96 protein-coding genes, 2 tRNA genes and 1 pseudogene (1 of these 99 running past the window's edge) are annotated in these 115,343 nt (G+C 64.4%); 72 read left to right on the forward strand and 27 right to left on the reverse strand.

What is annotated here, in order from left to right; genetic code table 11:
- Both AC1AUD_RS09020 and AC1AUD_RS09025 read left to right on the forward strand, forming a co-directional pair.
- A partial coding sequence (locus AC1AUD_RS09020) for an ROK family protein (RefSeq protein ID WP_476574019.1) occupies nt 1–1,190 on the forward strand: 1,190 nt, incomplete at its 5' end.
- Between the two features lie 35 nt (nt 1,191–1,225).
- Nucleotides 1,226–1,299: transfer RNA gene (locus AC1AUD_RS09025), tRNA-Ile, on the forward strand.
- A 70-nt stretch (nt 1,300–1,369) separates the two neighbouring features.
- Here the strand turns inward: AC1AUD_RS09025 and AC1AUD_RS09030 are convergent.
- Together AC1AUD_RS09030 and AC1AUD_RS09035 are read right to left on the reverse strand one after the other, a co-directional pair.
- Complete coding sequence (locus AC1AUD_RS09030; protein WP_476574020.1) at nt 1,370–2,317, reverse strand: nucleoside hydrolase; 948 nt, start codon at nt 2,315–2,317, stop codon at nt 1,370–1,372.
- An 87-nt stretch (nt 2,318–2,404) separates the two neighbouring features.
- A complete protein-coding gene (locus tag AC1AUD_RS09035) occupies nt 2,405–3,589 on the reverse strand; it encodes an MFS transporter (RefSeq protein WP_476574021.1) in 1,185 nt (394 codons plus the stop codon).
- 143 nt (nt 3,590–3,732) lie between these two features.
- Between AC1AUD_RS09035 and AC1AUD_RS09040 the strand changes: the two genes are divergently transcribed.
- From AC1AUD_RS09040 to prmC, 4 genes are all read left to right on the forward strand, one after another.
- The gene (locus tag AC1AUD_RS09040) at nt 3,733–4,443 is read left to right on the forward strand and encodes a Crp/Fnr family transcriptional regulator (protein ID WP_476574022.1); all 711 of its coding nucleotides are present in this window, start codon (nt 3,733–3,735) and stop codon (nt 4,441–4,443) included.
- Nucleotides 4,444–4,549: 106 nt separating this feature from the next.
- The gene (gene rpmE, locus AC1AUD_RS09045; RefSeq protein WP_476574023.1) at nt 4,550–4,762 is read left to right on the forward strand and encodes a 50S ribosomal protein L31; all 213 of its coding nucleotides are present in this window, start codon (nt 4,550–4,552) and stop codon (nt 4,760–4,762) included.
- A gap of 151 nt (nt 4,763–4,913) precedes the next feature.
- Entirely contained in the window at nt 4,914–6,002 is a 1,089-nt protein-coding gene (gene prfA, locus AC1AUD_RS09050; protein ID WP_476574024.1) for a peptide chain release factor 1, read from the forward strand.
- Between the two features lie 110 nt (nt 6,003–6,112).
- Complete coding sequence (prmC, locus tag AC1AUD_RS09055) at nt 6,113–7,159, forward strand: peptide chain release factor N(5)-glutamine methyltransferase (RefSeq protein WP_476574128.1); 1,047 nt, start codon at nt 6,113–6,115, stop codon at nt 7,157–7,159.
- Between the two features lie 218 nt (nt 7,160–7,377).
- On the opposite strand, the gene AC1AUD_RS09060 is transcribed toward prmC, so the two are convergent.
- Nucleotides 7,378–8,037 (reverse strand): sugar O-acetyltransferase, encoded by a 660-nt coding sequence (locus tag AC1AUD_RS09060; protein WP_476574025.1) that lies wholly within the window; start codon nt 8,035–8,037, stop codon nt 7,378–7,380.
- 133 nt (nt 8,038–8,170) lie between these two features.
- Between AC1AUD_RS09060 and AC1AUD_RS09065 the strand changes: the two genes are divergently transcribed.
- From AC1AUD_RS09065 to guaB, 3 genes are read left to right on the forward strand one after another with little or no spacing between them, the layout of a single operon-like run.
- Nucleotides 8,171–8,833: an L-threonylcarbamoyladenylate synthase gene (locus AC1AUD_RS09065; RefSeq protein ID WP_476574026.1), complete on the forward strand. Its 663-nt coding sequence runs from the start codon at nt 8,171–8,173 to the stop codon at nt 8,831–8,833.
- Nucleotides 8,830–9,984, forward strand: coding sequence for an MraY family glycosyltransferase (locus tag AC1AUD_RS09070; RefSeq protein ID WP_476574027.1), 1,155 nt, complete (start codon nt 8,830–8,832; stop codon nt 9,982–9,984). Before AC1AUD_RS09065 ends, AC1AUD_RS09070 begins: the two co-directional genes overlap by 4 nt.
- A 57-nt stretch (nt 9,985–10,041) precedes the next feature.
- Nucleotides 10,042–11,586, forward strand: coding sequence for an IMP dehydrogenase (guaB, locus tag AC1AUD_RS09075; protein WP_476574028.1), 1,545 nt, complete (start codon nt 10,042–10,044; stop codon nt 11,584–11,586).
- A 101-nt stretch (nt 11,587–11,687) separates the two neighbouring features.
- On the opposite strand, the gene AC1AUD_RS09080 is transcribed toward guaB, so the two are convergent.
- Together AC1AUD_RS09080 and AC1AUD_RS09085 are read right to left on the reverse strand one after the other, a co-directional pair.
- Nucleotides 11,688–12,965: an MFS transporter gene (locus tag AC1AUD_RS09080; RefSeq protein ID WP_476574029.1), complete on the reverse strand. Its 1,278-nt coding sequence runs from the start codon at nt 12,963–12,965 to the stop codon at nt 11,688–11,690.
- Between the two features lie 200 nt (nt 12,966–13,165).
- On the reverse strand, nt 13,166–14,920 hold the full coding sequence (locus tag AC1AUD_RS09085) for a glycoside hydrolase family 13 protein (protein WP_476574030.1): 1,755 nt from the start codon (nt 14,918–14,920) through the stop codon (nt 13,166–13,168).
- A gap of 230 nt (nt 14,921–15,150) precedes the next feature.
- Between AC1AUD_RS09085 and AC1AUD_RS09090 the strand changes: the two genes are divergently transcribed.
- From AC1AUD_RS09090 to AC1AUD_RS09100, 3 genes are all read left to right on the forward strand, one after another.
- The gene (locus tag AC1AUD_RS09090) at nt 15,151–16,194 is read left to right on the forward strand and encodes a LacI family DNA-binding transcriptional regulator (RefSeq protein WP_476574031.1); all 1,044 of its coding nucleotides are present in this window, start codon (nt 15,151–15,153) and stop codon (nt 16,192–16,194) included.
- A 69-nt stretch (nt 16,195–16,263) separates the two neighbouring features.
- Nucleotides 16,264–16,914, forward strand: a complete 651-nt coding sequence (gene orn, locus AC1AUD_RS09095) for an oligoribonuclease (RefSeq protein ID WP_476574032.1) — start codon at nt 16,264–16,266, stop codon at nt 16,912–16,914.
- Between the two features lie 153 nt (nt 16,915–17,067).
- On the forward strand, nt 17,068–18,480 hold the full coding sequence (locus tag AC1AUD_RS09100) for a DEAD/DEAH box helicase (protein WP_476574033.1): 1,413 nt from the start codon (nt 17,068–17,070) through the stop codon (nt 18,478–18,480).
- Between the two features lie 73 nt (nt 18,481–18,553).
- Here the strand turns inward: AC1AUD_RS09100 and AC1AUD_RS09105 are convergent, their stop codons facing one another.
- Nucleotides 18,554–19,372 (reverse strand): SCO7613 C-terminal domain-containing membrane protein, encoded by an 819-nt coding sequence (locus AC1AUD_RS09105; protein ID WP_476574034.1) that lies wholly within the window; start codon nt 19,370–19,372, stop codon nt 18,554–18,556.
- A gap of 191 nt (nt 19,373–19,563) precedes the next feature.
- On the opposite strand from AC1AUD_RS09105, the gene AC1AUD_RS09110 reads away from it, so the two are divergent.
- On the forward strand, nt 19,564–20,106 hold the full coding sequence (locus tag AC1AUD_RS09110; RefSeq protein ID WP_476574035.1) for a hypothetical protein: 543 nt from the start codon (nt 19,564–19,566) through the stop codon (nt 20,104–20,106).
- A 593-nt stretch (nt 20,107–20,699) separates the two neighbouring features.
- Here the strand turns inward: AC1AUD_RS09110 and AC1AUD_RS09115 are convergent.
- On the reverse strand, nt 20,700–21,398 hold the full coding sequence (locus AC1AUD_RS09115; RefSeq protein WP_476574036.1) for a single-stranded DNA-binding protein: 699 nt from the start codon (nt 21,396–21,398) through the stop codon (nt 20,700–20,702).
- 349 nt (nt 21,399–21,747) lie between these two features.
- On the opposite strand from AC1AUD_RS09115, the gene AC1AUD_RS09120 reads away from it, so the two are divergent.
- On the forward strand, nt 21,748–23,571 hold the full coding sequence (locus tag AC1AUD_RS09120) for a proline--tRNA ligase (protein ID WP_476574037.1): 1,824 nt from the start codon (nt 21,748–21,750) through the stop codon (nt 23,569–23,571).
- A gap of 102 nt (nt 23,572–23,673) precedes the next feature.
- Here the strand turns inward: AC1AUD_RS09120 and AC1AUD_RS09125 are convergent, their stop codons facing one another.
- Nucleotides 23,674–25,767 (reverse strand): M13 family metallopeptidase, encoded by a 2,094-nt coding sequence (locus AC1AUD_RS09125; protein WP_476574038.1) that lies wholly within the window; start codon nt 25,765–25,767, stop codon nt 23,674–23,676.
- Between the two features lie 73 nt (nt 25,768–25,840).
- Here AC1AUD_RS09125 and map point away from each other — a divergent pair, with 73 nt between their 5' ends.
- Nucleotides 25,841–26,617, forward strand: coding sequence for a type I methionyl aminopeptidase (map, locus tag AC1AUD_RS09130; RefSeq protein WP_476574129.1), 777 nt, complete (start codon nt 25,841–25,843; stop codon nt 26,615–26,617).
- A 111-nt stretch (nt 26,618–26,728) separates the two neighbouring features.
- Complete coding sequence (locus AC1AUD_RS09135) at nt 26,729–28,015, forward strand: citrate synthase (protein WP_476574039.1); 1,287 nt, start codon at nt 26,729–26,731, stop codon at nt 28,013–28,015.
- A gap of 234 nt (nt 28,016–28,249) precedes the next feature.
- Here AC1AUD_RS09135 and dapD read toward each other — a convergent pair whose 3' ends face one another.
- A complete protein-coding gene (dapD, locus tag AC1AUD_RS09140) occupies nt 28,250–29,242 on the reverse strand; it encodes a 2,3,4,5-tetrahydropyridine-2,6-dicarboxylate N-succinyltransferase (RefSeq protein WP_476574040.1) in 993 nt (330 codons plus the stop codon).
- A 317-nt stretch (nt 29,243–29,559) separates the two neighbouring features.
- On the opposite strand from dapD, the gene AC1AUD_RS09145 reads away from it, so the two are divergent.
- The 8 genes from AC1AUD_RS09145 (at nt 29,560) to AC1AUD_RS09180 (ending at nt 39,035) form a co-directional block, all read left to right on the forward strand.
- Complete coding sequence (locus tag AC1AUD_RS09145) at nt 29,560–29,853, forward strand: DUF2089 family protein (RefSeq protein WP_476574041.1); 294 nt, start codon at nt 29,560–29,562, stop codon at nt 29,851–29,853.
- A gap of 555 nt (nt 29,854–30,408) precedes the next feature.
- A complete protein-coding gene (prfB, locus tag AC1AUD_RS09150) occupies nt 30,409–31,533 on the forward strand; it encodes a peptide chain release factor 2 (protein WP_476574042.1) in 1,125 nt (374 codons plus the stop codon).
- A gap of 38 nt (nt 31,534–31,571) precedes the next feature.
- The gene (ftsE, locus tag AC1AUD_RS09155) at nt 31,572–32,978 is read left to right on the forward strand and encodes a cell division ATP-binding protein FtsE (RefSeq protein ID WP_476574043.1); all 1,407 of its coding nucleotides are present in this window, start codon (nt 31,572–31,574) and stop codon (nt 32,976–32,978) included.
- Nucleotides 32,975–33,898 carry a permease-like cell division protein FtsX gene (ftsX, locus tag AC1AUD_RS09160; RefSeq protein ID WP_476574044.1) on the forward strand — a complete coding sequence of 308 codons (924 nt, stop codon included), beginning with the start codon at nt 32,975–32,977 and terminating at the stop codon, nt 33,896–33,898. Before ftsE ends, ftsX begins: the two co-directional genes overlap by 4 nt.
- A gap of 80 nt (nt 33,899–33,978) precedes the next feature.
- The gene (locus tag AC1AUD_RS09165; protein ID WP_476574045.1) at nt 33,979–35,379 is read left to right on the forward strand and encodes a CHAP domain-containing protein; all 1,401 of its coding nucleotides are present in this window, start codon (nt 33,979–33,981) and stop codon (nt 35,377–35,379) included.
- 157 nt (nt 35,380–35,536) lie between these two features.
- Nucleotides 35,537–36,013: an SsrA-binding protein SmpB gene (gene smpB, locus AC1AUD_RS09170; RefSeq protein WP_476574046.1), complete on the forward strand. Its 477-nt coding sequence runs from the start codon at nt 35,537–35,539 to the stop codon at nt 36,011–36,013.
- 146 nt (nt 36,014–36,159) lie between these two features.
- Nucleotides 36,160–38,052, forward strand: coding sequence for a glutamine--fructose-6-phosphate transaminase (isomerizing) (gene glmS, locus AC1AUD_RS09175; RefSeq protein WP_476574047.1), 1,893 nt, complete (start codon nt 36,160–36,162; stop codon nt 38,050–38,052).
- Between the two features lie 167 nt (nt 38,053–38,219).
- Nucleotides 38,220–39,035: a pseudouridine synthase gene (locus AC1AUD_RS09180; RefSeq protein WP_476574048.1), complete on the forward strand. Its 816-nt coding sequence runs from the start codon at nt 38,220–38,222 to the stop codon at nt 39,033–39,035.
- On the opposite strand, the gene AC1AUD_RS09185 is transcribed toward AC1AUD_RS09180, so the two are convergent.
- Nucleotides 39,025–40,014, reverse strand: coding sequence for a LacI family DNA-binding transcriptional regulator (locus AC1AUD_RS09185; RefSeq protein ID WP_476574130.1), 990 nt, complete (start codon nt 40,012–40,014; stop codon nt 39,025–39,027). The two genes, AC1AUD_RS09180 and AC1AUD_RS09185, sit on opposite strands and share 11 nt — an antisense overlap.
- 218 nt (nt 40,015–40,232) lie before the next feature.
- On the opposite strand from AC1AUD_RS09185, the gene AC1AUD_RS09190 reads away from it, so the two are divergent.
- From AC1AUD_RS09190 to AC1AUD_RS09200, 3 genes are all read left to right on the forward strand, one after another.
- Nucleotides 40,233–41,150 carry a carbohydrate ABC transporter permease gene (locus tag AC1AUD_RS09190; RefSeq protein ID WP_476574049.1) on the forward strand — a complete coding sequence of 306 codons (918 nt, stop codon included), beginning with the start codon at nt 40,233–40,235 and terminating at the stop codon, nt 41,148–41,150.
- 66 nt (nt 41,151–41,216) lie between these two features.
- Nucleotides 41,217–42,191 (forward strand): carbohydrate ABC transporter permease, encoded by a 975-nt coding sequence (locus AC1AUD_RS09195; RefSeq protein ID WP_476574131.1) that lies wholly within the window; start codon nt 41,217–41,219, stop codon nt 42,189–42,191.
- A gap of 461 nt (nt 42,192–42,652) precedes the next feature.
- Complete coding sequence (locus tag AC1AUD_RS09200) at nt 42,653–44,731, forward strand: beta-galactosidase (RefSeq protein ID WP_476574050.1); 2,079 nt, start codon at nt 42,653–42,655, stop codon at nt 44,729–44,731.
- A 363-nt stretch (nt 44,732–45,094) separates the two neighbouring features.
- On the opposite strand, the gene AC1AUD_RS09205 is transcribed toward AC1AUD_RS09200, so the two are convergent.
- The gene (locus tag AC1AUD_RS09205; protein WP_476574051.1) at nt 45,095–46,657 is read right to left on the reverse strand and encodes an alpha-N-arabinofuranosidase; all 1,563 of its coding nucleotides are present in this window, start codon (nt 46,655–46,657) and stop codon (nt 45,095–45,097) included.
- A 47-nt stretch (nt 46,658–46,704) separates the two neighbouring features.
- On the reverse strand, nt 46,705–47,844 hold the full coding sequence (locus AC1AUD_RS09210) for an ATP-binding protein (protein ID WP_476574052.1): 1,140 nt from the start codon (nt 47,842–47,844) through the stop codon (nt 46,705–46,707).
- A gap of 385 nt (nt 47,845–48,229) precedes the next feature.
- Here AC1AUD_RS09210 and AC1AUD_RS09215 point away from each other — a divergent pair, with 385 nt between their 5' ends.
- Nucleotides 48,230–49,600 carry an ABC transporter substrate-binding protein gene (locus AC1AUD_RS09215; RefSeq protein ID WP_476574053.1) on the forward strand — a complete coding sequence of 457 codons (1,371 nt, stop codon included), beginning with the start codon at nt 48,230–48,232 and terminating at the stop codon, nt 49,598–49,600.
- A gap of 154 nt (nt 49,601–49,754) precedes the next feature.
- Nucleotides 49,755–51,146, forward strand: a complete 1,392-nt coding sequence (locus tag AC1AUD_RS09220; RefSeq protein ID WP_476574054.1) for an ABC transporter substrate-binding protein — start codon at nt 49,755–49,757, stop codon at nt 51,144–51,146.
- Nucleotides 51,147–51,152: 6 nt separating this feature from the next.
- Here AC1AUD_RS09220 and AC1AUD_RS09225 read toward each other — a convergent pair whose 3' ends face one another.
- The 3 genes from AC1AUD_RS09225 to coaBC are packed head-to-tail and all read right to left on the reverse strand — an operon-like array spanning nt 51,153 to nt 54,058.
- Nucleotides 51,153–51,920, reverse strand: coding sequence for a type III pantothenate kinase (locus AC1AUD_RS09225; protein ID WP_476574055.1), 768 nt, complete (start codon nt 51,918–51,920; stop codon nt 51,153–51,155).
- Nucleotides 51,921–51,965: 45 nt separating this feature from the next.
- On the reverse strand, nt 51,966–52,739 hold the full coding sequence (locus AC1AUD_RS09230) for a type III pantothenate kinase (RefSeq protein WP_476574056.1): 774 nt from the start codon (nt 52,737–52,739) through the stop codon (nt 51,966–51,968).
- A complete protein-coding gene (gene coaBC / locus AC1AUD_RS09235) occupies nt 52,739–54,058 on the reverse strand; it encodes a bifunctional phosphopantothenoylcysteine decarboxylase/phosphopantothenate--cysteine ligase CoaBC (protein WP_476574057.1) in 1,320 nt (439 codons plus the stop codon). Before coaBC ends, AC1AUD_RS09230 begins: the two co-directional genes overlap by 1 nt.
- 202 nt (nt 54,059–54,260) lie before the next feature.
- Between coaBC and AC1AUD_RS09240 the strand changes: the two genes are divergently transcribed.
- The 14 genes from AC1AUD_RS09240 (at nt 54,261) to AC1AUD_RS09305 (ending at nt 68,973) form a co-directional block, all read left to right on the forward strand.
- Nucleotides 54,261–54,653 carry a helix-turn-helix domain-containing protein gene (locus AC1AUD_RS09240; RefSeq protein WP_476574058.1) on the forward strand — a complete coding sequence of 131 codons (393 nt, stop codon included), beginning with the start codon at nt 54,261–54,263 and terminating at the stop codon, nt 54,651–54,653.
- Nucleotides 54,653–55,204 carry a PIN domain-containing protein gene (locus AC1AUD_RS09245; RefSeq protein ID WP_476574059.1) on the forward strand — a complete coding sequence of 184 codons (552 nt, stop codon included), beginning with the start codon at nt 54,653–54,655 and terminating at the stop codon, nt 55,202–55,204. The genes AC1AUD_RS09240 and AC1AUD_RS09245 overlap by 1 nt, the downstream gene beginning before the upstream one ends.
- 145 nt (nt 55,205–55,349) lie before the next feature.
- Nucleotides 55,350–57,020 carry an ABC transporter substrate-binding protein gene (locus AC1AUD_RS09250; RefSeq protein ID WP_476574060.1) on the forward strand — a complete coding sequence of 557 codons (1,671 nt, stop codon included), beginning with the start codon at nt 55,350–55,352 and terminating at the stop codon, nt 57,018–57,020.
- Between the two features lie 189 nt (nt 57,021–57,209).
- Nucleotides 57,210–58,187 (forward strand): ABC transporter permease, encoded by a 978-nt coding sequence (locus tag AC1AUD_RS09255; RefSeq protein WP_476574061.1) that lies wholly within the window; start codon nt 57,210–57,212, stop codon nt 58,185–58,187.
- A gap of 125 nt (nt 58,188–58,312) precedes the next feature.
- On the forward strand, nt 58,313–59,197 hold the full coding sequence (locus tag AC1AUD_RS09260) for an ABC transporter permease (protein WP_476574132.1): 885 nt from the start codon (nt 58,313–58,315) through the stop codon (nt 59,195–59,197).
- Complete coding sequence (locus AC1AUD_RS09265; RefSeq protein WP_476574133.1) at nt 59,197–60,087, forward strand: ABC transporter ATP-binding protein; 891 nt, start codon at nt 59,197–59,199, stop codon at nt 60,085–60,087. The genes AC1AUD_RS09260 and AC1AUD_RS09265 overlap by 1 nt, the downstream gene beginning before the upstream one ends.
- Nucleotides 60,088–60,137: 50 nt before the next feature.
- Entirely contained in the window at nt 60,138–61,061 is a 924-nt protein-coding gene (locus AC1AUD_RS09270) for an ABC transporter ATP-binding protein (protein WP_476574062.1), read from the forward strand.
- A 276-nt stretch (nt 61,062–61,337) separates the two neighbouring features.
- A complete protein-coding gene (locus AC1AUD_RS09275) occupies nt 61,338–61,706 on the forward strand; it encodes a GntR family transcriptional regulator (RefSeq protein ID WP_476574063.1) in 369 nt (122 codons plus the stop codon).
- Nucleotides 61,703–62,590: an ATP-binding cassette domain-containing protein gene (locus AC1AUD_RS09280; protein ID WP_476574064.1), complete on the forward strand. Its 888-nt coding sequence runs from the start codon at nt 61,703–61,705 to the stop codon at nt 62,588–62,590. Before AC1AUD_RS09275 ends, AC1AUD_RS09280 begins: the two co-directional genes overlap by 4 nt.
- A gap of 128 nt (nt 62,591–62,718) precedes the next feature.
- Nucleotides 62,719–63,456, forward strand: coding sequence for a hypothetical protein (locus AC1AUD_RS09285; protein WP_476574065.1), 738 nt, complete (start codon nt 62,719–62,721; stop codon nt 63,454–63,456).
- Nucleotides 63,457–63,782: 326 nt separating this feature from the next.
- Nucleotides 63,783–64,805 carry a pyridoxal-phosphate dependent enzyme gene (locus tag AC1AUD_RS09290; protein ID WP_476574066.1) on the forward strand — a complete coding sequence of 341 codons (1,023 nt, stop codon included), beginning with the start codon at nt 63,783–63,785 and terminating at the stop codon, nt 64,803–64,805.
- Between the two features lie 122 nt (nt 64,806–64,927).
- On the forward strand, nt 64,928–66,109 hold the full coding sequence (locus tag AC1AUD_RS09295) for a cystathionine gamma-synthase (RefSeq protein ID WP_476574067.1): 1,182 nt from the start codon (nt 64,928–64,930) through the stop codon (nt 66,107–66,109).
- 284 nt (nt 66,110–66,393) lie between these two features.
- Nucleotides 66,394–68,427 (forward strand): RecQ family ATP-dependent DNA helicase, encoded by a 2,034-nt coding sequence (locus AC1AUD_RS09300; protein WP_476574068.1) that lies wholly within the window; start codon nt 66,394–66,396, stop codon nt 68,425–68,427.
- Nucleotides 68,428–68,487: 60 nt separating this feature from the next.
- Nucleotides 68,488–68,973: an S-ribosylhomocysteine lyase gene (locus AC1AUD_RS09305; protein WP_476574069.1), complete on the forward strand. Its 486-nt coding sequence runs from the start codon at nt 68,488–68,490 to the stop codon at nt 68,971–68,973.
- 83 nt (nt 68,974–69,056) lie between these two features.
- Here the strand turns inward: AC1AUD_RS09305 and AC1AUD_RS09310 are convergent, their stop codons facing one another.
- Nucleotides 69,057–70,391, reverse strand: a complete 1,335-nt coding sequence (locus tag AC1AUD_RS09310) for a gluconate:H+ symporter (RefSeq protein ID WP_476574070.1) — start codon at nt 70,389–70,391, stop codon at nt 69,057–69,059.
- A gap of 109 nt (nt 70,392–70,500) precedes the next feature.
- Nucleotides 70,501–71,274, reverse strand: a complete 774-nt coding sequence (locus AC1AUD_RS09315; RefSeq protein WP_476574071.1) for an SDR family NAD(P)-dependent oxidoreductase — start codon at nt 71,272–71,274, stop codon at nt 70,501–70,503.
- Nucleotides 71,275–71,607: 333 nt separating this feature from the next.
- Here AC1AUD_RS09315 and AC1AUD_RS09320 point away from each other — a divergent pair, with 333 nt between their 5' ends.
- Together AC1AUD_RS09320 and AC1AUD_RS09325 are read left to right on the forward strand one after the other, a co-directional pair.
- Nucleotides 71,608–72,615, forward strand: a complete 1,008-nt coding sequence (locus tag AC1AUD_RS09320) for a LacI family DNA-binding transcriptional regulator (RefSeq protein ID WP_476574072.1) — start codon at nt 71,608–71,610, stop codon at nt 72,613–72,615.
- Nucleotides 72,616–72,718: 103 nt separating this feature from the next.
- Nucleotides 72,719–73,255, forward strand: coding sequence for an N-acetyltransferase (locus AC1AUD_RS09325; protein WP_476574134.1), 537 nt, complete (start codon nt 72,719–72,721; stop codon nt 73,253–73,255).
- 35 nt (nt 73,256–73,290) lie between these two features.
- Here AC1AUD_RS09325 and AC1AUD_RS09330 read toward each other — a convergent pair whose 3' ends face one another.
- A complete protein-coding gene (locus AC1AUD_RS09330) occupies nt 73,291–73,998 on the reverse strand; it encodes a FadR/GntR family transcriptional regulator (protein ID WP_476574073.1) in 708 nt (235 codons plus the stop codon).
- 180 nt (nt 73,999–74,178) lie between these two features.
- Between AC1AUD_RS09330 and AC1AUD_RS09335 the strand changes: the two genes are divergently transcribed.
- The 7 genes and pseudogenes from AC1AUD_RS09335 (at nt 74,179) to AC1AUD_RS09365 (ending at nt 82,521) form a co-directional block, all read left to right on the forward strand.
- Complete coding sequence (locus AC1AUD_RS09335) at nt 74,179–74,730, forward strand: gluconokinase (protein WP_476574074.1); 552 nt, start codon at nt 74,179–74,181, stop codon at nt 74,728–74,730.
- A gap of 44 nt (nt 74,731–74,774) precedes the next feature.
- Nucleotides 74,775–76,106, forward strand: coding sequence for a GntP family permease (locus AC1AUD_RS09340; protein WP_476574075.1), 1,332 nt, complete (start codon nt 74,775–74,777; stop codon nt 76,104–76,106).
- 77 nt (nt 76,107–76,183) lie between these two features.
- Nucleotides 76,184–77,077, forward strand: a pseudogene (gnd, locus tag AC1AUD_RS09345) (phosphogluconate dehydrogenase (NAD(+)-dependent, decarboxylating)).
- Between the two features lie 99 nt (nt 77,078–77,176).
- Nucleotides 77,177–78,526, forward strand: coding sequence for an alanine racemase (gene alr, locus AC1AUD_RS09350; protein ID WP_476574076.1), 1,350 nt, complete (start codon nt 77,177–77,179; stop codon nt 78,524–78,526).
- A 145-nt stretch (nt 78,527–78,671) separates the two neighbouring features.
- Entirely contained in the window at nt 78,672–79,949 is a 1,278-nt protein-coding gene (locus AC1AUD_RS09355) for a deoxyguanosinetriphosphate triphosphohydrolase (protein WP_476574077.1), read from the forward strand.
- Nucleotides 79,950–80,002: 53 nt separating this feature from the next.
- On the forward strand, nt 80,003–82,093 hold the full coding sequence (gene dnaG / locus AC1AUD_RS09360) for a DNA primase (protein WP_476574078.1): 2,091 nt from the start codon (nt 80,003–80,005) through the stop codon (nt 82,091–82,093).
- Nucleotides 82,094–82,158: 65 nt separating this feature from the next.
- On the forward strand, nt 82,159–82,521 hold the full coding sequence (locus AC1AUD_RS09365) for a hypothetical protein (protein WP_476574079.1): 363 nt from the start codon (nt 82,159–82,161) through the stop codon (nt 82,519–82,521).
- A gap of 257 nt (nt 82,522–82,778) precedes the next feature.
- Here AC1AUD_RS09365 and phnX read toward each other — a convergent pair whose 3' ends face one another.
- The 5 genes from phnX to AC1AUD_RS09390 all read right to left on the reverse strand — a co-directional run bounded on the left by phnX (nt 82,779) and on the right by AC1AUD_RS09390 (nt 89,605).
- Nucleotides 82,779–83,561, reverse strand: a complete 783-nt coding sequence (gene phnX / locus AC1AUD_RS09370) for a phosphonoacetaldehyde hydrolase (protein ID WP_476574080.1) — start codon at nt 83,559–83,561, stop codon at nt 82,779–82,781.
- Between the two features lie 33 nt (nt 83,562–83,594).
- Nucleotides 83,595–84,803, reverse strand: a complete 1,209-nt coding sequence (phnW, locus tag AC1AUD_RS09375; protein ID WP_476574081.1) for a 2-aminoethylphosphonate--pyruvate transaminase — start codon at nt 84,801–84,803, stop codon at nt 83,595–83,597.
- Between the two features lie 35 nt (nt 84,804–84,838).
- On the reverse strand, nt 84,839–87,793 hold the full coding sequence (locus AC1AUD_RS09380) for an ABC transporter permease subunit (RefSeq protein WP_476574082.1): 2,955 nt from the start codon (nt 87,791–87,793) through the stop codon (nt 84,839–84,841).
- 1 nt (nt 87,794) lies between these two features.
- Nucleotides 87,795–88,577, reverse strand: coding sequence for an ABC transporter ATP-binding protein (locus AC1AUD_RS09385; protein ID WP_476574083.1), 783 nt, complete (start codon nt 88,575–88,577; stop codon nt 87,795–87,797).
- A gap of 158 nt (nt 88,578–88,735) precedes the next feature.
- On the reverse strand, nt 88,736–89,605 hold the full coding sequence (locus AC1AUD_RS09390) for a MurR/RpiR family transcriptional regulator (RefSeq protein WP_476574084.1): 870 nt from the start codon (nt 89,603–89,605) through the stop codon (nt 88,736–88,738).
- A 309-nt stretch (nt 89,606–89,914) separates the two neighbouring features.
- On the opposite strand from AC1AUD_RS09390, the gene AC1AUD_RS09395 reads away from it, so the two are divergent.
- Nucleotides 89,915–91,108 carry an anion transporter gene (locus tag AC1AUD_RS09395; protein WP_476574085.1) on the forward strand — a complete coding sequence of 398 codons (1,194 nt, stop codon included), beginning with the start codon at nt 89,915–89,917 and terminating at the stop codon, nt 91,106–91,108.
- Between the two features lie 12 nt (nt 91,109–91,120).
- Here the strand turns inward: AC1AUD_RS09395 and AC1AUD_RS09400 are convergent, their stop codons facing one another.
- Nucleotides 91,121–92,257 carry an ATP-binding protein gene (locus AC1AUD_RS09400; RefSeq protein ID WP_476574086.1) on the reverse strand — a complete coding sequence of 379 codons (1,137 nt, stop codon included), beginning with the start codon at nt 92,255–92,257 and terminating at the stop codon, nt 91,121–91,123.
- 259 nt (nt 92,258–92,516) lie between these two features.
- On the opposite strand from AC1AUD_RS09400, the gene AC1AUD_RS09405 reads away from it, so the two are divergent.
- From AC1AUD_RS09405 to AC1AUD_RS09420, 4 genes are all read left to right on the forward strand, one after another.
- A complete protein-coding gene (locus tag AC1AUD_RS09405) occupies nt 92,517–93,503 on the forward strand; it encodes a LytR/AlgR family response regulator transcription factor (protein WP_476574087.1) in 987 nt (328 codons plus the stop codon).
- Nucleotides 93,504–93,659: 156 nt separating this feature from the next.
- On the forward strand, nt 93,660–94,184 hold the full coding sequence (locus AC1AUD_RS09410; RefSeq protein WP_476574088.1) for a DUF805 domain-containing protein: 525 nt from the start codon (nt 93,660–93,662) through the stop codon (nt 94,182–94,184).
- Nucleotides 94,185–94,372: 188 nt separating this feature from the next.
- Nucleotides 94,373–94,630, forward strand: a complete 258-nt coding sequence (locus AC1AUD_RS09415) for an AbrB/MazE/SpoVT family DNA-binding domain-containing protein (protein ID WP_476574089.1) — start codon at nt 94,373–94,375, stop codon at nt 94,628–94,630.
- Nucleotides 94,627–95,010: a type II toxin-antitoxin system PemK/MazF family toxin gene (locus AC1AUD_RS09420; protein WP_476574090.1), complete on the forward strand. Its 384-nt coding sequence runs from the start codon at nt 94,627–94,629 to the stop codon at nt 95,008–95,010. The genes AC1AUD_RS09415 and AC1AUD_RS09420 overlap by 4 nt, the downstream gene beginning before the upstream one ends.
- Before the next feature lie 63 nt (nt 95,011–95,073).
- On the opposite strand, the gene AC1AUD_RS09425 is transcribed toward AC1AUD_RS09420, so the two are convergent.
- Both AC1AUD_RS09425 and AC1AUD_RS09430 read right to left on the reverse strand, forming a co-directional pair.
- On the reverse strand, nt 95,074–96,249 hold the full coding sequence (locus AC1AUD_RS09425; protein WP_476574135.1) for an MFS transporter: 1,176 nt from the start codon (nt 96,247–96,249) through the stop codon (nt 95,074–95,076).
- A gap of 259 nt (nt 96,250–96,508) precedes the next feature.
- Entirely contained in the window at nt 96,509–97,399 is an 891-nt protein-coding gene (locus tag AC1AUD_RS09430; RefSeq protein ID WP_476574091.1) for an AraC family transcriptional regulator, read from the reverse strand.
- A 247-nt stretch (nt 97,400–97,646) separates the two neighbouring features.
- Between AC1AUD_RS09430 and AC1AUD_RS09435 the strand changes: the two genes are divergently transcribed.
- The 5 genes from AC1AUD_RS09435 (at nt 97,647) to AC1AUD_RS09455 (ending at nt 102,587) form a co-directional block, all read left to right on the forward strand.
- A tRNA-Arg gene (locus AC1AUD_RS09435) sits at nt 97,647–97,723 on the forward strand.
- A 438-nt stretch (nt 97,724–98,161) separates the two neighbouring features.
- The gene (locus tag AC1AUD_RS09440; RefSeq protein ID WP_476574092.1) at nt 98,162–98,734 is read left to right on the forward strand and encodes a PBECR4 domain-containing protein; all 573 of its coding nucleotides are present in this window, start codon (nt 98,162–98,164) and stop codon (nt 98,732–98,734) included.
- Between the two features lie 193 nt (nt 98,735–98,927).
- Nucleotides 98,928–99,674 carry an ABC transporter ATP-binding protein gene (locus tag AC1AUD_RS09445; RefSeq protein ID WP_476574136.1) on the forward strand — a complete coding sequence of 249 codons (747 nt, stop codon included), beginning with the start codon at nt 98,928–98,930 and terminating at the stop codon, nt 99,672–99,674.
- A 98-nt stretch (nt 99,675–99,772) separates the two neighbouring features.
- Nucleotides 99,773–101,107, forward strand: a complete 1,335-nt coding sequence (locus AC1AUD_RS09450; protein ID WP_476574093.1) for a COG1361 S-layer family protein — start codon at nt 99,773–99,775, stop codon at nt 101,105–101,107.
- Nucleotide 101,108: 1 nt separating this feature from the next.
- Nucleotides 101,109–102,587: an ABC transporter permease gene (locus AC1AUD_RS09455; protein ID WP_476574094.1), complete on the forward strand. Its 1,479-nt coding sequence runs from the start codon at nt 101,109–101,111 to the stop codon at nt 102,585–102,587.
- Between the two features lie 189 nt (nt 102,588–102,776).
- Here the strand turns inward: AC1AUD_RS09455 and AC1AUD_RS09460 are convergent, their stop codons facing one another.
- Complete coding sequence (locus AC1AUD_RS09460; protein ID WP_476574095.1) at nt 102,777–104,852, reverse strand: 1-deoxy-D-xylulose-5-phosphate synthase; 2,076 nt, start codon at nt 104,850–104,852, stop codon at nt 102,777–102,779.
- A 219-nt stretch (nt 104,853–105,071) separates the two neighbouring features.
- On the opposite strand from AC1AUD_RS09460, the gene AC1AUD_RS09465 reads away from it, so the two are divergent.
- The 10 genes from AC1AUD_RS09465 to AC1AUD_RS09510 form a co-directional block, all read left to right on the forward strand.
- Entirely contained in the window at nt 105,072–106,064 is a 993-nt protein-coding gene (locus AC1AUD_RS09465; protein ID WP_476574096.1) for a zinc-binding dehydrogenase, read from the forward strand.
- Between the two features lie 290 nt (nt 106,065–106,354).
- A complete protein-coding gene (gene purE, locus AC1AUD_RS09470; protein WP_476574097.1) occupies nt 106,355–106,858 on the forward strand; it encodes a 5-(carboxyamino)imidazole ribonucleotide mutase in 504 nt (167 codons plus the stop codon).
- The gene (gene purK, locus AC1AUD_RS09475; protein ID WP_476574098.1) at nt 106,842–108,017 is read left to right on the forward strand and encodes a 5-(carboxyamino)imidazole ribonucleotide synthase; all 1,176 of its coding nucleotides are present in this window, start codon (nt 106,842–106,844) and stop codon (nt 108,015–108,017) included. The genes purE and purK overlap by 17 nt, the downstream gene beginning before the upstream one ends.
- Nucleotides 108,018–108,031: 14 nt before the next feature.
- Nucleotides 108,032–108,424, forward strand: coding sequence for a Fur family transcriptional regulator (locus AC1AUD_RS09480; RefSeq protein ID WP_476574099.1), 393 nt, complete (start codon nt 108,032–108,034; stop codon nt 108,422–108,424).
- Between the two features lie 184 nt (nt 108,425–108,608).
- A complete protein-coding gene (locus AC1AUD_RS09485) occupies nt 108,609–110,720 on the forward strand; it encodes an LTA synthase family protein (protein ID WP_476574100.1) in 2,112 nt (703 codons plus the stop codon).
- 150 nt (nt 110,721–110,870) lie between these two features.
- Nucleotides 110,871–111,833, forward strand: coding sequence for a nucleoside hydrolase (locus tag AC1AUD_RS09490; protein WP_476574101.1), 963 nt, complete (start codon nt 110,871–110,873; stop codon nt 111,831–111,833).
- Nucleotides 111,834–111,989: 156 nt separating this feature from the next.
- Nucleotides 111,990–112,949 carry a nucleoside hydrolase gene (locus tag AC1AUD_RS09495; protein ID WP_476574102.1) on the forward strand — a complete coding sequence of 320 codons (960 nt, stop codon included), beginning with the start codon at nt 111,990–111,992 and terminating at the stop codon, nt 112,947–112,949.
- Nucleotides 112,950–113,013: 64 nt separating this feature from the next.
- The gene (locus tag AC1AUD_RS09500; RefSeq protein WP_476574103.1) at nt 113,014–113,985 is read left to right on the forward strand and encodes a ribokinase; all 972 of its coding nucleotides are present in this window, start codon (nt 113,014–113,016) and stop codon (nt 113,983–113,985) included.
- A gap of 188 nt (nt 113,986–114,173) precedes the next feature.
- Entirely contained in the window at nt 114,174–114,848 is a 675-nt protein-coding gene (gene deoC / locus AC1AUD_RS09505; protein WP_476574104.1) for a deoxyribose-phosphate aldolase, read from the forward strand.
- Between the two features lie 131 nt (nt 114,849–114,979).
- Nucleotides 114,980–115,343, forward strand: the beginning of a protein-coding gene (locus tag AC1AUD_RS09510) for a phosphopentomutase (protein ID WP_476574105.1). It continues 845 nt past the right edge of the window; 364 of the gene's 1,209 nt are visible here — the first part of the coding sequence; the start codon lies at nt 114,980–114,982; the stop codon falls past the right edge of the window.

Genomic DNA, 115,343 nt, shown 5'->3' on the forward strand with positions numbered 1-115,343 from the left:
ATAATATCTCGGTGGTCATCGACACCATGCTGCGCGCCACCGAGCCCATGAGCCGCGCCGAACTCGCCAAAACGACCGGGCTGACCAAGGCGACGATGTCGCTGCTGGTGCCGATGCTCGTCGATGCCGGCGTCATCCGGGAGGGCGCGCCCTCGGCCATGTCGAACTTCGGGCGGCCGAGCACGCCGCTGGCCATCGCCGGCGGGCGGTTCTGCGGCATCGGCATGCAGATCAACACGGATGGATACGGATATGTGATGTCCGACCTCGACGGCACCGTCGTCGACGGCCAGTGGGTGGGACAGCCGATGGAGGGGACGGACCCGGGCCATGTCTTCGCCGCGCTCGACGAAATCGTCGCCCATGGCGAGGCGGAAGCGGAGCGGCGCGAATACCATGTCGTCGGCGCGGGGCTCGCATTGCCCGGTCTGGTCACCGATGACATGCGGCTGCTCGTGGCGCGTAACCTCGGTTGGGAGCGGCTGGACCTCGGTTCCTTCGAAGTCGTGCGCAGGCTCGGGGCGGCGGCCGGCAACGAGGCGAATATGGCGGCGCTCGCGCAGATTCCCGGATATGCCACGCGGCGTCGCGCCGGCGACGGGCTCGGCCCCTCCGACTCCTTCCTCTACATATCCACCGACATCGGCATCGGCGGTGCCTTCGTGCGCGACGGACGGGTCGTCAGCGGCGACCATGGCTTCGCCGGCGAACTCGGACATGTCTCGGTCGCCATCGACGGACCTCTCTGCCATTGCGGGCGGCGCGGATGCCTCGAGATGTACGCGGGACGGCGCGCGCTCGTCGAAAGCGCAGGCATCGCCGTCGGCGCGGACGCCGCGCGCATCGAGGCGGTCGACGAGCTGCTGGAGCGGTGGCGCTCTGGTGAGCGGCGTGCCGTCGAAGTCATCGAACGGGCCGTCGGGGCGATTGCCTCGGCCGTCGCCTCGGCCATCAATATCCTTGACGTCGACACCGTCGTTCTGGGCGGCATATGGCAGCGGTTCGGCGACGGACTGGCCGAGCGCCTCGAGAACGCCATCCGCCCGCAGGTGCTCGGATATCCCGAGCTCAGGCCCATCGTGCGCATGCCGGCCGTCAATGAACGCCCGGCCCTGCATGGCGCCGCCTGCGTCGGGCTTCGCCGCTTCATCGACGACCCGCTCGAATATGTGGCGACTCGGACGGCCTGAATGCTAGACTGTCCGAGTCGGCTTCGCGCCGATGTGGGGCCGTAGCTCAGTCGGTTAGAGCATGCGACTCATAATCGCCCGGTCCAGGGTTCAAGCCCCTGCGGCCCCACCGAAACGAGGGCCCGGTCCGCCTATATATGGCGGACCGGGCCCTCGTGCGTGATCCGGGTGGTTTGACGTCAGTCCTTCACACCCAGCGTGCGGTAGATGTACTCCTTGTATTTGGCCGCGTCGAGCTTGCTGCACACCGAGACATTCGGCTCGCGGTGCAGCACGTCGGTGACATCGACCAGCAGCGCGCCGTAGCTGGGGCCGGACGCGGTGTCGACCTCGCAGTAATACCGCTCGCATTTGTCGATGCACTCGGGGTAGAGCGCGGCGGCCATCGCCGACGGATCGGCCATGTCGAGGCAAGGCTCGCCGAAGCGCTCGATGTTCATGGCCATGAGGTCCTTGTTGCAATCGATGGCGAACTTGCCGAGCGGACCCGATTCGCGGATCCGAGCTATCTCGTCGGGCGAAAGCATCGCCTCGCCGAGGCAGGCGTCCCAGCCGACGAAGGTGATGTCCTTCAGACCTGACTCCACGACGACCTTCGCGGCCTCCGCGTCCTGCCACACGTTGAACTCGGCCACCGGCGAGGCGTTGCCCCGGCCCAGTCCCGCGCTGCCCATGATGACGATGCGGCCGACGCGCTCCATCGCCTCCGGGTCGAGGCGCAGCGCCAGCGCGATGTTCGTCAGCGGGCCCAGTGCCACGATGTCGATTTCGCCGGGCTCGCTCTCGCGCAGGGCCTCGAGCATCTTGACCACCGCGAGGCCCGGCGTGGGCGTCAGACGCTCCGGCTTCAGGCCGATATCGCCCATGCCGTCGTTGCCGTGCGTTTCGTAGGCATAGGTGAGCTTCTTGAGCAGCATGTCCTTCGCGCCGCGGTAGACGGGCGGCTCGTAGGTGCCGGCGTGTTCGATCGTCGTCAGCGTGTTGATCGTCGCCTGCTCCATCGGCACGTTGCCCGAGACCGTGGTGCACATGATGATCTCATATGCCGGGTCGTTCAACGCCATCGCGATGGCCATCGCGTCGTCAGAGCCGCAGTCCGTGTCGATGATGATCTTCTTGGTATCCATGGAATACTGTGCCTTTCCCTTCGGTCCCATGGTATTGCGTTCCACGGGACGAATTCGGTTATGTGTATTGGATTATGTGTGTGGGACTCACGCCGCTTCGACGGCCGCCGTCGGCTTCTCACTGGAGATCGCGCGCAGCACGAAGGCCGCGCCCGCGCACACGACGAGCATGATGACGGCGAACACGAAGGAGAATCCGATGCCGACGGAGGCGATGATGAAGCCGGTGACCATCGGGGTGAGGAAGTCGGCGGCGCCGGAGGCCATGGCCACCAGCGAGGAGGCGACCGAGACGCGGCGATACCAGATGCGCGTGGCCACGCCCACGATGACGCTGAACAGCGCGCCGAGGAAGAGACCTGCGACGAACAGCGCGAGGAAGTAGAACCACGGCTGGTCGACGACCATCGAGATGGCGATGACCACGGCGGCGGCCGCGCAGTTCAGCGGCAGCACCGTCTGCCCCTTGATGAAGCGCAGCACCCACGCGAAGAAGAAGCCGCCGATCACACAGCCGATGTTGTAGGCGGTGAACATGAAGGCCGCGTTGGCCTCGGAGATGCCCTTGTCGATGGCGAAGCTGGTGATGTAGAGGCCCAGCGCGCTGGAGACGCAGGAGAAGGCGGCCACGGTGAGCACGATGCTCAGGGTCGCGGCCCAGGTGCTCTTGACATACAGCGGCTCGATATGCTCCTCGCCTTCCTCGCCGGCGGTCAGGCCGGTGGTGCGGGCGAAGGGAATCGCAACGAGCATCGCGATGGCGATGGCCGCGAGCACGAAATAGGCCCAGTAGAACGGCATATTGCCGCTCAACAGCACGCCGATCAAGGTCGGCATGACGAAGGTGCCCAGGCCGAACAGACCCTGGCCGCCGGAGAGCGCGGAGGCATAATGCTTGGTGAACACCAGCGAGAGCAGCGACGGGCAGACGGTGTCCTGCGCGCCCATGCCGATGCCGCCGAGCACGGCCAGCACCATGCCGACGATGAAGTTGCCCATCAGCGGGATTCCGAGCAGGAACAGGCCGGTGAGCACGACGCCGCCCATCAGCACCTTGAGCGGGCCGAGGCGTTCGACGAGACGGCCGGTGCCGTAGACCGTCAGCAGGCGGCCGAAGGCATACGCCGAGCCGAGCAGCGTCACCTGCTCGAGCGGCCGGTCGTACATCTGCACCAGCTGCGGCAGCGAGCTGCCGACGAGCACGCAGGCGCCACCGGTGAGGAAATACATGGCGAAGGCCAGCGAGGCCACCATGATCTTGTTGCGTTGCATGATTGTCCTTTCCGCCGTGCGGTGAGCGACCGTCCTTGGCCGGGTCGCACGACTCGAGATGATTCCAAGCTACGGGCGGAGCAAAGGGGCGATGACTGACATTTGTCAGTCCGAGGGCGGGGCGCGCCCGATACCATGAAGGGATGGCCTCAGATCCCGATGCCGCGGTGCTGCGCGCGATGCTTGGCCGCGAATACGATGCCGACGACCCCTGCGGGTCGCTGCCCGGCGCGACGCCCTCCGGCGCCTTGATGCGACTGAGGAAGGGGTCCGTCCTGCTGCGCAAAGGGCAGACGCTGGATCATCTGTATGTGCTGCTTGATGGCCGGCTGTCGGTGTGGAACCTGCTGCCGGAAGGGCGCGACGAACTCACCGACTATCTATGGCCGCTTGATGTCGCGGGGCTTGTCGAGGTGTTGAACGATGAGCCCGCGATCTCGGCGTGGGTGATGGCCGATACGGACTGCGTGGTGTATCGCTTCGAGGTGGGGCGCTTCTGCCAGCTGCTGCGCGCCGACGGCGAGCTATGCTTTCTGGCGCTGCGGATGCTGGGGAAGGTGACCGCCTACAATATGCTCAATTCAGCTGAGAAGAGCACGTTGTCGAACCGCGACATCATCGGACGCTTCCTGTGGGTCGAGGCGACCTGCCGGGGCGATGGGTCGGGCGTGTGGACATGCCCGTTGACCCGGGCCGAGCTGGCGGAGCGGCTGCATCTCAATCTGCGCACGCTGTACCGGCATATCGCGATTCTTGCGCAGGAGGGTTTCGTGCGGCTTGACGCCGGCAAGATCACGGTCGGCGAAAGCGAATTGGCGCGGTTGAACGAACGATACGAGCGCATGGCGCTGTGAGGATGTGAGGCTGTCGGGACGTGCGCCTATCATGCTTGAGGTTCCGGTTCACGCCATGCCATTGGGGCGCGGCGACCCGGGTCACCTGAATTCCTTAGGAGACACCATGAAGCAGGGTATCCACCCCGATTATCATCCCGTCGAGATCAAGTGCTCGTGCGGCAACACCTTCGTCACCCGTTCCACCGCGAACACCGATCACATGACCGTCGACGTGTGCTCGCAGTGCCACCCGTTCTACACCGGCAAGCAGAAGATCCTCGACACCGGTGGCCGCGTCGCCCGTTTCGAGCGTCGCTACGGCAAGAAGGCCAAGTAGCTTTTCGAAACGCCAGTTTTTCCGGGTACCCCGGGGGAACTGGCGTTTTTGTATTCCGACGGACCATCCGCTCTCACGATCCATCATATTCCCGTATTCCGCGCGTTGCGCCGTGATGGCGACCGCATATTCCCCACACCTAAGGACCGGTATGTCAGACGAACAGTTCCCCGCAGCCGCCACCGCGTTGGACGAGTATCGCTCGATCGAGGCCAAGATGGCCGATCCCGAGATCGTGACCGATCCGGCTGCGATGCGCAAGCTGGGGCGGCGGCACGCCGAGCTCGGCGCCATCGTGTCCGCGTACCAGGCGTGGATGACCGTGCGCGACGACCTTGAGGCGGCGCGCGAGATGGCCGCCGAGGACCCGGATTTCGCCGAGGAAGCCAAGCGTCTCGAAGGCGAACTGCCGGCGGCTGAGGAGAAACTGCGCACCGCGCTGATCCCGCGCGATCCCGACGACGCGCGTGACACCATCATGGAGATCAAGGCCGGCACCGGCGGCGAGGAGGCCGCGCTGTTCGCCAGCGATCTGCTGCGCATGTATACACGCTATGCCGAGAAGCGTGGCTGGAGTGTGTTGATCCAGTCCGAGAACACCACCGAGCTTGGCGGCGTCAAGGACGTGCAGGTGGCGATCCGCGCCAAGGGCACGCCCGCGCCCGAGGAAGGCGTGTGGGCCTCGCTCAAATACGAGGGCGGCGTGCACCGTGTGCAGCGCATCCCCGTCACCGAATCGCAGGGGCGCATCCAGACCTCCGCGGCCGGCGTCATCGTCTTCCCCGAGGCCGATGAGGACGACGACGAGATCGAGATCGATCCCAAGGATCTCAAGATCGACATCTTCATGAGCTCCGGCCCCGGCGGGCAGTCGGTGAACACCACGTATTCCGCCGTGCGCATGACGCATCTGCCCACCGGCATCACGGTGAACATGCAGGACGAGAAGTCGCAGATCCAGAACCGTCAGGCCGCGCTTCGCGTGCTCAAGAGCCGCCTCTTGGCGATGAAGCATGAGCAGGAGGCCGCCGAGGCCGCCGACATGCGCCACTCGCAGGTGCGATCGCTCGACCGTTCCGAACGCATCCGCACCTACAACTTCCCGGAGAACCGCATCGTCGACCATCGCACGAACTACAAGGCCTATAACCTTGACGCCGTGCTCGACGGCGACCTGCAGGCCGTCATCGACTCCGACATCCAGGCCGACGAGGCCGAGCGCTTGGCCAAGCAGCAGTGACGAACGTTACTTCTGTCTCTCCCCGTCATTCTGGGCAGGATGTATTTCCCCCTTGTCATCCTGAGCGAAGCCCCGAAGGGGCGAAGTCGAAGGACCTCTCCCTCCGCACCCTGCTCAAGAGCGCCGCAACCCGTCTCGCATCCGTCGGCATCGACACTCCGGAACACGACGCGAAGCTGCTTTTGGCCGAGAGCATCGGATGCGAGTTGCGTGACATCGACAAGGCAATGCTGATGGGGAAGTCCGTGGAGGAGATGCTTCGGCTCCAGCCTCCGGCTTCCGCTCAGCATGACGGTAAACCGGAGCAGCCCTCCGCTCAGCATGACAATGTTGCGGGTTGTCATCCTGAGCGGAGCCCCGAAGGGGCGGAGTCGAAGGATCTCCCTGTGCATCCGTTGCTGCACTTCGAAACGATGCTCAGGCGGCGCGAAGCGCGCGAGCCGTTGCAATACATCGTCGGCCATGCGCCCTTCCGCTGGCTCGACCTCAGGGTCGGCCCGGGCGTGTTCATCCCGCGCCCCGAAACCGAAGCCGTGGTGCAGGCCGGACTGGATTGGCTCACCGCGCATGGCCTCGCCTCGCCCCGTGTGGTGGACCTATGCGCCGGCTCCGGTGCCATCGGATTGGCCGTCGCCACCGAGATGCCCGGGGCCGAAGTCTGGGCCGTGGAGCTCGCACCGCAAACCATCGTTTGGACGCGCCGCAATGCGGTGGCAACCTTCAGGTCTGACGTTTCCTCCGCGAGCCCGACGCCTGGCGAGGAGACCACTTCGTTCGGTCAAGGGCGATATCACTTATTGCAGGGGGATGCGACAGCATCGGAGACACTGGCAGAGCTCGATGGCACCGTGGATGCGGTGATTACGAATCCGCCCTACGTACCGCTCGCTGCGATACCTGAACAGCCCGAGGTCCGCGACCACGACCCCGCGCTTGCCCTCTACGGCGGTTCGGATGACGGCACCCGTATCCCCGAACGCATCATTGACCGTGCGGCGCGACTCCTACGCCCCGGCGGTCTGCTCGTCATGGAACATGACATCACTCAAGGCACGGCATTGGTCGCCTATGCGCAGTCGGCTGGCTTCGCCACCGCCCGCACCGGGCAGGATTGGACCGGCCGCGACCGTTTTCTGACAGCTTGCTTGGATTCATGAGGCCATACCAAGCAACAGTTGGCGGATTGGCCGAACAGTTGGTTGCCATTCGTGGATATCGAACTGTGAAATCGCTTATTTCCGGCGTGGGGCTCGCCGATGTCACGCCAACTGTTGGGCTTATCCGCCAACTGTTGCCCGGAACGAATGCGAATGGTCCTGAGACAGTTGCCACCTATTCGTGAAACATGAAAGCGCGGCGAGTTTGGCTGATGCCGTTAGGCCGCGTAATCCTGATACGCGCTGGCGTCGGCATCGGTGATGGTCTTGATGACGCGGGCCGGATTGCCGACGGCCACCGAGTTGGCCGGGACGTCCTTCGTGACGACGGCGCCCGCGCCGATCACGCAGCCATCCCCGATGGTGACGCCGCCCAGCACGGTGACGTTGCCGCCGAACCAGCAGTTGGATCCGATGACAATCGGCAGCCCATATTCGTAGTCATAGGACGAGCCATCCGCGCGCATGCGCACGTTGCGGTCCTGCCAGCGCAGCGGATGCATCGGCGGCAGCAGCGACACATTCGGACCGAACAGCACATCGTCGCCGATGGTCACCGGCGCGCAGTCCAGGCAGGTGAAATTGAAGTTCATGAACACGCGGGCGCCGATCGACGTGTGGATGCCATAGTCGAAGAACACCGGTCCCAGCACATCCAGCGCCTCGCCGTGGCCCGGCAGCAGCTCGTCGAGCACGGCCTTGCGCTCGTCCTGTGCTCCGCGCGGCAATGCGTTGAATCGCGCGCACAGGTCGGCGGAGTGGTCGCGCAGTGCCACGAGCTCGGGGTCGGAGGCGTCATAGAGCTTGCCCGCGAGCATCTCCTCGCGCTCGCTCAGGCGTGGCGTGCGCAGTTCGACGGGTGGAATGGTCTCGTTCATAGCCGCTCATTATATCGGTATAAGCGAGCCGCCATCGTTTTGACGGCGGTGGCGGGGAGTCGCGGTTTGTTCGTTTGGGGTGGCAGCTCGCTTATGCGAAAGTGTATGGTGGACGTGACATGGGAGGTAAGCGATGAGCGTTGTGCGCGCAATCGATGAGGAATCGATGGCCGAGGCCGCCGGAATCATCCGGGACGGCGGACTGGTGGTGGTGCCCACGGACACGGTGTATGGCATCGCATGCGATCCGTGCAATGCCAAGGCCATCGACCGCATCTACGGGCTCAAGGAGCGTCCTCGCTTCAAGGCGCTGCAAGTGCTGCTGCGTTCGGTCGACCAGCTCGACGAGCTCGGTCTCGATCTGCCGGCCCCGCTGAACCGTCTCGCCGCTCAGTTCCTGCCCGGCGCGCTCTCTCCGATCGCCGTGGCACGTGAGGAATGCGCGCTGGCCACGCTCGCCGACAAACGCGATGGCCGCCCGGGCACACAGGGCATCCGCATCCCCAATTCGGCGCTGTGCCTGCGTGTGCTTGCCGCCACCGGTCCGTTGGCGGCCTCCAGCGCCAACCGCTCCGGCGCCGAAAGCGCGCAGACCGTCGAACAGGCCGTCGAGGCATTCGGCGATCAAGTGCCGCTGTATCTTGACGGCGGTCCCACCCAGGGGCATGTCTCCAGCACGGTCGTCGCCGCCGATCCCTATGGACGTGACGGCATCGACATCCTGCGCGAAGGCATGATCCCGGCGACCGTGATCCGCCGCGCCCTGCATATGAACGGCGGAGGGCTCGGCGCATGAGGGTCTATCTGTTCGTCGCCGCCATCGCCGGCGGCGTCACCTATCTGGTCACTCCGCTGATCCGCCATCTCGCCATCGAGATCGGCGCGGTCGGCGAGGTGCGTGCCCGCGACGTGCACACCGTGCCCACCCCGCGCATGGGCGGCCTCGGCATGCTCATCGGCTTCTGCGCGGCGATGCTGTTCGCCAGCCGCATGCCTTTCCTCGATGGACTGTTCGTCGGCAGCCACCAAGCTTGGGTGGTTATGGCTGGCGCCGTGCTCATCAGTCTGCTGGGCATGGCCGACGATCTGTGGGATCTCGATTGGATGCTGAAATTGGCGGGACAGCTGCTGATATCGGTGTTCGTCGCCTGGGGCGGGCTGCAGGTCATATCGCTGCCCTTCGGGTCCCTCATCACCGCATCTCCGGCGATATCGATGGCGATCACGGCCATATTGATCGTCGCGTCGATCAACGCCGTCAATTTCGTCGACGGCCTCGACGGCCTGTCCTCCGGCATCGTGGCGATCGGCGGCATCGCCTTCGCGATCTATTCCTATATCATCGCGCGCTCCTCGCCGAGCTATGCCTCGATGGCGACGCTGATCGACGTGGCGTTGGTCGGCATCTGCATCGGCTTCATCCTGCATAACTGGCATCCGGCGAAACTGTTCATGGGCGACTCCGGCTCGATGCTGCTCGGCTATCTCATCACCTGCGCTTCGATTGTGATGACCGGCCGGCTCGACCCGGCCTCCATCCACGCCAGCATCTATCTGCCGGCGTTCATGCCGATCCTGCTGCCGATCCTCGTGCTGTTCCTGCCGGTGCTTGACATGTGCCTGGCCATCGTGCGGCGCCTGAGCCACGGCCAGTCGCCGATGCATCCCGACCGTATGCATCTGCACCACCGCATGCTGCGGATCGGCCACAGCGTGCAGGGCGCGGTGCTGATCCTGTGGGGTTGGGCGGCGCTGATCGCCTTCGGCTCGATCATGATTCTGTTCTTCAAGGCGGTCTACGTCGCCATTGGCATGGCGGTGGCGACGGTGCTGCTCACCGTGGCGACGCTCTACCCCTACCTCAGGCGCCGTCTGCCGGAGATCGCGGCAGAGAACGCCGCCCTCGACGGCCGGCCCCACGGCGCGCGGCATCTCAAGGAGGACTGAAGCGGCCTGCGACACGACCTGATGACGTGAGTCAGCCCACATCCATATAGTGAATACATGGCTACTCTTCCTGATATGAACGCGGAATCCGCGTATGCCCCCCTGCCTCCGATCTTCGCCCAGCTTGGCCTCGCCTATGACGATGTGCTGCTGATGCCGAACGCGACGGATGTCATTCCCTCCGAGGTGGACACCACCACGCATCTGACCCGTGAGATCACGATGAAGGTTCCGGCGATCTCCGCGGCCATGGACACCGTCACCGAATCCGACATGGCCATCGCCATGGCCCGCAACGGCGGCATCGGCGTGATCCACCGCAACCTGTCCATTGACGACCAGGCCGCGCAGGTCGACGTCGTCAAGCGCTCCGAATCCGGCATGATCACCGACCCGCTGACCGTCAGCCCCGAGGCTTCGCTGGCCGACCTCGACAAGCTGTGCGGCCGTTTCCATATCTCCGGCCTGCCGGTGGTCGACAAGGACAACAAGCTCGTCGGCATCATCACCAACCGCGACATGCGCTTCATCGCCTCCGAGGATTACGACCATCTCAAGGTCAAGGACGTGATGACCAAGGAGAACCTCATTACGGGGCCGTCGAACATCTCCAAGGAGGACGCGCACCGCCTTCTCGCCCAGCACAAGGTCGAGAAGCTGCCGCTGGTCGATGAGGCGGGCCGCCTGACGGGCCTGATCACCGTGAAGGACTTCGTGAAGACCGAGCAGTATCCGGACGCCACCAAGGACGACCAGGGCCGCCTGCGCGTGGCCGCCGGCATCGGCTTCCTCGGCGACGCCTGGCAGCGCGCCTCCGCCCTGATGGAGGCCGGCGCCGACGTGCTCGTCGTCGACACCGCCAACGGCGAGGCCAAGCTCGCGCTCGATATGATCGCCCGCCTGAAGCATGACTCCGCCTTCGACGGCGTGCAGATCATCGGCGGCAACGTGGGCACCCGCTCCGGCGCCCAGGCCATGATCGACGCGGGCGCGGACGCCGTCAAGATCGGCATCGGCCCCGGCTCGATCTGCACCACCCGCATCGTCGCCGGCGTCGGCGTGCCGCAGCTCACGGCCGTCTACGAAGCCGCCCAGGCCTGCCGCGCGGCCGGCGTTCCGGCCATCGCCGATGGTGGCATCCACTACTCGGGCGACATCGCCAAGGCCCTGGTGGCCGGCGCGTCCTCGGTGATGCTCGGCGGCGTGCTGGCCGGCTGCGAGGAGGCCCCGGGCGAGAAGGTGCTGCTGCATGGCAAGCAGTACAAGCTCTACCGCGGCATGGGCTCCATGGGCGCCATGGCCCCGCGCGGCAAGAAGAGCTATTCCAAGGACCGCTACTTCCAGGCCGACGTGACCTCCAACGACAAGGTCGTGCCGGAGGGCGTCGAGGGCGAGGTGCCCTACCGCGGCTCCCTCAACGCGGTGCTCTACCAGATGATCGGCGGCCTGCACCAGTCGATGTTCTACATCGGCGCGCACAACATCGCCGAGATGCCGGAGAAGGGCCGCTTCATCCGCATCACCGATGCCGGCCTGCGCGAGTCGCATCCGCACGACATCGTGATGACCGCCGAGGCGCCGAACTACTCCGGTCGTCAGTGAGTCTGCCATTGGCAACACGCCTGATATAGCGCGATATAGCGCGACATAGCGAAAAGCCCCGCTCGAAGCGGGGCTTTTCCATATGTTGCAATATGCGCTGATTACCGCACGCGTTTGATGCCGAGCACGGAGATGGCGGCGATGGCGGCCATGGCGATGGCGGTCGGGAACACGAAGGTGTAGGAGCCGAGCACCGTGACGATCGAGGAGGTGATCGCCACGCCGATGGCCTGACCGGCGCAGGTGGCGATGTTCATGAAGCCCAGGTCCTTGCCGGCGGTCTTCGGGTCGGGCAGCACGTCCACGTTGAGCGCTTGGTCGACGGACAGATACATGCCGTAGCCGAAGCTGGCGATGGCTCCGAAGAGGAACATGCCCATCTGCGTGGGGAAGATCCACGGCATGGCCAGGCCGATCGCGAACAGCGCGCAGGCGACCATGATCGGAGCCTTGCGGCGGTGCAGCGCGTCGGCGATCGGGCCGGAGATCAGCGAGGCGATCATGGAGGCGATCATCGTGATGATGGAGATGATCTGGATGGAGGCCGCGGCCTGCGCCTTCGATTCGCCGATGTGATCCTGCAGGATGTACAGCTGGTAGCTGAAGACCATCTGATAGGCGACGATCAGCGCGGTGCGGCAGATGAACGCGCGGTAGAAGTCGCCGCAGTTCTTCAGCGGCGGGGTCAGGGAGTCGACGATGACGCGCCAGGTGGGCTTGTCGGTGGCGATTTCCTCGCGGGTGGCGGCGGGTTCGCGCGGGATGAGTGCCACGGCGAGCAGGCCCGAGGCGGCGGCGCACAGGCCGGCGCATACGAAGCCCATGGTCATGTTCTCGATCAGCGAGGAGCCGACGAGCGTGCCGATGCCCTGTCCGATCACGCCGCCGCCACCAAGCGCGGCCGAGATGGTGGCGCGCGAGCTTTCCTCGACGCGGTCGGAGATAAGGGCGATGATCGGGGCCTGCACCATGTTCAGGCCAATGAGCGCGGCGATATAGCAGATGCCGATCATAACGGCGGCCTGCGGCTGGCTCAGCGCCCAGAAGCACAGGCCATACACGAAGGCGCCGGCGAAGATCCATGGGGTGCGCCGGCCGAAGCGGCTCACGGTGCGGTCGGAGAGCGCGCCGATGATGAGCGCGATGAAGATGGATGCCACGGAACCGGCCGCGTTGATGGAGCCGAGCACGGCGGTCGAGTTTTCGATGCCCAGGTCGCGCAGGTGCTGCGGGACCAGCACGGTCATCGTCATGTAGAAGGCGGCGCCGTTGAGCACGCCGAAGCACATGAATCCGGCGGTGTAGCGCCATTTGTTGAACGGTTTGACGGCTTTCGGCATAGTGGTGTCGGTTATGCCGGTTCCGGTGTGGGATGACATGGTTTCCCCTTTGAGTTTGATGGGCATGGTGCGACTGCGATGGCGGCTGACGCTGCCGCCATCGCAAGCGAAAAGGTTGGAATGCAGGAAAATCCTGAGTATGAGCCGGCGCGGGGTCATCAACCCCTATGAATCATGTGCCCGCGCCGGGCGGCGTTCCGGTACAAGGCCCCGGAGCGGGGCGCTATTTACGGCTTGGTTCAGGAAAGCCTGAGCCAAGCGGAGGTGTCCTGCGGCAGCTTGCCGTCGTCGGTGAGCGGGCCGGAGGCGAGCAGCAGTTCGCCGTCGGGCAGCGCGACCGGATCGGCGCCGAAGTTGGTGATCGAAGCCCAGCCGTTGGCTCGCTTGTAGGCGATGGTGCCGCCCTCGGCGCCTTCCGCGCCGTCGGGCTTGCCGCTCGGGGCGTCCTCGGGCAGCCATTCGATCGTCAGATCGTCGGTGAACAGCTCGTGGCGCAGCGCCAGCGCGCGGCGGTAGAGGTTCAGCATCGAATCGGGATCGGCCGCTTCGACGTCGGCCGCGAAGTCCTTGTACCACTTGGGCTGGGGCAGATGCGGTTCGTTGGCCGCGTTGGCGGGGGAGAAGCCGAAGGAGGCTCCGTGGCCGAATTCATCGGCCGGGTCATCGAGCGCGGGGGCGTCGGCGGCGGTCCACGGCAACGGCACGCGGCAGCCGTCGCGGCCCTTGACGCTGGCGGCGCCCGAGGTGCGGTGGCCGGAGGGGTCCTCGACCTGATCCCACGGGATGTCGGCGACTTCGAACAGGCCGAGTTCCTCGCCTTGATAGATGTAGGCGGAGCCGGGCAGCGCGAGCTCCATCAGGATGGCGGCACGGGCGCGCTTGGCGCCGAGCTCGCGGTTTTCGCGGTAGGTGGCGCCGTCGCGCAGCACCCAGTCCTTGGCGATCTGATGGTATTCGGCGGTCGGCACCTGCGGCAGGCCGTAGCGGGAAGCATGGCGCACGACGTCATGGTTGCTCATCACCCACGTGGCCGAGGAGCCGGAGCGGTCGGCGCTGGCGATGCCCTCCTCGATGGCCTCGTGCAGGGCGCCGCGCACCCAGTCCGTCTTCGCATATTCGAAGTTGAAGATCTGCCCCAGATCGTCGGGGGAGGCGTAGAGATACTGGCGCTCGGGCTGCACCCATGCCTCGGCCACGGCGAATGCCGGTGGATTGTACTGGTTGAACAGCTCGCGCCACTCATGGTAGATCTCGTGCACCTCGTCGCGGTCGAGCACCGGATGCGAGCCGTCGGCGGGCATCGTGGAGTCGGACCACACATGGTAGTCGTCGAGATCGTCGCGGTCGAGGTCCTTGGCCAGGCCGTGCGCCACATCGACGCGGAATCCGTCGGCGCCGTGCTCGAGCCAGAAGCGCAGGGTCTTGAGGAAATCGTCGCGCACCTCGCGGTTGTCCCAGTTCCAGTCGGGCTGTTCCTTGGTGAACAGGTGCAGATACCACTGGCCGTCGGGCACGCGGGTCCAGGCGGGGCCGCCGAAGTGGTTCTCCCAGTTGGTCGGCGGCAGTTCGCCGTGCTCGCCCTTGCCGTCGCGGAAGATGTAGCGCTCGCGTTCGGGGGAGCCGGGGGCGGAGGCGAGGGCGGCCTTGAACCATTCGTGGCGGTCGGAGGAATGGTTCGGCACGATGTCGACGACGATCTTGATGCCCTTGGCGTGCGCGGCCTTGGCGAGCGCGTCGAAATCGTCCATGGTGCCCAGCTTGGGGTCGACGTTGCGGTAATCGTCCACGTCATAGCCGCCGTCGGCGAGCTGGGAGGGATAGAACGGGCTCAGCCAGATCGCGTCCACGCCGAGTTCGGCGAGATAGTCGATCTTCTCGGTCACGCCGGCGATGTCGCCGAGGCCCGACCCGGTCGTGTCCTTGAAGGACCGGGGATAGACCTGATAGACGACCGCCTGCTTCCACCACAGCGCGGGATCCTGTGCGTCGGTCATTGGTGCTCCTTTGTCGTTCCTGTTGCTCTCGGGCGCGTCATTGCTGACGAGATCGGAGATGCTGTAATAATAACGCTTGCATAATATAATGCAAAATCGTGGTTGTTCGGCGTGTCGTGGCGTGTGATAAATGCTGAAATATAGCCATTTTTATACAATGCAAACGTTTTTATAATTAATGACGCAAACGTTTGTATAGAATGGTGTGCGTATGCAATGGGGAGGTGCCTATGGCAAGGACGACGATCGGCGACGTGGCCCGCGAGGCGGGGGTGTCGGTCTCCACCGTTTCCCGCGCGCTGCGAGGGCTCGACAAGGTCAATCCCGACACCCGCGCCCGCGTCGAGGCCGCGGCGGAGCGGCTGCATTTCTCGTTCTCCAAGAACGCCTCCTCGCTGGCCAGCGGCAAAACGATGCGCGTCACCGTGCTGCTCAGCGACCCGATCAACGTGTGGTTCAGCGCCAGTGTGCTCGAAGGCGTCTATGAGGTGCTCGCACCCGAAGGCTACGATGTCGTGCCCTGCGTGGTCGGCGACGGCGCGGGGCTTGACCGTTTCTTCCAAGGGCTGCGCGGCACGCAGGACATCGATGCGATCATCGTCTCCTCCTTCGAGCTGGATGAGGGCAAACGCAGGATCCTCAAGGAACTCACCGTGCCGGTCGTCGGCATCAACACCCCCAGCTGCGACGGGCTCGATGCTTCCGCGGCCATCGACGACAAGGTCGCCATGCTTTCCGCCGTGCGCCTGCTGCACTCGCTGGGGCACCGGTCGGTGGCCTATGTCGAGCAGCCGGTGCAGTCCTCGCCCTTCGTGTGCAGCGATGTGGTGCGCATGCAGGGCTTCCTTGAGGCGGTGAAGCTATTGGGCTATGACGAGGACCGGGTATTGACGATTCCCTCGCTGACCGAGGCATCCGCCACCGCTGACGACGAGGCGGCGGTGATGTCGGATCTTGCGGCGCAACTGCTGTCGGCGCCGAGCAAACCCACCGGCATCTGCGTGGAGAACGACCGATGCGCCGTGCCGTTGTTGCGCGAACTGCGACGGCTCGGCTGGCGGGTGCCGCAGGAGGTCTCGGTGATCGGCTTCGACGGCATGCCGTTGTCGGATGTGGCCGACCTGACCACCGTGCGCCAGGATCCGGTGGCCACCGCGCGTGAGGCGGCGCGCAAGGCCCTGGCCTTGATGCGCGGGCAGACGTTGGACGAACGCCACACCGTCATGCCCACTTCGCTGCTGATGCGCGGCACCACCGCCCGTCTCGGTGCCTGACACAGCCGCCAAGGTCCCGCGCCGGCGGTAGGTTGAAGTGTTCCGAACGTCAAGGAAACGAGGCATGACATGGTGGATGCGCACGACGGCGAGACCTACACGGCCGAGGGCTCGCGCCTGATCTGGATCGACTGCGAGATGACCGGACTCGATATCTTCGGCGGCGACGAGCTGGTCGAGGTGTCGGTGGTGCCGACCGACTTCGATCTCAACGTGCTCGACGAGGGAGTGGACTTCGTCATCAAGCCGTCCCAGGCGGCCGTCGACCATATGAACGATTTCGTGCGCGATATGCATACCCGCTCCGGACTCATCAATGAGTGGGAGCATGGTCTGCCGCTGGCCGAGGCCGAGGCGAAGGTCGTCGAGTATGTCAAGCGCTTCACCCCCGACGGCGTGCGCCCGCTGCTGGCCGGCAACACCATCGGCTCCGATAAGAAATTCCTCGACCGCTTCATGCCGAACCTCATGGCCGGCCTGCACTACCGCACCATCGACGTGAGCACCTTCAAGGAGCTCGCCCGCCGCTGGTATCCGGCGGTCTATGAGAACCGTCCGCCCAAGAACGGCGGCCATCGCGCGCTCGCCGACATCATCGAGTCGCTTGACGAGCTGCGCTATTACCGCAAGGCCTTCATGGCCGCCGCCCCCGGTCCCGACGCCGAGTCTGCGAAGGCCATCGCCGAGGAGATCCGGCGCACGAGTTTGCTCAGCGAATGATTCTCAATAAGAAAAGTGCGAGGTCGCGTGGAGTGGAATGAACATCGCGTTCCGGTATTTCGCCGTTTTCGCGATGTTCGGATGTGCGGTTGCGTGCGTTCGCTCGCACTTTTGTTATTGAGAACGATTCGCTGCAAGGAATAGGACGACGATATGCGTCAAGCCGAGGCCCTGGCCATTCTGAATGCCGGTGCGAATGTCTTTTTGACCGGCGCGCCCGGAGCGGGCAAGACCTATGTGCTGGGTGAGTTCATCCGCCAGGCGCGGGCCGACGGCGCCTCGGTGGCCGTCACCGCCTCCACCGGCATCGCCGCCACGCATGTCAACGGCCAGACCATCCACTCATGGTCCGGCGTGGGCGTGGCCACCGCCCTGACCGCCAGTCTGCTCAAAACCATCAAGACCCGGCGCAAGCGCAAGATCCAGGCCACCGACGTGCTGGTCATCGACGAGGTGTCGATGATGCACGCCTGGCTGTTCGATATGGTCGACCGCGTCTGCCGCGAGGTGCGGCACGACCCGCGCCCCTTCGGCGGCATCCAGGTGGTGTTGTCCGGCGATTTCTTCCAGCTGCCGCCCGTCAGCGTCTCGGGGCGCAACAACGACTTAATTGCGCCGAGTCCGGAATTCTTGGAATCACGGGAACGATATGCGCGCGCCGGGCGCAATCCCGAGGGATTCGTCACCGAATCGTTGGTCTGGGGCGAGCTGGATCCGGTGATTTGCTATCTGACCGAGCAACATCGTCAGGACGACGGCCAGCTGCTCACCGTGCTCACCGATATCCGCGATGGCGCGGTCACGCAGGAGGACCACGATGTGCTGCTCACCCGTCTGGGTGCGGTTCCCGCCCCCGGCGAGGTTGCCGTGCATCTGTTCCCGGTCAACAGACAGGCCGACAATCTCAACGATCTGCGCTTGGCTCAGATCCAAGACGAGGAACACGTCTTCCATGCCGAGCAGGCCGGGCCGGCGAACCTCGTCGACCGACTCAAGCGGAATATGCTCGCCCCCGAGCGGTTGGTGCTCAAAACCGGCGCGGCCGTGATGGCATTGCGCAACGACACCGACCGGCAGTATGTGAACGGCTCCATCGGCACGGTGCGCGGTTTCGCGCCCGAGGCCAAGGGCGGCTGGCCGATCGTGGAGTTCGAGAACGGCAATATCGTCACGATGAAACAGGCGACATGGGAGATGATGGATGGCGACACCGTGCTCGCCGCCATCAACCAGGTGCCGTTGCGCTGCGCCTGGGGCATCACGATTCACAAGTCGCAGGGCATGACGCTTGACCGTGCCGTCATGGATTTGCGGCGCACCTTCGCGCCGGGCATGGGATATGTGGCGCTGTCGCGCGTCGAATCGTTGGATGGCCTGTATCTGGCCGGGGTCAACGAACGCATGTTCCTGGTCTCGCCCGATGCCGTGCGCCTCGATGGCGCGCTGCGCGCCGGTTCGTCCGCCGCCTCGGCGCGCCTGGCCGACGAAGGCGTCGGCGCGTTCGCGCCGCATGCCGCGTCATCCGGCGGTTCGGATGATGAGTTCGAGCAGGCCGAACTGTTTTGAATGGCCGGGTTGTCCTGAACGATTGGGACCGTTCGGATGGATGAGCTGTTCGGATTGAACGAAGGGCTCTGATTCAGCGCAGGTCGCCGATGCGACGTGCCAAGGAACGCATCGAGTCCAGGCTGGCCTCGTAACGGGCCGCGACCGCGATCAGCAGCACGCCTCCGGTCAACAGCCACGCCCACCAGAAACGTTGCGAGAAGGCCACGATCCATGGCCAGAGCACCGTGAGCACATGGACGGTCAATGCCATCGCGCCGCATATCAGCGGTGCCTGCAGCCGCCTCGCCACGCCCACCGTCAGCAACGTCAGCGAGGCCAGGAAGACCAAGGTCATACGCACCGGTGATGGTTCGGCGAACCATCCCGCCCATATCGGCGGCACGATGATGAGCATGAGTCCGGGCCATAACGTCGCCCAACTGCGTGATGACGGGGACAATGCCAGTCGACGCCATCCGGCGGCCAGCGACGCGACTCCCGCCATCGCCAGCAGCAGGTCGGCGGAGGGCATGACGGGCGGAATGCTCAGCGATGCCAGCGTCAGCGCCAACGATGTCAGTGCCGTTGGTGCCGCGACCGCCCAACGCATCGTGGACAGCCGGTCGGTGGCTTTGTCTGTGTGGGGATATGACCACAGCAGCGCCGAGGCCGCCAGTAGGATGACGTATGCCGTCATGGCGCACAGTTGATCCGAAGGATGAGGGGATGCGATCCGTGTTATCGCTTCGAAGGTCAGCGGCAACGAGGCGCATAATGCCATCGGAACGCGCTCGTGGATGTCGAGGCTGTGCTTTGCCGAAGGTACCGGGGCGCCGGCAAGCGTGCCGAGGAACATGCCGCAGGCCAGAAGGGAGACGGACAGTCCCACAATCAGCCATGACAGTGTCATGGCGGGCAGCAGGGATGCGAACGCCGCCGGCAGTCGCGGCCGTCAAGGTCATCCCGGCGACGGGCACGATGCGCCACTGCGGGTGTAGGGGGCGGGATGAAACCAGTATGCGTCGGCGCATGACCGCCCATGCGCCCGCCCATCCGGCTATGACAAGGATGTGGGATGTGGCGTGGTCGGCCAGGGATGGCATGGCGAAGGATTTGAACGGCATAAGCACCGTGGCGAGGGCCAGATATACGCATGTCTGCGTCAGGCAAGCCAGCCATATGAAGTCCGGGGTGCGTCGGGCCGCATCCGGTCGGATCGAGGCGGCCATGGCGCAGGCCGCGAATCCCATCGCGGTGAAAGACAGCGCCTGTGAGGCGGAGGCTCCGTCCCAATGGGCGTTGGAGATGGTCATGCCGAGGTCCAAGGGCAGCGCGAAGGCGGCGAACAGGCCATGGGCGCGTGGGAGAGGATGTCCGAAATGTTTTCCGATGACATGCGGCGTCATTGCCATCAAGGCCAGCAGCATAATCGTCGCGCCGGTCAGGCCGCTGCGGCCGATGGACGATGGCGCGATGATCTGCGGCACCAGCCATGCGTCGATTGTCAGAATGGCCCAGCCCGCCCATGCCAGGCCTTCGGTGGTGGAAGGCAGCCGACGCGAGGTCAGAGTCGAGGCGACCAAGGCGATCACGCCCAGTAGAGCGAGACAGATGGCTCGTCCGGACGGGGCGAGCAGCGCATAGGCGAAGGTCGCGAAGGCGATGGCGGCCAGGGCCACCAATCCAACGCCAAGCGACAGCAGCAACATCTGCACCTGCGATCGTGGACGTCCGTTTCGCATCGTCACGGGGACTCCGGGGCGGAACGCCGTGCCGCCGCCGGTTGCGGAGACGGGGCCGGCAGCAGGGCAAGAGCTGAGAATTGGATTGGTCTCGTTATGACGGCCCGTGGCTGGGGCCGTGTTTTCGTGGGGAGCCGGCCGTGGTTCGCCGGCCCGTGCGAGGCCGTCGCGTCTGACGGCCTCCAACAGGGCGATGTGACGGTCCAATAGATCGGCCGCCTGCACGCCCAGGGACCATGCCTCGGCCACGCGTGGATCACGCCGGTCGATGCCCGATGGAGTGATCGGGCCGGAAACGGGGGAGAAGTCGTCGGGATTGAGCCTCGGATCCCTCAGTTGATTGGTGCTGGAAGGCCAGAGATATCGGCCGGTTGATGGATGGAATCTCGTCCGAGGCATAATCAGTCCCTTCTGATGATGGCCACGCGCGCAGGCCGCATGGCCTACGGCCCTGATATCAAGAGTGGTGTGTCCGGGCTTGCCTGTGGGGATGTTTCAGAACTCGGGCTGATTGAAATCTGGATTGGATTGCGGCCCTGATACGTCGTTCGGGACAGACACGCCATCCGTCGGGCCGTATGGATCAGGAGTGCGGAGGCTGGTTGCCTCTGCCTCATTCGCTGTGGTCGGGACCGGGCCGGCGAATGGAGCAGAGCCGTAAGATTCGGTGGAGGAGTCGGATTCGTTTGAGACACCGGGAATGACGGCACCCGTGGGCGATGCTTGTCCGGCTTGGGTTGCGCCGGCGAACGGGTCGGCGCCGGTGACGGCACCGGCGGCACTGACCTGCGGAGCACCGGCGCCGGTCTGCGGGGTGACTGGTTCGCGCCGCTCTACCTTGCGCAGCGAGGTGATGCCGTGGTTGATGTCATGGCCGATGTTGGTGGCCTCGAGAGTGATGGAGGTGCGGTTCTCGCCCTGTTCGGTGCGCCACTGCTCGGTGACTAGGGAGCCGACGACCAGCACCGCGTCGCCTTTGCGGATGGAGTTCTGCACATTGTCGGACAGATTGCGGAACGCCTTGACGGTGATCCAGGTGGTCGGGCAATCCACCCATGTGTTGCGTTCCCGGTGGAAGTAGCTTCGTGTGCTGGCTACGCGGAAGGTCGAGACGGTCAATCCGTTCGCTCCCCGTGCGATGGGGTCGGTGCCCACGAATCCGGTGATGATCGCCGTTGCCTGTTGCATGGCCATGGTCGTTCCTTTCGTTCGTTCTCCACGTGTGGACCGTGTGGGCCAGGCCGGACGGCGACTTTGCACGTCCGCGCCAGGCTCCACGGTGACTCCCACTCTGCTCGCCGGCGTCGGGGCCGGCAACGCTGGCAAAGCATTGTGGTCGGAGGCTGCCTCTTCGGCGTGTTGTGCATAAGCCTTGTGGACGCTCAGGCGGTTATCCACCGCTGTTCAATTCATTTGACGAACTCGATGCGCCGGCGCCGTCGCTGCCGGCGGCTCCATATGGCGATGTTCCCGATCCATTGCCAAGCCACGCCGCCGCCATATCCCCTCCGCCTCGTCCGTTCGCACGGGTACCTTGGGTCCCATGAGTTCCAAAGCACTTCGCATGTCGACACTGTTCCTGCGCACCCTGCGCGAAGACCCCGCGGACGCGGACGTCGCCTCGGCCAAGCTGCTGCAGCGCGCCGGCTACATCCGCAAAGCCGCCCCCGGCATCTGGACCTGGCTGCCGCTGGGTCTCAAGGTCCTCAACAAGATCGAAGCCGTGATCCGCGAGGAGATCGACGGCATCGGCGCGCAGGAGGTCCATTTCCCCGCGCTGCTGCCGCGCGAGCCCTATGAGGCCACCCACCGCTGGGAGGAATACGGCGAGAATCTGTTCCGTTTGAAGGACCGCCACGAGGCCGATTATCTGCTCGCGCCGACGCACGAGGAGATGTTCACCCTGCTGGTCAAGGACATGTATAAGTCCTACAAGGACCTGCCGGTGACCCTCTATCAGATCCAGACCAAGTACCGCGACGAATTCCGCCCGAGGGCCGGCCTGATCCGCGGACGCGAGTTCATCATGAAGGACGCGTATTCCTTCACCATCGACGAGGAGGGCATGCGCAAGGCCTATATGGACGAGCGCGGCGCCTACGAGCGCATCTTCCAGCGCCTTGACCTGAAGTATGTGCCCGTCTTCGCCATGTCCGGCCCGATGGGCGGCTCCGCTTCCGAGGAATTCCTCGCCCCGATGGCGATCGGCGAGGACACCTTCGCGCTCGCGCCCTCCGGCAAGGCATGGAACGTCGAGGCCCTGACCACGCCCGAGGTGCCCGAGGTCGATTGCTCGGCGACGCCCGCCGCCGAGAAGCGCCCGACCCCCGACGCCGGCTCCATCGAGGAGATGGTCGCCTTCGCCAATGCGAACCATCCGCGTCAGGACGGCCGCGAATGGCAGGCCTCCGACATCCTCAAGAACGTCGTCGTCGCCATCAAGCACGCCGAGGACGAGACCCACGAGCAGCCGTGGCGCGAGCTCGTCGTCGTGGGCGTGCCCGGCGACCGCACCGTGGATATGAAGCGTCTCGAGGCGCAGTTCGCGCCCAGTGAGATCGAGGAGGCCACCGAGGATGACCTCAAGGCCCATCCCGAGCTGGTGCGTGGCTATATCGGCCCGATGGGCGTCGGTCCGCAGGCACGCGACGGCAAGAAGGCCGCCGACGCCGCCGAATCCGGCGATACGCTGCGCTATCTCATCGACGCGCATGTGGCCCGCGGCTCCGCGTGGTTCACCGGCGCCGACGAGCAGGACGTCGATTACTACGATCTGGTCTACGGCCGTGATTTCGAGGCCGATGGCACCGTCGAGGCCGTCGAGGTGCGCCATGGCGATATGAGCCCGGACGGCTCCGGTCCGTTGAGCTTCGAGCGCGGCGTCGAGATCGGCCAGGTGTTCCAGCTGGGCCTCAAGTATTCCAATGCGCTGGACCTGAAGGTCCTCGACCAGAACGGCAAGACCGTGCCCGTGTGGATGGGTTGCTACGGTATCGGCGTGTCCCGCGTGCTCGCTTGCATCGCCGAAACGCATCACGACGAGGCCGGCTTGGCTTGGCCGAAGAACATCGCCCCCGCGCAGGTGCATGTTGTCGCCACCGGCAAGGACGAGAAGGCCTTCGCAGGCGCCGAGCAGCTGGTCGCCGATCTTGAGGCCCGCGGCGTCGAGGTCATCTACGACGACCGCAAGAAGGTCTCCCCGGGCGTCAAGTTCAAGGACGCCGAGCTGGTCGGCGTGCCGCTGATCGCCGTGGTCGGCCGCGATTTCGCCAACGACGGTACGATCGAGATCCGCGACCGCGATGGCGGCAACAAGGTCGCCGTGCCGGCCGAGCAGGCGGTCGACACGATCGTCGAGCGCCTCTGAGGCTGAGATATCCGATAGTCGAAGGGCGGCCCGTCCGGTGGAATTCACCGGACGGGCCGCCCTTTCGTTATATGCGCCGCCGCTAAGCCGCGCTGTGCAGCCTCACCAAATCCGCACGCGGCGGTCGGCGGGCAGCCACATCGGGTCGTCCGGGCCGACGCCGAAGGCGGCGTAATACAGGTCGACGTTGCGTGCGATGCCGTTGGTGCGGAACTCGGCGGGGGAGTGCGGGTCGATCTGCAGATACTGCTCGGCCAGCTCGTCGCGGTTCTTCGTGCGCCAGATCGAGGCGTAGGACAGGAAGAAGCGCTGCAAACCAGTGAATCCGTCGATTTCGGGCGCATCCGCCAGCGAAGCAGCGATGGCCTCGGCACTGCCATCCACAGGCCGCCCGGCGGCCTTGTCCAGCGCGAAGGCGTAGGCCTTGAGCGCGATGTTCACGCCGCCCAGATCGCCGATGTTCTCGCCGATGGTCAGCGCGCCGTTGACATGCGGGGCACGGTCGGGCTCGTCGGCGTATTTCTCGGCCAACTGCGCCGGCACAAAGCCGTTGTATTGTTCGATCAGCGCCTTCGTGCGCGACTCGAAATTCGCCTTGTCCTCGGCGGTCCACCAGTCGTTGAGACGGCCGTCGCCGTCATACTGCGCGCCCTGGTCGTCGAAGCCGTGGCCAATCTCATGGCCGATCACCGCGCCGATGCCGCCGTAATTGGCCGCATCCTCGGCCTCGGGGTTGAAGAACGGCGGCTGGAGGATGGCCGCGGGGAAGACGATGACATTCATCGTCGGTTCGTAATAGGCGTTGACGGTCTGCGGATTCATCAGCCATTCGCCGCGGTCGACCGGCTTGCCGGCCTTGGACAGCTGATAACCGGCCTCATAAAGCGTGGCGTTGGCGAGATTCTCAGCCAGCGTCGCGTCCTCGCGCACATCAAGCGCCGAATAATCACGCCAATGCTCGGTGTATCCGATCATCGGCACGAACTTGGACAGCTTGTCCAACGCCTTGGCCTTTGTCTCCTCGCCCAGCCAATCGGAATTCGAAATCGACACGCGATAGGCCTCGATCAGATTGCCAACCAACTGCTCCATGCGCTGCTTCGAGGACTCGGGGAAGTGACGGCGCACATATTCGCGGCCCACGTCCTCGCCGCACACGCCGTTGACCAGGCTCACCGCGCGCTTCCAACGGTCGCGCTGCGCCTTCTGGCCCGACAGCACCTTGCCATAGAAATCGAAGTTCGCCTTGTCGAAACGCTCGGACAGCGAGGAGGCCGCGCCGATGATGGTGTGCACGTGTGCCCAGAGCTTCAGATCCTCAAGGTCGGCGGACTGCCAGAGCGCATCGAGCCCCGTGAGGAAGCTCGGTTCGTGCACGATCACGCGGCCCATCGCCGCCTTCAAGTCCACCGGCTGGCGGGTGGCCGTGTCGGTCGCATCATAGGCGGCCTGCCATGCCTCGACCCAGGCCGCGAGGTCGATATGCGCCATCATGGCCGCAAGTTCGGTCCAATCGGTCGGATTGTAGGTTTTCACCGAATCACGGGTGGCCACATTGTCCCAGTGGTTCGCGGCGATGCGCGTCTCCAGATCGAGCACACGCGCCGCGGCTTCGTCGGCAGCCTCCTGATCGGCCGCATATCCAACGTTCCTCAGCTGCGCGGCAATCATATCGGCATAGGCTTCACGGATCGGCGCGTAATGATCCTCACGGTAATAGGCCTCGTCCGGCAGGCCCAGACCGGCCTGCTCGATATGCGCGATATTGGTGTCCGGGTCGCCCGGATCGCCGTAGACGGCCATATCGAAGAGATCGGGGCCTCCGGCCGGATTGATGGAGCCAAGCGCGCGGATCAGCGCCGCCTTGTCCTCGGCGGCGTCGATCGCCTCAAGCGCGGGACGAATTGGGTCGAGACCGGCGGCTTCGATGCGCTCGGTGTCAAGGAAGGAACGGTAGAGCGCCCGCGACTTGGGCACAGGGCACTCGTCCTCTTCGAGGATGTCGCGGATCTGGTTCTCCGCGTCCTCGGCGAGTTTGTCGAAGGAGCCGTAGCGGGAACGGTCATCGGGCAGACGATAGGTGTCGATCCACGGCCCGTTGACATATCGGAACAGATCGGCGGCGGGGGAGATGACGGAGGAGAACGACGCCGGGTCAATGCCGGCGGACAACATGCGGTTTTCGTGTTCGCTCATGCCTCCAAGCCTAATCGCTTCGCGGGAGAACGAGGATCTAGGGTTGACGAGGCGAGGAAGTAGGGTTATGGACATGATCGAGTTGAAGACCCCCAAGGAAATCGAAGCGATGAAGCCCGCCGGACGTTTCGTCGGGCACATCCTGAAGGAACTGCGCGAATCCGTCAAGGTCGGCACCAACCTGCTGGAAATCGACGAATTCGTGCATAAGAAGATCGTCGACCGCAAGGGCGCCGAATCCTGCTACGTCGACTATGCGCCTGATTTCGGCACCGGTCCCTTCGCCCACTACATCTGCACCTCCGTCAACGACGCTGTGCTGCACGGCGTGCCGTTCGACTACAGCCTCAAGGACGGCGACCTCCTGACCCTCGACCTGGCGATCAGCGTCGACGGCTGGGTCGGCGACTCCGCCATCAGCTGGGTCGTCGGCAAGGACCAGGACCCCGAGGACCTGCGCCTGATCAAGAGCACCGAGGAGGCGCTCGCCGCCGGCATCGCCGCGGCCCAGCCGGGCAACCGCCTCGGCGACGTGTCGAACGCCATCGGCGATGTTGCGCGCGAATACGGATATCCGATCAACCTCGAATTCGGCGGGCATGGCGTGGGCCATATCATGCACGGCGATCCGCATGTTCCCAACGACGGCCGCGCCAACCACGGCTACAAGCTGCGTCCGGGCCTGGTCATCGCCATCGAACCGTGGTTCCTCAAGACCACCGACGAGATCTACCAGGATCCGAAGGACGGCTGGACGCTGCGCTCCTCCGACGGTTCGCGCGGCGCGCATTCCGAGCACACCATCGCGATCACCGAGAACGGACCGGAGATTTTGACCGTCCGCGACTAGCGACTAAATCTCTTCTTCGAGACCGGGGAACGGAACGTAACAAGCCGGGGTGCGTTCGCTTTGTTATCATGAGCGCACTCCGGCTTCGTCGTATCAAAGGGAGGAACACGCATGGGAACCGCACGACTCGACGTCGACAGCGAGAAATACACCCTGCCCGTGGTCAAGGCCACGGCCGGCCCCGACGGCATCGTCGTCTCTTCGCTGCGCAACGACGGCTGGGTGACCCTCGATCCCGGGTTCCTGACCACTGCGCAATGCGAGTCGAAGATCACCTTCATCGACGGCAATAACTCGATCCTGCGCTATCGCGGCTATCCGATCGAGCAGTTGTGCGAACATTCCAACTTCCTTGAGGTGGCGTGGCTGCTCAACCGCGGCGAACTGCCGACGGCCGCGGAATACCAGGATTTCCGCACGCGCATCCTGCACCATACGATGGTGGGCGAGGAGTTCCGCGCGATCATCGGCTCCTTCCCGCGCAACGCGCATCCGATGAGCGTGCTTGCCTCCGCCGTCAACGCGCTCGCCAGCTTCTATCCGAACACCTGCGATATCGAGGATCCGGAGCAGCTGACCGAGGCCGCGTACATCATCATGGCCAAGGTGCGCACGATCGTCTCCCTGATCCATCGCCGCCGGCGCGACGAGCCGCTGCTCTACCCGGATGAGACGCGCGGCTATGTCGATGATTTCCTACGCATGAGCTTCGCCGTGCCCTATCAGCACTATGAGTCCGACCCGTTGCTGGTCGACGCGCTCGACAAACTGTTCATCATCCAGGCCGACCACGAGCAGAACTGCTCGACGTCGGTGGTGCGCATCGCTGGTTCCGCGCATGCGAACCTGTACTCGGCGGTGGCGGCCGGCATCAACGCGCTGTCCGGTCCGTTGCATGGCGGCGCGAACGAGGCCGTGCTGCGCCAGCTGAAGGAGATCCTTGACTCGGGCAAGACGGTGCGCGAGTTCGTCGACGAGGCGAAGGCCGAGGGGCGGCGCATCTCCGGCCTCGGACATCGCGTCTACAAGTCCTATGACCCGCGCGCGGCCGTCGCCAAGGGATATCTGAAGAAGATCGTCGCCGAGCGCGGCGAGACTTTGAATGGTGCGCGTGCGTTGTTCGACGTGGCGCTTGAGCTCGAGGACATCGCGCTGACCGACGACTATTTCGTGGAGCGCCACCTCTATCCGAACGTCGATTTCTACACGGGCCTGATTTATCGCGCCATCGGCTTCGATCCGGCCATGTTCACGACGCTGTTCGCATTGGGCCGCATCCCCGGCTGGATCGCGCAATACCGCGAGATGCTCGCCGACAAGCACACCAAGATCGGCCGCCCGCGCCAGGTCTACACCGGCGTCACCGAACGCGACTACATTCCGATCGCCGAGCGCTAAGCCTTCGCCTTTGTCATTTTGAGCGGAGACCGCAGGCCGGAGTCGAAAAATCTCACCCACCTAGGATGACCGTGGGTGAGATTTTTCGACTCCGCGCTACGCGCTCCGCTCAAAATGACAGAAAAGCGTCAGTGGAACTGGTGATCTGACGCGTGCGTCGGCAAGGCGCACCGAGGGAAGGCGTACAAAGGTACGTCGACCGAGGAGCAACGCAGCCGACGCTCCGTCAGATCGTCAGTTGTGCTTATGCAATTCGGCGTTGAGCTCAATGCCGACCTTGCGGGGGCGGGCTTCGATGGCGCCGGTCACCGAGTTGCGGATGAACAGGATGTTGTTCTTGCCGGAGAGCTCGGCGCCCTTGACCACGTCCAGCGGCTCGCCGGCGGCGGCCTTGGCCTTGTCCCAGATCGTGACCTTGGTGCCGGCGGTCACGTAGAGGCCCGCCTCGACGGTGCAGTTGTCGCCCAACGAGATGCCGATGCCAGCGTTCGCGCCGAGCAGCGAGTGCTCGCCGATGGAGACGCGGTGCTTGCCGCCGCCGGAGAGGGTGCCCATGATCGAGGCGCCGCCGCCGATGTCGGAGCCGTCGCCCACGACGACGCCCTGCGAGATGCGTCCCTCGACCATCGAGGTGCCGAGGGTGCCGGCGTTGAAGTTGACGAAGCCGGCGTGCATGACGGTGGTGCCTTCGGACAGGTAGGCGCCGAGGCGCACGCGCGCGGCGTCGGCGACGCGGACGCCGGTGGGCACGACGTAGTCGAGCATATGCGGGAACTTGTCGATTGCGGTGACGGTCACGTCGACCTTCGGCAGGCCGGGGGCGGTCTGCGCGGCGGCGGCCATCACATCGGCCTTGCGCAGCGCGAAGTCGGCGACCGCGAAGGGGCCGTAGTTGGTCCATACGACGTTGGCGAGCTTGCCGAAGATGCCGTCCAGATTCAGGGTGTTGGGCTGGGCCATGCGCATGCTCATCAGATGCAGGCGCAGGTAGGCGTCGGCCGCGTCCTCGATGGGCTCGTCGAGCTTGGAGACCGTGAACACCGGCAGGCGGCGCACGCCGCGCGCGTCGGTCTCGGCGTGGACCAGCGCATCGAAACCATGGTTCGGCCTCGACCCCTCGGCGGGGGCGGCCCCCAGATTCAGGGACGGATACCACACGTCCAGGGTGTTGCCGGCGGCGTCGACGCTCGCCAGACCCCATCCCCATGCCTCACGCGCTTCGCTCATATCAGACTCCTATCGTTAGTGAGTTGCGTGCCGGTACAACATTACCCCTTGGCCTCCGCAGTGTGTTTTTTTAGGAGTCTCGCGTTCCGGTTGGCGTGGATTTATGACCTTATGATTTGTGCTAGATATATGCGATTGGGGATGCTCTGAGTCTTGGTGACTTCATGCGGATTGCGTTCCTTGGCATTTTGATTGCTGAATGTTCTGGCTGTTTGGCCTTTCTTTTTTTTTGACGGAGTCGTCCTTGGTTTGACAAAGCATCTCGTTTTCTTTAATATTATTAAACAGAAATTAATTTAATTAAAGGGAGGGGTGATGTGGACCGTCTACCAGATTGGCTGTCTCGACTGGCAGATGAAGATATAGCATTCATTAAGAATTTCATTTTGTCGTCGGGGTCTCTGAAGCGAATGGCTCAGTTGTATCAAGTCTCCTATCCGACCATGAGGCTTCGGCTGGATAGGCTCATCGAGAAGATTCGTCTGGATGATTCCGAGACGGACGATTCGTTTATCCTCTTGGTGAAAAGCCTTGCCATTGAGGAGAAGTATGACGTGGATACCGCACGGGTGCTCATTGATGAGTACAGAAAAAGAAAGGTTGAATCATGAGCTGGGCATGGACTGCGTTGCCGATTGAGATTCTAGGCATAGCCGCCATATGCGTCTTGGTCGTCTTCGTCGCAAGAGGACTCATTCGATATGCGAATTCATTGAGGAAGGAAGGTAAATCGCCTAGGCAAGCAAAAGAAGACAAAAGAATCACCTTGCATGACCTATAAGCGGTGCGATTTCTTTAATTAAGAAATCGCACCAGCTTTATATATTCAACGCATATCGTAGGAATTGCGCTTGAATTGTCGGAGTAAGTGCGACAAGGTTTGAGCGTTGGATTTCATAAGGTGCCCTGTATCCGTGGTATTTGCGTGATCTGCGATTGATGGCCGTTGCACACGGCCCAGACTTCCGGGCGCTGGCGATGGTGGTGGAAAATGCTCCCCGTCTGTCATTGAGGCTCTTGGAGCGCATGTAGGAAGATGTCGGAACTTGTGGCTGCTCCGGCGGTTGACGCGCGGCGCAGTCTCGGGTCGGCTGTGGGCATACCGTCAAGGTTGGGGATGATTGGTAGGGTGGAGAGGTTCACGACGATTATGGTGGTAGGTAATTATGGCTGAATTTGATTTTGCACAAGCAATCGGCGAGGCTCGCGCCAAATACGAGTCCATTGCGGCGGCGGTGGATGTCGACCGTCTCAAGGCGGATATCAAGGAACTCGAGGTGGCCGCCGCCGCCCCCGGGCTGTGGGATGATCCCGATAACGCGCAGAAGGTGACGAGCAAGCTGTCGGCGGCCGAGTCGCAGCTGAAGCGTCTCAATTCCGCGTCCAGCCGCATCGACGATGTGGAGACGCTGGTCGAGCTGGGACGCGAGGAGGAGGACGCCGAATCCCTTGAGGAGGCGCGTCAGGAGCTGGATTCGATTCAGTCCGACCTGAGCCAAATGGAGATCCAGACGCTGCTCGACGGCGAATATGACGAGCGAAGCGCCGTGGTGACGATCCGCTCGGGTGCCGGCGGCGTGGATGCGGCCGATTTCGCGCAGATGCTGCTGCGCATGTATATGCGCTATTGCGAGCGCAACGGCTACAAGGCGAAGGTGATGGACACCAGCTACGCCGAGGAGGCGGGCATCAAGTCGGCGACCTTCCAGGTCGACGCGCCGTATGCCTACGGCCGCCTGTCGGTCGAGGGCGGCACGCACCGCCTGGTGCGCATCTCGCCCTTTGACAACCAGGGCCGCCGTCAGACGAGCTTCGCCGCCGTCGAGGTGGTGCCGCTGGTCGAGGCGACCGATCACATCGACATCCCGGACACCGATATCCGCGTGGACACCTACTGCTCCTCCGGCCCCGGCGGCCAGGGCGTGAACACGACGTATTCGGCCGTGCGCATCACCCACCTTCCCACCGGCATCGTCGTGACGATGCAGGACGAGCGCTCGCAGATCCAGAACCGCGCCGCCGCCATGGCCGTGCTCCAGTCCCGTCTTCTCGTGCTCCGCCACGAGGAGGAGGCCAAGAAGAAGAAGGAGCTCGCCGGCGACATCAAGGCGAGCTGGGGCGACCAGATGCGTTCCTATGTGCTCCATCCCTATCAGATGGTCAAGGACCTTCGAACCGGATACGAAACCAGCCAGACGCAGGCCGTGTTCGACGGCGATATCGCCGCCTTCATCGACGCCGGCATCCGCTGGCGCCACGAGCAGCGGCGCGAGGCCGCGGCCGAGGAGTAAACCCAAAGCCGTCGGAAAACAGTGGACGGAAGGAAGACATGGCGCTTATCTCGCTCGATCATGTGACCAAGATCTATCCCAAGGGCACGCGCCCGGCACTGGACGACGTGAGCCTTGACATCGACAGGGGGGATTTCGTCTTCCTCGTCGGTGCCTCGGGCTCGGGCAAGTCGACGCTGCTGAGCATGCTGCTGCGCGAGGAGGAGGCCACGGACGGCGAGATTCGCGTCGCCGGCAACGATCTGCGGCGTCTGACGAATCGTCAGGTGCCCCAGTATCGCCGTCAGATCGGCTTCGTCTTCCAGGATTACAAGCTGCTCAACAACAAAACCGTCTGGCAGAACGTCGCCTTCGCGCTCGAGGTGATCGGCATGCGCCGCTCCACGATCAAGGCGTTGGTGCCCAAGGTGCTGCAGACAGTTGGCCTGACGGGCAAGGAGAACAACTATCCGCGCGAGTTGTCGGGCGGCGAGGCGCAGCGCGTGGCCATCGCGCGCGCCTATGTGAACCATCCGCAGATTCTGCTTGCCGACGAGCCCACCGGAAACCTCGACCCGACGACCTCGCTGGGCATCATGGAGGTGCTTGAGGCCATCAACCGCACCGGCACGACGATCGTCATGGCCACGCATAACGAGGAGATCGTCAACTCGATGCGCAAACGCGTGATCGAGCTGCACACCGGCAAAATCGTTCGCGACGAGGCGCAGGGATCCTATGATTCCGCGCTGTATTTCCCCGATGCGCAGGTGGAGGCCAACGCGCAGCAGGCCATCTCCGGGCATGTCGACGATGCCCGCTTCCGCCCCGCCGGCCAGCGGGGCGCGACGGATGAGGCGGCCTCCATCCCCGGGCGCAAGCGCGACGCCACGGCGATCGAAGCCACGATGGCGGTCTCCCAGGGCATCGGCGAGGACGAGGGCATCGCCCGTCTCGCCAGCTCCATGCACTCGGGACGCACCGGACGCTACGGCGAGGCCTTCGCGCCGGTCGAGACGACCCTGACCTGGGGCAAGGGACTCGATCTGGAGTCGCTGGCCGCCAAGGAGAAGGCCCGGGCTGAGGAGGCAGCGGGACAGGAACCCGAGGTCGATGACGCCACGGCGGAGGAAACGCTGGAGCCGGACGACATGACGGCCGCCGGGAACGGCAACGCCGACGAACCCACGCCGCTGGAGACCACCCAGGCCTTCGATCCGCTTGCCGAGGGCTGGAATCCTCTGGATCCAGCCCAGGCGCATGAGTCGCATATGGCCTCGGTCGAACAAACCCTGGCCGAACGGACTCCGTCGGAGCCGTCGCCGGATGACGGCGACACCGATGCCGAACACGTCGAACTCACAGAACCCGTGGCCCCCCCGATGCCTCCCGCGCCCCCGGCCGCGGCACCCGGCATCGACCGCGACGGCGAAACCCGGTCCGAGGACAAGGAGGAGGAACGATGAGACTGCGGTTCATCCTGTCGGAGACCTGGACCAGTCTGAAGCGCAATGTGCCGATGCTGCTGTCGGTGATGCTGGTCACCTTCATCTCCTTCCTGTTCATCGGCGCCTCGATGCTCACCCAGGCGCAGATCACCAAGGCCAAGGGCGATTGGTATGACAAGGTCGAGGTCGTCGTGTGGCTGTGCCCCGACGGCACCAGCCAGTCCGCGAACTGCGCCTCCGGCAAGGCCCCGAGCCAGGCGCAGATCAACGACCTGCAGAAGACGATCCGCGACGAACTGGCCGACGACGTCTCGAAGATCACCTTCAAAAGCAAGCAGGAGTTCTATGAGGACACCTTCCTCAAGCAATATCCGAAGGGCGAATATCAGGGGCGCACTCTGACGGCCGACGATATGCAGGATTCCCTGTGGCTCAAACTGCGGAACCCGGAGAAATACCAAGTCGTTTCCGAGGTGCTGTCGGGGCGCGATGGCGTCGAGGAGGTCAATGACCAGCGGCAGATCTTCGAGCCGGTGTTCGCCGTGCTCAACCGCGCGACGGCTGTGACGGCCTCCTTGGCGGCGGTGATGGTATTGGTCGCGATTATGCTCACCGGCACCACGATCCGCATGTCCGCAGCATCCAGGCGCACCGAAACCGAGATCATGCGTTTCGTGGGCGCGTCGAACTGGACGATACGCCTGCCGTTCATCCTCGAGGGAGTGCTCGCCTCGCTGATCGGCTCGCTGCTGTCGTGCGGCATGCTCGCGCTGATCGTGAAACTGTTCGTCGAGGGATGGATGGCGCAGTCGATCAGTTGGATCCCCTTCGTCAACCAGACGAGCGTGCTGCTGATATCGCCGATATTGATCGCCGGGGCCGTGCTGCTTTCCGTGCTTGCCTCGACGATATCGCTGCGCCGATACCTGAAGGCGTGAGGCATCCCGCAATCGCGAGGCGCAATTTTCAGAAAACCATGATATCGTCTGATGCGATTCCGGTGAAAGGACGACAGACAATGACGAAGACCCGCTTCAAGGTCAAGCCGTTGGTCGCGATGCTGGCGGCCGCCTCGCTGGCCGCGGCTGTGCCCGTGGTCATGCCGGCTCCCCAGGCGCAGGCCGACACCTACACCAATCTGCTCAACGCGCAGTCCCGCCGCTCCGCCTCCGCCCAGCGCGAGGCCGAGCTCCGTTCCCAGCTCAAAGGCGTGAGTTCGGAACTGGCGAATAAGATCGTCGAACTCGACAGACTCACCAACACCCGCATCCCGGCCGCGCAACAGGCCGTCAACGACGCCAACGAGGCCGCCGCGACGGCGCAGGACGAGGCCGAGGCCGCCGCCGACCGGCTCGAGGCCGCGCAGCAGGACAAGGCGAACCTCGAGCAGCAGATCGAACAGACCGGCAAGGACTATGACGACGCGCACGCCGCCGTGGCGTCGATGGCCCGCGAGTCGATGCACGGCACCGAGGCCTCCGATCTGATGAGCGTGGTCACCGGCGCGACCAGCACCGAGGACTTCGTCAACGCGATGCAGTCGCGTGACGCGCTCTCCCGCAACGAGGCGAACGCCGCCGCCGATGCGGCGACGACCCTGAACACATCCAAGAACCGCAGCCAGCGACTGGCCGACATCGAGCAGGAGATCGCCCAGCTCAAGACCAAGAAGCAGCAGGCCGCCGCCACCGCGCAGCGCAAGGCCGACGCGGCGCAGGACGAGCGCGATGCGCTCGACAAGCTGCGCGTGCAGGGCGAGAGCAAGCGCTCCGAACTCGAGGGATTGCAGGGGGAGCTCAAGTCCAAGTCCGCCAAGCAGGCCGCGCAGACCGTGCTGCTGCAATCGCAGGTCGACTCCTACAACCGTCAGTGGGCCCAGGAGCAGGCCGATGCGGCCAACCAGAACAACAACGGCACCCAGGGCACCACGCGGCCCAACACCGGTGGCAGCAACACCGTCTCGCCGGCTCCGAGCCCGTCTCCGGCGCCGAATCCCACGCCCACGCCGTCGCCTTCCCCGTCCCCCGCGCCCTCCACGCCGAGCGGCGGCTCCTCGGGCGGGCAAGGCACCTCCAACGGAGACTCCGGCAACGCCTACGCCGCCGGGCAATGCACATACTGGGCCTATGAGCGTCGCCACCAGATGGGCATCGGCACCCCCTCCTATCTGGGCAACGGAGGACAATGGTATTACACCGCGCCCCAGTATGGTCTGCGCGTCGACCACAACCCCGAGGTGGGCGCGGCCCTGTCGTTCCTGCCCGGCCAGGACGGAGCCGATGGTTTCTACGGCCATGTGGCCGTCGTCGAAGCCGTCAACGGCAATACCTTCACCATCTCCGAGATGAATGCGGCCGGCCTGTGGGTCGTGTCCTACCGCACCCTGACCAACTACGGCCAGTACTGGTTCGTCCACTGACGGCACCGGCCCGTCAATCTCCGCGTAACGCGTATGATTCGCAATCGACGCGCCGACCCGATGGGCGGCGCGTCGTGCTATCCTCGGTCGTTGCCCGTCGACGGCGTATGGACGCGGACGGAACCCGCATATGGAAGCGCAAGGGGAGGAGGTCCCGATGGCAAAGGAACAAGGCACGAAGCTGATCGCGCAGAACAAGAAGGCCCGGCATGACTATGCCATCGAGGACAAATACGAGGCCGGCCTCGTGCTGACCGGCACCGAGGTCAAGTCCCTGCGCGAGGGGCGCGCCTCGCTGGCGGAGGCCTTCGTCTCCATCGATAGGCGCGGCGAGATGTGGCTCGAACACGCCAACATCCCCGAATATCTCAACGGCACTTGGAACAACCACGCGCCCAAGCGCAAGCGCAAGCTGCTGCTGCACGCCGCGCAGATCGCCAAGCTCGCCCGGCAGACCGAGGCCAAGGGATACACGATCGTGCCGCTGAGCCTCTATTTCAAGGACGGCCGCGCCAAGGCCGAGATCGCGTTGGCCCGCGGCAAGAAGGAATTCGACAAGCGCCAGGCCCTGCGCGAGGAGCAGGACAAGCGCGAGGCCTTGCGCGCCATGCGTTACGCCAATATGCGGCACTGAGGCTGCGCGCCGGCCGAAAGCCGGCGGGCGCATCCGTCCCGCGGCCTGACCGCGGCGCCATTTCCTCCGTTGGTTTACGGCCGTACGGTGAACATCCGTCCCCATGCGCTCCGCCGGCGCGCGAAATTGGGCTAGTCTGGGGAACTATGTGTGGAATCGTCGGATACGCAGGAACCATCGACACCGCTTGCGGCAAACCCCTCGAAGTCTGTTTGCAGGGCCTCTCCCGTCTCGAATACCGCGGATATGATTCCGCGGGCGTGGCGCTGACCGCCCCCGGCATGGACCGGGTCGAGGTGCGCAAGAAGGCGGGGCGCCTCGCCAATCTCGAAGCCGATATCGAGCGTCGCCCCCTGCCCGATGCGACCGTGGCTATCGGCCACACGCGCTGGGCCACCAACGGCGTGCCCTCCGATGTCAACGCGCATCCGCATTCCAGCCGTGACGGCAAGGTCGCCATCATCCACAACGGCATCATCGAGAACGCCTCCCAGCTGCGGCTCGACCTGATGGCGGAGGGATATCATTTCTCCTCCACCACCGACACGGAGGTCGCCGCCAAGCTGCTCGGCAAAATCGTCGACACCGTGATCGCCGAGAAGGGCGAGCCCGACCTGTTCGAGGCTGTGCGCCGCATGGCCCGCATGCTCGCCGGCGCGTTCACGATCCTCGCCACCGACTGCCGCCAGCCGGGCATCGTCGTCGGCGCGCGCCACGACTCGCCGCTGGTCGTGGGACTGGGGGAGGGGGAGAACTTCCTCGGCTCCGACGTGGCCGCCTTCGTGGCCTACACCAAGCGCGCCCTCGAAATCGATCAGGACCAGTGCGTGTGCGTGTCGGCCGATGCGGTGACCGTCACCGATTTCGACGGCAATGTCATCGACTCCCCGAAGACCTACGAGGTGGATTGGGACGCCTCCGCAGCCGAGAAGGGCGGCTGGGACTCCTTCATGGACAAGGAGATCCACGAGGATCCGGCCGCCGTGCAGCGCACACTGCTCGGGCGCTTCGACGAACGCGGCGACATCACGCTTGACGAGGTGCGCATTGACGACCATGATTTCAAGGCCATCGACAAAATCGTCGTCATCGCCTGCGGCACCGCCGCCTACGCCGGGCAGGTCGCCAAATACGCGATCGAGCATTGGGTGCGCATCCCGGTCGAGGTGGAGCTCGCGCATGAATTCCGCTATCGCGATCCGATCTTGACCCCGCGCACGCTGGTCGTTGCGATCTCGCAGTCCGGCGAGACGATGGACACGCTGATGGCCCTGCGGCATGCGCGCGAACAGGGCTCGAAGGTGCTGGCGATCTGCAACACGCAGGGCGCCTCGATTCCGCGCGAATCCGACGCCGTGCTCTACACACATGCCGGCCCGGAGGTGGCCGTCGCCTCGACCAAGGCCTTCGTCGCGCAGGTCACCGCCGCCTATCTGCTGGGCCTGTACCTGGCGCAGGTCAAGGGCGCGATGTTCCGCGACGAGATCCACGCCACGCTCGACTCATTGAAGGACATGCCCGCCAAGATCCAGTGGATCCTCGACACGCAGACCGGCGCCGTGTCCGACGCGGCCCGCCGCATGGTCGATGCGCATTCCTTCCTATTCCTCGGGCGCCATGTCGGCTACCCGGTGGCGATGGAAGGCGCGCTGAAGCTCAAGGAGATTGCCTACACCTTCACCGAGGGCTTCGCGGCCGGCGAACTCAAGCACGGGCCGATCGCGTTGGTCGACGAAGGCGAGCCCGTCGTGTTCATCGTGCCTCCTGCGCGCGGACGCGATGTGCTGCATGCCAAGGTCTTGTCCGGCATCGAGGAGGTCAAGGCGCGCGGCGCGTTCATCATCGCCGTGGCCGAACGCGGGGACAAGGATGTGGAGCGTTACGCGGACGTCGTCTTCTGGCGGCCCGCCTGCCCGACGCTGCTCTCGCCGCTGGTCGACGTGGTGCCGCTGCAGCTGTTCGCCATGGATATGGCGCGGCTCAAGGGCTATGACGTCGACAAGCCGAGGAACCTTGCCAAGTCGGTTACGGTCGAGTGATTATCGTTTATAGGGGTGTCCGGGGGCGGACGGGATATCCTTCGTCCGACACGCTCCGGGCCGCTCAGGCCAAGTCTTTACGGTCTGACAAAGGATATCCCGTCCGCCCCCTCGTTGCGTTTTCAGGTTCGATCGGGTGTGAGATGACGAAATCCGCACATCGTTGGGTGACAGAGGAACCGGATATTCCGTTTGAGCTTGAGGTGCTGTATGAGGATGCGGGGATTGTTGTCGTGGACAAGCCGCATTTCCTGGCCACGACGCCTCGGGGGATGTGGTATCGGCAGACGGCGCTGATCCGGCTGCGCGAGATGTTCGACGAACCTGCCATCACGCCGGCGCATCGGTTGGACCGCCTGACCGCTGGCGTCGTCGTCTTTGTGCGCGACCCGGCGCTGCGCGGCGCATATCAGATGTTGTTCCAGGAGCGGCGTGCGGAGAAGACGTATGAATGTCTGGCACCGTGTCTGCCAGTTGCTCGGCCCCGTACCGGCACGGTGACGCGGCTGGAACCGCCGCGTCCGTTTCCATTGCTGCGTCGTTCGCACATCGTCAAGCAGCGCGGCATATTGCAGGCTTGGGAGGAAGCCGGCGAGGTCAATGCGGAGACGGTTATCGAGCGGTGCGAGGGGTATTCCTGCGCGGCAGACCCGTCTTGCAGGGATGGGATTGCGACAAGGGATTGGCGCCGCCCTGGGGATGTGTCGGGGAATGCTCTGCTGTCCCGGTATGTGCTGCATCCGCGCACCGGGAAGACGCATCAGCTGCGCGTGCATATGAACGCGCTTGGCCTGCCGATCGTCGGGGACGACTTGTATCCGCGCATCGAGGAACGCGCCACCGATGACTTCTCTCGCCCGCTTGAGCTTGTGGCGCGGCGGCTGTCCTTCGCTGATCCGGTGAGCGGCGAGCGGCGGGAATTCGTCTCCCGCGTGCCGTTGGGGCGTATGCCGTCGGACGGTGGCTCAGATCTCAGGCGTTGAGATCGCGCACCGAGCCGCGTTCGACCAGCTCCGGTGGAATGACGGTCTTGATGCCGACCGGCACGCGCTCGCCTTCGCATTGGCGACGCACCATCGAAAACGCCTCGGATCCGATGCGGTCGAAGCGCATGCGCATCGTGGACAGATTGAGCCGCGGGATCATGCCGACAAGCGAATCGTCGACGCCCATGACGCTCACATCCTCGGGCACGCGTTTGCCGGCGGCCTCCAAACCACAGATCGCACCATAGGCCATCTGATCGTTGGCGGCATAGATGGCGGTGCATTCGGGGTCATGCGCCAGCGCAAGGCCAGCCTGATAGCCGCTGTCGGCGAGCCAATCGCCCACATACATCGAAGGCACGCGCACGCCAAGCTGCTCCAGCGAGTCGCGCCAGCCCCGGGCACGGCTTTCGGCGGCGCGCGAGGAGGAGGGGCCTGCGATGTGATAGACGGTTCGGTGCCCCTTGCTCATCAGATAGTCGACAAGCGCGGTCGAGCAGCCGTATTGGTCGGTGTCGATGGTGGGGCAGTGGTCGGCCGCGCCTTCGGTGACGAGCACCACCGGCAGATCGCGCGGCGGAACGAAGGCGTTGAAATCCGCGATCATATCCTCGAGCACGACGATCACGCCGTCGACCGGCTGCTGCTTCATGCGCTCGATGGCTGTGTGCAATGTGCGCTCAGATCCGGATCGCATGGTCTGCACAGTGATCGAATAGTCATTGTCGGCTGCGGCGGTGGCGATGCCGTTGAGGATGCGCGCGTTGCCGTAGGTGGTCATATTGAACAGGACGACGCCGATATCCTTGAACCGGCCGTGCTTCAGAGCGCGGGCGGCATAGTTGGGGCGGTATCCAAGTTTTTCCATGGCGGCCTCGACGCGTCGACGCGTCTCGGGGCGCACGGCGCTACTGCCGTTCGCCACCCGGGAGACGGTCTGCGGGGAGACGCCGGCCTCCCTAGCGACGTCTTGCATCGATGTTGCAATGGTGCGTTCCATATTCGCCTACTTCACTGATGAAACGACAATGTTTTCGTTACCATTATAGCTATTCCTTGGAAAGCCGCGACACGGCGAATTCTTGGAAAAATCAACGATGGTGATATCATGGCATCGTAAACATTTGGAACGGGTCGTTCGGCAAGCCACAGCGGGACATGTCGAATGACCCATCCCTTCGAAGGAGAGGGTCTATGGTTTCTGCAACAGCAACCGCCGCCCCAACGCAGGCTCGCGTGAATAAGCATAAGCGTGATTGGCGTGGTTGGAAGTTCATGTGGCCGTTTTCGGTGGTGTTCGTGTTCGTGTTCATCGTGCCGATCGTGTACGCCATCTATATCTCGTTTTTCCAGAAGAAGATGATCGGCGGCAACCAGTTCGTGGGTTTCGCGAACTACCAGCGCCTCTTCCAGGATGGCCAGTTCTGGAGCGCCGTGGGCCGCGTGGCTTTGTTCACGTGCGTGCAGGTGCCGATCATGCTGTTCCTTGCGGCGGCCCTGGCGTTGGCGATCGATAGCGCGAAGCTGCATGGCACGAAGTTCTTCCGCATCTCGACGTTCCTGCCGTACGCGGTGCCGGCGGTGGTGTCGACCCTGATCTGGGGCTTCATGTACGGCGCGAAGTACGGTCTGGTGGGCTCGCTGAACGACTTCCTGGGCACCAACATCGACGTGCTCGCGCCCTCGGTCCTTCTTGCTTCGATCGGCAATATCGTGACGTGGGAGTTCACGGGCTATAACATGCTGATCTTTTATTCGTCCCTGTCGACGATCCCTCATTCCTTGTATGAGGCTGCTGCGATCGATGGCGCGAGCGAGTGGCAGATCATCAAGTCGATCAAGCTTCCCGAGCTTCGTGGTGGTTTGGCGATCACGGTGATCTTCTCGATCATCGGTTCGTTCCAGTTGTTCAACGAGCCTTCGATTATGGAGAACATGGTTCCGGGTAATGCGATCACGACGTATTACACGCCGAACATGTACGCGTACAACCTGAGCTTCTCCGGCAACCAGTCGAACTACGCGGCCGCCCTGGCGATCGTGATGGCGGTGATCACGATGGCGATCGCGTACGCGGTGCAGCTCAACAGCATGAAGGAGCAGATGAAGTGACCCGCATGCTTAAGACGACGTTGATTGTGATTGCGAAGGAGCGAATCTGATATGACGAGTGCAACCATGACTGCCGCTTCCTTGAGGGAGCAGGAGAAGGCCGCGAAGAAGGCGGAGAAGCTCCGCCAGAAGAGGGTCGCGAGGGACGAGGCCGCCGAGCGCAAGCGTTCGGCGAGGAATGGGTTCGCGAACGTGCAGAACCCGCGCCGCAGCACCCTGCTGACCATCGTGACCGCCATCTTCGCGGTGTACTGCCTGTTCCCGTTCGTGTACTTGGTGATCAATGCGACGAAGACGCAGGCGGACTTCACTTCGACGTTCGGCCTTGGTTTCGGCAAGTCGTTCGCCTTGTTCGACAACATCGCCACGGTGTTCTCCTACCAGGACGGCATCTTCGCCCGCTGGCTCCTGAACACGCTCCTGTACGTGGTGGTGGGCGCGGGCGGCGCGACCCTCCTGGCGATCATGGGCGGCTACGCTTTGGCGAAGTTCCGCTTCCCGGGCCGCAAGGCCGTGTTCGCGGTCATCATCGGCGCCATCTCCGTCCCCGGTATTGCCCTGGCGGTCCCGCAGTTCCTCCTGTTCGCCAAGCTCGGGTTGACGAACACGCCGTGGGCCATGATCATCCCCAGCCTCATCAGCCCGTTCGGCCTCTATTTGATGTGGATCTTCAGCGAGCAGGCCGTGCCCACCGAGTTGTTGGAGGCGGCGCGCGTGGACGGCGCGAGCGAGTGGCGCACGTTCTGGACCATATCGCTGCCCCTGCTGGCGCCGGGCATCGTGACGACGGCCCTGTTCACGATCGTGGCGACGTGGAACAACTACTTCCTTCCGTTGATCATGTTGAAGGACGCGGACTGGTATCCGTTGACGATCGGTTTGAACCAGTGGAAGGACCAGGCCTCGACGGCGGGCGGCCAGGCGATCCAGAACCTGGTCATCACCGGATCATTGATCACGATCATCCCGCTGGTGATCGCGTTCCTCCTGTTGCAGAAGTACTGGCAGTCCGGACTCGCAGCCGGCGCAGTCAAGGAATGAGCTGACGCAGGCTTGGACCGGCGCGTGTGCCCGGGGCGGGGTCGGGATATGCCATGCCCGACACGCTCCGGGCCGAGCCGTTAAGCGGACAGTCCTGTGGACTGTCCGTAGGCGAGGGGAGCGGCTGTGCCGCGACGGACGCGCGCAGCGCGTTGGGCCAAGTCCTTACGGTCTGACACGGCATATCCCGACCCCACCCCTCCGTTCCAGCGCCGAGGTCGCGGTGGGGAGGGATAAGGCAAACGGGACACGCGCAATAAAAGTGACGTTCCGAGGGAAACTTTTCGAGGGACCGGAGGCGGATATGCGTTGCTCGACCGTAGGCTTGGCCGAACGGCCTTGAGTGTGTCGAGCAATGTATATCCGCCGTAGCGTCCCGGACACCCCACAAAACGCAACCAAACCAACCAAATCTGAATAAATAAAACAGTAAAAGCATCCACATAGCGCAAAGGAGCAGCATGGAACGCAAGGAATTCCGCTGGCCGCAGCCATTGAGCGGCGAGAAGCCGCGCATCTGGTATGGCGGCGACTACAACCCGGACCAGTGGCCCGAGGCGGTCTGGGACGAGGATATCGAACTGATGGGCAAGGCCGGGGTGAACTTGGTCTCCGTCGCCATCTTCAGCTGGGCGAAGATCGAGCCCGAGGAGGGCGTCTACGACTTCGACTGGCTCGACCGCATCATCGACAAGCTGGGCAAGGCCGGCATCGCCGTGGATCTGGCGACCGCCACCGCTTCGCCGCCGATGTGGCTCACCCAGAAGCATCCCGAGATCCTGTGGCAGGATTACCGCGGCGATGTCTGCTGGCCGGGCGCGCGCCAGCATTACCGTCCGACGAGCCCGGTGTTCAAGGAATATGCGTTGGGTCTCGACCGCAAGATGGTCGAGCGTTACAAGGACAACCCGTATGTCGTGGCGTGGCATGTGAGCAATGAGTACGGCTGCCATAACCGCTTCGACTATTCCGATGACGCCGCCCGCGCCTTCCAGAAGTGGTGCGAGGAGCGCTACGGCACCATCGATGCGGTGAACGAGGCATGGGGCACGGCCTTCTGGGCGCAGCATATGAACGATTTCACTGAGATCGTTCCGCCGCGTTTCATCGGCGATGGCAACTTCATGAACCCGGGCAAGCTGCTCGACTGGAAGCGTTTCAGCAACGACGCGCTGCTCGACTTCTACAAGGCCGAGCGCGACGTGCTGATGGAGGCCAATCCGGAGCGCCCGCAGACCACGAACTTCATGATTTCGGCCGGTGGCACCGGTCTGGATTATGACAAGTGGGGCTATGACGTCGACTTCGTGTCGAACGACCATTACTTCACGCCGGGCGAGGCGCATCTCGACGAGCTGGCGTATGCGGCGTCGCTGACCGATGGCATCGCGCGCAAGAACCCGTGGTTCCTGATGGAGCATTCGACCACGGCCGTCAACTGGCGTCCGATCAACTATCGTTGCGAGCCGGGAGAGCTGGTGCGTGATTCTCTGGCGCATCTGGCGATGGGCGCGGACGCGATCTGCTACTTCCAGTGGCGCCAGTCCAAGGCGGGCGCGGAGAAGTGGCATGCCGCGATGGTGCCCCACGCGGGCGCGGATTCGCATGTGTTCCGCGACGTGTGCGAGCTCGGCGCCGACCTGAACAAGCTGGCCGACGAGGGGCTGCTGGGCACGAAGCTCGTCAAGTCCAAGGTGGCGGTGGTCTTCGACTACGAGTCGCAGTGGGCCACCGAGCATACGGCCACACCGACGCAGCAGGTGCGTCACTGGACCGAGCCGCTTGATTGGTTCCGTGCGCTGGCCGACAACGGCGTGACCGCCGATGTGGTGCCGGTGCGCGGCGACTGGGACACGTATGAGGCCGCGGTGCTGCCGGCGCTTTACATCCTCTCCGAGGAGACGAGCCAGCGCGTGCGCGATTATGTGGCCAAGGGTGGCAAGCTGTTCGTGACGTATTACACGGGATTGTCGGATGAGCGCGACCATATCTGGCTCGGCGGCTATCCGGGCTCGATCCGTGACGTGGTGGGCGTGCGCATCGAGGAGTTCGCGCCGATGGGCACGGACTTCCCGGGCACGATGGATCACCTGGATCTGTCGAATGGCGCCGTGGCGCACGATATCGCCGACGAGATCACCTCCGTGGCCGATACCGCCGAGGTTCTGGAGACCTTCAAGGCCGATAAGTGGACCGGCTTCGACGGTGCTCCGGCGATCACGCTGAACCACTATGGCGACGGCAAGGCGGCCTATGTCGGTGCCAAGCTCGGGCGTGAGGGTCTGGCCGTGAGCCTGCCGAAGATGCTCGAGGCGATGGGCATCGAGACGCCGACGGCCGACGATCGCGGTGAGGTGCTGCGCATCGAGCGCGCCGACGAGAGCGGGGACATGGATTTCGTGTTCTACTTCAACCGCACGCACGACATCGCGATCGCCGAGTTGGAGGGCGATCCGTTGGTCGCCTCGCTGGCCCAGGTCAACGAGTCCGAGCACACGGCCGCCATCCAGCCCAACGGCGTGGTCGTCGTCAAGCTGTGAGGTTGTAGGCGTTTCGGCGTCGCGTAAAACGGTAAGGGGACGGTTCGAACCATTCGGTTCGGGCCGTCCCCTTTGTTGATCTGCCGTTTTGAAGGGCTGTACTGTTGCGCATTCGTAACTCTGCCGGTTCTGTGCGGAACCCTGCTGGTTTCATACGCAACTCCGTGGGTTCCTTACGGAACTCCGCGGGGTTCATACGAATCTCTGCCGGGTTTGTTACGCCAGATGTCACAAACCCGGCAGAGATTCGTATGAATGTGCCGCGGTTGCGTATGAATGCACAGCAGTTCCGTGCGAACCCCGCGGAGTTCCGTATGACCCCGATGGAGTTCAGCGGGGTCATACGGCAGTCATATGTATTCGTCAGGCTTGGAACTCGATGGCGGACCAAGTGATGGCAGGCAACGCGAAGGAAACCGAGCCGTTGTCGGCCGCCGTGGTGTCGAGCGGCTGCGGGGTCACGGCTTCGGGCGCTTCGGCGGTGTTGGCACGATGCGGATCGTCGTCGTGCAGCATCTGCGCGCGCGTCACGGCGAAGGCGGTTGCATCGAAGCCGGGCAGGCCGGACAGGTCCACGGACACCTCGTGCGCATCGGTCGCGTCGCGGTTGACGGTCAGCAGCAGACCGGTGCGGGTCGTCTCATCCCACGTGACCACGGCATCGAGCGCATCCACCTCACCGTAGGACTCGGTGACGATCTTGGGGGAGTCGATGGCCGGGGCGTAGGCGTTGCCGCGAGCATGATGCGCCGCCTCGGCGAAGGGATAGAACACGGTCTGACGCCAGGCCGGGCCGCCGTTCGGTTCGGCCATGATCGGCGCGATCACATTGACCAGCTGGGCGCGCGAGGCGGAGCGCACGCGGTCGCAATGCTTGATCAGCGTGATCATCAGCGAGCCCTCGACCACAGCGTCCACCGCGTTGTAGATGTCCTCGAGCAGATGCGGCGCGACCGGCCACGGCTCCGGATGCAGGCCCTCGCCGGCGGCGGCCTTCCATTCGGCCTCCTGCTTGTTCCACACGTCGGAATACCAAGCGCCCCACTCGTCGAAGCTCAGCGCGATGTCGTGGTCGCCGTTGTTCGCGGCCTTGGCCTCGTCGGCGCAGGCCGCCACCGTGGCGATGAAACCCTTCATATCCTCGGCCGAGGCGAGATAATCCTGCAGTGACTTCGCGCCGCGCTCGTAGTAATAGGCATGGCAGGAGACGAAATCGAGGTTTTCGTAGGCCTTGGTGAGCACGGTGCGCTCCCAGGTGCCGAAGGTCGGCATATGCGCGCTCGACGAACCGCAGGCCACGAGTTCGAGGCCGGATTCGGCGAGCTTCATCGCATGCGCCACCTTGTCGACGGCCGAGGCGTATTCCTCCGCGCTCATGTGCCCGACCTGCCAGGGGCCGTCCATCTCGTTGCCGATGCACCACATCTTGACGCCCATCGACTCGGGGATGCCGTTCTTGACGCGGCGGTCGGCCAGCTCGGTGCCGGGGGCGCCGTTGACGTATTCAAGCTCCTCGAGGGCCGCGTGTAGGCCGCGCGTGCCGAGGTTGACGGCGAGCATGATCTCGGTGCCGGCCTTCTGGCTCCAACGGTGGAAGTCATCGATGCCGACCTGGTTCGTTTCGGTGGTGTGCCAGGCCAGGTCGCGGCGCACGGGGCGCTGGTCCTTCGGGCCGGTGCCGTCCTCCCAGTTGTAGTTCGACACGAAGTTGCCGCCCGGGTAACGCACGCAGGTCACGCCGAGCTCCTTGACGAGACCGAGCACGTCGCCGCGGAAGCCGTCCTCGTCGGCGGTGGGGTGGCCGGGCTCGTAGATGCCGCCGTAGATGCAGCGGCCGAGATGCTCGACGAAGGAGCCGAACAGGCGCGCCGGCACGTCCGCCACGGGTGCGGCGGAGGGGACGATGGAAATGGTCGAATCGGTCATATGTTCTCCTTTGTTGAATGCCGATTGTGTGTTGGAAACTGAGGTGCTCAGGATAATTCCCGCAGGTATTCGCTGATGTGCGGAATGGCGAAGGCCACCTGTCCATATCCGGTGGAGCGGATGAGCTTGTCTTTGATGAGGGCTGCGCGGTATTTGTTGACCCAACTGCGGCTGCGACGGGAGCGTTTTTCGATGTCGCTGACCATGCTGGGATTGGGATAATCCGCAGCCATGGACGTTAGGAACAGACGCTCGGCAGCGGTGAGTCCGTCTAGTATGGGGGCGCAGACGGCATCATCGAATACGGCGCGTGCGTCTTCGATGCCGGTTATGACGTCTTCATGGTCGATGGATTGGGAATCTCGGCGTTGCGTGGCTTGCCACATGTAGTATCCGACGAGCTGAACCATGTAAGGATAGCCGTCCGTTTCCTTGGCGGCTGCCAGCGCGTCTTCATTGCCGAGGGTTTTGCCGGACTTGGAAATGGTGTTGAGGAAAGCGTTCTTGACGTCGATGATGGGCACGTTGTCCAGCTCGCAGCGCAGCGCGCGGCGCAGGAAGGTCGTGACCTTGTCGTTGACCAGATCGTTGACGATCGAAGGCAGTCCGGCGAAGACGATGGCCACGCCCTTTTTCTCTGAATCCGGTGTATCGGTTTCGTCGATGGCGGTGATGACATGCTGCACTGCGGTGGCGATGGCAATAAGGTCGTCTTGTGAGGCGGCCTGGGTCTCGTCGATGGTGATGAGGATTCCTTTGCCTTTGCCGATTTTCCGGCTTTCCAGGCGTTGGGCGATGGCATTGCGCAGAGTAAGCGGCGCGGTGTCAGGCGAAAGGCTGAGTTGTCCGAGACTGGCGGTTGCCAATCCTCCGATGCCGATTGATGGAGCGATGCTGGCTTGATTGATGTGCATCCCCGAGGGGGAGAGGGCTTCGACAAGGCGCGAGACAATGCCAGGGGAGGCGGTTTCCGCGATGGTTTCCCACTGGCGTGCGGCGGCTATGCGGCGAAATTCCGTGAGTAGCACGGTTTTGCCATATCCACGCTGTCCTGTGATCAGCATGATGCGCCCGGGGGCGCCGGCGCCGTTGTCAAGCCCTTCGGTGAACTCCTCGATGGCTGATTCGCGGCCGATGAGGATGGGCGGCATTTTCCCGGCAGTGGGCTTGAAGGGGTTCGGTGCCATGGTTTACGCTCCCATCCCGTTCAATATGCACCAATGTGTACCAACATACACTAACATGCACCAACATACACCGATATGCACTGATGCGTACTCACGCATGCTGATGGGCGATGGGATGCGTTGGAGCCGCCAAGCTGTGTTTTCTGTTTGATGCAGGGTGACGTCCCGTTTCGCTTGCGGCGTGCCGCGTGTCGCGGGTTGTTCGGGGGTGGTGTATCATGATGAATGTTATCGCAACCATAGATAACAAATCGGCAAGGATAAGCCGATTTGCCGAGGCGATGGAGTCGAGGCTTTGAAGCTCGATAACATAGTCTCCTGATCCATGGGAGCGGACGTATCGTCGGCCGTCAGGGAGACGGCTGAAGGAAGGAGAATCCGGACGATGAAGTTCACCACTGCGAAGAAGGCCATCGCGCTGACCGGCGCGGTCGCCATGATGGCCGGCATGGCAGCCTGCGGCTCGAGCAACGGCGGCGACACCGCCGGCGACGACAAGGCCGCCAGCGGCGAGAAGACCGAGATCCTGGTCTGGTCTTGGGATTCGACGCTGCCCCGCACCGTCGAAGGCTTCGAGAAGGAGAACCCGGACATCAAGGTGAAGGTGACCAACGCCGGCACCAACAAGGACGAGTACAACGCCCTGAACAACGCGATCGAGGGCGGCTCCGGCGCCCCGGACATCGCCCAGATCGAGTACTACGCGCTGCCCGAGTATCAGATCCGCGAATATGTGCAGGATCTGAGCCAGTTCGGCGCGGACAAGTTCTCCGACTTCTACACCCCGGGCACTTGGTCCTCCGTGAACCTCAACGGCGGCGTCTACGCCCTGCCGATGGATTCCGGCCCGATGGCCTGGTTCTACAACAAGGAGGTCTTCGACAAGGCCGGCGTCGACCCGACGCAGGTCAAGACTTGGGACGACTTCTACGAGGCCGCCAAGAAGGTCAAGGCCGCCGGTTCCTACATCACCTCCGATTCCGGTGACGCGGGCTTCTTCGACTCCATGACCTGGCTCGCCGGCGCCACGCCGTTCGAGACCTCCTCCGACGGCACCGAGGTCTCCGTCAACCTGACCGGCGATGACAAGGTCAAGGGCTTCATCGACTTCTGGCAGAAGATGATCGACGAGGACCTCATCGACACCAAGACCGTCGGCTGGTCCGACGACTGGAACAAGGGCCTCAACGACGGCTCCATCGCCTCGCTGCTGACCGGTGCCTGGATGCCGTACAACCTGCTCTCCGGCGCCCCCGACGGCGACGGCAAGTGGCGCATCGCCCAGATGCCGACCGCCGATGGCTCCGAGACCAACTCCGAGAACGGCGGCTCCTCGCTGGCCCTCATCAAGTCCGATGACAAGGCCAAGTCCGAGGCGGCCTACAAGTTCATGGAATACGCCTGCCACAACGCCGAGGGCATCAAGACCCGCGTCGACGGCGGTGCCTTCCCGGCCGACAACGACACCCTCGCTTCCGACGACTTCCTCAGCATGACCTCCCTGACCGACGCGGACGGCAACGCCCACGAGTACTTCGGCGGCCAGAAGTTCAACGAGGAGCTCGCCAAGGCGGCCGCCAACGTGGCCACCGGCTACAAGTTCCTGCCCTTCGAGGTCTACGCCCGCGGCAAGTTCGCCGACTTCGCCGGCGGCGCCTACACCGACAAGTCCACGACCCTGGCCAAGGGCGTCGAGGCTTGGCAGAAGGACATGATCAGCTACGCCGAGCAGCAGGGCTACACCGTCAAGAAGTGAGCCTGATCGGCTGACCGATTCCCAAGGGACGGGTTGCGTTTCGCAGCCCGTCCCTTTTCGCATATGCGGCGAATATACTGCGGAAAATCGTCCGCTGGCGGCACGCGGTAGACTGGCGGGTATGCGAAATACGAGGCGGCGGAGGATACGACGGATGGCGGCGGCGATATGCGCCGCGGCGTGTGCGCTGACGCTCGCCGGTTGTGGTGGGGCGGCCGCCGACCAGCGCACGGTGATATCGGTGTGGAGCTGGGAGCCGAGCATGGACACCGTCGTCAAGCGCTTCGAAGCCGCCAATCCCGACATCCGCGTCGAACTGACCGACGTGAGCGGATACGACAATCTCAACAGCGCGATCCAAGATGGATACGGCATGCCGGACGTCGCCCAGATCGAATACTTCGCGCTGCCGCAATACGCCGTCTCCGGGCAGCTGCTCGACCTATCCGACCGCGTGACGCAGGGGTACGCCGACTTCTTCACCCCCGGCACCTGGTCCTCGGTCCAACTCGCCGGCCGTGTCTACGGACTGCCGATGGACTCGGGCCCCATGGCCTTCTTCTACAACAAGGACGTCTTCGATCAGGCCGGCGTCGACGCGAAGCAGATCCGCACATGGGACGACTACTACGAAGCCGCGAAGAAACTCAAGGAGATCGGCGTCTATATCGCCGCCGACGAAGGGGACGCGAGCTTCTATGACGCGATGGTCTGGCTGGCCGGCGGGCGCCCCTTCCTCACCTCCTCGGACGGCAAGGACGTCACCGTCAACCTGACCGGCGACGCCGGCACCGGGAAGTTCACCGAATTTTGGCAGAGGATGATCGACGAAGGCCTCGTCGACACCAGCCACGCCACGTGGTCCGAGGGATGGAAGCGCGCGCTCGGTTCCGGGCGTGTCGCCTCGGTGTTCGCCGGCGCATGGATGCCATCGCTGCTGCTCGCCGATGTGCCCGGCACCTCCGGACTGTGGCGGGTCGCGCGCATGCCCACGCCCGACGGCAGCGAGGCGAACGCCGAGAACGGCGGCTCGGCGATGGCCGTGCTGCAATCGACGCGCAAACCGTCCGCCGCCTTCCGCTTCGCCTCCTTCGTGACCCGCGACCCCGCCGGCATCGGTGCGCGCGTCGACGGCGGCGCGTTCCCGGCCGACACCACCACGCTCGCCTCCGAGGAATTCCTCGCCAAGACGACGATCAAGGATTCGCGCGGCATCGACATCCCCTACTTCGGCGGTCAGGCCTTCAACGAAGTGCTCGCCGACGCGGCTGGCGATGTGTCCACCGGCTACCAATACCTGCCCTTCGAGGTCTACGCACGCTCCGATTTCCGCCGCACGGTCGGGCAGGCCTATTCGTGGTCCAAGGACTCGCAGGCGTGGAAGGAGCGGAAGGAGGCCATCGCCGCTGGGCAGACCGACGAGAACGGCGACCCGCTGGAACCATTGGAGCGGCCCGGCGCCAAGGTGAGCTTGAAGGACGGGCTCGCGCTATGGCAGGCGGATCTGAAGGAGTATGGGAATAATCAGGGATTTGCGGTGCGGTAGAGGTCGTTAGCGCACGTTCCTTTTATGGATTTGCCGCATACCTTTGAATATAAGGTCGGGATCGTAGATGTCGATGAGGTCGGTGTCGTCCTTGAAGACGCGGCCCAGTCCGCCGGTGGCGATGACCTGGAACGGTTCGCCGATCTCCTCGTGGAACTGTCGGATCGTGCGCTCGATGCCGCCGAGCGCGTCGTAGTAGAGGCCCGCTTGCATGGCCGCCAGCGTGTTCGATGCCAGAATCGACTTCGGCCGCGTGATCTCGATCTCCGGCAGCTGCGCGGTCGAACTCCACAGCGCGGCCGCGCCCGTGCGGATGCCCGTGGTGATGACGCCGCAGGTGATCGATCCGCGGGCGTCCACATAGTTGAATGTCGTCGCCGTGCCGAAATCGGCCACCAGCACCGGGCCGCCGTATTCGTAGAACGCGCCCGCCGAATCGGCCAGCATGTCCGCGCCCAGCGACTTGGGATCGTCGATGGCCACATTGATGCCCGTCTTCACCCCGGGGCCCACCACCAGCGGATCGACATCGAGGAACTTCACGATGCTCGAGCGGAAGGAATGCATCACCTTGGGCACCACCGAGCAGACGATCACATCGTCCACATCGGCGGGGACGAAGCCGCTCATCGCCAGGAACTCGGTGAGCAGCATCCCATATTCGTCCGAGGTGTGCTCGGCCTTCGTGGTGATGCGGTAGGTGCCCACGATGTCCTGTCCTTCGAGGAATCCGAGCACGATGTTGGTGTTGCCGATGTCGACTGCGACGAGCATGTCGTTCCTTTCCTTGGGCGGTTCCCCCGCTCGTTTCTCGATGGCTCAGCGCGGCCTCTGGTTGCGCGCGTGGATGATGGCCAGTCCCTTGAAGATGAGATCGGGGTCCACCACGTCGATGAGTTTCGTCTGGCGGGTGATGAGCCGGCCTAACCCGCCGGTGGCCACGACCTTCGGCTGTGAGCCAGTCTCCTCGACGAAACGACGGATCGTGAGCTCCACGCCGCCCAGGAATCCATAGAACAGGCCGGCGCGGATCGCCGCATTCGTATTGCGCCCGAGCACGGTGCCTGGGTCGTCGAGCTCCACATCCGGCAGCTGCGCGGTGTTGCCGGACAGTGCGTTTGCCGCGGTCTGGAAGCCCACGTTGATCGCCCCGGCCGTGAACGAGCCATGCTCGTCCACATAATCGTAGGTGGTGGCCGTGCCGAAGTCGATGACCAGCACCGGGCCGCCGTAGAGGTGGTAGGCCGCCACCGCGTCGGCGATGCGGTCCGTGCCTACCGAATGGGGGTTGTCGAGCCGCAGGTTCACGCCCGTTTTGACGCCCGGGCCCACGATCAGCGGCTCCATTCCCAGCAGTTTGACGATGGCCGATCGGAACGCATGCATCACCTTGGGCACCACGGAGCATATGGCCACGCCGTCGATGTCGTCGGGCTCAACCGATGACATGCCCATGAACCGGCGCAGCAGCATCGCGTATTCATCGGAGGAATGCTCGGCTGCCGTGGTCAGCCGGTATTTGCCGACCACCGTGCCGCCGTCGAGGAAGCCGAGCGCGATCTTCGTGTTGCCGATGTCCACCGCAAGCAGCATCAGAGCGTCTCCTGCGTGCGGGCGTCGGTGACGCACGTGCTGCGCAGTTCGGCCAGTTTGAGCAGCAGACGGCCGGCCAGCTCGCGTTTGTCCATCTTCTCCCATCGCTCGATGCGAGGCTCCTCCGGCGCCTCGCCCGGGGTCATCACGGTGACGACGTTGGTGTCGGTGGCGAAGCCGGCGCCCGGTTCGTTGAGATTGTTGGCCACCAGCATGTCGCAGTGCTTGTCGGCGAGTTTGTGTGCGGCGTTGGCCACCAGATCGCGCGTCTCCATCGCGAAACCGCAGAGCGTCTGCGAGCCGTCGGCGCGTCGGTGCGCGCCCGCCCAGGCGAGGATGTCGGGATTGGCGACCAGCTCCAAGGTGATCGACTCGCGTCCATGCTTCTTGATCTTGTCCGGCGCGACCTCGGCCACGCGGAAATCGCCCACGGCCGCCGCCATCACCGTGATATCCGCCGTGGGGAAGGCCCCGGTCACGGCGTCGAACATATCGCGCGCGGTGACCACGGGCACCAGCTCCACGCCCTGCGGAGCGCCCAGCGCCACCGGACCGGAGACCAGCGTCACCCGCGCGCCCAGGTCGCGCGCCGCCTCGGCGATCGCATACCCCATCTTGCCGGTCGAGTGATTGGTCAGATAGCGCACCGGATCCAGCGGCTCGCGCGTGGGACCGGCCGTGACCAGCACATTGAGACCCGCCAGCGGGCATTCATCGGATGGCGTGCCGTTTGCATCCGGCCCGTCCAACAGCCCATCCAGCCGGCGTTCGATGACGGACGGCTCCTCCATACGCCCATTGCCCGTCTCGCCGCAGGCCAGCGGGCCGGAACCCGGCTCGACGACGGCCCATCCCAATTCGCGGCAGACCGCGAGATTGCGCTGCACGGCGGGATTGCGGTACATATGCGCGTTCATCGCCGGGCAGAGCACCTTCGGCCCGCCCTCGAAGGCGAGGATGGTGGCGGCGAGCGTGTCGTCGCCCATACCCGCCGCGATGCGCGCGATGGCATCGGCGCTGGCGGGGGCGACCACCAGCGCGTCGGCCCACGCCGCGTCGGCGACATGGTTGATCGCCAGATGGCCCGCGTCGGCGGTCACATCGCCCGCGGCGTCCGCCGATGGGGCGGGGGAGGGGAACATATCGGTGCGCACGGGGGTATGAGCGAGCGAGGAGAAGGTGAGCGGGGTGACGAACCGGGTGGCGGCATGTGTCATCACCACACGCACCTCATGCCCCCGCTTGGTCCAGTCAGATGCCAGATGGGCGGCCTTGAACGCGGCGATGCTGCCGGTGACCCCCAGAAGAATATGCGCCATCGTACCTCCATATGGTCGTTGCGCGCGCGTCGTCAATGCCAACCCAAGTATATATACGGTCCGCATGCGGCACGGGGCCGTGCGGCGATGCCGGGCGCACAGCGCAAGTCTGATTCACGGAACTTTCCGCAGCGCCAAATGTCCGTTTTGTCCGTTTGGTGGTAGACTGAGGGAAGTGTTGGAACGGAAAGGAGCGTTGGCTATGAGTATGCCGGTGATCGATGCCGTGGTGCATGCCGACAGGCCGTTCGTGATCCAGGGGTATGGCAAGACCTATGAATTGACCGAGGATGAGTTCAACGCCGCCATGCGTGCGGCCGACGCGCTGTCCGACGGGGCGCGGATGCTCACGACCGGACAGGCGGCGGAGATTCTGGGAGTGACGGCCAAGACAGTGGCCAGGATCATTGATGCGGGCCGCATCCCCTCGTCCCGTTTGTCCGCCACCGGCCACCGGATGGTCCGGTACCGTGATGTCATCAAGTACAAGGAACTGCGTGAGCGCCGTCATGGGTTGCTTGAGGATGCGCGAGCCCTAGCTGTTGGCATGGGTGCCTATGATGCAGTGGATGTTGCGTTAGCGGAGCGCGGCTGATGCGCGCGGTGTTGGACGCCAACGTGTTCTATTCCACGTGGGTGACCGACGTGTTGCTGTCTTTCGCGGACGCCGATCTATATGAACCCGTGTGGTCGGATCGCATCATGGGCGAGGTACGCAACCATCTGCCCCAGGTCTGGTCGCGCGCGACGCAAGAGGGCGTGGATAAGTATCTGGACACCTTGGACAGGGCTTTTCCGGATGCGTCCGTCATGGGCTGGGAATCGTTGGAGCATGTGGCGGAGCTGCCTGATCCGGACGATCGGCATGTCGTGGCGGCCGCGCTCAAGGCCCGGGCGGATGTCATCGTCACTTCCAACCTCAAGGACTTTCCCTCCGAAGCACTCGAGCCCCTGGGACTTCGCGTGGTTCCGCCGGATGATTTCCTCTCGGAGCTGTTCGACGAGGACCCGCAGGAGGCGATGGCGGCGATGCATATGCTGGTGGCCTCGAAACAGCATCCGCCGCGCACCATGTCGGAGGAGGTCGAGCGCCTGCGTCGTCTTGGCCTGGCCCGGTTCGCCGGACGCCTCGATGCAATGGCATGATAAAGGTCGCAGTCGTTATGGAGATTGTCTAGGTTCCGGCATGTGGGGCTGCGGCGCGGGTAGGATGGTCGGTGGCGATGGTCGACCCTGATGTGGCGGCCAATCGCATACGACACACATATAACCGAATATCGAGGTATCACGCATGTCTCAGGACAACGGTGCGCACGGGCAGACCGGCGCAACCAATGAATCCAACAATGCATACGACGGCCTTGCCGTCAATCCGTCCGCCAGCACCGACGCGACGCTGAACGCGCGTGCCAAGAGAAAGGGCGGACGCGGCCCGGCCGGATGGGTATGGGCCCTGATCACCGTCATCGTGGCGGCCGCGCTCGTATTGGGCGCATGGCTGGCCGTGGGCCGTTCCGACGGCAAAAACGACACCCAGACCGATCTGCACACCGCCAAGACCGACACCATCACCATCGGGCTCAAGCTCGCGCCCGTCAATCTCGACATCCGCACGCAGTCCGGCAACGCGCTGATGCAGCTGTTGATCGGCAACGTGTACGAAGGCATCGTCGGCCGCGACTCCTCCAACCAGGTGACGCCCGCCATCGCCGATTCATGGGAACAGTCGGACGACGGCCTGACCTACACCTTCCATATCGCCAAGGGACTGGAATTCTCCAACGGCGACACGCTCGACGCCGAGGACGCGGCGTGGTCCATCCAGCAGATGCTGGAGAAGAAATACTACGACTATGAGCAGCTGGGCGACGTGGCCTCCGTCAAGGCGACGGACGCCTCCACGCTGGTCATCACGCTGGCCAAGCCGAACGCGAACTTCCTGTGGTATCTCTCCGCGCGCCCCGGACTGGTGTTCGACAAAGACGCGAGCTATGACCCGAAAACCGAGGCCGTGGGATCCGGACCGTACACCATCGAGAAATTCGTGCCCAACGATTCCGTGACGCTCAAGGCCAACGAGAACTACGAGGGACGCAACAAGCCGAAGACCAAGACCGTCGTCGTGCGCTACCTGACCGACGAGAACGCGGCCGTCAACGCGCTGAAAAGCGGCGATGTACAGGTGCTGTCCCCAATCAACGAAAACCTCGCCAAGCCGTTGGAGGACGATCCGAACTATGTGATCAAGGCTGGCGACGGCTCCGACAAGTATGTGCTCGCCTTCAACAACAAGCGCGCCCCGTTCACCGACAAGCGCGTGCGCCAGGCCATCCGATACGCCATCGACCATGAGCAGATCATCGCCTCGCGCGGCGGCGCCGACAAGGCGCTCGGCGGGCCGATTCCGCCCGTCGATCCGGGCTACGAGGACCTGACCGACCTGTATCCGCACGACGTCAAGAAGGCGCAGTCGCTGATGAAGGAGGCCGGCTACAGTGCCGACAAGCCGCTGAAGGTCACCCTGACCTACGCCAACACCTACGGCACCGAACTCGGCGATCAGCTGCGCTCGCAGCTCAAGGACGTCTACATCGACCTGTCGATCAACTATGTGGAATTCTCCACCTGGCTGCAGGACGTGCACAAGAACGCCGACTACGACCTGTCGCTGGTGGACCATGCCGAAAGCCATGACTTCGAGCAGTGGGCCGACCCGACCTACTACTACGGCTATGACAACCCCGAGGTGCAGGACCTCTACGCCAAGGCCATGGCCGCCACCAGCCAGGACGAATGCGACAAACTGCTCGCCAAGGCCGCGCGGCTGGTGAGCGAGGATGCCGCCGCCGACTGGCTGTTCTCGTATCGCATCACCACGGCCACGGTTAAGGGGGTCGAAGGGTTTCCTTTTGATCTGAGCCAGACGGTGCTGCCGTTGTGGAATGTGACGTACACCAAGTGACGTTGTTTGTATGAGACAGTTGCGCGGGTGGGCGCGCCGGATTGGGATGGCCATTGGCGACACGCTCCGGGCCGCTCAGGCCGAGTCTTTACGGTCGTCAACGGCCATCCCAATCCGGCGCTCGCTTTCGTCCGTCCGTTACGGTCCGTCCAACGTCATTGTGTTTTTGAGGGAGGGAATCGAGGGATTATGCGATTTGTGGTGCGGCGGTTGGTGTTGTTTGTGGGGGCGTTGTTTGGGCTGTCGGTGCTGGTGTTTGTGGCGCTGCGTGTGCTGCCGGGCGATGTGGCTACCGTGATGGCGGGGCTCAAGGCCACGCCTGAGCGGGTGTCCGCTCTGCGCGCCCAGCTTGGTTTGGACCGTCCGCTGATTGTGCAATATGGTGACTGGCTTGGGGCGTTGCTGCGTGGTGATCTCGGCGATTCCGCTTTGACCGGGAAATCCGTCACCTCGCAGGTGGCACAGCGCGCGCAGGTCACGTTTCCTTTGATTCTCATCGCCTTGGCGGTGGCACTGGCCGTCGGCATCCCACTGGGATGTGTGGCGACGCTGGCGCGCCGACCCGGCGTGCGCGGATTCTTTCATGTGGTTGCCATTGTGGGAGGCGCGGTGCCCGCCCTGTGGAGCGGCTTGCTGCTCATCCTGCTGTTCTCGCGCGGCACGGGGTTGATCGGGCTGTTCCCCTCACAGGGATTCCCCCTGGATGGCTGGACCAAACCGGGGGCGGCGCTTGCCTCGCTGGTGTTGCCCGCGCTGGCCAGCGGCCTGATTGTGGCGGCCAGTCTGATGCGTTACACGCGCGCCGCGCTGGGCGAGCAAATCGCCTCGGGCGCGGTCGATATGGGCATGGCCTGCGGTATGACGCGCGTTCAGGCCACGCTGCGCATCGGCCTGCGCCTGGCCACGCCGCAGCTCGTGTCGGTGGTCGGCCTCACCTTCGCGCAGATGATCACCAGCGTGATGGTGGTCGAGAACCTGTATGCCCTGCCCGGCATCGGATCGATGTTGGTGACCGATGTGGGCAACCGCGATCTGATCGCTGTGCAAAGCGAACTGTTCCTGTTGGCGGCGTTCTTCCTGACGCTGGGGCTGATCGTCGATCTGCTGCATCGCGCGCTCGACCCGCGCTTGGCCGCGGCGGGCGACGGAAACGAGGTGAACCGATGAAGGGCGACGCATCGAAGCGAAAGCGTTCCGGCGGAATGGGTCGGTCGCATGGCGACGTGGACACGATGGCTGCGGCGGACATGAAAGGCACGACCGGCATGGCGGATATGACGGGTGCTGCGAATATGCCGGTCCGCACGAAAATCGTCGCCGTGCTGCGAGCCATCTGGCGCAGGGGATCGGGCAAATATGCGCTGATGGTGCTCGGGCTGTGGGTGGCGGTGGCGGTGGTCTCCCTGTTCTGGACGCCCCAGCCGCTGCTTGCCACCGACGGTTATCACGTGTGGTCCTCTCCCTCGGCCGCACATCCGCTTGGCACCGACGGCACCGGCGCGGATGTGCTGAGCTGGCTGATGGCCGGCTCGGCCACCAATCTCGCCATCGTGCTGCTGGTGGTCGTGGTCGCAGGTGTATGGGGATTGCTGCTCGTCGCGGCCATGGTGTCGCGGCGCTCGGCGCTCGCCCAGACCTCCGTGGTCGTGGTGGACGCGCTGATCTCCGTGCCCACCGTGCTCCTCGCGCTGATCCTCGCGGTGCCGCTCGGCGCCAGCGTGGCCGTGGTTGTGGTCGCCTGCGGCTTCGCCTATGGGCTCAATCTCGCGCGCGTCGCCCGCCCCGCCGCGCTGTTGGCCGCGCGCTCGTCGTATGTGGAGTCGGCGTTGGCGAATGGCGCGGGCGGACTGCGGGTGCTGGTGGACCATATCATGCCCAATATCCTGCCGGTGCTTGCCGTGCAGACATCGATGTCCGCGGGCACGGCGCTGCTCGCCGAGGCCGGACTGACCTATCTCGGCGTGGGCATACCCTCCGGCGTGCCCAGCTGGGGACATTCGCTGGCCACTTCGGTCAAATTCATCAATGTGTATCCGCTGACCGTGCTATGGCCGGGCTTGGTCGTCACGATGGCCGTCGTCGCGCTGAACCTGCTCGGTGACTGCCTGAAGGACGCCTTCGATCCGGTGTCCAGCGCGTCGTCGCGCAGCCGGGTTCCCTCGGAAGGAGGCCGATGATGTCCGTTGACATCCGTGACCTGCACATCGCCATCGGCGGCACGCCGATTGTGCATGGCGTCGATCTGAGCATCGCCGACGGCGAGCGGGTCGGGCTTATTGGGTCCTCCGGTTCCGGCAAATCGATGATCGCCAAGGCGATGCTCGGGCTGTTGCCGGCGGAGGCGAGCGTGAGCGGCGTGATTCGGCTCGGCGATATGACCGTGGCCGATGCGCAAACCGGTGCGTCGGCGAAGTCTCGTGGGCGCATGGCCGGACACGGCTATGCGGTGACCGACCGGCAGCTCGCCGAGCTGCGTGGCCGTTATGTGGGCACGGTGTTCCAGAATCCGGCGGCCGCGCTGAATCCGGTGACCACGGTCGCCAAGCAGGTCGCGCTGCCGCTGCGGCTCCACTATGACCTGACGAAGGCCGAGCGCGCGGAACGCGTCGCGGCCATGCTCGCCAAGGTCGGGCTGGATATCGACGAGGTCGGCGGCAAGTATCCGCATGAGCTGTCCGGCGGGCAGCGGCAGCGCGTCGGCATCGCCACCGCGCTGATCACCTCGCCGCGTCTGATCATCGCGGACGAACCCACCACGGCGCTTGATTCGATCACCCAACGGCAGATCGTGGACCTGTTGGTGTCGCTGGTGGACGATGCGGGCGCATCCATGCTGTTCATCACCCATGACTTCTCGGTGCTGGCGCGCGCCACCACGCGCAGCGTTGTGTTGGAGGCCGGGCGGGTCGTGGAAACCGGTCGCACCGCTGATTTGTTGGCTGCGCCGGCTAGTCCCGAGACGGAGCGATTGGTGTATGCCGCCCGCAGCCTCACTCTTGCGGCGGGTGATGTTTCGAGCGTCAGCGAACTCGGAGCGGGTGTCCTGCGAGCGGAGGTGGAATCATGACAATGGTGGAAAGCCCTGGCATAGGCGGAGTGGAATCGGCGGAAGATGCCATGGCGGAGCAATCACGGGCTGATAATGCCGTGCTGCTGTCCGGACATGGTATTGACAAATTCTTCGGGCAAGGGCGCACGCGCAAACAAGTGCTGCACGGAGTGTCCGTGGACGTGATGGCGGGGGAGTGCCTGGCTGTCATCGGTGGCTCGGGCTCCGGCAAATCAACGTTGACTCGCATCTTGCTAGGGCTGGAGACCGCGGACGCCGGCGAGGTGATGTACCGCGGACAGCCAGTGTGCGGAGAAACGACCGGTGCTGACGCAAGTCTGGTGCGCCGGGGTGGCCTGCGGCGGCAGGGCAGCCAAGGCCGGACGGCCAAGACGGCTAAGGCGGCCAAGATGACCAAGGCAGCCAAGGCTCTTACGATGTCCGGCATACGGCGTTTGCCGGGATTCCAAGCGTTACGGCGTGAATCCGGTCTGGTGTTCCAGGATCCCTTCGGCTCGTTGGATCCGCGGTGGACGGTCGCCCGATCCGTGGGGGAATCATTGGCGCTGCGGCGTGAGTCGAAGCCCGTCGTTGCCGAACGTGTTGCGGCGGCGCTGCGTACGGTCGGTCTTGCGCCGGAGACGTTCGCAGGCCGTTATCCGGGCGAATTGTCCGGCGGGCAGGCGCAGCGGGTGGCCATTGCGCGCGCCATCGTGGGCGAGCCGCGCGTGATACTCGCCGATGAGCCGATGAGCGCGATTGATGTGGCCGCGCGCATCCAGATCCTTGAGGCTTTCGCAGCCATCCGCGCCGCCCGCCCCGACACGGCCCTGATCGTCGTCTCCCATGACCTTGGCGTCGTGCGGCATCTCGCCGACCGCATCCTTGTGCTTCATAACGGGCGGGTTGTGGAAACCGGCCCGACCGCGCAGGTTCTGGGCTCGCCGCAGGACGACTACACCAAACGCCTCATCGCCGCCGCCTCGTTGTGACGTTCCTCTTTTTGTCATCCTGAGCGAGCGAAGCGAGTCGAAGAATCTTGGTGGCAATCAGAGGGGATCCTTCGACTCCGCGCTTCGCGCTCCGCTCAGGATGACAAAGTGGTTACGGACTCGTTTTGGTGGCAAGGTGGTTGCGGGCTTCGCTTAAGTGACGGGTGAGATATTGCCTGTTCGCAGGGGTATCGACTTGACGCAGCGGCGACTTGGTTATATGGTTAGTTACATAAGTAATTAACCATGTAACCAACGAACGTGAAAGGAGGGGCCATGCATTTCGAATTCTCCGGTGACGAGCCGCTGTTCAGACAGGTCGCAGACCAGTTGGGCGAGGCGATTGTCGCCGGTGTGTTCGAGGAAGGCGCGCAGGTGCCCAGCACCACCGAGATCTCCGCCGTCTATCGGATCAATCCCGCCACCGTGCTCAAGGGCATGAACCTGTTGGTGGCGCAGGGATTGCTGGAGAAACGACGGGGCCTGGGCATGTTCGTCGCCGCGGGCGCGAGGGAACGCGCCACCGCCGACAAACGCGAGGCTTTCCTCACCCAACGAATGACGGAGTTTGTCGCTGAAGCAAGAAGCCTCGGCATCGGCCCGAAGGAACTGGCCGAACTCATCGAGAAGGGATACCAATCATGACGCTGAACATCGAACACCTCAGCAAAGCCTACGGAGGCAAAGTCGCGCTTGACGACGTGAATCTGACGCTGCGTGACGACACCATCTATGGTCTGTTCGGGCGCAACGGCGCTGGCAAGTCGACGCTGCTCGGCTGTGTGGCGAACCGCCTGACTTCCGTCGGCGGCGCCATCGCGCTCGATGGCGTTGAAGTGCGCGGCAACGAAGCCGCGCAGAATCGCGTCTACCTGCTCAACGAGACGATGCCGGTACTCGCGGTGCGCTCGGCCACGAGCCTGCTGCGCGAGGAGGAGCGGTGGTATGGGCCGCTCGACTGGGATCTCGCCCTGCGCATGATGCAGGCCTTCGGCATCGAGCCGGGTTCGGCCTACGGGCATCTATCGCTGGGGCAGCGCATGGCCGTGCGCTTGGCGGCGGCATTCGCCGTGCCCGCCGATGTGCTGTTGCTCGACGAGCCGATGCTGGGATTGGACGCCGTCAACCGGGCGCTGTTCCACAGGTTCCTCCTGGAATCCTTCGCGAAGCGACCGCGCACCATCGTGGTGTCCACGCATGGCATCGATGAGATCGCACATGTCGTCGAACGGGTGGTGGTGCTCGACCAAGGGCATATCATCGACGAATTCGAAGCCGACGTCGTGGGCTCGCGCGCGACCGAACTGACCGGAGACCCGGGCGTGGTCGAGACATTCGTCGCCTCGGAACGCTTGGGCGTGCTGGCGCGTGAGCACCTTGACGGATTGGATCGGGTGACGGTGCGCGGTGCCGTTGCGAGGGAAGGCCTTCCGACCGGTGTAGCCGCTACATCGTTGGGATTGCAGGATTATGTCGTGAGACTGACCGACCCGGCGAACCGGGTCACGGATAACAGCGAAGGGAAGTGAGTGATATGGCAACGCAGACAATGAATGCGTCGGATACTGTAAACGGAGCGAATGCCGCGGAAGGCATGGCTGGCGTCTCTGGAACCTCCGTCATCGCAAGCGGAAGCGGACGCGATCGCATCGCGCGCATGGCATGGCGAAAGATCTGGTATGTCGTCGGAGTGATCCTCACATGCTTGCTGGGCATGTTCGTCATCATGTCTCTAATCGCGATCATGGACGCGAAGGTGTTCGGCGGCGGTTACTCGACGTTGAATGCGATGGGAATGGTCCGGCCGCTCACCTGCTTCACCCCGATGATCTGGCATATCACGATGTTCACACCGCTGACCTGTCATGGCGTCTCGCGCCGGCGCTTCGCTTGGTGCTCGGTGATTGTTTCGCTGGTCGTCGCCGCGGGTGCCGCTGCGCTGGCCATGATGTTCTTCGGGTTGACGAATCTCATCCGCGCCGATCTTGGCGTGGGCTTCTCGATGGGAGGCGCTGAGATCTATGGCGGCAATTCCGCCGCAAGCTGGGTGACCATCACGCTCGGCGGTCTCGCACAGCTGCTTGCCGTCTCCGCACTGGGGCAGGCAGCCGGCTCGCTGGTGGCGAAGGGCTGGGGGCCGTTCCTGCTCGCGCTATTCTTCGTGATGGTCGTCGGTGGCTTCGGCGGACGGATCTGGAATGATGTCGCGCCGGACAGCCTGGGCATGGTCTCGACCATCGTGCAGGGGCGGTTCCACTGGGACTGGGGCTTCGGCTATCAGGTGTGGGCGCCGCTCGGCTTGGCGGCGCTGCTGTTCGCCGCCGCCACATGGCTGGCCTTCCATCTGACCCGATCTCGTGACGAGCGGGCCGCGCGCGAGCTGCATATCGGCTGAGGTCATCGTTCGGAGCACTCGGACAGGGCGACGTTCCATATCGTGGACAGACACGGTATGCGAGCGCCGCCCTTCGTGCTATGGTCGATTTCATGCAGTTCATCTCATGTTGTTGTCGCTAACCGACGCCACACGGCGCGCGGTAGGCGACGCATAACTTGAGACAGAACGTTTCCCGCCATATTCAGGCGGATTCAAGAAATATAGGAATTATCGGATGATATATCCGTATATTTTCTGAACTTCTCTCACCTCATACGACGCGACCGGTGTCCGTGCTTGGCATAAGCCCAGAAAAGCAACCATTCCAAGCAAAAGGACCACAAATGACCATCGCGAACTCCGTCACGGAACTCATCGGCGGCACCCCGCTCGTGCGCCTCAACCACATCCCGGCCGCCGCCGGCGTGAAGGCGACCATCGCCGTCAAACTCGAATACATGAATCCCGGCGGCTCCGCCAAGGACCGCATCGCCGTGCGCATCATCGACGCGGCCGAGCGAGAGGGCAAACTCAAGCCAGGCGGCGTCATCGTTGAACCCACCTCCGGCAACACCGGCGTGGGGCTGGCGATGGTGGCCCAGCAGCGCGGCTACCGCACCGTGTTCGTCGTGCAGGACAAGGTCTCCGAATCCAAGCGCGCGACGTTGCGGGCCTACGGCGCCGAGGTGGTCGTCGCGCCCACCGGCGTTCCGCACGACGATCCGCGCTCCTACTATCGCGTCGCCGACCGGCTCACCGCCACCATTCCCGGCGCCTTCCAGCCCAACCAGTACGACAATCCCAACGGGCCCGCCAGCCACTACGCCACCACCGGTCCCGAGATCTGGGAGGCGAGCGAGGGCAAGGTCACCGATTTCGTGGCCGGTATCGGCACCGGCGGCACGATCTCCGGCACCGGCAACTACCTGAAGGACATCTCCGATGGCGCGGTGAAGGTCATCGGCGCCGACCCGGCCGGCTCGATCTATTCGGCCGCATCCGCCAGCGATCTGCACGGATACGACGTGGAGGGCGTGGGCAAGGAGCTTTATCCCAAGGCCTTCGACCGCACCGTCACCGATGCCATCGTGCAGGTGAGCGACGCCGAGTCCTTCGAGATGACGCGTCGTCTCGCCACCGAGGAGGGGATCATGGTCGGCGGCTCGTCCGGACTGGCCGTCGCCGCCGCGATCAAGCACGCACTCGCCGAGGGCCTGGGAGCCGACCGCCTCGTCGTCGTCCTTGCCCCCGACTCCGGCCGCTCCTACCTCGAAAAGATCTTCAACGACGACTGGATGCGCACCCACGGCTACGCCGACGTCGTGGCACGCACCACCCGCCCCTCCCTGGTCGAACAATATTTGTGATGGTTTGGTGGGATGCCCGGTGGAGGGGAGCGATATTCCTGCTCCATCCCCCTACGGGCGGTCCCCCCTCCGCAGCAATATCGCTCCCCTCCACCTCGTACCAGCGAAAAAGAAAGAAAACCATGACTACCAACACCACCACCGCCACCCCCGCCCTCGCCACCCGCGCCATCCACGCCGGCCAAACCCCCGATCCCACCACCGGCGCCGTCGTCACGCCGATCTACATGACCTCGACCTTCAAGCAGGACGGCGTGCTCGGCCTGCGCGGCGGACACGACTACAGCCGCTCAATCAATCCGACGCGCACCTCCTTCGACCAACAGCTCGCCGCCGTGGAGGGCGCGAAATACGCGCTGTCCTTCTCCTCGGGCCTCGCCGCGATCGATGTGCTGCTGCGCTCGACCCTGAGGCCCGGCGACAACATCCTCATCGGCGACGACGTCTATGGCGGCACCTACCGTCTGCTCGCCCGCGTGTTCCAGCCGTGGGGCGTGGGTCTCGACGTGGTCGACGTGACCGACACGGCGGCCGTCTCCGCCGCGCTCGCCGCCAAGGACTACCACTATGTGTGGGTTGAGACGCCCTCGAACCCGCTGCTGCGCGTCACCGATATCGCGGCCACCGCCGCCGTCGCGCATGCGCACGGGGCCAAGGTCGTGGTGGACAACACCTTCGCCTCGCCCGCGCTGCAGCATCCGCTGGACGACGGCGCCGACGTGGTGGTGTATTCGACGACGAAATACATCGGCGGCCATTCCGATGTGGTCGGCGGAGCCGTCGTGCTCAATGACGAGGAGATTCGCGAACAGGTCGCCTTCCTGCAGAACGCGGCCGGCGCCGTGCCCTCGCCCTTCGATTCCTGGCTTGATATCCGCGGACTCAAGACGCTGGCTTTGCGCGTGCGCCAGCATTCGGCCAATGCGCTGAAGGTGGCGCAGTGGCTGGAATCGCAGCCCTCTTCGCGCGTGGAGCGCGTGTGGTATCCGGGCCTTGAATCGCATCCGGGCCATGAGATCGCCGCGCGTCAGATGCATGGCGGCTTCGGCGGCATGGTCTCCGTGCGGCTGGCCGGTGGCGCCGAGGCGGCGAAGCGTTTCGTCGATGCGACCGAGGTGTTCACGCTCGCCGAATCGTTGGGAGGCGTCGAATCACTGATCGAGGTGCCCGCGGCCATGACCCACGCCTCCGTGGCCGGCACCACGCTTGAGGTCCCCGCCAATCTTGTGCGTCTGTCGGTCGGCATCGAAGATGCCGACGACCTGATCGCCGACCTTGAGCAGGCCTTTGCGCACGTGGGGTGAAAGCCCTTTGTCATCCTGAGTGGAACGAACGCCTTCCCCTGTCATCCTGAGCGAAGCGGACGTTCCCTGTCATCCTGAGCGGAGTGAGCAAAGCGAGCGGAGTCGAAGGATCTCGTCATCGTTTCTTGGCAGTGTGAGATTTTTCGACTCGCTTCGCTCGCTCAAAATGACAAAAGGCGGAGGGTCCACTCAAAATGACAAGAGGCGGATGGCTCGCTCAAAATGACAGTGGAGCCTCGCCGAGCGCCGCACGCATGCGCCGCTGCCGACTAAAGTGATGAAGCATGACGGACATTACGGCTGACGCATCTCACGCGGCGGCGCTCGCGGCGCTTAAGCGATACTTTGGCTACGATTCGTTCCGCCCCGGCCAGCAGGGCATCGTGGACGAGCTCACGGCCGGCCGTGACGTGCTCGCCGTCATGCCCACCGGCGCCGGCAAATCGATCTGCTATCAGATTCCGGCCCTGCTCATGGACGGCGTCGCCGTCGTCATATCCCCGTTGATCTCCCTGATGCAGGATCAGGTGGACGGGCTCAACGACGCCGGCATCCCCGCCGCCTTCGTCAACGGCACGCAGTCGCCCGACGAACAGTCGATGGTGCTCGCCCAGGCCGCCGCGGGCCAGGTCAAGTTGCTCTATGTCGCGCCGGAACGTCTCGAAACCGGTCGGTTCAAGGACTTTGCCGTGCGCACGCCGATATCGTTGATTGCCGTCGACGAGGCGCACTGCGTCTCGCAATGGGGCCAGGATTTCCGCTCCTCCTATCTGTCGATTGGCGATTTCATCGCTTCGCTGCCGCACCGGCCGGTCGTCGGCGCGTTCACCGCCACCGCCACCGAGCGGGTGCGCCGCGATATCGTGGGATTGCTGGGGTTACGGAACCCGGCCGTGACCGTCACCGGCTTCGACCGGCCGAACCTCTATCTCGACGTCATCAAGCTGGAGACCAAGCGCAAAGCCAACTGGGTGGCGCGATACATCGCCGATCATCCGGGGGAGTCGGGCATCGTCTACTGTGCCACGCGCAAGGAGACCGAGGCGTTGGCGGCGACGCTTAACGACGCGGTGCCGCAACTAGACGGCGGAGCAAGGATGGGGGAGAAGACATCAGCCGATGGCATCGCCGTCGCCTACCACGGCGGCATGCTTGCCGACGAGCGCAACCGTGCGCAGCGCGACTTCATCAACGACCGTGTGCAGGTGGTCGTCGCCACCAATGCATTCGGCATGGGCATCGACAAATCCAATGTGCGTTTCGTCATTCACCACAATATGCCCGAGTCCATCGAGGCCTACTATCAGGAGGCCGGGCGCGCCGGGCGTGATGGAGAACCGAGCCGATGCACGCTGCTGTGGAACGAGTCGGATATCGTCACACGCCGCCGACTGCTCGACACCGATTCCGAGAACGAAAGACTCACGCCCGAGGAACGCGAAACCGTGCGCATGGCCAAACGGCGTCTGCTCGACGGCATGGTCGGCTACTGCCGCACCACCGACTGCCTGCACCGCTATATGACGCGCTACTTTGGGCAGGAGGCCGGAGGTGCGGACGCGGGGCAGGCCGCCAAGTGCGAGGTGTGTTCCAACTGTGCGAGCACGTTCGAAACCATCGATGTGACTGACGTGGCGCGGGCGATCAGCATGTGCGTGCACGACGTGGACCAGCGCGTCGGTTCGGGCAAGATCGTGCGCATCCTGCGCGGCTCCAAGGCGCAGGACCTCGCCTGGCTCAACCCGGAGGCGATGCCGACCTTCGGGCGGCTCAAGGATGTGAATGAGGCTCGCATCCGCGACGTGCTGAGCCAGATGGCCACCGACGGATTCCTCTCCATCGCCGAGGGACGCATGCCGATTGTGCGCTTCGGCGACCGCGCCTTCGAAACCGCGGCCCCGGATTTCCACTATGAGATCAAGCGGGTGGAGCGGGCCGATCCCTCCTCCCGGCGTGGGGGAGGTGCCGGTGGCTCCGGCGTGGCTGGCGCGGCATACGGGCGTGCCGGAGCCGCTGGCGAAGACGGTGCGGTGTACGGTCGCACAAGTTCCGCTGGCAGCGCTTCCGATGGCTACACGCCCACCGACGAGGATGACGCCCTGTTCGAGCGACTGCGCGCGCTGCGTCGCGAGATCGCGCAGGAAATCGGCAAACCTCCCTATATCGTCTTCTCCGACAAGACCCTGCGCGACATGGCGCGCCTCAAGCCCGCCACCGACGCCCAATTCCTCGCCGTCAACGGCGTCGGCGACAACAAGCTGCGCCTCTACGGCCCACGTTTCATGCAGGCCATCGCCGCCTCGCGACCCCGAAGTTGACTGTCCCCGCGAAGCGGGCCAAAGTAATAACGGCATATTCGTGAAGCAAGGAGGACCATCATGGCCGATAAACCGATTGTCGAATCATTTGAACTGGATCACACCGCGGTCAAGGCGCCGTATGTGCGCCTGATCGACACGGAGAAGGGGCCCAATGGCGACGTGATCTCCAACTTCGATCTGCGTCTTGTGCAGCCGAACGAGAACGCGATCCCCACCGGCGGCCTCCACACCATCGAACACACCATCGCCGTGCTGCTGCGCGAGCGCATCCCCGGATACATCGATTGCTCGCCGTTCGGCTGCCGCACCGGCTTCCATCTGCTCACCTGGGGCGAGCACTCCACCGAGGACGTGGCCCGCGCGCTCAAGGAATCGCTGGAATTCATCGCCAACGAGGCCACGTGGGACGACGTGCCCGGCACCACGATCAAGAGCTGCGGCAACTACCGTGACCACTCCCTGTTCACCGCCAAGCAGTGGTGCAAGGACATCCTCGCCGCCGGCATCAGCTCCGATCCCTTCGAGCGCAAGGTCGTCGACTGAGAGCACAGCGGGTTTACGCGAAGTCCCCTCCGCCATCCTCAAGCGATGGCGAAGGGGACTTCCGTTTCCGTAGGCGGTTCGGCTCACACGATCAGCGATAGTCCCAGCACCGAGAACAATCCCATCACGGACATCACCGTGGTGGCCGTCGTCCACGACAGGAAGGTTTCCTTGAGGCTCAGGCCGAAGTATTCCTTGATCATCCAGAAGCCGGCGTCGTTGACATGATCGGCGATCACGGAGCCGGCGCCCACGGCCAGCACCGCCAGCGCGGGATTGACGCCGGAGGCCGCGACCAGCGGCGCGACCAGGCCGGCGGCGGTCAGGGAGGCGACGGTCGCCGAACCCAGGCAGACGCGCAGCACGGCGGCCACAAGCCATGCGGCCAGCAGCGGAGAGATATTGATGTGTGTGAACAGGGAGGACACATAATCCGAGATGCCGCCGTCGACAAGCACCTGCTTGAAGGCGCCGCCGCCACCGATGATAAGCAGCATCATGGCGATGGTCTTGACGGATTCGACCATCGAGCCGGCGATCTGTGGCATCGTGCGCTTGCGGGCCAGACCCATCGACCACACGGCGAATAGCACCGAAGCCAGCATGGCGATGTCGGGCGCGCCGATGAATTGGATGGCTTCGTTGATGATGTTGCCCTCGGGCAGCGTGAACGAGCAAATCGTGGCGATGACGATGAGGATCACTGGCATCATGGCCGTGAGCACGGAGATGCCGAAGCCTGGGGTCTCGTCGTCCTTGAACTCCTTGAAGTCGCCGAGCACGGAGGAATCGACGTCGGCGTGGTAGAGGTCGGGGCGCACGCGGTGCAGCAGCAGATTGAACAGCGGTCCGGCGACGATGACGGTGGGGATGGAGACGATGAGGCCGTAGATCAGCACCTGCCCCATGTTCGCGCCGAGCGTTTCGGTGATGGCGGTGGGAGCCGGATGGGGCGGCAGGAAGGCGTGCGCCACGTTGAGCGTGATGGCCATGGGGATGCCGAGGAACATCAGCGGCATGTCGAGCTCGCGGGCGATGACGTAGATCAGCGGCAGCAGAACGACCAGACCGACTTCGAAGAAGAGGGCGAGGCCTACGATGAAGGAGGCCACGACCACGGCGATCTGGATATGCCTGCGCCCGAATCGGTTGATCAGCGTCATGGCGATGCGATGGCCGCCGCCGGAGTCAGAGACGAGCTTGCCGATCATGGAGCCGAATCCGAAGATGATGGCCAGGTGGCCAAGCTGGCCGCCGATGCCGGTTTCGATGGTGGTGGGGATCTGGTCGACCGGGATCCGCAGGGCGAGTGCGGTCAGCAGCGAGGTGACGATAAGCGCCAGGAAGGTGTTCATCTTGCACTTGACGATGAGCACGATGAGCACTGCGACGGCGCAGGCGACGATGAATAAAGGCATGATGTGGTTCTTTCGCGACGAGGATGCGAGGGATGTTGGCCCGTGCCCGCCGTCGTCGGTGACGGACGGGCGCGGGAATGAAGGAGAAGGGGATATTGAAGGCGCCGCGTCAGCGCAGCAGGTAGCCACCGTCCACGGGCAGCATGATGCCGTTGAGATAGTCGGAGGCCTTCGAGCACAGGAACACCATGGCGCCCATGAGCTCGCGCGGTTCGCCCCAGTGACCGGCCGGGATGTGTTCGCGGATCTCGACGCTGCGCACCGGATCCTCCTGCAGCGCCTTGGTCATCGGGGTGTTGATGTATCCGGGGGCCAGTGCGTTGACCTGCACGTTGTAGGGTGCGAGGGCGTCGGCGTAGGCGCGGGTCAGGCCCATGACCGCGTGCTTGCTGGCGGCGTAGGGGAAGATGAACTTGCCGGCGCGATAGGACTGCATCGAGCCGATGTTGACGATCTTGCCGCTGCCCTGCTTCATCATGACCTTGGCGACCTCGTGTGAGAGGTAGTAGAGGGCGTTGAGGTTGAGGTCGATGACGGCCTGCCAATCCTCGTCGGGGAAGTCGGCGAGCTCATGGCGACGCTGCATGCCGGCGTTGTTGATGAGCACGTCGACGCGGCCGAATTCCTCCATGGCCTTGTCGACGATGCGCTTGGCGGCGCCGGGCTCGGTGATGTCCTGCTCCATGAACACAACGCGGCGTCCGTTGGCCTCCACCTCGGCGCGGGTCTCCTCCCAGCCATCCTGATTGTAGGAGACGATGAACACGTCGGCGCCCACCTTGGAGACGGCCTGCGTGTAGTAGTGCCCGAGCCCGCTGGCACCGCCGGTGATGAGCACGGCCTTGTCGGTCAGGGCGAAGCTGTCGAGCGAGAATTCCTCCATGTTGGTCTCCTTTGCGTCGTTGCGTCGGTGTCGGTCCTGTTGAGACGGGGCACAGCGCTGTGTATATGCAATATCTGCAAGGTGTATCGATGCATCTTTAGTAACCAACTTCAATGGTGTATGAATTGGTGTATCGATACCCCTTGTGTGGGTCCAAGTGTACGGCTGACTTGAAAACAGCGCAAATTATGATGGCGAGGACGAAGGCTTACGCACTGGAATTCCAGCTGTTTCCCGGGTGTGATGCCGGCGTGTCGCGGTGATGGTGCATCGATTTCATTCGCGTGCCGAGCGTCGGATTACAATAGGGAGACCGCCGTGAAAGGAGGGGCCATGCCCGGGACAACCATCGCCGATATCGCCCGCGAGGCCGGGGTGTCGGTCACGACGGTTTCGCGCTTCATCAACGGCAACTACGGCAAGATGAGCGAGGCCACCAAGCTGCGTATCCAGGAGACGGTGCGTCGCCTCGACTACCGACCCAGCGCCTCCGCGCGACGCATGCGCCAAGGGAGCACCCATGTGGTCGGTGTGATCGTGGCCGATATCTCGAACGTATTCTCCTCGCTGCTGTTCAAGGGCATTGATGCGGAGCTGCGTCCGGCGGGATACGACGTCATGCTTATGAACTCCGACAATTCGCTTGATGAGGAGCGTGCCGGCATCGACCGGATGCTGTCGCAGCGGGTCGACGGTCTGGTGCTTCAGCCGAATGCCGCGGATTTCTCCGCATATCGCGCTGTGGTCGACGCGGGCGTGCCGATGGTGGTTGTGGACCGCGAGCCTGCGGGGCAGCCGGACTCGGTGCCGAAGGTCGTCTCCGACAACGTCGCCTCCTGCTATGCGTTGGGCGGGCATCTCGCCGACATGGGGTATGAGAATGTGGTGGCGGTCAGCCGTGTGCGCTCGCAGATCTCCGCGCAGGGTCGGCGCGTCGAAGGATTGCGGCATGCCTGCGAGGAGAGAGGAATGTTCCTGCTGCCGCTTGAGGTCGGCGGGCATGACGTCGCATGGCTGACCGGCGCGCTGCGGGTCGCGCTGTCCCATCTCAACGGCCGCACTGCGGTGGTCTCGCTGATGGGGCCGCTGCTGTTCGACCTGCTTGCGGCGCTGCGGGGATTGGGAATGATCTTCCCGGAGGACATCGGCTTGGTCAGCTATGATGACTGGGATTGGTCGCAGTATGTGCGCGACGGCATCTATCTGCTTGAGCAGGATCCGCAGGAACTGGGGCGTGCCGCGGCCCGCACACTGCTCGGCCGGATGAACGGCGGCGACGCCGGGGCGTCGCCCACGCGCATCAAGGTGCCCATCAACGTGGTCGAGTCTGCCTCGGTGTGACTGTCGCGCTTGTGACGTGCGCGTGGTAGGTTGGGCCGGCAGAGAATGCAGTGCATCCGAGAGAATTAGGACGAACCAAGTGCCAAGTCAAGCCCCCGCCGCGATGCCGGCTGCGAACCGGAATAAGCGCATGTTCCGCCACGCCACCATGCGTGATTTCGCGCAGATGGAGGCCAACTATGAGCATGCCCGGCAGCTGATGGCCGCCAATGGCAACCCTACCCAGTGGGGAAACACTTTCCCCCGGCCTGAGGTTGTGCGTGACGACATCGCCAACCAGCGCACGATGCTGCTTGTCGATCACGCAGGTCCCGGTGGGCGCGAGCGTATCCTGGCCCAGTTCGCGCTGTGCCCGGGCGAGGATCCGACTTACAAGACCATTGATGGGGCGTGGCTCGATGACGATGCCTATGTGACGATTCACCGCATCGCGGCCTCCGGGCTCGTGCATCATGCGGCGCGTGACTGCATCAAGTGGGCGCTCAAGCATTACGGCAATGTGCGCGCCGACACGCATCCCAACAACAAGGCCATGCAGCATGTCTTGGAATCCTCCGGCTTCGCCCGCTGCGGCCTCATCCAACTTCTCGACCGTCCCACCGACACCACCCGCATCGCCTATCAAAGACATGAATGGTGATTGGAGGGCAATTCCCAAAGGGAATTGCCCTCCAATCAGCCGCGGATAGCCTCGCCCACTTCATCCACGATCCCCTGCATCGCGGCGTAGGCTTTCTCCGCCTCACCGCGCCATATCGCCTCGGCAACCGCGACATGCGCGGCCATCGCCTCGGGGCGGGGCTGGCGGGGATACATATTGATCTCCACGCGTCCGCGCAGCACGGTGGCCACGGTGTCGGCGAAGGCGGCGAAGAGTTCGTTGCCGCAGCTGCGCAGGATCAGCGTATGGAATTCGATGTCTGTTTCGTGGAATTCGTCGAGTCGCCCGTTCTCGCCGGCGTCCTTCATCTTGAGCGCCATCACTGGCAGTTTCGCCTTGTCGTCCAGATTCGCGCGTGTGGCGGCGAGTCTTGCGGCCGCCGGTTCGATGCACAGGCGCAGCTCGGTGAGCGATATGAGTTCCTGCCGGCGTTGGGTGGAGTGTAGCTTCCAGGTGATGACCTGCGGGTTGAGGGCCTGCCAGTCGGCAGGGGAGCGGGGGATAAGCCCCACGCGCCGTCGGATTTCGATGGCTTGCGCCGCTTCCAACAGCCGGGCTGCCTCGCGCGCCACAGTGCGCGACACTCCGAAATCGGCCTGGATATCCTCCAGGGTTTTGGGTGCGTCCGTCTGCCAGCGCCCGTCGATGATATCGATGGCAAGGCTATTGGCCACGGGTTCGTGCATATGCCCGTTGTCTGGCGTCAGGTGTTCGGCTGTCATGTGAATCAGACTATCAATTTCCTTGCGACACGCCGATTTTCATTAAAGATACTCTTTTTGATTTGACAAGGAGTCATAAAATTGTTTATCGTATTCTTCAACGACGGTGGATGACGTAGTTGATATCCGCCGCCAACAGCAAGTTCCAATAGGCAACGAAGCAGAAACAGGAGCACCCCAATGGGAAACAAGCACACGCATGTCGTGGTCATGGGCGTCGCAGGCTGCGGCAAATCCACCGTGGTCGATGCCGTCCGCGACCGCCTGGGCTATGAAAAGGCGGAAGGCGACGACTTCCATCCCAAGGCCAATATCGACAAGATGAGCGCGGGCATTCCGCTGACCGACGAGGACCGCTGGCCCTGGCTGCGGACCATCGACGAGTGGATGGCCGCCCGCGACGCCGAGGGCAAGGACACCATCGTGTGCTGCTCGGCCCTCAAGCGCGCCTACCGCGATGTGTTGCGCGCGCATGTGCCGGTGTTCTTCGTGCATATGGTCGGCTCGCAGGAGCTCATCCGCGGACGCATGGAGGCACGCAAGGACCATTTCATGCCGCCCTCGCTGCTGCCCAGCCAGTTCGCCATCCTGGAGCCGCTTGAAGCCGATGAACCCGGCATCGAGGTATCCATCGAAGGTGACGTCGAGACGATGGTCGAACGCGCCATCGCCGCGATCGAAGAGTATGCGGCCCGCGATGAGGCGCAGCTGCCCCAAGTTCAGAACGCCTGACCAAACAAAACACCTACGCATATCGGTTTCAAAGGAGAACCACCATGCAACTCATCATCGCCGCCATCATCGGCATCGCGGCCATCGTCGTGTTCATCGCGGCGCTTAAGCTGCACCCCTTCCTCTCCCTGCTGCTCGGCTCATTCATCATGGCCGTGTGCGCGGGCGTGCCCTACGACGAAGCCATCGACAGCTTCACCTCGGGCGCCGGCTCCACCTTCTCCGGCGTCGGCCTGCTCATCGCGTTCGGCGCGATCATCGGCACCATCCTGTTCGCCTCCGGCGGCGCGGACGTGATCGTCGACACGATCATGGACAAGACCCCGCTGCAGCGGCTGCCGTGGGCCATGGCCCTCATCGCCTTCATCGTCGGCATCCCGATGTTCTTCGAGGTCGGCGTCGTCCTCCTCATCCCGGTGGTGCTCTTCGCCACCCGCCGCGCCCATATGAAGGTCATGCTCATCGCGATCCCGGCGCTCGCCGGCCTGTCCACGCTGCACGCCTTCGTGCCGCCGCACCCCGGTCCGCTCGCCGCCATCGACTCGATCCACGCGAACCTCGGCGTGACCCTCGGCCTCGGCCTGCTCGTCGCCATCCCGACCGTCATCATCTCCGGCCCGCTGCTGGGCAAGCTCATGGCGCGCTGGGTGCCGATCATGGCCCCCGAGAACGAGGCCGAGGCCGACGCTCCGCGCGACGCCTCGAACCGCCCCACCTTCGGCCAGGCCATCGCCGTGATCCTGTGCCCGGTCGTACTCATGCTCGCCGCCTCCGTCGTGGACCTGACCGGCGCGAACACCTCCACCCAGTGGGGCCGCGCGATCGCCTTCATCGGCGAGCCGCTCACCGCGCTGTTCCTCACCGCCGTGCTGGCAATGATCCTGCTCGGCTTCATGCAGAAGACCACGCGCGACGGCGTCAACGGCATGGTCGGCAAATCCTTCAGCACCGTCGCCGGCATCATCCTCATCGTGGCCGCGGGCGGCGGCTTCAAGCAGACGCTCGTCGACTCCGGCATCGGCGACGTGATCGCCCACGGCATCACCGAATCCGCCATGAATCCGCTCTTCGCGGGCTGGCTTGTCGCCGTGCTCATCCGCCTGGCCACCGGCTCGGCCACCGTCGCCACCGTCACCGCGGCCGGCATCATGGTGCCGCTGACCGCCGGCATGAGCCCCACGCATCTCGCGCTACTGGTGCTCGCCATCGGCGCCGGCTCCGTGTTCTTCTCCCACCTCAACGACGCCGGCTTCTGGCTCGTCAAGGAATACTTCGGCATGACCGTGGGCCAGACCCTCAAGACCTGGTCCCTGATGGAGACCGTGCTCTCCGTGACCGGCCTCGTGTTCACGCTGCTGCTGTCGCTGGTGCTCTGACGCGCCCTGCTGCTCCTACTTTCCAGACACATTCACATCAGATACGTAACGAATCACATTGATTAAAGGAGATCACTATGCACATCGGAATGATTGGACTGGGCCGCATGGGCGGCAATATGGTCAAGCGTCTGCGCGACGGCGGGCATGCCGTCGTCGGCTACGACATGAGCCCCGAATCCGGCCGTGACGTCGACTCGCTCGAGGCGTTGGTCGCCGCGCTTCCCGCGCCACGCGTCGTATGGGTGATGGTGCCCTCCGGCGCGCCCACCGACTAGACCGTCACGGCGTTGGGCGACCTGCTCGAGCCCGGCGACATCGTGGTCGACGGCGGCAACTCGCGCTACACCGACGACCCGCGCCACGCGGCCGAACTTGCCGAACATGGCATCGACTTCCTCGACTGCGGCGTCTCCGGCGGCGTGTGGGGCGCCGAGCGCGGCTATGCGCTGATGCTCGGCGGCGACAAGGCCGTCTATGAGCGGATCCTTCCCCTGCTCGAGACGCTTAAGCCCGAAGGGGACTACGGCCTGGTGCTGGCCGGCCCCGTCGGCGGCGGGCACTTCGCCAAGATGGTTCACAATGGCATCGAATACGGCATGATGCAGGCCTTCGGCGAGGGCTTCGCCACGATGATGCGCTCCGAGCTCATCGACAACCCGGCGGCGACGATGGTCTCGTGGAGAAGCGGCTCGGTCGTGGCCTCCTGGCTGCTCGACCTCTTCGAGAACGCCACGGCCGACGACCCCGAGCTCAAGGGCGTGCCGGCCGTGGCCAACGAATCCGGCGAGGCCCGCTGGATGGTCGAGGCCGCGCTCGAGCTCGGCGTGCCGACCCCCGCCACCGCGGCGGCCCTGTACACGCGCCAGACCTCGCGCGGCGGCTCGGACGACGTGCTGCGCGTCGTGACGGCCATGCGCGCCCAGTTCGGCGGGCATGTCACCGAAACCGATAAGATCGCCACGCACTAAAGCGCATAATCATCGGATATAGGACCGAAAATGGCCATTTTCAGCCATTTCCGGTCCTATTTTCTTCGTTGTGACCATGCCCTTCCTACAATGGGGGCCATGACGTTGAACGCAGCACCTGCAATCGAATTCTCCTCACCCCAAGGCAAAGCCAACTACGAAGCGGCCTGCCGCCGATATCCGGCGCAGGCGATCGTCGATCTCAGGGCGCTTCGCGACAATATGCGTCAACTGGTTGCTCGCGTCGGCTCCGGCACCGCGGTGATGGGCGTGGTCAAGGCCGATGCCTACGGACATGGCCTGCTGCCCGCGGCCCTCGCCGCGCTCGCCGGTGGCGCCACCTGGCTTGGCACCGCGCAATCGCATGAGGCGCTGCTGCTGCGCCAGCTCGGCATCGGCCCGGACCGCGCGCGCATCCTCACCTGGGTCTACAACGGCACGGCCGTGCCCTTCGATGAACTGATCGAAGCCGACATCGATGTGTCGGTCGGCTCACTCGACGGCATCGACGCGCTTGCGGCCGCCGCGCGAAAGGCCGGCAAACCCGCCCGCGTGCATGTCAAGGTGGACACCGGATTCGGCCGCAATGGCTTCACCCCGGCCGTCTTCGACGCGGCGCTCGCCAAACTGACGCAGCTGGCCAAGGAAGGAGTCATCGAGGTCATCGGTCAGTGGAGTCACCTCGCCGTGGCCGACAGCCCCGACGTGCCGGAATTCGTCGCCTCCACCGACCGGCAGGTCGCGTCCTTCCATGAGTTCACCCGCCGCATGGAGGCCGCCGGCATCCCGCCGAAGATTCGCCATCTGGCGAACACCGCGGCCACGCTCGACCGCCCGGAGATCCATTTCGAACTCACCCGCCCCGGCGTGGGCCTCTACGGCTACGAGCCCGACCCGGCCATGGGCGTGCCCGGCGACTACAAGCTCACCCCGGCCATGACGCTGCAGGCCCAGCTGGGCACGGTCAAGGACGTCGAGGCCGGTCACGGCATCTCCTACGGACGCACCTATCTGACCCCCGACTCCACGTCCACGGCCATCGTGCCGCTCGGCTATGCCGATGGCATCCACCGCTCCGCCTCCGGCTTCGATATGGAGGGTGCCAAGCATGTCGAGAAGCCCGGCGGCCCCGTGCGTGTGATGACCACGGAAGGCCCGCGCCTGTTCCATGTGTCGGGCCGCGTGTGCATGGACCAGTTCATCCTCGACCTGCATGGCTCGGCCGCCGAACTGGGCGTGCACGAGGGAGACACGGTCGAGCTGTTCGGCCCGGGGCGCGGCGAGGACTTCGCCGAACCCACCGCCGACGACTGGGCGCGCGCCGCCGACACCATCAGCTACGAGATCTTCACCTGCCTGCGCAACCGCATCCCGCGCCTCTATATGCATGCGCCCGAGGTGCTGGGGGCCGACGACCTCAGGCGGCTCGACCCGGCGAGCATCCTGTGACCAGCCAACGTCGGCCGTTGGCGGCGTCGGTCGGTTGCGCTGCTGAGGCAACGCTCCTATGACGTGCTGAACCGGTTCGCCGACAGCATGCCCGCGCCCCGATGGATACCATGGGATACGTGGGATCGTCGATGGGAGGAAGACGATGGGCGAATACGAGCGCATCCCGACGAACGCCGGATACGAACCACGCGACGAGGAACGCTGGGCCGCCGAACCTCCCAAATCCAAGTCGCGCACGGCCTTCGAACGTGACCGCGCGCGGCTCATCCACTCCTCGGCCCTGCGCCGGCTTGGCGCGAAAAGCCAGGTGCTGGTCGCCGGCACCGACGACTTCGCGCGCACCCGCCTGACCCACACCCTTGAGGTCGCCCAGATCGGCCGTCAGATCGGCGCGATGCTCGGCTGCGACCCCGACGTCGTCGACTGCGCCTGCCTCGCCCATGACCTCGGCCACCCGCCCTTCGGCCACAACGGGGAGAAGGCCTTGGCGACCATCGCCTCCGGCATCGGCGGATTCGAAGGCAACGCGCAGACCCTGCGTATCCTTACCCGGCTCGAACCCAAGGTATTCCACGAGGACGGCCGTTCCGCCGGCGTCAACCTGACGCGCGCCTCCCTTGACGCCGCGGTCAAATACCCCTGGACCCTCGCCGAGGCCGCCAAGCATCCCAAGGGGGAGCGCAGCGCGAAATTCTGCGTCTATCCGGACGACGAACCCGTCTTCCGTTGGCTCAAGCAGGGCGCTCCCGCCGAAACCAAGCCGATGGAATGCCAGGTCATGGACCTCTCCGATGACATCGCCTATTCGGTCCACGATGTCGAGGACGCCATCGCCACCGGTGCCTTCAATCCGATCGCATTGACGGACACGCGCATCGTCGACCAGATCGTCGAGCAGACGCGCGCATGGTATGGCCTCAAATGGGATGCCGACCGCTTGGTCGCCGCGCTTGAACGCCTGCAACGTGAACGGCTGTTTCCCGGCCATTTCAATGGCTCCAGGCAAGCCTTGGCACAGCTCAAGAACATCACCTCGACGCTGATCGGGCGTTTCGCCGTCTCCGTGGAACGCGCCACGCGCACGGCCTACGGCACCGGCCCGTTGACCCGGTATTCAGCCAATGTCGTCATCCCCGAGAAGACGAACTACGAGATCGTGGCGCTGAAGGGCATCGCCGTGCACTTCGTCATGGCGCCGCGCGAACGCGAGCCCTTCCATCAGGAGGAGCTCAGGATCGTCGAGGACCTGATCGACGTGCTGATGGCCGAGGCGCCGCGGGCCTCCGACGTGCTGGAAAGCCAGTTCCTCGCCGATTGGAACGAGGCGACGAACGATGACGAACGCCTGCGCGTCGCCATCGACCAGGTCGCCTCGCTGACCGACGGCTCGGCGCTCGCCCTCCACTCGATTCTGTGCTAACGATTCTGTGCTGACGGTCCCGCGCCGAACGCCGTGGAGTAAGCTAAGTCCCTATGGCCGGAATGATCACGAAGGAAGACATCGAGAAGGTGCGCGCCGCCGCGGACCTGTATGACATCGTCTCCGCTTCCGTGACGCTGAAACCCTCCGGCACCGGCACCTTCGTCGGCCTCTGCCCCTTCCATGACGAGAAAACCGGCAGCTTCAACGTGCGCCCGGCGCTCGGCGTGTGGCATTGCTTCGGCTGCGGCCTGGGCGGCGACGTGTTCAAATTCGTCGAGCAAGCCGAGAACATCGACTTCCGCGAGGCCGTGGAGCTGCTCGCCGACAGATACCATATCGAGCTGCATTACGAGAACGCGGGCAACGCCCGCCCGGAGCACGCCGGCTCCCGCCGCGCGCGTTTGCTTGAGGCGAACGAGGAGGCGCAGCGATATTTCGTCTCCCAGATCATGACCAAGGAGGCGCTCGCCGCGCGCAAGCTGCTCGGCGGCCGCACCTTCACCCAGGCGGATTGCGAACGCTTCGGCTGCGGATACGCGCCGCAGGGCTGGGACAATCTGGTGCGCCATCTGGCGAACAAAGGCTTCACGCAGCAGGAGATGCTCGACGCGGGGCTCGCGCGGCAGGGACAGCGCGGCGTATACGACTATTTCCGCGGGCGCGTGACCTGGCCGATCCGAGACTCGACCGGCCGCACGCTCGGTTTCGGCGCGCGCAAACTCTATGACGACGACCAGATCGCCGCGAAATACATCAACACCCCCGACACGCAGCTCTATCGCAAGACGCAGGTGCTCTACGGCATCGATCTGGCGAAGGCCGCGATCGTCAAGAAACGCCAGTGCGTGATCGTCGAGGGGTACACCGATGTGATGGCCATGCATTTGGCGGGCGTGGACACGGCCATCGCCACCTGCGGCACGGCCTTCGGCGCGGAGCATGCCAAGATCGTGCGTCGGCTCATCGCCGACGATTCGCTGGGCGCGGTGCAGCTGGTCGGCCCGCTCAAGGTCGAGGGACAACCGCTGAGCTCGCGCATCGTGTTCACCTTCGACGGCGACGCCGCCGGGCAGAAGGCCGCGCTACACGCCTTCGGCCTCGATTCGGCGTTCCTGAGCCAGACCTTCGTGGCCGTGGCCGACGACAACCTCGACCCGTGTGATCTGAGGATCGAACGCGGCGACGCGGCCGTGACCTCGCTGGTCGAGCACGCCAAGCCGCTCTATGACTTCGTGATCGACACGGCGATCAACCGCTTCGACACCACGCTGACCACCGGGCAGATGGGGGCGGTCAAGGCCTCCGCGCCGCTGATCGCGCAGATCCGTGACCGTTCGTTGCTTGACATCTACACGCGCAAGGCCACGCGCCGCATCGGCGTGGACCTCGACATCATGCGCCGCGAGGTCTCCGCCGCGCGCCGCCGGCTCAACGTGCGCGAGGATGATGCCTACGCCCCGCGCCGCCGCTTTCAGGCTCCCGAGGCCCCGCGCGTCGAACCGGGGCGCAATCCCTATGCCGATCCCGCCTCCCGCAAGGCATTGGAGCGTCGCGACGCCGCCGAGCAGACCTATCATCAGATCGACGACGCTGTGTTCATCGCCGAACAGCAATTCATGGCCACGCTGATCCAGATCCCGCGCGCCGTGAACCGCGACTGGTTCAACCAGCTGACGTTGTCCAATTTCATGACCCCGGTGTTCCGCACGCTGTTCCAAGCCGTCGCGGCCGCCGGGGGACTGCCCGCCGACGACACGCCCCAAGGCCTGTGGATGCATAATCTGACCAAGGCCGGCGGTCCGATGCTCGAGTCGACGATCAACGAGCTGGCCGTGATGCCGCTGCCGTTGCCGGCCGCGACGTCCGCGGGCGATGCGGCCGCTTCGGGCGCTGGCGTCAGTGCGGGTGCTGGCACGGGTGCCGCGGCGCTGCGCCCCGCCACCGATGCCGAGCGGCAATACGCCACCGAATTGCTCGTCAAGCTGCTCGACATGGGCTATATGCGCAAAATCGGTGCCGCCAAGCGCAGAATGGCCATGCTTCCCGACGGCAAGGAGAAGCTTGATTTGCTGGGCCAGATCACCGGCATGGAAACCGCCCGCAAAGACCTTGCCGCCCACGTCTACAACAACATCGGCTAGGAGCACGTGTCCAGTGCGGATGTGCCGCGGAACCGCGCACGCTCCGCGTCGGTTAAGCTGGTGGCATGAACAAGCAGATGTTCGAACCATGGAACAAGGCCGTGCTGCCGTATGTCTTCGCGCTGGCATTGGCGGATTATGTGATGGCGGCGCTGTTCGGCTTCATCGTCAGGGTGAATCCCGACGCGGCGTTCATGATGGTGCTCTACTGCTTCTACTTCGGTCTGCCCGTGGTCGCGCTGATCATCGGCGCGGTGCACGGCGTCCGGCGAGGTGTTTTCAGCATCGCGTTGGTCGTGCTGGCCGCGGTGCTGTTCATTCCGGTGATCATGACCATGATGAACTCAAGCGCTTGGATGTTCCCCGTCTTCTATGCCGCCGCCTTCGCCGTTGGCAACGCCGGTGCGCTGTTTTTCAGACGCCGGTGATTAATGTGTTGCGCGCCGGGACATGTCCGGCGTAACAGTTGGCGGATTATGCCAACAGTTGGCGGTCTCTGCGCCATATCGGGTGCTGAAACATTGTTTTTTCAATGGCCGATACGCCAATGACCCGCCAACTGTTGGCATAATCCGCCAACTGTTGCAACAAGATGGTTTTTCATGACCTCATGTGGGCTTGGTCATGTGGGCTTGGACGGCATACGGCTAGTTGTGTGGTAGCCGGCCAAAACCACTCAAATGGCCTAGGCGAGCTGGGCGAGCAACGCCGGTAGCTGGGCCATGCGGTCGATGATCGCATCGGCGCCGGCCTCGACGAAGGCCGCGCGGGCCGCGTCACGCGCCGCCTGCCGCGCCTCGGGGGCAAGCGCCTCGAACTCGGCTTCGGACATGCCCATCTGCGAGCTGCCCTCCGTCACGCCGATGGTGAAGCATCCGGCGTTCTTGCCTTCCTTGATGTCGGAGATGGTGTCCCCGACCTTGGCCACACGGCGCACGTCGGCCAGCCCCAGCGCCCTCATGTTCTCGAAGATCATATAGGGATACGGCCGCCCGTGGCCATCCACGCCGTCGGGACTGATCCAGAAGTCCGGCGCGTAGCCCTGTTCGGCGGCGCGCGGCACGACGATCTCCATCATCGCGTCCGTGTATCCGGTGGTGGAGCCGATTTTGAGGCCTATCTCGCGCAGCGCAGCCACGGCCTCGACCACGCCCGGCTTCGGCGCGGCGAACCCATCGAGGATGGACAGCAGCTTCGGCTCGAAATGCGCATACACCGCGTCCACATCCGCATCGGTGGGAGCGGCGCCATGCGCATCCTCCCAAGCGCGGGCGATGCGATTCATATGCAGCATTGTGTTGATGTGGTCATGCTTGAGCATGCCCATCGGCTTGCGGGTCTCATCCATGGTCGGCTCGACCCCGAACTCGCGGAAGGCCTCCACGAAGGCCTGCACGGGGGCGAAGCAGCCATAGTCGACTGTGGTGCCGGCCCAGTCGAAGATCACGGCATCGAAACGGTTGGTCATTGTCAGTCCTTTCCTTGCAATGGTAAGCGCGGCTCAGTCCGCCAGCTTCACGCCCGCCGGGGCCTGGGCCAGGACCGCGGCGCCGGCCTTGTCCATGGCCGCGACGGCTGCGGCGAAGTCTGCGCTGCCGCAGGAGGCTTCGAGCAGTCCGCGCTCGGCCATGTATTCGGCGAAGAGCTCGGTGACGCGCTCGATGTCGGCGACATAGATCTCGCCGATGTTGCCGAGGCGGAAGGTCTCCTCGTCGGTGAGCTTGCCCGGGTAGATCGCATATCCGCGCGCCTTGATGAAGGCATACATGTCGGCGAAATCGAAGGACACGCCTTCCGGATAGAGGAAGGTCGTGATGATCGGTCCCTGATGGTCGGCCAGATAGGTCGAGAATCCCAGCGCCTTCATGCGTGCGATCAGCAGTTGGTTATTGAGCGCGTAGCGTCCGGCGCGGGCCTTGAGCCCGCCCTCGGCTTTCATCTCCGAGAGCGCCTGATGGAAGGCGAGCACCACATGGGTGGGGGAGGTGTAGCGCCATTTGCCGTCGCCGTCCTCGAGGCCGCGCCACTGGTCGTAGAGATCGAGCGAGAGGCTGCGCGCCTTGCCCTTGGACGCTTCGAGCGCCGCCTTGTTTGCGATGATGAAGCTGAAGCCCGGTACGCCCTGGATGCACTTGTTGGCCGAGGAGACGAGGAAATCGATGCCCCACGCCTCGACGGGGATGTCCACGCCGCCGAAGGAGCTCATCGCGTCGACTATGAAGGTCTTGCCGTGGGCCTTGACGACCTTCGCCACGGCCTTGATGTCGTTCAGCAGACCGGAGGTGGTCTCCGAATGGATCATCGAGACATGTGTGATCGTCGGGTCCTCCTCGAGGATCGCCTCGACCTTCGCCGCGTCGGGAATGCGGTTGTAGGGCTCGGCATACTGGCGGTAGGCCACGCCGGCATGCTCGCAGATCTTCACCTGACGGTCGCCGTAGGCGCCGTTCGTGCACAGCAGCACCTTCTCGCCTTCGCCGACCACGGAGGTGATCACGCTTTCGACGCCGAAGGTGCCGGAGCCCTGCATCAGCACCGCCGTGTAGGTTTCGGGCGAGCACTGGGCGAGCTCGACGAGCTGCTTGCGGATGTCCTGCGTGATGGCTTTGTAATCGTCGTCCCAGGTGCAGTGGTCGAAGAGCATCTGCTCCTTGACCGTGCGCGTGGTGGTCAGCGGTCCGGGGGTGAGGAGCTTGTATTCGGTGGACATTGTGGTTCCTTTCTGGGTTGGGTTTGGAAGATGGATTACCGCGCGCTGCGTTTGCATTGCTCGGAGAAGTCCTGGTGGTGTTGGAGGAGATCGACGGTGAGGGGCTTGGCGAAGGTTTTCGGATACGCCGCGCCGTTGGCCCTGGCGTGTTCGCCGCGGTAGAGAGGGGTCGGGTAGGTCTCGAGCAGTTCCTTGCGACCTTGGTCGATGATGGCGGCGGCCATGCGCTGCGCCTTGGGATTGGTGTCCCGACCCTTGTCAAGCACGGCCACCGATTCGGTCAGCGAATAATTGCCTTCGGTCGGGTCGATCACGTCGATCGGCAACCCGTCGGCCTTGTCGGCCATGGCCTGGTGGCGCAGGCCGAAGCCGATCGCCACCTCGCCGGACCGCACGGATTTCAAGGGCCCGGAGCCGGACTGCTCGAGATGCGGACCGGCGTTGCGGTAGATGCCGGTGAGCACGTCGCGCGCCTCGCGGCCGGCGCCATAGGCGCCGATCACGGCCTGCACCATCAGCCAGCCGGTCGACGAGCCCTCCATATCGGGCACGGAGATCAATCCGGCGTATTCCGGCTTGGCCAGATCCTTGAGACTGGTCGGCCGGGGCGCGCCCGCGGCCTTGAGCGCGGTGGTGTTGACCATGATCGCGCCCTCCTGGGCCGTGGTCGGCCGCCGCCAGGCAGGGGCCTTCGTGTTCTGCGAGTCGCCGAGCAGCCGGGACTGCACCTCGGTGAGGTCGGCGAACATATGGTTGCGCTGCTGTGCCGAATCGATGTAATACGAGCTCATCGTGAGCACATCCGCCTCGAGCGCCCGGTCTTCGGCGAGCATCTTGCCGCCGAGCTCCGAAGTGCCGAAGGATTGGATGATGTATTGATGCGCGAATCCGCTGTCGTCCAGCGCGTGCTGGAAGGCCGCCACGGCCTCGTCATCGGCATTCGTGTAGATCACCACCTGTCCGTCGGCCGAGGCGGTCGATGTGGTGGCGCCGAAGCCGAAGGCCACCAACAGCACGGCCAGCACCGCCGAAAGGCCCGCCGTGAAGCGGTTGCGCAGGCGGCGGTTGCCGTGGGTCGGCAGCGGGTAATCGGCCGAACCGGTGGAGGCCGCCTGCTCGATGGCTAGGCTCCGGTCATCCTCGCGCACTGCGACGCGGGCCACCGCGACCTGCGCGCCGGAAGGCACCGTGGCGGCCGGCACTCCGCCGAAAGCATCTCGCATCGCGCCGCCCAGCGCACGCAGCCAAGCGGGCGTCGCGGCCGTCGCCCTAGCCGCCGCCGGCACCGCACGCCGCTCGCGCGTCAGCCAGGCGACCAGGCCCTTGACCGCGAGGTTCGTCACGAGGATCAGCAGCGAGAGCGCGAAGATCTCGTCGAATTTCGCCACATGCTGCAGGGCGGAGATCTTCGTGGTGATGACCTGCGTGCGGGCGCCGGTCAGGAACACCACCGCCGAGATCGTCACCATCGCGTTGACGAAGTAATATCCGAACACCTGCAGAATCGTCGGCAGCGCGTTGGGCGTGACCACGCGCACGATGGTCTTGAGCCAGCTGTCGCCCATGAGCCGCGCCGTGGTCTCCCACGAGCCGTTCATCTTCGTGAGTGAATCCTTGATCATCTGATAGGGCGTGGCGAAATAATGCACGACATTCGCGGCGATGAGGATCCAGAACGTGTTCTGCAGGCTCGAACCGGAGAAGGCGAAGAGAAAGGCGATGCCGAGCACCATGCCGGGCACGGTGTTGATCACCGCCGACACCGCGTCCACCAACCGCTTGGCCCATGCCGGCAGCTTGGAACGCGAGGTGACCAGTCCGGCCGCATAGGCGAACAGGCATCCCACGATGGCGGTCATCACGGCCACATACAGCGAGTTCGCGAACACCGAGACGAGTTCGGCGTCGGTGAACAGCGCCGCGATATGCGCGAAGGTGGGCGTGACGTCGAATGGCCAGGAGCCGACGAAGGGAATCAGAACGATCACCGCGAACAGGCTCAGCACGCACGCCAGCACGACGACCGAGGCAACGGAGCACAGCGCGTCGCGCCGGCGCCCGGCCGGCAGCTCGACCTGCGAGACCTTGGCGTATCGGATCGAGAAGCGTTCCAGCACCGTCATCAGGATGATCGAGATGATCGAGGGAACGAGCATGAACACGGCGATGACGGCGCCGCGGTTGAAATTCGGGATCGAACCGAGCATCTGGTTGAACAGCGTCATCGCCAGCACGTCGTACTGCCCGCCCACCGAGGTCGGGATGCCGTAATCGGTGAAGGCGAGGAAGAACGACTGGATGAAGGCGACGGCCATCGTGCCGATGAGCGGGCGCACGCAGCAGGTCAGGAAGGTGCGCGCGGGGGAGTCTCCCATCACATGCGAGACGATGATGAATTTCCTGTCGACGAAGCGGAAGCTGTTGTCGATGAGCAGGAAGCAGGTCGGCAGCGTGTAGACCACATAGCCGATGAGCAGGCCGTTGAACCCGTAGATATCGAAGGGCTGATGGCCGCCCAGCAGCCGCGTGATGAGACCCTGCCGGCCGAAGGAATAGATGATGGCGAAGCCGTAGGTGATGGTCGGCAGCAGCATCGGCACCTGCGTGAGCAGACGGATGACCTTGCGAAGCCCGGAGGGCGCATTCGTGCAATTCACCGTATACGCCAGCAGGAAGGCCAGCAGCACGGCGACCAGCGCGGAGGCGGCCGAGACCTTCAGCGAGTTGAACACCGAGGTCGCGAATTCCGGGCGCTGCAGCACCGCCGCGTAATTGGACAGCGTCGCGGCGGTGCCGTCGCCGGTGGAGAAGGAGCGGATGACGACCAGAGCCATCGGCACGACGAGGAAGGCCGCGAAGGCGAGGGCCACCACGGTCAGCAGCGCCCACAGCTCGGTCTGCCTGGCCGCGCGCGGGCGGCGTTCGTAGTTGACGGTTTCGGGGCGGATATACGGCAGTTGGTTGCGCGCGAGGATGGATTCGACCGACATATCAGGCCGCCTTGCCTTGGGGTTCGTCGCCCATGCCGTCGGCTCCGCGGAACAGCGAGTAGATATTGTTGCGCTTGGTTTCGAGCTGGCGCAGGATGAAGGTGCGCACGAAATCGCTCGCCGGATGCTTGATGATGTCGGCCGGCGCGCCATATTGCGCGATCCGCCCTTGGTTCAAAATCAGCACGCGGTCGCTCATCGTGCACGCTTCCTCCGGATCGTGCGTGACCATGATGGTCGTCAGGCCGTATTGGTCGACGATCTGGCGGATCTTCGCCTTGATCGACTCCTTGATCACGCCGTCGAGCGCGGCCAGCGGCTCGTCGAGCAGCAGCAGGCGCGGCTTCATCACCAGCGTGCGGGCCAGCGCCACGCGCTGCTTCTGCCCGCCCGACAGTTCGTCAATCCGCTTGTCCAAGTGCTCCTCGAGCCCCAGCAGCGAGATCATCTCGCGGATCTCCGCCTCGGAGCTCACGCCCGGATGGTTGCGCAGGCCATAGGTGATGTTCTCGTAGGCGTTGAGATTGGGGAAGAGGGCGTAGTCCTGGAACACGATGTTGAAGCCGCGTCGTTCCATCGGCACATGCGTGAGGTCCTCGCCGTCGAAGAGGATGTTCCCCCTCGTCGCAGCGGTGATGCCGAGGATGATGTTGAGCAGCGTGGTCTTGCCGCCGCCGGAGGGGCCGAGGATCGACATGATCCGGCCGCTCTCCAATTCCAGGCTGATGCCGTTCAGCACAGGCGTGCCGTCGAACGACTTGGTGATGTCCTTCAGTTCGAGCATATTCCGCGATTCCTTGCATCCGTGGGCGGGTCTGTCCCCGGCCCGTTTCCATCCTCGTCCCGTCGTGGGGCGGGGCGGACCGGGCATGGGGAAAGCTTCGGGAAGTCAAGGTGAACAGCTACGGAAACTACATGGAGGAGATGTAGAAACGTAGTCCGTCAGCTGGCGAGGTCGCGGTCGCGCACCATGCGCCCGGATTCGTCGAGCGCCGTGGAGAAGCGTCCGTAGTCGGTCAGAATCACGCCCATGTAGACCATGTCGACGAGCGCGGCGTCGGCCACGCGCGAGAAGATCGCGTTGCCGTGGATCTCATGGCGTCCGCCTCCGGTGAACAGCGTCACGTCGGCCACGGCCGCCAGCGGCGAGCCGGCGGTGGCGGTCACCGCGAGCACATGCGCGCCCGCCGCCTTCGCCGCGCGCGCCGAACGCACCGTGTCGACCGAGGAACCCGAATGCGACAACGCGATCGCCACGTCCTGCCCGCTCAGATGTCCCGCGCCGATGCGCTGCAGATAGGCGTCGGTGTCGAGCCGGCATGCCAGCCCCAGATACGTGAGCTTGGCGTAGAGGTCGGTGGCCGGCGCCATCGAGTTCTCCACCGCGAGGATGTCGATGAGACGGGCGTCCGCCAGCAGCGCGCACACCCTGCGGAAGGCCTTCGCGTCGATGCCGCGGCGCAGTTCCTCGATGAGTCCGGCGGCGTTGGCGGCCGCCTTGTCGGGCATGGCGTCTGGGTCGTCCCATGGGTTGAGGTCGAAGCCCTCCAGAGGGTCGAAGACGGCGTCGCGCTCGGCGCCCGGATGGCGCAGCACGTAGCGCAGCTCGCGGTATCCGCCGAAGCCGAGCTTGCGGGCGAATCGGATGACCGTAGGCTCGCTGACATGCGCGGCGGCGGCCATCTGCCCCACGGTCAGGTCAGCCGCCTCGTCGAGATGCCCTCGCACGAAGCGCGCCACCGCCCGCTCCGCCGGTCTGAGCGTGGCATACACATGGTCGATGCGTTCCCCTATGCCGGCGGCGCTGCGCATGGTCTCCTCCTTCGCGCATCCGGCGTCGGGCCGGTGCGGACGTATCCATCGATGACGGCTGAATGATACGGCCCGCGGGTATTGGGAAGGCCGACGGCGGGCGACGGGAGGGTGAACCGTCGGTGAATTCATATCCGCATGACGTCGGCGCGAGGGAAAAGTCGGGAGGGGAGGGGTTGCGGGCGTAGGGATAAGCGCATGGAAACGGCTCGAAAGGTCGGAAAAACAGCACGCCGAGGCGACGTAGTTGGGCGGGTGAGGCCGTAATATGAACGTGTTTGATTCCGTCGAGGACGGCAGCGGAGGGATATGCGTCAGCTCGTGGTCAAGGTGGTCAGGAACGAGACCATCCTCATCGTCGCCACCATCCTCGCCGTCATATCCTGTTTCATCGTGCCTCCGGACGGCGAATACGCGACCTATATCCACGCGAGCACGATTCTGCAGCTGGTCTGCCTGATGCTCGTCGTGTGCGGTCTGCAGCGCATCGGTGTGTTCCGCATCATCGGCTCGCGCCTGCTGCACCGGGTCGGCACCGCGCGCGGACTGGTCGTCACGCTGGTGGCGCTGACCTTCTTCTCCGCGATGTTCATCACCAACGACGTCGCTCTGGTCACCTTCATTCCCTTCGCGCTGGCCGTGCTGACCATGGCTGATATGGAGGACAGGGCGATCCTCGTGTGCACTTTGATGACCGTCGGCGCGAACGTGGGCAGCATGCTCACCCCGATCGGCAACGCGCACAACCTCTATCTGAAGGCGCTGACCGGCATGCCGAGCTGGGAGATGATCGGCATCATGGCGCCCTATTCGTTCACTGCCGCCGTGCTGCTGCTCATCGTGATCGGCTTCGCCTTCGGCAGCCAGCCGGTCGACGAGCTGCGCTCCCTCGACGGCGCGGGGCTGGAATCCGGGGTGCTGGCCCCCGACCGCTCCAAGCCGAGGCCGGACGAGATCCGCATCACCGGCTACGGCGCCGGCTACGGCGGCTGGCGCACGGTCATCTATGCGGCGCTGTTCCTGGTCTGCCTGCTGGCCGTCTCCGACATCATCCCGCTGTGGGTGATGTGCGTGATCGTCATCGGCGCGTTCCTGTTCACCGACCGCCGCGCGTTCCGCCACGTCGACTGGGGTCTGCCGCTGACCTTCTGCATGTTCTTCATCTTCATCGGCAATATGAAGCGCGTGCCCGAATTCTATTCACTGGCCGCCTCGCTGGTCGACGCGCATCCGCTGGAGGTCGCCGTCGGCTCGAGCCAGGTCATCAGCAACGTGCCCTCGACGCTGCTGCTCTCCGGCTTCACCGACCAGTGGCGCGAGCTCATCATCGGCACGAATCTGGGCGGCATGGGCACGCTGATCGCCTCGATGGCCTCGCTGGTGTCCTATAAGAACGTCACCCGCCGCTATCCCGACCGCAAGGGGCGCTATCTGGCCGTCTACACGGCCGTCAACGTGCTGTTCCTCGCGGCGTTGCTCACGCTGAGCTGGATCATCGAATAATCCCGGCTCGGCTCACGCGCCGGCAAGCGCGTATTTGGTGGCGCGCGAACGCCCGACCCTGACGATGCTGCCGTCTTCGACCATCCCGTTGAGCAATGCGCGGGCACGTCCCTTGGTCAGATCGAAGGTCTGCTGGATGAAGTCGCGCGACAGCGGCACGCCGTGCGCGGCCAGTAGATGCAGCGTCGCCTCCTCGAGCGTCTCGTCGGCGCCCCGGGGCACCAGATCCACCCGCTCGGCCGGAGCCAGCGGCAGCTGCAGCGGCCAGCCCATCGCCTCGGCGAGCGGGTCGACGCCAATCACCCGCATGCCCGCCAGGAATAGTCTCGGGTCATGGGTGACCGGGCGGCGGCCGGGCACGAAGGCGTAGCGTTTGGTGTCGATGCCGCCCGGGATGCCCCGTTCGGGGTCACCTGTGCCCGCGTCGCGCAGGGGATGGGCGTCTTCGGCGCCGCGCGGCAGGATCAGGCCGAAGGAGGAGGTTGCCAGCCGCACCTGGGCTCCGCGCTCGCGCCCCTCATAGGCCGACATCACGCGCGAGAGTCCCGAGCCCTCGTTGCGGCTCAGTCCCAGCGCCTCGAACAGGTCGGCGAGGATGGGGTTGCGTGCGTTGCAGGCACCGTTGGTCAGGTCGTCGTATCCCATGCCTCCCGGCAGCGCGCCCATCGAGACGATTTCCAGCCGGTCGTCGAACAGGCTGACCACGGTCGGGCCGTGGAGCGCATAGTCGCGGTGCAGCACCGCGTTGACCAATCCCTCGCGTACGGCGTCCCCGGGCCAGCCGGGCTCGGCGTCGTTATGCGCATTGACGAAGGCCAGCGCCTGCGTCAGCTGGTCCAGCACGGAACCGGAGAACCGCTCGCCGGCGATGGGCTTCGTCTTGTCGACGCCGTCGAACACGGCGGCGCGCATCGTATACGGGCACTGGTCCGATATCAGCAGGCCGACGCCTGTGGCCGAGCCGTGCGCGAATATCCCCATGGCCTCGAGATTTCCCTCGTCCCATGCGAGGCAGGCTGTGGCGAAGACCTTGCGAGCGTGGTCGAAGGTGAGTTCCTGCGGATCATAGGTTTCCCGCTCGAAAAGGGATGCGCCCGCCATGCGTATGCCGCTGGTCGTGCTTCCCGTCTCCTCGATATCGCGCCCCATGAGCCCGATGGTAGCGATGCAATACGACAGTGTTGCGCGCATATGGAACGCATCCGCATGGATATGGGGACTCGCCGGCCCGGGGCCGACCGTCGAGGGATCCGTGGGACACGACGGCCGGACAATGCCGTCCGAATCCGTCATATTCGCCTACACTGGGATAAGGAAAGAGGGGGACGCCGACGCCATTGTCAACGTCCGGCGCCCCTTCCCGCGGTCCAGTATGGATGGGGTGGTCGCGATGGGCAAGGCCGGAAGCGTGAATCGCACGGAAACGGTCCCCAATCGTGTCTTCGGTTTCGGAGACGCCGAGGTGGCGACCAAGCTCCTTATGCATGACTATCACTTGAAGGGCGACACGACGGTGTGGCAGTCGCTGCTGTGCGACCGCAGCGTGTGGATCGGCTCGGGCGAGTCGATGCTCTTCGGCGGCGCCGCGATCCGCGATCATTTCCGTGAATTCGTCCAGCTGGGGACGGCCGATATCCTGCGCGAGGAATACCACACGCTCGGCGATGCGCATGCCGGCGTCGAGGTCGTCTTCGGCAAGCTCATCACACGCATGCGCGACGGCGAGAACAAGGGGCGTCGGTACCGCACGATGTTCTCCTGCTCATATGGGATGGTCGACGGCTCCCTCAAGCTGCTGCTGCAGCACTACACCTACGAATGGGCGGGGGAGGGGATGCCGGCCGAAACGGTCGAGCGTGTGCGCAGGTCGGCGGCGTCGGCCACGTCGCAGGCGGCCGTGCGGCCGATGACCACGCGTCAGGCGGTGCGAGGGGACGATCCGCAGTGGCGTTCGCCGCAGATGCGTGCCGCCGCCTATCTGGTGGCGCGCAATCTGTCGGTCACCGAAACCGATGCGCAGCGCATTCCCGTCCATTCCGACAGCCAGGTGCTGTACATCGACCCGCGCATGGTGATGTATGCGGAGAGCCGCAACCACCGCGTCGAGGTCGTCACGCTCAACAAGGCGTTCTCCTGCAACATCACGTTGTCCGATCTCGAGACGATGCTGCCGGACTATTGCTGCAGGGTGCACCGGGGATATCTGGTCAACGCGTATTACGTGACCTCGATCCGCCGCTCCGAGGTCGAGCTTGCCTCCGGCGTCGTCATCCCGATTCCGGCGCCGAAATACGCGGCTACCAAACGCAGGCTCATGGATGCGATCGCAGGACTCGAGGATGAGCCCGGGAGCGAGGGGAACGGTGACGCCGGCGGCGTCGCCGCTGCGGACTGAGAGGTCTTCCTCCGCCGTGACCGGATGCCGCCGGAGGGTGGAACTACCTTTTTGGGGTATATCCGAGGCCGGATGCCCGTCCGGGGCGAACGCCGCGCGTGACAATGGGCTTGGATGAGCCGCCCTCAGACGGCTCCATAGGAGAAAGAAGGGGCTATGACCACCTCCAACCTCAACCTTGCTTCCGTCGTTCCGCCGATCGACAAGCCGTATTACGGCATCGGCCTGGGTGGTGCCATCGGCCGGTATTTCAGGAAATACGCGACCTTCTCCGGCCGTGCCTCCCGCTCCGAATACTGGTGGGCCTGGCTGTTCGTCGGCGTCGTCACCGCTGTGCTGAGCGTGCTGACCAAGGTGCCGGGCATTGGCGAGGGCTTCGGCATCGCCGGACTGATCTGGCTGGTCGCCACGATCATCCCGAACCTGTCGCTCGGCGTGCGCCGCCTGCATGATTCCAACCGCTCCGGATGGTTCGTGCTGCTGCCCTCGGCGTTCATCTACGCGGGCCAGTTCGTCGCCGACTTCGCGCTCGAGCATTACATGGGCAATAGCTCCGCCACCGATGGCGGCGCCTTCTCCGGCGTGATGGCGGGTGGCGTGCTGCTCGCCATCGGCGCGGTGCTGACCATCGCGCTCTATGTCGCCAAGTCCCGTCCGGAGGGCGCGCGTTTCGACAAGTGAGGTCGCGGCGCGTAGCTCCGCGAATATATGATATGGCTGAGGGCCTTGGAGCCGTATTTCCAAGGCCCTCAGCCATATCAGTGGCTTGCGTATGTCGCAAGCGTGCCGACTCGTTTAAAAGCGCTCATCCAAACCGCGTCACGCACGCGGATGTGTATACTTGTATATACATTGCGAAGGAGGCTGATATGGCGACATTGACATTAAATAAGTGGGGCAATGCGCAGGCCGTGCGCCTGCCCAAGGAGCTGCGCGAACGAGTGGGCATGGCGGACGGCTCGCGCGTGGAGGCGACCGTCAAGGACGGCGCCATCGTGCTCAGGCCCATCACGGACGTTCGCATCATCCGTGTGCCCAAACTGAGCGACCTGCTGCATGGACGGCAGAAGCCCTATGAAGCCGAGGAAGACGCTTTTGGATCCACTGTGGGAGACGAGGCGTTATGAGCTCTTGGCATTACGGCGACGTGCTCATGGTGGATCTTGACCCATCCAAAGGCCACGAACAGCGCAAGCGCAGGCCGTGCGTGGTGGTCAGCAACGACGATTTCAACCGCGGATGCACGCTGACGGTCGTGCTGGCCATCTCCCACGGAAGGCCGGACTTCGAACTGCATCTTCCGTTCACGCCCGTCCGTTGCGAGGAAATCGAAGGCGGCATACTGGATGGCTACGTGCAGGTGGAGCAAATGCGTGCCCTGGACCTCAGGCAACGCGAGGCGGTCAAGATCGGACGTCTCAATGACGACGACCTCGACCGCATCACCGGCACGCTCATCGCCTGTTTCATCCAGCCGAATATGATGGTCATCCCCGACTACGCCTGAACGAGGCGCGCAACTTTACAACCGTAAAGAAATGGCGGGGCGCCAACCATTCTTCGATTACCGTCAGCCCTTCTGCGCCGCCGAGCGCTCGTGACGCCACGAGAACAGCGCCAGCAGCAGCACCGCGACGAAGGTGAAGGGAATGCCGGCCGCGGAGGAGAGGCGGTAGTTCATGCCGGCGCCGGCCAGCACCGCGCCGCCGATGGCCGCGCCGAAGGAATTGCCGAGGTTGAAGCCGATCTGCACCAGCGCCGAGCCGATCATCTCGCCGCCTCCCTCGCCCTGCTGCACCATCAGCAACTGCTGCGGCGCGTTGACGAAGAACATGCTGAACGCGCACACGAAGGCCAGCGCGCCCACGGCGATGGGGGAGCCGCCGATAAGCGCGATGGCCACTAGGCCGATGCAGGAGATGGCCTGTCCCACGGCCGCCGCGCCACCCGTGCGCCAGCGGTCGGACAGGCGCCCGCCGGCCATGCCGCCGAACACCATGCCCAGTCCCGCCACCGCCATCATCAGGGGCAGCGCCCAATCGGCGAAGCCGCCCTCGGCCGTCAGCCACGGCGAGACATAGCTCCACCAGCAGAAGATACCGGTGTTGCCCAGCAGCACGGCGAAGATGATCATCCACGGAGCCGGCTTCTTAAGGAACTTGAACTGACCGAGCAGACCGGCGTCCTGGATGGTGGGCATCTTCGGCACATAGCGCAGCAGCATCACCACCGTCACCACGCCCCACACCGCGAGGAAGGCGAAGGCTAGGCGCCAGGACAGCGCCTCTCCCAGCAGCGTGCCCAGCGGCACGCCGAGCATATTCGCCACTGTCTGACCGGTCAATGTCAGGGCCAGCGCCTGCGCCTGCTTGCCGGGCTCGGCCAATTCGCGCGCCACGATGGCCGCAACGCCGGCATATGCGCCATGCGGCAGACCGGAGATGAAACGCGCGGCGACCATCATCGCATAATTGGGCGCGACCGCCACAAAGGCGTTGCCCGTGAGAATCACCACGGCGAAGAACACCAGCAAAGTGCGCGGAGGCACACGCCGGCCGAATACGAGGAACAACGTGCCCACGCATACGCCCAACGCATATGCGGTGATGAAATGGCCCGCGGTCGGAATGCTCACGGACAGGTCCTCCGCGCTTCTGGGCAGCACGCCCATCATCACGAATTCCGCCGCGCCCAAGGCGAACGAGCCAAAGGGGAGCGCGAGCAGGGCTTTGCGCTGTGGGGACATATTGGTGGACTCCTTGGTGCCGTTGATCGTCAATGTCGACACCTGAGCATATCGGCGGTCGATCGAGGCGGAGACCGCGGACGACCAATGTTTTGTGCGCGCAAGCGAATATTTGTGACTTGGCTTCAAAACCGCGCTATGGCGCGCTTTTGACGTTATCGGTGTGGCACTGTGGCGTGGCGACGGTGGGTGAGATGCATGGAAAACGTCGTTTCGTGCGGTAACGGCGTTGTTTCGCCGCACGCCGCGACGGGCGGTCTCACTGGGCGGGGAACAACTTCTGCAGGAATCCCAAGCTCACATCCATATCGTTATGCAGCGCCTCGCGCTGCTGGCGGAAGCGCGCCGGCGTCGTGTCGTAGACCGCGCGGAACTGTTTGGTGAGCACTTCCACGGAACCATATCCGCAGCGCCGCGCGATATCGGTCAGGCTCATGTCGGTGAGCACCAGCAGATCGGAGGCCTTGGTCACGCGCACGCGGTCGATGTAATCCTTGATCGTCATGCCCGACTCGCGGCGGAACTCGCGCGACAGATAGCTGCGGTTCAGGTTGAGACGCGCGGCCACCTCGTTCACGCCGATAGGCTCCAGATAATGCCCGGCGATGAAATCGAGCGTGCGGCGCGTGATCTCGCCATAGTTGAGGGACATGCCCGGCACGGTTTCGGAGACGATCTGCTCGCTCAGCCGGTGCAGGAACTCGTAGGTCAGCGCGTTGAGCTTGAGCTCGTCCTCGGGGGTGCGGTGCGCATGCGAGAGACAGTCGACGATCAACGAGAGGAAGTCGGAGGCGCTTTTGACGCGCAGCGTGTCGTGGCCGCGGCCCAGACCCAGCGCGGCGAGGTAATAGTCGGCGTCGTCGCCGGTGAACGCCAGCCAGAGGTAGGACCAGGGGTCGGCGGAGGAAGCCTGGTAGGTCGAGCCGTCGTCGGGGCGGATCACGAAGCCCTCGTCGCGGCGCAGCGTATAGCGCATGCCATTGGCAGTCAGTTCGCCGCGGCCGGACAGCACCAGATGCACGATCGTGGCGTTGCGCATCGCCGGCCCCACCCCGTGCCCGGCGGAGGCCTGCGCGATGCCGCACGACGAGAAGGCCAGGCCACGCATGGCGTGTGTGGGTCGCAGCGCGTAGGTGATGGACTCTTCCATGCCATTTCCCTTCTGACAACGGATTCCTTTTAGCCTATGCCCGGCGGGTGCCGCTGGCAAACCCGGTCCGTTCCTTTTGTGCGTTCGCGGCGATGTTTTGTGACCTCGCGTGTGGTTCGGGCGCGACCCGCACACGACTTGCATGTAACCCCCGTGTGTATGCCTTCCCGCGTATGGTCTTGCGTGTGTTCCCCTGCGTGTGCCCCGCGGGCCCTCGTTCGGCCCTCGCGTTAAAATAAACAAGTTTGGCCCCGTAGCTCAGCTGGATAGAGCAACTGACTTCTAATCTGTAGGTCGCCGGTTCGAACCCGGCCGGGGTCACCAGAAACGGCGGAATCGCAACGATTCCGCCGTCTCTCATTCCTCGCAGCGCCTGCATCGGGCACAAATCGGGCATATCGCTACAGCCAATCGCATTCCGTTGGCGCATTTGTTCATCTGACGGCTGACGTCTTGGATGGCCGGTGATATATTGAAGGCATGGCTTTAACCCATGCCCTTCTTTCCGGTCGGAAGGCGGGCCGAAGCTAAAGCTTTACCGCGCAGGAATCCTCTGCCGTGACGTTCATGCCGCTGCCTGCGGCGGCCACGTTAGGAACGTCTAGCCTTGGGAACGGGCGAAGCGGTCGCAAGATCGAGATTCCCGTAGACCCGTTGCGAGCCGGGTCGCCTAGCGGAGGGCCATATAAACATGGATTCCTATTGCGGGGCCGGGAAGGAAGTTCGCGCCTTCCCGGCTTTAATTCTTTCGGAGGGGACGCGATGGCAAGACGCAACGATGCATCGGATGTCATCGACTCTCTCATTCCGATGGCGATCATTTATGAACGCGACTTCCTCGGGCGGCATATGATCCTCGGATTCGATGGCACTGTGGTGGATGTGCACTGGCAGAAAAGGCATTTCATGCATCTGTGCGGATTGGATTGCACTGTTCCGCAGCGCATGTACCGTTCGTCGAGCAGCGTCGTCAAGTCAAAGGTGTTCTTCGATGCTTTGCTAACGGGAAAGACACGCGAGCTGAGGCCGGTGCATGGGCACAATGCCGGCATCACACGCGACAAACTGGCGGTTCTGCCGATGCTTCTGGCCAGTCCTGCAAGCATCGAAGGCGTGGTTGAATCCGCGTCGCGGGATTATGATTTCTTCTTCGGCGCCGAACTGTGGTGCGCCGGTGTCACGACCACCGGCGGACAGCCTGTGGACCCCGATGCCGCGCTGTATGCGCCGCGCACTTTGCGCAATATCAGCATCATGAGTCGCAGCATCAAGGCAATGGGATCGCCGCTGCATCGGCTTGATGGTTGCCGGATAATTCCACCGCGACATAGCTGACGGTCTTATGGCGATATCAGGCGCCATGGTTTGGCTCACGAGAAGTTCCCCTTTTGGGGATGCGCGGGCGGCGCGGCTGGTGTAGGCTGGGTTCCGAAGGAACGCAAGGGAACGCATTCCTCGGGAGAAGGGCGTGCCGACGATGGCATATGACACACAGACGCAACCACATGACATGCCGCCGCAACATAGTGTGCCCCGCCCGATGATCGAGGTGCGCGGACTGCGCAAGGAATATCCGGTCGGCGACGAAACCGTCGTGGCGCTGCACCGCATCGATCTGACGATTCCCAGGGGCCAGATCTGCTGTATCTTCGGCGAATCCGGCTCCGGCAAATCCACGCTGCTCAACCAGCTCGCGGGCATGGAGAAGCCGACGCGCGGGGGAGTCAAGATCGGCGGCGTGCCGGTCTCCCGCCTCGATGAGCGCGAGCTCGCCGCCTTCCGGCAGCGGCATCTCGGTTTCGTCTTCCAGTCCTACAATCTGCTGCCGGGCCTCAATGCCGTGGAGAACGTCGCGATGCCGCTGATGTTCCGCGGCGTGCCGCGCGTCCGCCGCGAGGCGGCCGCCCGCGCCGTGCTGAAACGCGTGGGACTCGGGCACCGGTTGGGACATTATCCGCGCCAGATGTCCGGCGGCCAGCAGCAGCGCGTCGGCTTGGCGCGTGCCTTCGTGGCCCGTCCCGAGGTCGTCTTCGCCGACGAGCCCACCGGCAACCTCGATTCGAAGACCAAGGCCGACGTGATGTCGATGATCTGCGGTTTCGCCCGCGACCTCAATCAGACGATCGTGCTGGTCACCCACGACCCGCAGATGGCCGATTACGCGGACCGCATCGTCACCCTGCTTGACGGCCGCATCATCGACGACCAGCCGCATGTCTCCTGCGCCACCGTGGGCATGGGATCGGCGGGGGCACCGGCGAAAGGAGCAGCATGATGGCAAGGCCCGGGGACGCACGGCTCGGCGCATCGGCCGGTGCGCCACTCAACACAGCACCGCACACAGCATGCAATTTTCCAGTAGAAGGGAACACCATGGAATATCGGGACAACGCCGCGTATCGCGCTGATGATGGCATCGCGCGCCGCGCTCATCGGGGAACCATCCGCCACGCCTTCCTGTCCGCCGTCGCGGCGTTCGGGCTGGCGGCCGCATGCCTGTGCGCGCCTTCCACGGCATACGCCGGCGGCAACTCGTCCGGAACCATGAATCCCGAATCCCAGACCCCGTCCGCCACCGCCGCGCTGACGGACACGAACGCCACTCCCGATCCCGCGCTCGCCGGCAAACCGGTGGTCGACGGCTCGACGGACGGCACCGACGGCTCCACCCCCGTCGCCGGGCCCGTGCCCAACGTCATCATCACGAACTTCTCCTACGGCGGCGCCTCCGTGGCCGCCGGCGGCCGCTTCGACCTGGCCTTCACCTTCCAGAACATGGGCTGCGTCGCGATCTCGAATATGGTCGTCACCGTCGATGGCGGCGAAAGCTTCGCTATCGCCGGCGGCACGAACACCTTCTACTTCGACGCGCTGTGGGCCGGCGGCGCGCTGACGCAAAGCGTGCCGATGCAGGCGGTGTCGGGCGCGCAAAGCGGCGCCCAGCCGATCACGGTCGGCTTCCAATACGAATACGTCGACGGCGGGGCGCGCAACCAGAACCAGTCCTCCATCACCGTCTCCGTGCCCGTCTCCCAGCCCGACCGCTTCGAGGTCAACGAACCTGTGCTGCCGGAGAACGCCACCAGCGGCGAGGAGACCACGATCACGCTCAACTATGTGAACAAAGGCAAGGGCGACATCTCCAACGTCGAGGCCACGCTGGAGGGCGAGGGATTCGACGCGGTGACCAAGACGCAGTATCTCGGCAACATCGCCTCCGGTGCCTCCGGACAGATCGGGTACGCCTTCACCCCGCAGGCCGCGGGCGATATGTCGGCCACGCTGAAGGTCTCCTATGAGAACTCCGACGGGCAGCCGCAGACCAAGGAATTCCCGATCACGCTGCCGGTCGCCGATCCGATGCCGGTTGATATGGGCGCGATGGATCCCACCATGGGCGCGGACGAGCAGACCGGCGTGGCATGGTGGGTGTGGGTGATCGCCGCGCTGGTCGGTGTGGGCCTGATCGTCCTTGTCATCGTGCTGGTGCGCCGGCATAGGAAGAAGAAGGCCAAGGCCGCCGACTTCGACGAGGAATGGGACGAGTGGGGGCAGGGCGGCGATGCCGCCGCCGATGCCGGGCAAGCGGCCGGGGCGGCGACAGCGACCGAACCGGCTTCCGATACGGCCGAGACGCAGGTGATATCCGATATGCCCTCCGTGACTGCCGCTCCCACGTCCGCGCCCGCGACCGGCGACAAGGCCTGATATGCGTATCGGCGACATCCTGCGACTATGCAGGCAGAATCTCTTGAGACGCAAGTCGCGCACGATCCTCACCGTGCTCGGCGTGATCGTCGGCTGCTGCTCGATCGTGATGATGGTCTCGATCGGCCAAGGCATCAACGAACAGAACGAACGCACGCTCGCCTCCATGGGCGATCTGAGCGTCATCACCGTCTATCCGGGCGGCGGCGGCATGACGGGGATGCAATCCAGTGAAGAGGCCGCCGTACCGATCGACGAGGCCTCCGTCGAATCGATGCGCTCGCTCGCCGGGGTCTCCGGCGTGGCCGCGGCGCGCAGCCTGCCCATGTCCGACATGGTTGCCGGCGCGGGCGACCGCTACGTCGCCCAGTGGATGCAGGTCATCGGCGTCGATACCGACCAATTGGAGAACGTCGGCTACAAGCTCAAGGACGGGCGGATGCCGTTGCGCAAGGGCGAGGCGTTGGCCGGGCAGGAGCTCGTCTACGCCTTCTATGACAAATTCCGTCCCGACGGGCAGAACATCCGCATGAACGGCGGCGGCATGATGTGCGACGCGAGCGGCAACTGCACCGAGGTGGAGAGAGAGGACCCGTTCTTCGATCCGCTCCACACGAAGATCACGGTCGTCACCGGTGCGAACTACCAGCCGCCCGACCGCATCCAGGATGTCGGCGTGACGTCGGGCGGCGCGAGTGGAGGCACTACGGGCACAGGGCAGAGCCCAATCCAGCGCTTCGAATTCACTCCGGTCGGCGTGCTCGACGGCGATGGCGGCAGTTTCTCGTATTCCCTCGTCGTGCGGCTCGACGACTTCAACGACATACTCGCCAAAATCGGCGGCGCAACCGGTTCCAAGGCCACCTACGAACAAGTGGAGGTGCGTGCCGCCGATATGAAGGATGTGCCGCAGATCGAGGCACAGATCAAGGCGATGGGATTCCATACCTCTTCCTACGACGGAATCCGCGAAAGCATGGAGGAACAGACGCGCGGCATCCGTCTGGCATTGGGCGGCATCGGCGCCGTCGCGTTCCTCGTCGCCGCGATCGGCATCGCCAACACCATGGTCATGGCCGTTTCCGAACGCACGCGCGAGATTGGCATCATGAAGGCCCTCGGCTGCTATGTGCGCGATATCCGCGTGATGTTTCTCGCCGAGGCCGCGTTCATCGGCCTGTTCGGCGGACTCATCGGCTGCCTGGTTTCCGCGCTCGGCTCGTGGGGCATCAACCTCGCCGTGCTTATGTCGGGCATGGGCATGACCGGCGTCGGAGACGGCGGCGACGGCGGAAGCGGCAACATATGGCTCGACGCACTGCTCGGCGGCGAGGATGTCACACGCATCTCCGTGATCCCATGGTGGCTGTTCGTCGCCGCCATCGTCTTCTCGACGCTCGTCGGCGTGCTCGCCGGTTTCGGCCCGGCCAACAAAGCCGTGCGCATCCCCGCCCTCGACGCCATCAAAAACAACGAGTAGTGTCCCGCATGCACCCAACACACCAACTTTTCCGTACCCACGGTGCTGTAATCTCCACGGTGCGGTAAACCCCACCGTGCGGTAATCGCAAGAATGGCGGAAATAAGCCAAAACCGCAATTACGGCACCGTGGGTTTAACATCACCGTGGAGATTACAGCACCGTGGGATGCAGCGCGGTATGTGGGCGCTAGCCGAGGCGCGCGACGATGGCATCGACGACGGCGCCGGGAGCCATGCCGTATCGTTGCTCGAGTTCCGGCAGGGGCACGCGGTCGGTGAAGGCTTTGGCGCCGCCGATATTGAGCAATTGCGGATTGCGTTCGGGCGCGGCGTCGCGATGATTCGCATACCAAGCGGTCACTTGTTCGCCCCAGCCACCGTCGAGCTGGCCGTCTTCCAACGTGACGATAAGCCGATGCTCGCTTCGCAGCGCTTCCAATGCGTCGGTGTCGAGCGAGGAATATTGCCGCGGGTCGATAAGCGTCGCGTCGAGACCGGCGCGCGTATGCAGCAGATCGGCGGCCGCGCACGCCAGCGGATACGCGTCGCCCAACCCCAGCAAAGCCACCTGCGAGCCGTGATGGGCGGTGCGATATGCGAGGCAAGATGCCGATGAAGTGCCGTCGTCATTCCCCGCCAAGGCCCGGTCCCGAGCCAAAACGCGCTCGCCGGGCACACGGATGATCACCGGTCCGGGAACGTCGGAGCCGCGGCGGTCGGGCGACGTGGCCCACGTGAGATCGGCGAGGAAGGCGTCGCCGCTGGTCGGCGCCAGACAGGTCAGTCCGGGGATGTTGCCGAGCATCGGGATATCAAGGGCGCCGGAATGCGTGATATCGGTGCCGGATATGCCGCCGAAGAACACCAGCACGGTCACCGGCAGCCGGTTGATGGCCAGCTCCTCGACGAACTGGTCGTAGGCGCGTTGGAAGAAGCTCGCCGTCGTCGCCACGACGGGCGTGCCGCCGGCCTTGGCGATGCCGGCCGCGAAGGCCACAGCGTGGGATTCGGTGATGCCGGTGTCCACATAGTGCGCGCCGGCCCGTCGCCGCCATGCCCGGGTGATGCCGTTCGAACCCGGGGTGGCGGGGGAGATGACGACCAATCCGGGTTCGGCGGCGAACCGCGCCTCAAGCGCCGCCATCGCCATCTTGCCGTAGTGCTTGCGTGGGTCGTCCGGGCGGTTCAGCAGCGCGTCCGGCGTCTGCCAGTGCGAGGCCTCGCACCGGCCCTCATGCGGTGCGGCGTCCGACAGGTCGCAGGCATCGGCATCGGTGCGGTTTGCCGGGATATATCCGGTCGCTGCGTTCGACCCGTTGGCTGCGTTTCGCATGGAATGGGCATCGGAACCGCCGGATATGCCATATGCGGTCGACTGCGCGGAGCCCTTGACCGCGACATCGAGGGGTCGATCACCCGATATCTGCGCATCGGGAGTTTCGCGGCCGTTGTCCGTGCCGCGTTCGTGCGTATTGTCCGTGCTCGGCGGCAGCCCCAGACCCTTGGTGGTGTGGATGTGCACGACGACCGGATGGTCGATGTCGCGCACCGAGGCGAAGGCCCGCTCCAATGCGAGCACGTCGTTGCCGTCCTCTACATAACGGTAGTCCAGCCCGAAGGCGTTGAAGATATTGGGCTGCGCGGTGCCGTTTGAGGCTCGCAACCGGGACAGCGGGCCGTACATGCCGCCGAAATCGCCGGCAATCGACATCTCGTTGTCGTTGAACACGACGATGAGGTTGCCGCCCTGCGCGGCGATGTTGTTGAGACCCTCGAAGGCGACGCCCGAACTCAACGATCCATCGCCGATCACCGCCACCACATTGCCTATGGAGGCATCCCCGTTCGAGGCGCCGGCCGCCATATCCCTCGCCTTCGCCAGACCGCAGGCCAGCGACAGCGATGTGCCCGTGTGGCCGAGCTCGAACTGGTCATGGGCGCTTTCGGCAGGATCGGTGAAGCCGCTCACCTCGTCCGCCCGGGCCGGATCGAGATATGCCCACGCCCGCCCGGTCAGCATCTTGTGCACATAGGCCTGGTGCGACACGTCGAAGACGATCCGGTCGCGCGGCGAATCGAAGACGCGGTGCAACGCCACCGTCGCCTCCACCATGCCCAGATTGGAGCCGATATGCCCGCCGTGCCAGTGGCCGTAGTCCAGCAGCACGTAGCGAATCTCGGCGCACAGGTCGGCCAGCCGCTCCTCCGGCAGCGCCTTGACATCGTCCGGGCCTGTGAGTTCCGCCAGCAATCCGCTCGTCATCCAGCCTCCTTGTAACAAGAGGGACATCATACCGGTCTTGGCGCGGCTTTCCGCCAAAACCGGGCATTCTCCACAGTATGTGCAGCAACGGGGGCATGGCGGCGCTTGGGGAGGGGGTGAAAGCCGCGGAATCACGAAGCCAAGGAAACGTGCGGTTCTGCGGTAAGGTGATGGTGTCGCAATCCGATGCAACGCCATTGCAGTGATGAAGGAGCGCCAATGAAGGCAGCATACGCACACACCACCAATCCTGATGACCCGTTGTCCGCACTCGCGGTCGGCGATATGCCCGAGCCCGAGGTGCGGCCATTCTGGTCCACCATCGCGGTGAAGGCGGTCACCGTCAACCACCACGATTTGTGGAGCCTCAGGGGCGTGGGACTGTCCGCGGCGCAATGCCCGATGATCCTCGGCACCGATGCGGCCGGTGTGCTCGAGGAGGACATCCCCGGCAAGGGCGGGCTCAAGGCCGGCGCCGAGGTCGTGCCCTACACCTTCGTCGGCACCGATGGCGCGGGCGTCGCGCCGGGGGAGCGCCGTTCCATCCTCTCCGAGCGGTATCCGGGCACGATGGGCGAGCGGGTGGCCGTGCCGTCGGCCAATGTGTTCGCCAAACCCGCCAACCTCACGATGGGCGAGGCCGCGGCGCTCGGCACCAGCTGGCTGACCGCATATTCGCTGCTGTTCCGCGCGGCCGACGTCCGCCCCGGCGACACGGTGCTGGTGCAGGGGGCGGGCGGCGGCGTGTCCACCGCCGCGATCCAGATTGCCCATGCGGCGGGCCTCGAGGTCTTCGTCACCTCGCGCAGCGAGGACAAGCGCGCCAAGGCGCTGGCGCTCGGCGCGGACGCCGCGTTCGAGGCGGGCGCGCGCCTGCCCCGCAAGGTGGATGCGGTCATCGAATCGGTGGGCGCGGCCACATGGTCCCATTCGGTCAAGTCCGTGCGCCCCGGCGGCACGATCGCGATCTGCGGCGCCACCACCGGCGACCAGCCCGGCGCCGAACTCACACGCGTCTTCTTCCAGGACATTCGCGTGCAGGGCAACACCATGGGCACCCGCGAGGATTTCGCGCGTCTGCTGCGCTTCGTCGAACATGCCGATCTGCATCCGGCCATCGACTCCACCCACCATGGCCTTGACTCCGCGCCGGCCGCCTTCGCGCGTCTGGAGGCCGGCGATCTGTTCGGCAAGGTGACTATCGAGCTGTGACGCCGGCCGTCGGGTTTGCTGTGTCGCATCATCAAGCTGACTGAGGCGGCCATCCAGCGAAACTGTTGGTTGTTTTGGCCTTCTGTTGGTAATCGTGGCGCGCGCATGGGTGATGGCGGCAATCGGGAATGGCGGAAAACCGTCATTCCTCAATCGAACGAAATGCGACGCGATCAGTCGAGTTACCAACAGAAGGCCAAAACAACCAACAGTTTGAGCCAGCAATTGGTCGGAAGCCGGAGAAGAGAGTACAGTGGACGCGTATTCTCAATAAAGGGGAGGTAATGATAATGACCGAGCAAGCGGGCAAGCCCCAGGTCGCCGTCATCATGGGATCGGCGAGCGACTGGGAGACGATGAAGCACGCCACCGAGATCCTCGACCGATTCGGCGTGCCCTATGTCAAGCAGGTCGTCTCCGCGCATCGCACGCCCGAGCTCATGGCCGACTTCGCGCACAACGCCCGCGCCAACGGCCTCAAGGTCATCATCGCCGGCGCCGGCGGCGCCGCCCACCTGCCCGGCATGGTCGCCGCGCAGACCACGCTGCCCGTCATCGGCGTGCCCGTGCGCTCGCACGCCCTCTCCGGCTGGGATTCGTTGCTCTCGATCGTGCAGATGCCCGGCGGCATCCCGGTGGCCACCACGGCCGTCGGCAATTCGGGCGCGACCAACGCCGGCCTGCTGGCCGTGCAGATGCTCTCCGCCTTCGACGAGAAGCTCGCCGATGCGCTGGAGGACTACCGCAACGAACTCAAGGAGAAGGTGGCACAGTCCAATGCCCAGCTTGTCTGAGGAAACCGGCGGGCGCATCGAGCGCCTCATGCCCGGCGCGACCATCGGCATCGTCGGCGGCGGCCAGCTTGGCCGCATGATGGCCCTTTCGGCCAAATACATGGGCTTCCGCATCGGCGTGCTCGATCCGACCCCCGATTGCCCGACCGCGCAGGTCGGCGACTTCCAGGTCACCGCCGCCTACGACGACAAGGCCGCGATCCGCGAGCTCGCCGAACGCAGCGATGTGCTCACCTATGAGTTCGAGAACGTCGACGCCGATGCGCTCGACGAGGTGCGTGGCACCACCCCCGACAAGGTGGCCGTGCCGCAGGGCACCGATCTGCTGCGCGTCACCCAGAACCGCATCAACGAGAAGACCTTCATCAACAGGCATGGCATCGAAACCGCGCCGTGGCGTCCGGTCGATTCCCGGACCGCGCTCGAAGCCGCGCTGGAGGAGATCGGATACCCGGCAGTGCTCAAGACCTGCGAAGGCGGCTACGACGGCCACGGCCAGATCGTGCTGCACGGCCCGCAGGATCTGGACAACGTCTGGCCCGACAATGACTTCCCGAAGGCCATCCTCGAGGGATTCGTCGACTTCGCCTTCGAGGCGTCGATCCTCGTCTCCGGCGACGGCGAGCATTACGTCACCTTCCCGATCGTGCGCAACGAGCACCGCAACAACATCCTGCATATGACCATCGCGCCCGCCGAGGTGAGCCCCGAGGTCGAGGCCCGTGCCCATGAGCTCGCCCGCACGCTGGCCGGCGGCTTCAAGCTGGCCGGAACCCTCGCCATCGAGCTGTTCGTCACCAAGGACGGCCGCGTCGTCGTCAATGAGCTCGCCCCGCGCCCGCACAATTCCGGGCATTACACGATCGAGGCCTGCTCGATCGACCAGTTCGACGCGCATATACGCGGCATCGCCGGCTGGCCGCTGCCCGAGCCGAAGCTGCTGAGCCCGGCGGTCATGGCCAATGTGCTCGGCCAGCATGTCGCCCCGACGCGCGCGCTGATCCAGGACCATCCCGAGTGGAACGTCCATGACTACGGCAAGGCCCAGGTCAAGCACGACCGCAAGATGGGCCATATCACCGTGCTCACCGACGACACCGCCCGCACCGTCGCCGATCTCGAGGCCACCGGCTGCTGGGACGATCTCAGGGCCGCGTGAGGCGAAGCTGCCGTATGAGCGAACGCATCGAACGCAACACCCGTCAGAAGGACGCGATCCACGCCGCGCTGAGCGGTTGCGACGAGTTCATCTCCGCACAGGAGCTGCACCGCAAGCTTGAGGACGAGGGCGTCAAGGTCGGGCTGGCCACCGTCTACCGCCAGCTCAACGCCCTCGCCGATGCGGGGGAGGCCGACACCGTGCGCCTCGATGGCCAGCAGCTGTTCCGCCTGTGCGGCGACGACGGCCACCACCATCACTTGGTGTGCAAGGGCTGCGGGAAAACCGTCGAAATCGAAAGCCCCTCCGAAAGCTGGCTCAAGGGCATCGCCGACCGCCACGGCTTCACGATCGAAAGCCACACCCTTGAGGTCTTCGGGCGTTGCCCCGATTGCCGCAACGATTGATTCAGGGAACAATCAGGGATATTGCGGGTGACTTGCAGACGAACGCGCGGATAGGCTGAAATCGTCAGGAAAGCGTGACAAAAGGCCGCCCGTCGTCTCCCCGGGAGCGCCCCGGAGACACAATGGGTGTCCGAATGATGCGATCCGACGAACGAACAGGAACCAGAGCCAAGAAGTGCAAGGCATGAGCTACGAGAACACCACGACCACCGACACCACATCCTCCGAGCCGATCGAGGAGCTGAGCATCGCGCGCGCCGACACGTCGAAGCATTGGCGTGCCCGCCTGCGCCGCGAGCGCAAGCCGTTCCCCGGCTGGCTGTATGCGGTGCTGTTCGTGCTTTTCGACGCGCTTGCCGTCGGCATCCTCGAACTGGGCGTGTCCCTGTCCTCGACGCGCGTGCAGCTGTCCAGCCCGACCGTCGGCTGGGGATTCGTCGGCAAGATGTTCACCGACCATAATTTCGTGGCGCTGCTCAATATGCTGTTGATCGGCATCGTCTATCTGACGCTGTTGATGCTGTTCAACCGCTTCTGGATCGCCACTCCGCTGATGTTGTGCGTCGTCATCATCGTCGCCGTCATCGAGCATTTCAAGGTGTCGATACGATACGAGGCGATACTGCCCTCCGATCTGAGCTTCCTCAAGGCCGACGCCGGCAATCTCGTCAGTTTCATGCCGCCGGGGGCGCATCTGGTCATCATCGGCGCCGTCGCCGGGGGAGCGGTGCTCTTCGCCCTGTGCTGGATCCTCTACTGGATCGACGGCCGCCACGGGCGGGTCTTCCGCTCCGGCGCCGACCCCCGCCGCACCGTCGTCAACGCGATCTGCCGTCTGCTGCTGATCCTCGTCCCCGGCACCTTCCTGACGCTCTACACGATGCAGGTGAGCACGGTCGGCTCGTGGGCCAAATCCTTCTCCTCGGCCATGGGCGACATCCCCTCGATGTGGGATTCCGTCTACGACGCGCAGCGCAACGGTCCGCTCGTCGCCTTCCTGCGCCAGCTCAACCCCAAGGTGATGGACAAACCCGCCGACTATTCCGAGGAGACGATGAAGCAGGTCGCCGAGCGATATGACGACGCGGCCGAGAAGATCAACGAAACCCGCAGCGCGAATCTCGACGATTCGACCGTCGTCTACATCCTCTCCGAATCGTTCTCCGACCCGGCGCGTGTGCCCGGGCTCAAGGTCAACAAGGACGCGATGCCGAACATCAGAAGCATCAAGGAGAACACCACCTCCGGCCTCATGTTCTCCTCCGGATACGGCGGCGGCACCGCCAACCTCGAATACATGGGCCTGACCGGCCTGTCGATGGCGAACTTCGACTCCTCCCTGACCAGCCCCTATCAGCAGCTCGTGCCCACCCAGCATTGGGCGCCGACGATCAACCGCATGTGGGGCGCGGCGAAGAACTCCATCGGCCTGCATCCCTATGAATCCTCGATGTATTCGAGGGCCATCAACTACAAGAAGTTCGGTTTCTCGCATTTCTACACGCTGACCGGCCCCGATGTCATCTCCCATCAGGACAAGCTTGACGCCTCGCCCTACGTCTCCGACGAGGCGACCTATCAGAGCACGCTCGAACAGCTCAGGAAAACCGATGACCCGCAGTTCCTGCAGGTCATCACCATGCAGAACCACATGCCCTACCATGAGTGGTATTCCGGCAACGACTACACCGCCGAATCGACCACCGGCACCCCGCTCAAGGAGGACGAGCGCAAGTCGATCGAAACCTACGCCAAGGGCGCGGCCATCACCGATCAGGCCACCGCCGATTTCCTCGACGAACTCGACGAGCTCGACAAGCCGGTCACCGTCGTCTTCTACGGCGACCATCTGCCCGGCATCTACTCCTCGGCCTCCGAGGACGAGTCCAACTCGCTGGCGCTGCATCTGACCGACTACTTCATCTGGTCGAACAAAGCCTCCGCCTCCGCCGGCACCAAGCTCGACGACGCCGACTATTCCTCGCCGAACTTCTTCGTCGCCCAGGCCGCCGAGCATATGGACGCCAAGGTCTCCCCATACCTCGCCTTCCTGACGCGCATGCATGCCAAGATCGCCGCCATGGAGCCGCCCGTCGTCAACAAGATCCAGGGCTGGGACCAGATCCCCGAGGGCTCCGCGATCTACCTGAACGACAAGGGCGAGCCGATCGCCGCGCAGGATTTCGACGCCGAGACCAAGCGGTTGATGGAGGATTACAGGCTCATCCAATACGACATTACGGATGGCGAGAATTACTTGAAGAGCACAGATTTCATGTCTCTTCCGGCCGACTGATGGGAAAGGACCGGACCCGCGCGTTGAGTTGACATTCGCGTCGGCGTCTTCCTATCATGGTCCGGCCGGAAGGCGCTCACGGACGAACGCATCCGGTGGGGCCGTCCAGGCCCGTGCATTCCCTCTCAGGCGGTATGGAAAGGACCATGCATGACCAAAAAACTCATTCTCGACCTTGACACCGGCATCGACGATACCCTCGCCCTGGCCTATGTGCTCGGCTCGCCGGAGGTCGAACTCATCGGCATCACCGGCACCTACGGCAATGTGACGATGGAAACGGGACTCGCCAACGATCTGGCGCTGCTGGCCATGTTCGGCCGCGAGGATATTCCTGTGTTCCGCGGCGTGCCGCATCCCAGCGACGCGGAGGACTTCGCGGTGCCCGCCGGCTCGGGCCTGTTCCACGGCGCCAACGGCACCGGCAACGTGAGCATCCCGGCCACCCCTACGCGCGAGGTCTCCTCGACCTGTGCCGTCGATTTCATCATCGAATCGGTGCGCGCCTATGGCGACGACCTCGTCGTCGTGCCCACCGGTCCCTCGACCAACCTCGATGCGGCCTTCGCCAAGGCCCCCGACATCATCGAGAAGATCCACGTGGTGATGATGGGCGGCGCGTTGACGCAGCCGGGCAACCTCAGCCCGTTCATGGAAGCCAATATCTCGATGGATCCCAAGGCCTCGAACCGTGTGTTCGCCACCACCGCCGACATCACGATGGTCGGTCTGGACGCGACGATGCAGACGCTGATGACCCGCGAGGACACCGCCGCGCTGCGGGCCACCGGCACCACGGTCGGCCGATTCCTGGCCGATATGACCGACTACTACATCGACATCCACGACCAGACCGCCCGCACGGCGCAGAGCAGCTGCAACCTGCACGATCCGCTGGCCGCCGCCGTGGCCATCGATCCCACGCTCGTCGGTTGCTTCCCGATCAACCTCATGGTCGACACGGAAGGCCCCGGCATCGGCCGCACGATCGGCGACCCGGCGCGTCTTCGCGAGGAGACGAAGCGCACGAAGGTGGCGATGACCGTCGAGGCGGAGCGGTTCGAAGCCACGTTCCGCGAGCGCCTGATGGCCGTCGCCCTCGCCACGGCCTGACCGTTTCGGGACGGGCGGACGCGCATGGCCGGACGGGTCGTGCGCGCCCGACCGCGACCGATGTGTTAGGCTGACCACTATCCCCAGGTGTCCGTCGGGCACCCCGCGTCATGCGAAGCTGCATGCCGCGCCATATCGATGAAAGGCAGCAAAGCCATGACCAAGAAACTCGTCCTCGACCTCGACACCGGCATCGACGACACCCTCGCCATCGCCTACGCGCTGGGCAGCCCGGAGGTCGAGCTCATCGGCATCACCGGCACCTTCGGCAACGTGCTCATGGAGCAGGGCGTGCGCAACGCGCTCGCCGTCACCGACCTCCTCGGCCACCCCGAGGTGAAGGTCTACAAGGGCCTGCCCCACTCCTCGACCACCGATTCCTTCGAGGTGCTGCCGATCTCCGCGTTCATCCACGGCGACAACGGCGTCGGTGACGTCGAGATCCCCGATTCGCCCCGCGAGGCCGAAAGCGAGCCGGCCGTCGATTTCATCATCGACGCGGTCAAGACCTACGGCAAGGATCTGATCTACGTGCCCACCGGCCCGATGACCAACATCGCCGCCGCGCTTGACAAGGCCCCCGAGATCAAGGACGAGATCGGACGCGTCGTGCTGATGGGCGGCGCGCTGACCGTGCCCGGCAATGTGAACGCCTGCTCCGAGGCCAATATCTCGCAGGATCCGGATGCGGCCGACAAACTGTTCCGTTCCGGCACGCCGACCACGATGATCGGCCTCGACGTGACGCTGCAGACGCTGCTGACCTACAAGGAGACGCAGCGCTGGCGCGAGCTTGGGACCAAGGCCGGCGCCTTCCTCGCCGATATGACCGATTTCTATATCAAGGCCTACGAAACCACCGCGCCGCACCTGGGCGGTTGCGGCCTGCACGATCCGCTGGCCGTGGGCGTGGCCGTCGACCCGACGCTGGTGGAGACGCTGAAGATCAATATGAAGGTCGATGTGGAGGGCGCGACCCGCGGCCGCACCATCGGCGACGAGAACCGGCTCAACGATCCGGTCAAGACCATGGAGGTCGCGGTCGGCGTGGATGTGCCGCGCTTCCTCGACGAGTTCATGACACGTATCTCCGGACTGGCGCAGCGCGCCGCCTGAACGGCCGCGCCCCCAATCCCGGCGAACCGCCACACGCAACCTGTGAGAAAGGAATGAACCAGTTATGACCAACAATCCCCTTGCCGCGCTCGACGACATCCATGGCGTCATCTCCGTCATCGGCTCGATGAACGCCGATTACACGGTGACCACCGAGCGCCTGCCCAACGGCGGCGAAACCGTCAACGGCGGCCCGCTGCAGGTCCTGCCCGGCGGCAAATCCGGCAACCAGGCGGCCGCGGCCGCGCGCATCGGCGCCACCGTGCGCATGTTCGGCGCGGTCGGCTCCGACGACAACGCCGACTTCCTGCTCGGCAAGCTCGCCGACGCCGGCGTGGACGTGACGAATGTGCGCCGCGTGCTCGGCCCCTCCGGCACCACCGTCATCATCGTGGACGCCGGCGGCGAGAATGTCATCGTCTACTCGCCCGGCTCCAACGCGCAGGTCACCGTCGACTACGTCGAATCGATGCGCGAGGTCCTGACCTCCTCGACCGTGCTTGGCCTGTGCCTGGAAAGCCCGACCGATGCGGTGACCGCCGCGGCGCGCATCTGCCATGAGGCCGGCGTCAAGGTGCTGCTCAACAACTCGCCGTTCACGCCCACGCTGCCGGCCGAGCTCATCGCGAACGCCGATGTGCTGCTGGTCAACGAGCATGAGATGGCCCAGCTGCTTTGCATCGACGAACCCGAGGACGGCAACTGGGACAACTTCGACTGGAAGCATGCGGCCGCGTGCATGAAGGACTACGGCTTCGACCAGGCCATCGTCACGCTCGGCGGCGACGGCTCGGTGGTGCTGGACTCCACCGCCGAGGAGACGGTGTCGCGCATCCTCCCGGTCAAGGTCGATGTGGTGGACACCACCGGTTGCGGCGATTCCTTCATGGGCACCGTGCTGGCGGGGCTGGCCTCCGGCTTCAGCCTGCAGGACGCCGCGCAGCTGGCCTCCTACGTCTCCGGCTACGCCGCCACCGGCTACGGCGCGCAGGCCTCCTACGGCACCGCCGCCCAGATCCGCGCGCTGTTCGCGTAACGGACTGCGCTCCCTCAACGGGAGCACAGTCGATTTTTCGATGCTCCCTCATCAGAGGGAGCATTTTTTATGCCGCTATAAGCTTTACAAAATTTCATCGTTATGACTTGACGTTTGTAAAAACCGGTGATAGGCTAAAGCCATCCGAACAGGCCAAGGACGACCGTTCCCGTCAAGAAAGGCATGATATGTCCCTCTCCCAAGCGCAGCTCGCCAAGTACATGGACCACACCCTGCTCAAGGCCAACGCCACCGCCGAGCAGATCGACGCCGTCGTCGCCGAAGCCATCAAATACGGCACCGCCTCCGTGTGCGTGAACCCCTACTGGGTGCCCCGCGTCTCCAAGGCCCTCGCCGGCTCCGGCGTGGCCACCTGCACGGTGATCGGCTTCCCGCTGGGCGCCTCCACCACCGAGACCAAGGTGTTCGAAACCCGTGACGCCATCGCCAAGGGCGCCGACGAGATCGATATGGTCATCAACATCGGCGAACTCAAGGCCGGCAACGACGATGTGGTGCGCGCCGACATCAAGGCCGTCGCCGACGCCACGCACGAGGGCGGCAAGCTGCTCAAGGTCATCATCGAAACCGCGCTGCTGACCGATGAGGAGAAGGAGCGCGCCAGCAGGCTCACCGTCGAGGGCGACGCCGACTTCGTCAAAACCTCCACCGGCTTCTCCACCGCGGGCGCCACCGCCCCCGACGTGGCCCTGATGCGCAAGGCCGTGGGGCCCGACTTCGGCGTCAAGGCCGCCGGCGGCATCCACAACCTCGCCGACGCCTACGCGATGATCGAGGCCGGCGCCACGCGCCTCGGCGTCTCCGCCTCCGTGGCCATCCTCGAAGAGGCCGCGCGCCAGTAAGACCTTCCGGCGCCCAAGCCGGTGCCGCGCGTCGGGTCAATGCGGGTCCGCCCCGACGCGCAAGGCAATCGAAGCCCCTCGGGCCGACGATCCCGCGAAACCCACCATCTTTCAGCGACGAAAGGAAAGCAATGACGCATAGCTACAAGCGGTACAAGCGTGTGTTCGCCATCGCCCTCGACTCCATCGGCATCGGCGAGGCACCCGACGCGGCGAAATTCGACGACGAGGGCGCCGACACCCTCGGGCATATCGGCGACTTCTTCGACGGCAGGCTGAATCTGCCGAATCTTGCGAAACTGGGCCTGAGCAATATCCGCCCCGACAATCCGATCAAGGGCGTGCCCGTGGCCGAGCCCGCCGCCGGCTGCTTCGGCAGGATGACGATCACCTCGCATGGCAACGATTCGCTCGACGGGCACTGGGAGATGATGTGCCTGCCCGTGCGCTTCGAGATGGCGACCTTCCCCGATGGCTTCCCCCAGTGGATCGTCG

This window comes from Bifidobacterium sp. LH_730, from assembly GCF_056355835.1.

Excerpts from the sequence above, each read along its gene's own strand:
- AC1AUD_RS09030 (WP_476574020.1), bottom strand. The coding sequence starts at position 2,317 with ATGGATACCAAGAAGATCATCATCGACACGGACTGCGGCTCTGACGAC.
- AC1AUD_RS09035 (WP_476574021.1), bottom strand. The coding sequence starts at position 3,589 with ATGCAACGCAACAAGATCATGGTGGCCTCGCTGGCCTTCGCCATGTAT.
- AC1AUD_RS09040 (WP_476574022.1), top strand. The coding sequence starts at position 3,733 with ATGGCCTCAGATCCCGATGCCGCGGTGCTGCGCGCGATGCTTGGCCGC.
- rpmE (WP_476574023.1), top strand. The coding sequence starts at position 4,550 with ATGAAGCAGGGTATCCACCCCGATTATCATCCCGTCGAGATCAAGTGC.
- prfA (WP_476574024.1), top strand. The coding sequence starts at position 4,914 with ATGTCAGACGAACAGTTCCCCGCAGCCGCCACCGCGTTGGACGAGTAT.
- AC1AUD_RS09060 (WP_476574025.1), bottom strand. The coding sequence starts at position 8,037 with ATGAACGAGACCATTCCACCCGTCGAACTGCGCACGCCACGCCTGAGC.
- AC1AUD_RS09065 (WP_476574026.1), top strand. The coding sequence starts at position 8,171 with ATGAGCGTTGTGCGCGCAATCGATGAGGAATCGATGGCCGAGGCCGCC.
- AC1AUD_RS09070 (WP_476574027.1), top strand. The coding sequence starts at position 8,830 with ATGAGGGTCTATCTGTTCGTCGCCGCCATCGCCGGCGGCGTCACCTAT.
- guaB (WP_476574028.1), top strand. The coding sequence starts at position 10,042 with ATGGCTACTCTTCCTGATATGAACGCGGAATCCGCGTATGCCCCCCTG.
- AC1AUD_RS09080 (WP_476574029.1), bottom strand. The coding sequence starts at position 12,965 with ATGTCATCCCACACCGGAACCGGCATAACCGACACCACTATGCCGAAA.
- AC1AUD_RS09085 (WP_476574030.1), bottom strand. The coding sequence starts at position 14,920 with ATGACCGACGCACAGGATCCCGCGCTGTGGTGGAAGCAGGCGGTCGTC.
- AC1AUD_RS09090 (WP_476574031.1), top strand. The coding sequence starts at position 15,151 with ATGGCAAGGACGACGATCGGCGACGTGGCCCGCGAGGCGGGGGTGTCG.
- orn (WP_476574032.1), top strand. The coding sequence starts at position 16,264 with ATGGTGGATGCGCACGACGGCGAGACCTACACGGCCGAGGGCTCGCGC.
- AC1AUD_RS09100 (WP_476574033.1), top strand. The coding sequence starts at position 17,068 with ATGCGTCAAGCCGAGGCCCTGGCCATTCTGAATGCCGGTGCGAATGTC.
- AC1AUD_RS09105 (WP_476574034.1), bottom strand. The coding sequence starts at position 19,372 with ATGACACTGTCATGGCTGATTGTGGGACTGTCCGTCTCCCTTCTGGCC.
- AC1AUD_RS09110 (WP_476574035.1), top strand. The coding sequence starts at position 19,564 with ATGGCGAAGGATTTGAACGGCATAAGCACCGTGGCGAGGGCCAGATAT.
- AC1AUD_RS09115 (WP_476574036.1), bottom strand. The coding sequence starts at position 21,398 with ATGGCCATGCAACAGGCAACGGCGATCATCACCGGATTCGTGGGCACC.
- AC1AUD_RS09120 (WP_476574037.1), top strand. The coding sequence starts at position 21,748 with ATGAGTTCCAAAGCACTTCGCATGTCGACACTGTTCCTGCGCACCCTG.
- AC1AUD_RS09125 (WP_476574038.1), bottom strand. The coding sequence starts at position 25,767 with ATGAGCGAACACGAAAACCGCATGTTGTCCGCCGGCATTGACCCGGCG.
- map (WP_476574129.1), top strand. The coding sequence starts at position 25,841 with ATGATCGAGTTGAAGACCCCCAAGGAAATCGAAGCGATGAAGCCCGCC.
- AC1AUD_RS09135 (WP_476574039.1), top strand. The coding sequence starts at position 26,729 with ATGGGAACCGCACGACTCGACGTCGACAGCGAGAAATACACCCTGCCC.
- dapD (WP_476574040.1), bottom strand. The coding sequence starts at position 29,242 with ATGAGCGAAGCGCGTGAGGCATGGGGATGGGGTCTGGCGAGCGTCGAC.
- prfB (WP_476574042.1), top strand. The coding sequence starts at position 30,409 with ATGGCTGAATTTGATTTTGCACAAGCAATCGGCGAGGCTCGCGCCAAA.
- ftsE (WP_476574043.1), top strand. The coding sequence starts at position 31,572 with ATGGCGCTTATCTCGCTCGATCATGTGACCAAGATCTATCCCAAGGGC.
- ftsX (WP_476574044.1), top strand. The coding sequence starts at position 32,975 with ATGAGACTGCGGTTCATCCTGTCGGAGACCTGGACCAGTCTGAAGCGC.
- AC1AUD_RS09165 (WP_476574045.1), top strand. The coding sequence starts at position 33,979 with ATGACGAAGACCCGCTTCAAGGTCAAGCCGTTGGTCGCGATGCTGGCG.
- smpB (WP_476574046.1), top strand. The coding sequence starts at position 35,537 with ATGGCAAAGGAACAAGGCACGAAGCTGATCGCGCAGAACAAGAAGGCC.
- glmS (WP_476574047.1), top strand. The coding sequence starts at position 36,160 with ATGTGTGGAATCGTCGGATACGCAGGAACCATCGACACCGCTTGCGGC.
- AC1AUD_RS09185 (WP_476574130.1), bottom strand. The coding sequence starts at position 40,014 with ATGCAAGACGTCGCTAGGGAGGCCGGCGTCTCCCCGCAGACCGTCTCC.
- AC1AUD_RS09190 (WP_476574049.1), top strand. The coding sequence starts at position 40,233 with ATGGTTTCTGCAACAGCAACCGCCGCCCCAACGCAGGCTCGCGTGAAT.
- AC1AUD_RS09195 (WP_476574131.1), top strand. The coding sequence starts at position 41,217 with ATGACTGCCGCTTCCTTGAGGGAGCAGGAGAAGGCCGCGAAGAAGGCG.
- AC1AUD_RS09200 (WP_476574050.1), top strand. The coding sequence starts at position 42,653 with ATGGAACGCAAGGAATTCCGCTGGCCGCAGCCATTGAGCGGCGAGAAG.
- AC1AUD_RS09205 (WP_476574051.1), bottom strand. The coding sequence starts at position 46,657 with ATGACCGATTCGACCATTTCCATCGTCCCCTCCGCCGCACCCGTGGCG.
- AC1AUD_RS09210 (WP_476574052.1), bottom strand. The coding sequence starts at position 47,844 with ATGGCACCGAACCCCTTCAAGCCCACTGCCGGGAAAATGCCGCCCATC.
- AC1AUD_RS09215 (WP_476574053.1), top strand. The coding sequence starts at position 48,230 with ATGAAGTTCACCACTGCGAAGAAGGCCATCGCGCTGACCGGCGCGGTC.
- AC1AUD_RS09220 (WP_476574054.1), top strand. The coding sequence starts at position 49,755 with ATGGCGGCGGCGATATGCGCCGCGGCGTGTGCGCTGACGCTCGCCGGT.
- AC1AUD_RS09225 (WP_476574055.1), bottom strand. The coding sequence starts at position 51,920 with ATGCTCGTCGCAGTCGACATCGGCAACACCAACATCGTGCTCGGATTC.
- AC1AUD_RS09230 (WP_476574056.1), bottom strand. The coding sequence starts at position 52,739 with ATGCTGCTTGCGGTGGACATCGGCAACACGAAGATCGCGCTCGGCTTC.
- coaBC (WP_476574057.1), bottom strand. The coding sequence starts at position 54,058 with ATGGCGCATATTCTTCTGGGGGTCACCGGCAGCATCGCCGCGTTCAAG.
- AC1AUD_RS09240 (WP_476574058.1), top strand. The coding sequence starts at position 54,261 with ATGAGTATGCCGGTGATCGATGCCGTGGTGCATGCCGACAGGCCGTTC.
- AC1AUD_RS09245 (WP_476574059.1), top strand. The coding sequence starts at position 54,653 with ATGCGCGCGGTGTTGGACGCCAACGTGTTCTATTCCACGTGGGTGACC.
- AC1AUD_RS09250 (WP_476574060.1), top strand. The coding sequence starts at position 55,350 with ATGTCTCAGGACAACGGTGCGCACGGGCAGACCGGCGCAACCAATGAA.
- AC1AUD_RS09255 (WP_476574061.1), top strand. The coding sequence starts at position 57,210 with ATGCGATTTGTGGTGCGGCGGTTGGTGTTGTTTGTGGGGGCGTTGTTT.
- AC1AUD_RS09260 (WP_476574132.1), top strand. The coding sequence starts at position 58,313 with ATGCCGGTCCGCACGAAAATCGTCGCCGTGCTGCGAGCCATCTGGCGC.
- AC1AUD_RS09265 (WP_476574133.1), top strand. The coding sequence starts at position 59,197 with ATGTCCGTTGACATCCGTGACCTGCACATCGCCATCGGCGGCACGCCG.
- AC1AUD_RS09270 (WP_476574062.1), top strand. The coding sequence starts at position 60,138 with ATGGCGGAGCAATCACGGGCTGATAATGCCGTGCTGCTGTCCGGACAT.
- AC1AUD_RS09275 (WP_476574063.1), top strand. The coding sequence starts at position 61,338 with ATGCATTTCGAATTCTCCGGTGACGAGCCGCTGTTCAGACAGGTCGCA.
- AC1AUD_RS09280 (WP_476574064.1), top strand. The coding sequence starts at position 61,703 with ATGACGCTGAACATCGAACACCTCAGCAAAGCCTACGGAGGCAAAGTC.
- AC1AUD_RS09285 (WP_476574065.1), top strand. The coding sequence starts at position 62,719 with ATGGCATGGCGAAAGATCTGGTATGTCGTCGGAGTGATCCTCACATGC.
- AC1AUD_RS09290 (WP_476574066.1), top strand. The coding sequence starts at position 63,783 with ATGACCATCGCGAACTCCGTCACGGAACTCATCGGCGGCACCCCGCTC.
- AC1AUD_RS09295 (WP_476574067.1), top strand. The coding sequence starts at position 64,928 with ATGACTACCAACACCACCACCGCCACCCCCGCCCTCGCCACCCGCGCC.
- AC1AUD_RS09300 (WP_476574068.1), top strand. The coding sequence starts at position 66,394 with ATGACGGACATTACGGCTGACGCATCTCACGCGGCGGCGCTCGCGGCG.
- AC1AUD_RS09305 (WP_476574069.1), top strand. The coding sequence starts at position 68,488 with ATGGCCGATAAACCGATTGTCGAATCATTTGAACTGGATCACACCGCG.
- AC1AUD_RS09310 (WP_476574070.1), bottom strand. The coding sequence starts at position 70,391 with ATGCCTTTATTCATCGTCGCCTGCGCCGTCGCAGTGCTCATCGTGCTC.
- AC1AUD_RS09315 (WP_476574071.1), bottom strand. The coding sequence starts at position 71,274 with ATGGAGGAATTCTCGCTCGACAGCTTCGCCCTGACCGACAAGGCCGTG.
- AC1AUD_RS09320 (WP_476574072.1), top strand. The coding sequence starts at position 71,608 with ATGCCCGGGACAACCATCGCCGATATCGCCCGCGAGGCCGGGGTGTCG.
- AC1AUD_RS09325 (WP_476574134.1), top strand. The coding sequence starts at position 72,719 with ATGCCGGCTGCGAACCGGAATAAGCGCATGTTCCGCCACGCCACCATG.
- AC1AUD_RS09330 (WP_476574073.1), bottom strand. The coding sequence starts at position 73,998 with ATGACAGCCGAACACCTGACGCCAGACAACGGGCATATGCACGAACCC.
- AC1AUD_RS09335 (WP_476574074.1), top strand. The coding sequence starts at position 74,179 with ATGGGAAACAAGCACACGCATGTCGTGGTCATGGGCGTCGCAGGCTGC.
- AC1AUD_RS09340 (WP_476574075.1), top strand. The coding sequence starts at position 74,775 with ATGCAACTCATCATCGCCGCCATCATCGGCATCGCGGCCATCGTCGTG.
- alr (WP_476574076.1), top strand. The coding sequence starts at position 77,177 with ATGACGTTGAACGCAGCACCTGCAATCGAATTCTCCTCACCCCAAGGC.
- AC1AUD_RS09355 (WP_476574077.1), top strand. The coding sequence starts at position 78,672 with ATGGGCGAATACGAGCGCATCCCGACGAACGCCGGATACGAACCACGC.
- dnaG (WP_476574078.1), top strand. The coding sequence starts at position 80,003 with ATGGCCGGAATGATCACGAAGGAAGACATCGAGAAGGTGCGCGCCGCC.
- AC1AUD_RS09365 (WP_476574079.1), top strand. The coding sequence starts at position 82,159 with ATGAACAAGCAGATGTTCGAACCATGGAACAAGGCCGTGCTGCCGTAT.
- phnX (WP_476574080.1), bottom strand. The coding sequence starts at position 83,561 with ATGACCAACCGTTTCGATGCCGTGATCTTCGACTGGGCCGGCACCACA.
- phnW (WP_476574081.1), bottom strand. The coding sequence starts at position 84,803 with ATGTCCACCGAATACAAGCTCCTCACCCCCGGACCGCTGACCACCACG.
- AC1AUD_RS09380 (WP_476574082.1), bottom strand. The coding sequence starts at position 87,793 with ATGTCGGTCGAATCCATCCTCGCGCGCAACCAACTGCCGTATATCCGC.
- AC1AUD_RS09385 (WP_476574083.1), bottom strand. The coding sequence starts at position 88,577 with ATGCTCGAACTGAAGGACATCACCAAGTCGTTCGACGGCACGCCTGTG.
- AC1AUD_RS09390 (WP_476574084.1), bottom strand. The coding sequence starts at position 89,605 with ATGCGCAGCGCCGCCGGCATAGGGGAACGCATCGACCATGTGTATGCC.
- AC1AUD_RS09395 (WP_476574085.1), top strand. The coding sequence starts at position 89,915 with ATGCGTCAGCTCGTGGTCAAGGTGGTCAGGAACGAGACCATCCTCATC.
- AC1AUD_RS09400 (WP_476574086.1), bottom strand. The coding sequence starts at position 92,257 with ATGGGGCGCGATATCGAGGAGACGGGAAGCACGACCAGCGGCATACGC.
- AC1AUD_RS09410 (WP_476574088.1), top strand. The coding sequence starts at position 93,660 with ATGACCACCTCCAACCTCAACCTTGCTTCCGTCGTTCCGCCGATCGAC.
- AC1AUD_RS09415 (WP_476574089.1), top strand. The coding sequence starts at position 94,373 with ATGGCGACATTGACATTAAATAAGTGGGGCAATGCGCAGGCCGTGCGC.
- AC1AUD_RS09420 (WP_476574090.1), top strand. The coding sequence starts at position 94,627 with ATGAGCTCTTGGCATTACGGCGACGTGCTCATGGTGGATCTTGACCCA.
- AC1AUD_RS09425 (WP_476574135.1), bottom strand. The coding sequence starts at position 96,249 with ATGTCCCCACAGCGCAAAGCCCTGCTCGCGCTCCCCTTTGGCTCGTTC.
- AC1AUD_RS09430 (WP_476574091.1), bottom strand. The coding sequence starts at position 97,399 with ATGGAAGAGTCCATCACCTACGCGCTGCGACCCACACACGCCATGCGT.
- AC1AUD_RS09440 (WP_476574092.1), top strand. The coding sequence starts at position 98,162 with ATGGCAAGACGCAACGATGCATCGGATGTCATCGACTCTCTCATTCCG.
- AC1AUD_RS09450 (WP_476574093.1), top strand. The coding sequence starts at position 99,773 with ATGGAATATCGGGACAACGCCGCGTATCGCGCTGATGATGGCATCGCG.
- AC1AUD_RS09455 (WP_476574094.1), top strand. The coding sequence starts at position 101,109 with ATGCGTATCGGCGACATCCTGCGACTATGCAGGCAGAATCTCTTGAGA.
- AC1AUD_RS09460 (WP_476574095.1), bottom strand. The coding sequence starts at position 104,852 with ATGACGAGCGGATTGCTGGCGGAACTCACAGGCCCGGACGATGTCAAG.
- AC1AUD_RS09465 (WP_476574096.1), top strand. The coding sequence starts at position 105,072 with ATGAAGGCAGCATACGCACACACCACCAATCCTGATGACCCGTTGTCC.
- purE (WP_476574097.1), top strand. The coding sequence starts at position 106,355 with ATGACCGAGCAAGCGGGCAAGCCCCAGGTCGCCGTCATCATGGGATCG.
- purK (WP_476574098.1), top strand. The coding sequence starts at position 106,842 with ATGCCCAGCTTGTCTGAGGAAACCGGCGGGCGCATCGAGCGCCTCATG.
- AC1AUD_RS09480 (WP_476574099.1), top strand. The coding sequence starts at position 108,032 with ATGAGCGAACGCATCGAACGCAACACCCGTCAGAAGGACGCGATCCAC.
- AC1AUD_RS09485 (WP_476574100.1), top strand. The coding sequence starts at position 108,609 with ATGAGCTACGAGAACACCACGACCACCGACACCACATCCTCCGAGCCG.
- AC1AUD_RS09490 (WP_476574101.1), top strand. The coding sequence starts at position 110,871 with ATGACCAAAAAACTCATTCTCGACCTTGACACCGGCATCGACGATACC.
- AC1AUD_RS09495 (WP_476574102.1), top strand. The coding sequence starts at position 111,990 with ATGACCAAGAAACTCGTCCTCGACCTCGACACCGGCATCGACGACACC.
- AC1AUD_RS09500 (WP_476574103.1), top strand. The coding sequence starts at position 113,014 with ATGACCAACAATCCCCTTGCCGCGCTCGACGACATCCATGGCGTCATC.
- deoC (WP_476574104.1), top strand. The coding sequence starts at position 114,174 with ATGTCCCTCTCCCAAGCGCAGCTCGCCAAGTACATGGACCACACCCTG.